The 90,755-nt window shown below is 31.2% G+C and carries 87 protein-coding genes, 1 tRNA gene, 1 pseudogene and 1 riboswitch; of the genes and pseudogenes, 8 read left to right on the top strand and 81 right to left on the bottom strand.

What is annotated here, in order from left to right:
- Nucleotides 1–435: 435 nt before the first annotated feature.
- Together ACU68W_RS07310 and ACU68W_RS07305 are read right to left on the bottom strand one after the other, a co-directional pair.
- Nucleotides 436–1,143 carry a hypothetical protein gene (locus tag ACU68W_RS07310; protein WP_094223666.1) on the bottom strand — a complete coding sequence of 236 codons (708 nt, stop codon included), beginning with the start codon at nucleotides 1,141–1,143 and terminating at the stop codon, nucleotides 436–438.
- A 197-nt stretch (nucleotides 1,144–1,340) separates the two neighbouring features.
- Nucleotides 1,341–2,153, bottom strand: coding sequence for a J domain-containing protein (locus ACU68W_RS07305; protein ID WP_094207416.1), 813 nt, complete (start codon nucleotides 2,151–2,153; stop codon nucleotides 1,341–1,343).
- Nucleotides 2,154–2,232: 79 nt separating this feature from the next.
- Here ACU68W_RS07305 and ACU68W_RS07300 point away from each other — a divergent pair, with 79 nt between their 5' ends.
- Both ACU68W_RS07300 and ACU68W_RS07295 read left to right on the top strand, forming a co-directional pair.
- Nucleotides 2,233–3,141: an AAA family ATPase gene (locus ACU68W_RS07300; RefSeq protein WP_094223667.1), complete on the top strand. Its 909-nt coding sequence runs from the start codon at nucleotides 2,233–2,235 to the stop codon at nucleotides 3,139–3,141.
- On the top strand, nucleotides 3,141–4,826 hold the full coding sequence (locus ACU68W_RS07295) for a hypothetical protein (RefSeq protein WP_094223668.1): 1,686 nt from the start codon (nucleotides 3,141–3,143) through the stop codon (nucleotides 4,824–4,826). The genes ACU68W_RS07300 and ACU68W_RS07295 overlap by 1 nt, the downstream gene beginning before the upstream one ends.
- Nucleotides 4,827–4,874: 48 nt before the next feature.
- On the opposite strand, the gene nrdG is transcribed toward ACU68W_RS07295, so the two are convergent.
- From nrdG to ftsE, 8 genes are all read right to left on the bottom strand, one after another.
- Nucleotides 4,875–5,375 (bottom strand): anaerobic ribonucleoside-triphosphate reductase activating protein, encoded by a 501-nt coding sequence (gene nrdG, locus ACU68W_RS07290; RefSeq protein WP_094208906.1) that lies wholly within the window; start codon nucleotides 5,373–5,375, stop codon nucleotides 4,875–4,877.
- Complete coding sequence (nrdD, locus tag ACU68W_RS07285; protein ID WP_094223669.1) at nucleotides 5,375–7,498, bottom strand: anaerobic ribonucleoside-triphosphate reductase; 2,124 nt, start codon at nucleotides 7,496–7,498, stop codon at nucleotides 5,375–5,377. Before nrdD ends, nrdG begins: the two co-directional genes overlap by 1 nt.
- Before the next feature lie 237 nt (nucleotides 7,499–7,735).
- The gene (locus tag ACU68W_RS07280; protein ID WP_316523701.1) at nucleotides 7,736–8,695 is read right to left on the bottom strand and encodes a polysaccharide deacetylase family protein; all 960 of its coding nucleotides are present in this window, start codon (nucleotides 8,693–8,695) and stop codon (nucleotides 7,736–7,738) included.
- A gap of 8 nt (nucleotides 8,696–8,703) precedes the next feature.
- Nucleotides 8,704–9,879 (bottom strand): S41 family peptidase, encoded by a 1,176-nt coding sequence (locus tag ACU68W_RS07275; RefSeq protein ID WP_446756338.1) that lies wholly within the window; start codon nucleotides 9,877–9,879, stop codon nucleotides 8,704–8,706.
- A 143-nt stretch (nucleotides 9,880–10,022) separates the two neighbouring features.
- Nucleotides 10,023–11,474 carry a peptidase S41 gene (locus ACU68W_RS07270; RefSeq protein ID WP_446756337.1) on the bottom strand — a complete coding sequence of 484 codons (1,452 nt, stop codon included), beginning with the start codon at nucleotides 11,472–11,474 and terminating at the stop codon, nucleotides 10,023–10,025.
- A 155-nt stretch (nucleotides 11,475–11,629) separates the two neighbouring features.
- Nucleotides 11,630–12,853: a murein hydrolase activator EnvC family protein gene (locus tag ACU68W_RS07265; RefSeq protein WP_094208910.1), complete on the bottom strand. Its 1,224-nt coding sequence runs from the start codon at nucleotides 12,851–12,853 to the stop codon at nucleotides 11,630–11,632.
- A 10-nt stretch (nucleotides 12,854–12,863) separates the two neighbouring features.
- Nucleotides 12,864–13,757 (bottom strand): permease-like cell division protein FtsX, encoded by an 894-nt coding sequence (gene ftsX, locus ACU68W_RS07260; protein WP_094223673.1) that lies wholly within the window; start codon nucleotides 13,755–13,757, stop codon nucleotides 12,864–12,866.
- Nucleotides 13,744–14,427: a cell division ATP-binding protein FtsE gene (gene ftsE / locus ACU68W_RS07255; protein ID WP_094223674.1), complete on the bottom strand. Its 684-nt coding sequence runs from the start codon at nucleotides 14,425–14,427 to the stop codon at nucleotides 13,744–13,746. Before ftsE ends, ftsX begins: the two co-directional genes overlap by 14 nt.
- 99 nt (nucleotides 14,428–14,526) lie before the next feature.
- Between ftsE and ACU68W_RS07250 the strand changes: the two genes are divergently transcribed.
- The gene (locus ACU68W_RS07250) at nucleotides 14,527–15,060 is read left to right on the top strand and encodes a 5-formyltetrahydrofolate cyclo-ligase (RefSeq protein WP_094223675.1); all 534 of its coding nucleotides are present in this window, start codon (nucleotides 14,527–14,529) and stop codon (nucleotides 15,058–15,060) included.
- Between the two features lie 141 nt (nucleotides 15,061–15,201).
- Here the strand turns inward: ACU68W_RS07250 and ACU68W_RS07245 are convergent, their stop codons facing one another.
- From ACU68W_RS07245 to ACU68W_RS07120, 26 genes are all read right to left on the bottom strand, one after another.
- Nucleotides 15,202–16,050 carry an ATP-binding cassette domain-containing protein gene (locus ACU68W_RS07245; protein WP_094223676.1) on the bottom strand — a complete coding sequence of 283 codons (849 nt, stop codon included), beginning with the start codon at nucleotides 16,048–16,050 and terminating at the stop codon, nucleotides 15,202–15,204.
- A complete protein-coding gene (locus tag ACU68W_RS07240) occupies nucleotides 16,051–18,474 on the bottom strand; it encodes a hypothetical protein (RefSeq protein ID WP_094223677.1) in 2,424 nt (807 codons plus the stop codon).
- A 156-nt stretch (nucleotides 18,475–18,630) separates the two neighbouring features.
- Entirely contained in the window at nucleotides 18,631–20,124 is a 1,494-nt protein-coding gene (locus tag ACU68W_RS07235; RefSeq protein WP_094223678.1) for a S41 family peptidase, read from the bottom strand.
- A 58-nt stretch (nucleotides 20,125–20,182) separates the two neighbouring features.
- On the bottom strand, nucleotides 20,183–21,859 hold the full coding sequence (locus ACU68W_RS07230) for a S41 family peptidase (RefSeq protein WP_446756336.1): 1,677 nt from the start codon (nucleotides 21,857–21,859) through the stop codon (nucleotides 20,183–20,185).
- A gap of 58 nt (nucleotides 21,860–21,917) precedes the next feature.
- Nucleotides 21,918–23,348, bottom strand: a complete 1,431-nt coding sequence (locus tag ACU68W_RS07225; RefSeq protein WP_446756335.1) for a S41 family peptidase — start codon at nucleotides 23,346–23,348, stop codon at nucleotides 21,918–21,920.
- 62 nt (nucleotides 23,349–23,410) lie between these two features.
- Nucleotides 23,411–23,545, bottom strand: a complete 135-nt coding sequence (locus tag ACU68W_RS07220) for a hypothetical protein (protein WP_275542316.1) — start codon at nucleotides 23,543–23,545, stop codon at nucleotides 23,411–23,413.
- Between the two features lie 82 nt (nucleotides 23,546–23,627).
- On the bottom strand, nucleotides 23,628–25,148 hold the full coding sequence (locus ACU68W_RS07215) for a hypothetical protein (protein ID WP_242428022.1): 1,521 nt from the start codon (nucleotides 25,146–25,148) through the stop codon (nucleotides 23,628–23,630).
- A gap of 446 nt (nucleotides 25,149–25,594) precedes the next feature.
- A complete protein-coding gene (locus ACU68W_RS07210) occupies nucleotides 25,595–26,680 on the bottom strand; it encodes a phage tail protein (protein WP_278726208.1) in 1,086 nt (361 codons plus the stop codon).
- Nucleotides 26,681–26,751: 71 nt separating this feature from the next.
- A complete protein-coding gene (locus tag ACU68W_RS07205) occupies nucleotides 26,752–27,093 on the bottom strand; it encodes a type II toxin-antitoxin system PemK/MazF family toxin (RefSeq protein ID WP_002835111.1) in 342 nt (113 codons plus the stop codon).
- Nucleotides 27,094–27,202: 109 nt separating this feature from the next.
- Entirely contained in the window at nucleotides 27,203–28,378 is a 1,176-nt protein-coding gene (alr, locus tag ACU68W_RS07200) for an alanine racemase (protein ID WP_094207436.1), read from the bottom strand.
- Nucleotides 28,378–29,217 (bottom strand): NAD(P)H-hydrate dehydratase, encoded by an 840-nt coding sequence (locus ACU68W_RS07195; protein WP_316537639.1) that lies wholly within the window; start codon nucleotides 29,215–29,217, stop codon nucleotides 28,378–28,380. Before ACU68W_RS07195 ends, alr begins: the two co-directional genes overlap by 1 nt.
- Nucleotide 29,218: 1 nt before the next feature.
- Entirely contained in the window at nucleotides 29,219–29,572 is a 354-nt protein-coding gene (acpS, locus tag ACU68W_RS07190; protein WP_094206039.1) for a holo-ACP synthase, read from the bottom strand.
- The gene (locus tag ACU68W_RS07185) at nucleotides 29,562–30,929 is read right to left on the bottom strand and encodes a GTP pyrophosphokinase (protein ID WP_446756334.1); all 1,368 of its coding nucleotides are present in this window, start codon (nucleotides 30,927–30,929) and stop codon (nucleotides 29,562–29,564) included. The genes acpS and ACU68W_RS07185 overlap by 11 nt, the downstream gene beginning before the upstream one ends.
- Nucleotides 30,930–31,026: 97 nt before the next feature.
- Nucleotides 31,027–31,290 carry a DUF3343 domain-containing protein gene (locus tag ACU68W_RS07180; RefSeq protein ID WP_002835117.1) on the bottom strand — a complete coding sequence of 88 codons (264 nt, stop codon included), beginning with the start codon at nucleotides 31,288–31,290 and terminating at the stop codon, nucleotides 31,027–31,029.
- Nucleotides 31,280–32,563 (bottom strand): double-cubane-cluster-containing anaerobic reductase, encoded by a 1,284-nt coding sequence (locus ACU68W_RS07175; RefSeq protein ID WP_316449820.1) that lies wholly within the window; start codon nucleotides 32,561–32,563, stop codon nucleotides 31,280–31,282. The genes ACU68W_RS07180 and ACU68W_RS07175 overlap by 11 nt, the downstream gene beginning before the upstream one ends.
- 11 nt (nucleotides 32,564–32,574) lie before the next feature.
- Nucleotides 32,575–33,369, bottom strand: a complete 795-nt coding sequence (locus ACU68W_RS07170) for a 2-hydroxyacyl-CoA dehydratase (RefSeq protein WP_446756333.1) — start codon at nucleotides 33,367–33,369, stop codon at nucleotides 32,575–32,577.
- Nucleotides 33,369–34,124, bottom strand: a complete 756-nt coding sequence (locus ACU68W_RS07165; RefSeq protein WP_035109100.1) for an acyl-CoA dehydratase activase — start codon at nucleotides 34,122–34,124, stop codon at nucleotides 33,369–33,371. Before ACU68W_RS07165 ends, ACU68W_RS07170 begins: the two co-directional genes overlap by 1 nt.
- A 150-nt stretch (nucleotides 34,125–34,274) precedes the next feature.
- Nucleotides 34,275–34,919, bottom strand: a complete 645-nt coding sequence (locus ACU68W_RS07160; RefSeq protein WP_446756332.1) for a hypothetical protein — start codon at nucleotides 34,917–34,919, stop codon at nucleotides 34,275–34,277.
- A gap of 253 nt (nucleotides 34,920–35,172) precedes the next feature.
- Entirely contained in the window at nucleotides 35,173–36,480 is a 1,308-nt protein-coding gene (locus tag ACU68W_RS07155) for an NCS2 family permease (RefSeq protein ID WP_446756331.1), read from the bottom strand.
- Nucleotides 36,481–36,491: 11 nt separating this feature from the next.
- Nucleotides 36,492–38,405 carry an ABC-F family ATP-binding cassette domain-containing protein gene (locus ACU68W_RS07150; protein WP_446756330.1) on the bottom strand — a complete coding sequence of 638 codons (1,914 nt, stop codon included), beginning with the start codon at nucleotides 38,403–38,405 and terminating at the stop codon, nucleotides 36,492–36,494.
- Between the two features lie 53 nt (nucleotides 38,406–38,458).
- Nucleotides 38,459–39,001, bottom strand: coding sequence for a phosphodiesterase (gene yfcE, locus ACU68W_RS07145; RefSeq protein ID WP_311437415.1), 543 nt, complete (start codon nucleotides 38,999–39,001; stop codon nucleotides 38,459–38,461).
- Nucleotides 39,001–41,331, bottom strand: a complete 2,331-nt coding sequence (lon, locus tag ACU68W_RS07140) for an endopeptidase La (RefSeq protein ID WP_227904951.1) — start codon at nucleotides 41,329–41,331, stop codon at nucleotides 39,001–39,003. The genes yfcE and lon overlap by 1 nt, the downstream gene beginning before the upstream one ends.
- A 63-nt stretch (nucleotides 41,332–41,394) precedes the next feature.
- Nucleotides 41,395–42,630, bottom strand: coding sequence for an ATP-dependent Clp protease ATP-binding subunit ClpX (clpX, locus tag ACU68W_RS07135; protein ID WP_446756329.1), 1,236 nt, complete (start codon nucleotides 42,628–42,630; stop codon nucleotides 41,395–41,397).
- Between the two features lie 10 nt (nucleotides 42,631–42,640).
- The gene (gene clpP, locus ACU68W_RS07130) at nucleotides 42,641–43,228 is read right to left on the bottom strand and encodes an ATP-dependent Clp endopeptidase proteolytic subunit ClpP (protein WP_002835127.1); all 588 of its coding nucleotides are present in this window, start codon (nucleotides 43,226–43,228) and stop codon (nucleotides 42,641–42,643) included.
- Between the two features lie 40 nt (nucleotides 43,229–43,268).
- The gene (gene tig / locus ACU68W_RS07125) at nucleotides 43,269–44,594 is read right to left on the bottom strand and encodes a trigger factor (RefSeq protein ID WP_094203982.1); all 1,326 of its coding nucleotides are present in this window, start codon (nucleotides 44,592–44,594) and stop codon (nucleotides 43,269–43,271) included.
- A 123-nt stretch (nucleotides 44,595–44,717) separates the two neighbouring features.
- Nucleotides 44,718–45,704 (bottom strand): cell wall-binding repeat-containing protein, encoded by a 987-nt coding sequence (locus ACU68W_RS07120; RefSeq protein ID WP_446756328.1) that lies wholly within the window; start codon nucleotides 45,702–45,704, stop codon nucleotides 44,718–44,720.
- Nucleotides 45,705–45,830: 126 nt separating this feature from the next.
- Between ACU68W_RS07120 and ACU68W_RS07115 the strand changes: the two genes are divergently transcribed.
- Nucleotides 45,831–46,493 carry a helix-turn-helix transcriptional regulator gene (locus ACU68W_RS07115; protein ID WP_094224981.1) on the top strand — a complete coding sequence of 221 codons (663 nt, stop codon included), beginning with the start codon at nucleotides 45,831–45,833 and terminating at the stop codon, nucleotides 46,491–46,493.
- Nucleotides 46,494–46,507: 14 nt separating this feature from the next.
- Here ACU68W_RS07115 and ACU68W_RS07110 read toward each other — a convergent pair whose 3' ends face one another.
- From ACU68W_RS07110 to ACU68W_RS07095, 4 genes are read right to left on the bottom strand one after another with little or no spacing between them, the layout of a single operon-like run.
- Nucleotides 46,508–46,648, bottom strand: a complete 141-nt coding sequence (locus tag ACU68W_RS07110; RefSeq protein WP_094206053.1) for a FeoB-associated Cys-rich membrane protein — start codon at nucleotides 46,646–46,648, stop codon at nucleotides 46,508–46,510.
- A gap of 27 nt (nucleotides 46,649–46,675) precedes the next feature.
- Nucleotides 46,676–48,805 (bottom strand): ferrous iron transport protein B, encoded by a 2,130-nt coding sequence (gene feoB / locus ACU68W_RS07105; RefSeq protein ID WP_094203986.1) that lies wholly within the window; start codon nucleotides 48,803–48,805, stop codon nucleotides 46,676–46,678.
- A gap of 12 nt (nucleotides 48,806–48,817) precedes the next feature.
- On the bottom strand, nucleotides 48,818–49,048 hold the full coding sequence (locus tag ACU68W_RS07100) for a FeoA family protein (RefSeq protein ID WP_094206128.1): 231 nt from the start codon (nucleotides 49,046–49,048) through the stop codon (nucleotides 48,818–48,820).
- A gap of 39 nt (nucleotides 49,049–49,087) precedes the next feature.
- A complete protein-coding gene (locus tag ACU68W_RS07095) occupies nucleotides 49,088–49,312 on the bottom strand; it encodes a FeoA family protein (RefSeq protein WP_094206054.1) in 225 nt (74 codons plus the stop codon).
- Nucleotides 49,313–49,656: 344 nt separating this feature from the next.
- Between ACU68W_RS07095 and glmS the strand changes: the two genes are divergently transcribed.
- Complete coding sequence (gene glmS, locus ACU68W_RS07090; protein ID WP_446756327.1) at nucleotides 49,657–51,477, top strand: glutamine--fructose-6-phosphate transaminase (isomerizing); 1,821 nt, start codon at nucleotides 49,657–49,659, stop codon at nucleotides 51,475–51,477.
- A 71-nt stretch (nucleotides 51,478–51,548) separates the two neighbouring features.
- Here glmS and tsaD read toward each other — a convergent pair whose 3' ends face one another.
- The 5 genes and pseudogenes from tsaD to ACU68W_RS07065 form a co-directional block, all read right to left on the bottom strand.
- A complete protein-coding gene (gene tsaD / locus ACU68W_RS07085) occupies nucleotides 51,549–52,571 on the bottom strand; it encodes a tRNA (adenosine(37)-N6)-threonylcarbamoyltransferase complex transferase subunit TsaD (protein ID WP_242428045.1) in 1,023 nt (340 codons plus the stop codon).
- 21 nt (nucleotides 52,572–52,592) lie between these two features.
- A pseudogene (gene rimI, locus ACU68W_RS07080) lies at nucleotides 52,593–52,985 on the bottom strand (ribosomal protein S18-alanine N-acetyltransferase); the annotation flags it as partial.
- Nucleotides 52,986–52,989: 4 nt separating this feature from the next.
- Nucleotides 52,990–53,676 carry a tRNA (adenosine(37)-N6)-threonylcarbamoyltransferase complex dimerization subunit type 1 TsaB gene (gene tsaB / locus ACU68W_RS07075; protein ID WP_094206057.1) on the bottom strand — a complete coding sequence of 229 codons (687 nt, stop codon included), beginning with the start codon at nucleotides 53,674–53,676 and terminating at the stop codon, nucleotides 52,990–52,992.
- Nucleotides 53,657–54,121: a tRNA (adenosine(37)-N6)-threonylcarbamoyltransferase complex ATPase subunit type 1 TsaE gene (tsaE, locus tag ACU68W_RS07070; protein WP_094223697.1), complete on the bottom strand. Its 465-nt coding sequence runs from the start codon at nucleotides 54,119–54,121 to the stop codon at nucleotides 53,657–53,659. Before tsaE ends, tsaB begins: the two co-directional genes overlap by 20 nt.
- 110 nt (nucleotides 54,122–54,231) lie before the next feature.
- Nucleotides 54,232–54,822 (bottom strand): ECF transporter S component, encoded by a 591-nt coding sequence (locus tag ACU68W_RS07065; RefSeq protein ID WP_094210068.1) that lies wholly within the window; start codon nucleotides 54,820–54,822, stop codon nucleotides 54,232–54,234.
- Between the two features lie 70 nt (nucleotides 54,823–54,892).
- Nucleotides 54,893–55,007: riboswitch (FMN riboswitch) on the bottom strand.
- A gap of 83 nt (nucleotides 55,008–55,090) precedes the next feature.
- Here ACU68W_RS07065 and ACU68W_RS07060 point away from each other — a divergent pair.
- Complete coding sequence (locus tag ACU68W_RS07060; RefSeq protein WP_094223698.1) at nucleotides 55,091–56,353, top strand: M18 family aminopeptidase; 1,263 nt, start codon at nucleotides 55,091–55,093, stop codon at nucleotides 56,351–56,353.
- Nucleotides 56,354–56,527: 174 nt separating this feature from the next.
- Nucleotides 56,528–56,604 (top strand) — tRNA-Pro (locus tag ACU68W_RS07055).
- Nucleotides 56,605–56,752: 148 nt separating this feature from the next.
- On the opposite strand, the gene ACU68W_RS07050 is transcribed toward ACU68W_RS07055, so the two are convergent.
- From ACU68W_RS07050 to aroF, 23 genes are all read right to left on the bottom strand, one after another.
- Nucleotides 56,753–57,430 (bottom strand): 5'-methylthioadenosine/adenosylhomocysteine nucleosidase, encoded by a 678-nt coding sequence (locus ACU68W_RS07050; protein ID WP_094206060.1) that lies wholly within the window; start codon nucleotides 57,428–57,430, stop codon nucleotides 56,753–56,755.
- Nucleotides 57,427–58,776: a phosphoglucosamine mutase gene (gene glmM, locus ACU68W_RS07045; RefSeq protein ID WP_094223699.1), complete on the bottom strand. Its 1,350-nt coding sequence runs from the start codon at nucleotides 58,774–58,776 to the stop codon at nucleotides 57,427–57,429. The genes ACU68W_RS07050 and glmM overlap by 4 nt, the downstream gene beginning before the upstream one ends.
- Before the next feature lie 103 nt (nucleotides 58,777–58,879).
- Nucleotides 58,880–59,131 carry a hypothetical protein gene (locus ACU68W_RS07040; RefSeq protein ID WP_180960072.1) on the bottom strand — a complete coding sequence of 84 codons (252 nt, stop codon included), beginning with the start codon at nucleotides 59,129–59,131 and terminating at the stop codon, nucleotides 58,880–58,882.
- A 1-nt stretch (nucleotide 59,132) separates the two neighbouring features.
- On the bottom strand, nucleotides 59,133–60,110 hold the full coding sequence (locus ACU68W_RS07035) for a CdaR family protein (protein ID WP_094223701.1): 978 nt from the start codon (nucleotides 60,108–60,110) through the stop codon (nucleotides 59,133–59,135).
- Nucleotides 60,100–60,942, bottom strand: coding sequence for a diadenylate cyclase CdaA (gene cdaA / locus ACU68W_RS07030; RefSeq protein ID WP_094223702.1), 843 nt, complete (start codon nucleotides 60,940–60,942; stop codon nucleotides 60,100–60,102). Before cdaA ends, ACU68W_RS07035 begins: the two co-directional genes overlap by 11 nt.
- A 103-nt stretch (nucleotides 60,943–61,045) precedes the next feature.
- Nucleotides 61,046–61,309, bottom strand: coding sequence for an HPr family phosphocarrier protein (locus ACU68W_RS07025; protein ID WP_094223703.1), 264 nt, complete (start codon nucleotides 61,307–61,309; stop codon nucleotides 61,046–61,048).
- A 56-nt stretch (nucleotides 61,310–61,365) separates the two neighbouring features.
- On the bottom strand, nucleotides 61,366–61,908 hold the full coding sequence (locus ACU68W_RS07020; protein ID WP_094223704.1) for a rubrerythrin family protein: 543 nt from the start codon (nucleotides 61,906–61,908) through the stop codon (nucleotides 61,366–61,368).
- 85 nt (nucleotides 61,909–61,993) lie between these two features.
- The gene (gene mreB, locus ACU68W_RS07015) at nucleotides 61,994–63,037 is read right to left on the bottom strand and encodes a rod shape-determining protein (protein WP_094206067.1); all 1,044 of its coding nucleotides are present in this window, start codon (nucleotides 63,035–63,037) and stop codon (nucleotides 61,994–61,996) included.
- Between the two features lie 8 nt (nucleotides 63,038–63,045).
- Nucleotides 63,046–63,525 carry a 2-C-methyl-D-erythritol 2,4-cyclodiphosphate synthase gene (ispF, locus tag ACU68W_RS07010; RefSeq protein ID WP_094223705.1) on the bottom strand — a complete coding sequence of 160 codons (480 nt, stop codon included), beginning with the start codon at nucleotides 63,523–63,525 and terminating at the stop codon, nucleotides 63,046–63,048.
- The gene (ispD, locus tag ACU68W_RS07005) at nucleotides 63,522–64,217 is read right to left on the bottom strand and encodes a 2-C-methyl-D-erythritol 4-phosphate cytidylyltransferase (RefSeq protein ID WP_094207462.1); all 696 of its coding nucleotides are present in this window, start codon (nucleotides 64,215–64,217) and stop codon (nucleotides 63,522–63,524) included. Before ispD ends, ispF begins: the two co-directional genes overlap by 4 nt.
- A gap of 126 nt (nucleotides 64,218–64,343) precedes the next feature.
- Nucleotides 64,344–65,432, bottom strand: coding sequence for a PIN/TRAM domain-containing protein (locus ACU68W_RS07000; protein WP_242428027.1), 1,089 nt, complete (start codon nucleotides 65,430–65,432; stop codon nucleotides 64,344–64,346).
- 39 nt (nucleotides 65,433–65,471) lie between these two features.
- Nucleotides 65,472–65,954 (bottom strand): CarD family transcriptional regulator, encoded by a 483-nt coding sequence (locus ACU68W_RS06995; RefSeq protein WP_094223707.1) that lies wholly within the window; start codon nucleotides 65,952–65,954, stop codon nucleotides 65,472–65,474.
- A 144-nt stretch (nucleotides 65,955–66,098) separates the two neighbouring features.
- Nucleotides 66,099–67,055, bottom strand: a complete 957-nt coding sequence (locus ACU68W_RS06990) for a 3D domain-containing protein (RefSeq protein WP_094223708.1) — start codon at nucleotides 67,053–67,055, stop codon at nucleotides 66,099–66,101.
- Nucleotides 67,056–67,468: 413 nt separating this feature from the next.
- Nucleotides 67,469–67,849, bottom strand: coding sequence for a hypothetical protein (locus ACU68W_RS06985; protein WP_002835162.1), 381 nt, complete (start codon nucleotides 67,847–67,849; stop codon nucleotides 67,469–67,471).
- Nucleotides 67,842–69,149 carry a coproporphyrinogen III oxidase gene (locus tag ACU68W_RS06980; RefSeq protein ID WP_311437424.1) on the bottom strand — a complete coding sequence of 436 codons (1,308 nt, stop codon included), beginning with the start codon at nucleotides 69,147–69,149 and terminating at the stop codon, nucleotides 67,842–67,844. Before ACU68W_RS06980 ends, ACU68W_RS06985 begins: the two co-directional genes overlap by 8 nt.
- A gap of 52 nt (nucleotides 69,150–69,201) precedes the next feature.
- Nucleotides 69,202–70,245 carry a ribonucleotide-diphosphate reductase subunit beta gene (locus tag ACU68W_RS06975; RefSeq protein WP_035109109.1) on the bottom strand — a complete coding sequence of 348 codons (1,044 nt, stop codon included), beginning with the start codon at nucleotides 70,243–70,245 and terminating at the stop codon, nucleotides 69,202–69,204.
- Nucleotides 70,246–70,273: 28 nt separating this feature from the next.
- Nucleotides 70,274–70,702, bottom strand: coding sequence for a type II 3-dehydroquinate dehydratase (aroQ, locus tag ACU68W_RS06970; protein ID WP_094207468.1), 429 nt, complete (start codon nucleotides 70,700–70,702; stop codon nucleotides 70,274–70,276).
- Nucleotides 70,683–71,894, bottom strand: a complete 1,212-nt coding sequence (locus ACU68W_RS06965) for a shikimate kinase (RefSeq protein WP_094223710.1) — start codon at nucleotides 71,892–71,894, stop codon at nucleotides 70,683–70,685. The genes aroQ and ACU68W_RS06965 overlap by 20 nt, the downstream gene beginning before the upstream one ends.
- Complete coding sequence (locus ACU68W_RS06960; RefSeq protein WP_094204009.1) at nucleotides 71,891–72,142, bottom strand: chorismate mutase; 252 nt, start codon at nucleotides 72,140–72,142, stop codon at nucleotides 71,891–71,893. Before ACU68W_RS06960 ends, ACU68W_RS06965 begins: the two co-directional genes overlap by 4 nt.
- On the bottom strand, nucleotides 72,118–73,209 hold the full coding sequence (aroC, locus tag ACU68W_RS06955) for a chorismate synthase (RefSeq protein ID WP_446756326.1): 1,092 nt from the start codon (nucleotides 73,207–73,209) through the stop codon (nucleotides 72,118–72,120). Before aroC ends, ACU68W_RS06960 begins: the two co-directional genes overlap by 25 nt.
- Nucleotides 73,193–74,389: a 3-phosphoshikimate 1-carboxyvinyltransferase gene (locus ACU68W_RS06950; protein WP_446756325.1), complete on the bottom strand. Its 1,197-nt coding sequence runs from the start codon at nucleotides 74,387–74,389 to the stop codon at nucleotides 73,193–73,195. The genes aroC and ACU68W_RS06950 overlap by 17 nt, the downstream gene beginning before the upstream one ends.
- Complete coding sequence (gene aroB, locus ACU68W_RS06945; RefSeq protein WP_446756324.1) at nucleotides 74,379–75,410, bottom strand: 3-dehydroquinate synthase; 1,032 nt, start codon at nucleotides 75,408–75,410, stop codon at nucleotides 74,379–74,381. The genes ACU68W_RS06950 and aroB overlap by 11 nt, the downstream gene beginning before the upstream one ends.
- Nucleotides 75,398–76,399: a 3-deoxy-7-phosphoheptulonate synthase gene (aroF, locus tag ACU68W_RS06940; RefSeq protein ID WP_110057792.1), complete on the bottom strand. Its 1,002-nt coding sequence runs from the start codon at nucleotides 76,397–76,399 to the stop codon at nucleotides 75,398–75,400. The genes aroB and aroF overlap by 13 nt, the downstream gene beginning before the upstream one ends.
- A gap of 92 nt (nucleotides 76,400–76,491) precedes the next feature.
- On the opposite strand from aroF, the gene ACU68W_RS06935 reads away from it, so the two are divergent.
- Complete coding sequence (locus ACU68W_RS06935; RefSeq protein ID WP_278735533.1) at nucleotides 76,492–76,863, top strand: DUF6483 family protein; 372 nt, start codon at nucleotides 76,492–76,494, stop codon at nucleotides 76,861–76,863.
- A 29-nt stretch (nucleotides 76,864–76,892) separates the two neighbouring features.
- On the opposite strand, the gene ACU68W_RS06930 is transcribed toward ACU68W_RS06935, so the two are convergent.
- The 13 genes from ACU68W_RS06930 to ACU68W_RS06870 all read right to left on the bottom strand — a co-directional run bounded on the left by ACU68W_RS06930 (nucleotide 76,893) and on the right by ACU68W_RS06870 (nucleotide 90,622).
- Nucleotides 76,893–77,741 (bottom strand): aminoglycoside 6-adenylyltransferase, encoded by an 849-nt coding sequence (locus ACU68W_RS06930; protein ID WP_446756323.1) that lies wholly within the window; start codon nucleotides 77,739–77,741, stop codon nucleotides 76,893–76,895.
- A 5-nt stretch (nucleotides 77,742–77,746) separates the two neighbouring features.
- On the bottom strand, nucleotides 77,747–78,385 hold the full coding sequence (locus ACU68W_RS06925; protein ID WP_094223716.1) for an HAD-IA family hydrolase: 639 nt from the start codon (nucleotides 78,383–78,385) through the stop codon (nucleotides 77,747–77,749).
- Between the two features lie 150 nt (nucleotides 78,386–78,535).
- Nucleotides 78,536–79,711 carry an ABC transporter ATP-binding protein gene (locus tag ACU68W_RS06920; protein WP_094223717.1) on the bottom strand — a complete coding sequence of 392 codons (1,176 nt, stop codon included), beginning with the start codon at nucleotides 79,709–79,711 and terminating at the stop codon, nucleotides 78,536–78,538.
- A gap of 9 nt (nucleotides 79,712–79,720) precedes the next feature.
- A complete protein-coding gene (locus tag ACU68W_RS06915) occupies nucleotides 79,721–80,956 on the bottom strand; it encodes an ABC transporter ATP-binding protein (protein WP_446756322.1) in 1,236 nt (411 codons plus the stop codon).
- Nucleotides 80,957–80,967: 11 nt separating this feature from the next.
- Nucleotides 80,968–81,885: an ABC transporter permease gene (locus ACU68W_RS06910; protein WP_094223719.1), complete on the bottom strand. Its 918-nt coding sequence runs from the start codon at nucleotides 81,883–81,885 to the stop codon at nucleotides 80,968–80,970.
- 9 nt (nucleotides 81,886–81,894) lie between these two features.
- The gene (locus ACU68W_RS06905) at nucleotides 81,895–82,821 is read right to left on the bottom strand and encodes an ABC transporter permease (protein ID WP_094223720.1); all 927 of its coding nucleotides are present in this window, start codon (nucleotides 82,819–82,821) and stop codon (nucleotides 81,895–81,897) included.
- A gap of 72 nt (nucleotides 82,822–82,893) precedes the next feature.
- A complete protein-coding gene (locus ACU68W_RS06900; RefSeq protein WP_094223721.1) occupies nucleotides 82,894–84,546 on the bottom strand; it encodes a peptide ABC transporter substrate-binding protein in 1,653 nt (550 codons plus the stop codon).
- Between the two features lie 539 nt (nucleotides 84,547–85,085).
- Nucleotides 85,086–86,102 (bottom strand): threonine aldolase family protein, encoded by a 1,017-nt coding sequence (locus tag ACU68W_RS06895; RefSeq protein WP_446756321.1) that lies wholly within the window; start codon nucleotides 86,100–86,102, stop codon nucleotides 85,086–85,088.
- 88 nt (nucleotides 86,103–86,190) lie between these two features.
- Nucleotides 86,191–87,951 (bottom strand): DUF4153 domain-containing protein, encoded by a 1,761-nt coding sequence (locus tag ACU68W_RS06890; RefSeq protein ID WP_446756320.1) that lies wholly within the window; start codon nucleotides 87,949–87,951, stop codon nucleotides 86,191–86,193.
- A gap of 86 nt (nucleotides 87,952–88,037) precedes the next feature.
- On the bottom strand, nucleotides 88,038–88,514 hold the full coding sequence (locus ACU68W_RS06885) for a methylated-DNA--[protein]-cysteine S-methyltransferase (protein WP_446756319.1): 477 nt from the start codon (nucleotides 88,512–88,514) through the stop codon (nucleotides 88,038–88,040).
- Between the two features lie 35 nt (nucleotides 88,515–88,549).
- The gene (locus ACU68W_RS06880; RefSeq protein ID WP_242428030.1) at nucleotides 88,550–89,248 is read right to left on the bottom strand and encodes a hypothetical protein; all 699 of its coding nucleotides are present in this window, start codon (nucleotides 89,246–89,248) and stop codon (nucleotides 88,550–88,552) included.
- Nucleotides 89,214–90,101 (bottom strand): ABC transporter, encoded by an 888-nt coding sequence (locus ACU68W_RS06875; protein WP_316511253.1) that lies wholly within the window; start codon nucleotides 90,099–90,101, stop codon nucleotides 89,214–89,216. The genes ACU68W_RS06880 and ACU68W_RS06875 overlap by 35 nt, the downstream gene beginning before the upstream one ends.
- Nucleotides 90,102–90,109: 8 nt before the next feature.
- Nucleotides 90,110–90,622, bottom strand: coding sequence for a phosphatidylglycerophosphatase A family protein (locus tag ACU68W_RS06870; protein WP_012290931.1), 513 nt, complete (start codon nucleotides 90,620–90,622; stop codon nucleotides 90,110–90,112).
- Between the last annotated feature and the right edge of the window lie 133 nt (nucleotides 90,623–90,755).

The following is a 90,755-nucleotide window of genomic DNA, read 5'->3' as shown; positions in this document are numbered from 1 at the left end:
CTATTGATTTGATTCCACCTGATTCACCTGATAAGTATTCTAGTACTAATTTTATTTTAAATTCTTTTGTGTATTTTGGCATACAAAAACCCCTCCATCCGTATTCCGGATTTTGGGGTTCAGGTCATTTTTGAAGTGTCTACCTATTAAATATTCAAATTTTATTGGAAGTATCTTTATATCTTCACTTTTCAAGGATAAATCGTCGTATCAAAGCTCATTCATAAGTAGTAAATTAGTAGTAAATTGAGTGGTTTTGACCTTGATAAAGTGTGATAAGTCCAGTTTTTATGCGGATAACTAGATTTTTATGCTATTTTTAAATGAAAAATAGATTTTTAAAAATTTAGACAAAGTTTTGCTTTTTGTGATTAAAATTTTAAAATTTTTTCAATACAAAATGCTGCACTTTTTATTGTGCAGCACCTAAATATTTTATTTCATTGAATTTACTATTTGTTTCATATTGTCAACTGTTGTTCTACCTGTCAATGTATATCTAATTCCATCAGCTACAAAAACAGCTATCTTTTTAGATACGAAATCTTGTGGTTGATTACCGTCATTTTTTTCTTCAATTAAATTAACCTTATATCCTTGTTCTGAAACAAATTGCTCTACGAAACTATACATTCCCAAATAATCCGTAGTCCATACATTGTTTAGCTGAGTTTGACTTAAAATTATATCCGTTTGTAATGATATTGGAGATTTGTACAAGTTTCCTTCGTCATAACTATAAAATCCTTCTTCATTATATGAATAGTTTGATGTGTCTCCAATAATATAATTATCACACTTGATTATCGCATAATCTTTATTATCAGTTTCAACATCTGAAATCATATACTTCTCGTCTTTTGAAAGTTCACTATTTAAAAAGGAAACTCCCAATTGTTCTTGTATTTGTTTGTAATTCATTCTAGAAATAGATTGTGATTTAATACTTTTTTCTATATTTTTTATTTGTTTTGTTATCTTCATAGAATCTAATTCAGGCAATTCTAATTCATTAACTTTGGATTGTTCATTAACTAATTTAACCGCATAAACTGTTGGACTAAACACAATTGCAAAAACAACCATACATAAAACAATAGTTAATTTTTTTGTTGATTTTTCTCTACCATTATAATTTTTCATTTTAATTTCCTTTCATTTTTTCATTTTCATTGTTAAATTATATAACAATGTTGAGCATTTTGTTTTTTCTTAAACTTCATTATTGATTATATTATTTATGTTGTATTTACTTTAATTTATAGCATTTCTCGTAATGTGTCAAGGCTTTTTTTAAGTTTCCCCAATAAAAAACTGGGAGATATTCTCCCAGCGATAAACTATTTTTTGTTTTTGATTCTATTGTATCTTTCTATGTTTTGTTCATTGGACAAAAAGTCGTATGCGTTGTTAACTTCTTGGAACTTAGCAGTTGCATCAGCTGCCTTGTTTATATCAGGGTGATATTTCTTGGCAAGTTTTCTGTAATTCAATTTGATTTCGTACTTGTCTGCGTTGTATCCAACTCCCAATGTGTCGCAATGTTGTTCGTAAGTTCTAACGAAATCGTCCACTGGATTTTGGTATTGATTTTGATATCCATATCCTTGTTGACCATAACCTTGGTTGTATCCACCGTATTGACCTTGTTGTTGGTAATACCCGAAATCATCGAAGCCAAATCCGTTTTGATTGAACCATTCGTTAAATCTTCTAGTCCATTCTTCTTGTTCACGTCTTTGTCGTTCTTCACGCGCTTTTCTTTCTTCTTCTTGTTTGTTGAAGATGTATTTTTTCTTGTAATCAGAATAAGAAGTGTATTTTGTTTGTGAATTATTGAGATAATAATCCCCGTATCCAAGTAGGAATTCAACCATAGAATATTTTACATATTTTAGATAATTGACAAATCCTTTACCCAAAATAGGAAATATCGTTATGAACAAAACCGTAAATGTAATCCATTTGTATTTGAAAAATATATAAGGAAAGAACAATATAAATATACAACCGAAGGATAATATGGATCCTAGTACATACCTAAATCCCACAGTTAAATTAACCAATGTTTCTATAAATGCTATTAAAAATCCGAAAAATCCATCTAAAAATTTCGCAAATCCTTTTACGAAACCTCCCCATGCTTTCTTCATTTATTCACCTACTTCCAATTTCTTTTAATTTATTATATCATACTAATGTCACAATTAGATGAATAATGAAAGAGGTAATATGATTAATTTACTTGAATCACAAAATATAAATAAAAATTTAATAAAAGATGTAGAAAAGTTTTTGAAGAATAATGATGTAGATGATAAATTCAAATCTAGAATTCCCAAACCACGATTTAATTATTATGGAAAAGAAGTTTTGGAAATGGCTATAACTAGCATTTTAGAATCTAACAATTTGTTATTAGTTGGCCCTAAGGCTACTGGAAAGAATATTTTATGCGATAATTTGGCGTATATTTTCCAAAGACCACAATGGAATATTTCTTTTCATGTGAACACGGATTCAGAAAGTTTGATTGGAATGGATACTTTGAAAAACGATGAGGTTATTTTCAGAGCTGGTCCTGTACTTGAATCTTCATTAAATGGTGGTTTCTGTGTTTTTGATGAGATTAATATGGCAAAAAACGACTCTGTTGCGATTATGCACTCCGTGTTGGATTACCGTAGAATTATCGACATTCCCGGTTTTGAAAAAGTAGACATCCACGATAAAACAAGATTCTTAGCTACAATGAATTACGGATACGCTGGTACTCGTGAAATCAATGAAGCGTTGTTGTCCAGATTTTTTGTCATAGATATGCCAAAAACAGACGAAAAAACTTTGAACAAGATACTTTCAGAAGAATTTTCATTGACAGACACCGCTCAAAAAATGTTCGTGAGATTTTTTATGGATTTACAAGAAAAAAGTTTGAATTCTGAAATTTCTGGAAGATGTATCGACTTGCGTGGTTTGTTATCTTCAATCCATGCTATGAAAAGAGGTTTGAGCGTTAAATCAAGCTTAAAACTTGGAATTGTCAATAAAACATTTGATGAATTTGAAAAAACAATCGTGCAAGATATTATCGATACTATATTTAAGGACGATTTAAAACCGGAAGAGATATTTGAATAATGGAAGATTCAAGGTCCAAAAATCTATTTTGGTTGTTGAGTGAAGATTACAACATTAACCCTAATTTAGATTTTATTACAAAAGAAAATGTCAATTCAGAGATTTTTCAGACTGCGCTTTTTGGATTTGCCCACAGATTTTACGATATGAATTCCGTTATGAAAATAATTGATAATGTGTCAAACAAAATGGATATTTTTACGATTTTGATGATAATTTTAGACAACAATCTAAAAGATAAAATGTTAAATGAAAGAAATGGGCTTGAGGATTTTGACAGGTTACAGAAATTATACTATTCTGACAAGTATTATAGTTCCAATCCCAAAAACATTTCTGAAGAATTGGAAAAATATCATTACACTGATAAGCCTTGGACAACTACAAAATCCATCAGAGAAATCTTGATGTTGACTAAAACAAAGTGCAATGATAGCTTATCTTTGATAAATCTGTTGATTGAGATTATAAATAAATATTTCTACTCATATAAAGATATTAGCAATAATGATAATTTCGAAAAGATAAAAAAACAAGTCAAACCAGTTATCCAGAAAACCAATCAGAAAATTATAACAAAACAAGAAAATGTATCTCAACTTGAAAAATATTCCATTGGATCACAAGAATTTACTGAAGATTTGTACAAATTATTGGAAGATGAGGATGTCGACAACGACTCTTCCACTCAAAAAACTTCCCGTACTAAGGATGTTCATCAAAATATCGAAAGATTGTACGGAAAAAGTATTGTTGATCAATCTATTTTGAATTCTTTGAAAAATAAACTGTCTACCGATATTCATTCTGATATAAATTTTCACATAGTGAATGCCAATTCCACTAGAATTGAAAACTACAGAACGAATCTTTTGGTAGAATCTTACAATGAGAATATTAAACATTTCGGGAAAAATATCCTCATTTACAATCGCCAAGTCAATGTTTTAAGTGAAATGCTGAAACTTGCTCTTTTCAAAAATGAAGATGATGATGTTAGAAGGTCGACGTTCGGAACTATCGATATCAAAAGAGCATGGCGTCACACCAAACTAAACGACAATAAAATTTTTAACAAAATCTACAAAAACGAAAACAGTCCAATGTCTGTTGATTTATTGCTGGATATGTCTGCGAGTCAAAGTGAGAAGAAGGAAATTATAGCAGCACAAGCTTATGTTATAGCGAAAGCATTAAGTGATTTGTCCATAAAAGTTCGTGTACTTGGTTTTCAAAATATGTACGATTATTTGATAATTACAAAATTCAAAGACTACGACGAGCAAAACTGCAAAAATATTTTTCATTATCATCCAGAAGGCTCAAACAGAGACGGATTGGCACTCAAATTTATGAGAAATATTATGACGGAACAAATGGAGTCCAAACTTTTGATAATGCTAACAGATGGTAAGCCCAACAATATTGTAAATCTCAATTTTGTTGGCAAAACCAGATTTAAAGCAGAAGATTACGTCGGAGAATTGGCAGTAAAAGACAGCGCAAAAGAAGTATTCTTGACTAGAATGCAAAAAATAAAATTACTAGGTGTGTTCACTGGATCACAAGACGATTTGACTTTTGAGAAAGAAATCTTCACTAATGATTTCTGCTACATTAAATCTCCTGAAATGTTTAGCAAAACCGTCGGCTCATTTATCAAAAATATAATATCTAATATGTAATTAATTGCAAAACAAAACCGTTAGAACCAGCTGATTCTAACGGTTTATTTATAATTTATTTTCATCAACTAATATGATATCATCCATTGTGGTCTTGTTCAAATCAATCAATCTTTGATTTGAAGATCCACGAAACTTCAATCTCAAATCTTTTAATTCTTCTACGAATCTTCCATCAACAAGTACATCGCACATGTCCAATAGTTTTTTGCAGTTTTGTTTTTGAGAAAGTGTTTCGTAAGTGTATCCCGAAAAAATCCAGATACTTTTGTTCGTATTTTCTCTGATTTTTCCCACAATTTCTATCAAATCATCGCATGATTCGAATGGTTCTCCACCTAAAATTGTGAGTCCATCAATTTCTTCTTGGTTCAAATAATCTATTACTTGATTTGTTTGCGTATCGGTCCATTTTTCTCCAAAATTGGGATCTTGGTATTCTTTGTTAAAACAATTCTTGCAATTGAGGCTGCATCCTGTTACAAAAAACGTGCATCTAATTCCAGGGCCGTTTGCCACATCGTATTGTCTGATTTGTGCGTAATTCATTAAATGTGTAATACCCTATCTTTGATTTCTTTTGTTCTTCCTTCGTTCCAGAAGTTTTCTCCAAGATATCCACAAGTTCTTCTAACAACATTCATCGTAGCATGGTCTTTGTTTCCGCATTGTGGGCATTGCCAATCACCATCTTCGTTGATTGTAATTTCTCCATCGAAACCACAGTTTTGACAATAGTCGCTTTTTGTGTTGAATTCTGCGTATTGAATATTATCGTAAATGTATTTGACAAGAGTTTCCAAAGCTTTCAAATTCTTGCTCATGTTTGGAATTTCTACATAAGAAATACATCCGCCTGATGATTTGTCTTGGAATTTCGATTCAAACGAGAACTTTTCAAAAGCAGATATTTCTTCTCTTACATCAACGTGGAATGAATTTGTGTAGTAACCTTTATCTGTGATGTTTTCGATTACTCCGAATCTTTCCCTGTCTATACTATTAAATCTGTGGGTTAGACTTTCTGCTGGAGTTCCATACAATGCAAATCCTAGATTAGTTTCCTTTTTCCATTGTTTTATTTTTTCATTCATGATATCCATTATTTTCATTGCAAATTCTTTGCCTTTTGGATTTGTGTGGCTTTCACCAATTGTTAGTAGCGTTGCTTCGTAAATTCCAATATAACCCAAAGTCACAGTCGCATATCCACCTATCAACAAATCTTTGATTGGTGTGTGTGGTTTAAGTCTCGCGATAGCTCCGTGTTGCCAATGAATTGGAGAAGAATCGCTAGTGACATCTTTTAGTAAATCGTAACGCAATACTCCTGCACGTTTGCACATTTCTAATCTTTTATCTAATATTTCGAAGAATTTGTCTTCGTCGCCATCTGCCAAAATTCCGATTTGTGGTAAATTAATCGTAACAACTCCGATATTAAATCTACCTTCAAATTGATAGTTTCCATGTTCATCTTTCCATGGAGACAAGAACGCTCTGCATCCCATTGGACTGAACACATTTCCTTCGTAGTTTTCTCTCATTTTCTTAGCCGAAATGTAATCAGGATACATTCTCTTAGCAGTACAACGAATTGCAAGTGAAGTCAAATGATAAAATTCGCTGTCCTTGTGAATGTTGTTTTCATCCAAAACGTAAATTAACTTAGGGAATGCTGGTGTAACATACACTCCTGCTTCATTTTTAATTCCTTGGATTCTTTGCTTCAAAATTTCTTCTATTATCTTTGCAGTTTCTTCCTTGTATTCATCGTGATCTTCAATAAACATAAACAAAGTCACAAATGGAGCTTGTCCATTGGAAGTCATCAATGTATTGATTTGATATTGGATTGTTTGAATTCCCGATTCCAAATCTTTTTGAGTCATCTTATCTGCCATTTTTTCAGCCATATCGATGTCTCCAAGAGTTTCAATACACAAATTCAAATTCTTTTCGTAAGATTTTCTCAAATACTTTGACAAACATCTAATATCGATACTTTGACCACCGTATTGATTACTTGCTATTTGCGCGATTATTTGAGTCATTACATTACAAGCAACTTGGAATGATTTTGGCGATTCGATTAATTTGCCATTTACAACAGTTCCTTTGTCAAGCATATCTTTCATATTTACAAGACAACAGTTAAACATAGGTTGAATTATGTAATCCATATCGTGAAGGTGAATTGCTCCTTCATCGTGAGCTTGAAGCAAATCTTGTGGAATAAGTTTTCTTCTAGCAATATCCTTGCTAACTTCACCAGCGATTAAATCTCTTTGAGTAGAAGCTATCACAGCGTTTTTGTTGGAGTTTTCTTCTAACAAATCCTTGTTACTTTCTTCCAATAAACCGATTATACTTTCATCAGTCGTGTTAGTTTCTCTTTTATATTTTTGTACGGCTTTATAGTTTTCGTATGCTCTTGCCGTAGCGGGATTGTTGTACTGAATTAACTTATAATACACTTGGTCTTCGATATCGGTAATACTCAAAACTTTTCCAATCGTTTTGGCATATCCTTCAATTTCTTTGGCGATTTTTTCAGCCAAATTTTCCTCGTAAATTCCTGTACTACTATTCATAGCTTTTTCTATCGCAACGACAATTTTTTTAGCATCAAATTCAACTTGTCGTCCGTCTCTTTTTTCTACAGTTAGCATTTGCAATCCCTCTTCTCTTTCCTTTTTTTATAAGATTAAATTATTTTTTTACTATTTCCTAATACTGCTTTATTATATCAAATACTACAGATAGTATCAATATGTGGGTTTTTGATTTTTATTCATACTATATATAGTTAGTAGGATTTAAAACATTAAAAAAGCACCTTATCAAAAAGGTGCTCTGCATAATAATTTAATTGTGGCAAATTTAAGCTAATATTTATAATTTTAAAATTATTTTAAAATTCCAAATTCATATCCCTTATCTTTAAAATTTTTAATAATTGCTGAAAGTGAATCAACAGTTAGTTGTTTTCCTGGTGCATCGTGACACAAAACTACAACTAAATCTTGCTCAGCTTGATAAGTTAATGAAGTATTAGCAAATTCAACCATACCTTCTATAGTCGTCGGTCTTCTGCTTTTTGGTTCAGCATCTCCAACTAAACTGTTCCAATCAATCCAGTGAATGCCCAAAGATTCTAATGCATCATCGCCTGGCTTTAATTGTTGCCAACTCATGTGTCCGCCCGGATATCTCCACACACTTGTTTTAAAATCAGGACCAAGTACATCTTGCAATGCTTTTTGTGCCATTTCAGCTTCTTTTTTAATTCTATCAGCGTTTGCAACTCTTCCTGGATATAATTTTGAATAATCGTGTTCAAAAGAGTGAAGAGCAATTGCATGACCTTCATTTAATTGGCGTTCCAAAATATCTTTTGTATCTTGTGAAACATGTTTACCAACTACAAAAAATGTAGCAGGAACATTTTCTTTCTTTAATACATCCAAAACTTGTGGAGTTATGCTGTGATTTGGACCATCATCAAAAGTCAAGAAACAAATTTTTTTGTTGTCAGTGTTTTTAACATAGCCCTCAGATTTTGTTGGTCTAATAAATTGACTAATTGTTTTGGCATCATAAGCATAAGAATCTGCTTTTAAAATATGATTTGAACCCTTCATTAATTTATTCGGATCTTGTTTTGGCTCTTCTTTTTTCTCTGCGTTTTTTTTGTTCGATTTCTTAGAAGAATTCTCAGCTACTTTTGGATTAAGACTTTGTTCGCTGTTGGCTACTTTTACTGCAACAAAACTTCCTACAGCCAATACAAAAATCAAAAGAACTATTGAATTAATTATTTTTTTTCTTCTCTTGCGTTTTCTTCTCGCTTCTCTTTCTTCTCTCATAATTTCTCCTATTTCTTATTTAAAATCTCCAAAGCTTTTTGAAGTTGGTTATCTTCTTTCATAAACTCAACTCCGATACCCTTAGCTTTTTCATCTAATTTGATTTCAACATCTGGTTTAACACCTTGTTTGTGAATTTTGTTGCCATTTGGTGAAAAATACTCGCTAATAGTAAGCTTCAACCCTTCGCCTTTTTCCATAGGAATAATAGTTTGAACGATACCTTTTCCAAATGTTTTCTCTCCCACAATCGTAGCTTTCTTGTAATCCTTCAAAGCCCCCGTCAAAATTTCAGATGCAGAAGCACTTGAACCATTCACAAGAACTACCATTGGTAGATTTTGTTCCGAAGAATCACTCTTTTGGACATCTTCTTTTTTATTCTTATCTACAGTCTTAACTATTACTCCTTGTGGAAGAAGATAGTCTGCTATTTTAACCGTAGAATCCAACAAACCACCAGGGTTGTTACGCAAATCCAAAACAATTGATTTCACATTTTGCTTTTTCAAATTTTCGTATTGTTCGATAAACTCCTTGTCAGTTTTCCTGTCAAATTGAGTTATATTGATATATCCTATGTCTCCAATTTTTTTAGAATTAACAGTAGTCAGACTAATCATACGACGCGTAATATTTACATCGAAAATCTTACTAGTTTTGTTCTCCATTCTGGCAATAGTAAGCTTAACATCTGTGTTAGGTTTACCCTTCATAACTTTTACAGCATCATTCATTTGTGATGCATTGTAATCCTTGCCGTTAATTTTAAGTATAATATCATCTTTTTTGATGCCTTTTTCAAAAGCTGGACTACCTTTGATAGCACTAACAACAGTTATAGCACCAGTTTCAGAAGGAGTGACCACAATTCCAACACCTGCATATTCTCCCTCAGTTTGTTGATTCAAACTATCCATCTCTTCCTTAGTCAAAAACTCAGAATAAGGATCTCCCAAAGCTTTTACATAGCCTTCCACAGCTCCTTCTTGTTGCTTGTTCTTGTCTATATCAAAAAGATAATATTGGTCAATCAAGTTTTCAATCTTATTGATCTTCGCTAATGGAATACCATTTTCATTGGCAATCGCTGTTCTTTTTCCTGTAGCATTTCCTACAGAAAAACTTAGATACACCAATAAGCAAAGCCCCAATCCAATAAAAACTTTTTTAAATGTTTTCATAAATCACCTCTAACTAATATATAGTATAACAGATTAACGATTTTTTGTATTAAAATTGAGTTACAATTTGTCTAAGATTATTGTGCTTTTAATTAAAAAAATATCCTCTTTTAATAAATAAAAGAAGATATTAATTACATTATTTAATTATTAATTGCGTAATTCATAACCCTGTCATTGCCAATGGCATAATCTTGGATTTGATTTTCGATAAACATATCTGGATACCACGTTGATCCATCTCTTTTATTAAGATTGGAACAGTGTACTGTGTCTTCTAATGTATAATCGTATCTTCTGACTCCACTTGATTTTTTGACAAATAATTTACTATTTCCTAAATACATAATACTTGACGATTCTGTCGTCCAACCAGAAGGTCCTCCAGTATTTTCCCCAATTATCTGAAGATTATCAAGATTTCTCTTAACTCCGTCTACGAAAAAGGATCCAGCAGAGTAATTTTCTGATCCAGTTAATAATTTTATTTCCAATTTAGGATTCAATAGTTGATATCTTTTCAGTGCCAATTCAAGTTCTTTTGCATGTGTTGGCCAACCACCTGTGTTGTATCTTACATCTACAATTATTTTTTCTATATTATTTTGTGAAACATCTTTATCCATTTTTTCTATCATATTTTCCAAGATGTTATCTTTATCGGTATTATAACAATTGTTGTATTGTATGATTAAGTTAGTATCATTAATATAATAATAAAATGGTTTCATTTTCATGTATCTCATCTTGTCATTTTTTGTGAATTTATTTTTTGTGATATCTGTCATATCATATAAGATTTGAGAAAAATCTGTATTTTCATAACTATATTTGTTTATTTTAAAATCTGGCAAATCTATCATTTTGATTTTTTTATTAAGCTTTTTGCCATCAGTTTCTATTTGTAATTTTACTTCTCCATTTTTAATTATATTTTCTTTTTCTAGTGCATCTCCATAATATAAATAAAAATCTTTTATTATCGTATTTTTGAAATATTTATTTTCTGCTGAAGTGTATTTATATAATCTTTCTGTTATATCCTTGGTATCAATATCGGCAAATTTTATTATCTTAGAATATAATAAATCTTCGTATTCAGGTGTTGTATTAATTATGTAATAATCTCCATTTATAATTCTAATCTTAATTGGCATACAGCTTTTGCCTATTCCATACATAGCTGAAGTATGTCCATCATGAGTGTTTGCAATTAATTTTGCAAAATCTAAGTTTAAATCAGAAACCGTTTTATTGTCCGATGTTTTCAATAGCTCGTCACCAAGTTTTTCTATTTCTTCTCTTGTAGAATTTCCTAAATAAGCTTGCCATTCCAAATAATAATTTATAAAATTTTTCATATCTTTTTCATACTCAGATTTCGTAAGTACTCTGTTTAATTCAATTTTTCCCAATTGTTTAACTCTTAAATCATCAAGATTGTGCTCTTCTAAATTTAAATTAAGTTCTATTGGTATTGTAAGAATTTCATTATCCAATTCATTCTTTGCAAATCCTCGTGTTTGTGTATTTAATGCAAGAATGCACGTTAGTAAGAATAAAATTATTTTTTGACTTCTCTTTGTTTTTTTCATTTTATTTCCTCTTAAATATTGTCAATCGTTTTCTACAATTCCATCTTACAAATAAAACACTTAATTGTCAAACATTTGGTTATATATTTTTTCAAATATTTTTAGATGATTTATTGCATTAAAAAAACTAAGTTATTGCTAACTTAGTTTCATAATTATCTTAGATAGTTTAATGGATCAGTGTGTTGACCATTGAATCTAACTTCGAAATGAAGATGAGGTCCTGTTGAATATCCAGTTGATCCTATATATGCGATTAATTGTCCACGTTTTACTCGTTGACCTACACTACAATTAAATCCACTCAAGTGTCCATAATATGTCAATGCTCCATTATCATGTTGAACTTTCACAAGATTTCCGTAGCCACCGCTCCATCCAACATGAACTACAACTCCATCTTCTGCAGATATGACATTTGTTCCCATTGGTGCTGAAATGTCTAATCCCGTGTGAAATCCCGATCCTCTTCCGAATGGATCGCTTCTCCATCCATAAAAAGAAGTCATTCTGTGAGATGATGGTACCGGCCATTGTAAGTATGCTCCGTCGTTATTGATGACTGGTGCTGAAATATTAGTATTGATTGCCTTGTTTCTTTGCGCCATTTCACGTCTTCTTTTTTCAGCTTGAGCTCTTTGTGCGGCAAGTAATTTTGCTTGTAGAATAGCCTTTTTTTCTTGGTCGATTTTGCCGTCAATTTTTTCAAGCTCTTTAATTAATGAAGATATTTCTGATTCAGTCATGGTTACATTTTTTGAAATATCGTCGATTAACTTTTGTTGTTCAGCCAAAGTATCATTTAATGCTACGACTTTTAATTCCAAATTCTTTTTTACAATTTCCATTGTTTGCATTTTGGATTTTAGTTCGTCTTCTTTGTAATCTAATGAAATTTTTTCGTGTTTTAAATCATTCAATAGATTTTTGTCAAACCTAGCAATGTAATTCATCAAACTTACGTTGTTCAATAAATCGTTCAAATTTCCAGATCCGAAAAGCACATCGACCTTTGCGCCGTCTTTTGATATGTACATTCCTTTTAATCTTTTTTGAAATTCTTTTGTTTTTTGGCTGATACTAGATTTGTAATTTTCGATTTCTTTTTTAGTGTCATCTATTGATTTATTAATTTTTGCCAATTCTTGTTGTTGAATAGCAAGTTCTGACTGAGTTTGAGTTAATTTTAAATTGATATTCTTCAACTTTTCCAACTCATCATTCTTGTCATCTTTTAATTTATTTAGGTTGGATTTAGATTCGTTTAAATCCGAAGTTTTTGCTTTTTTTTCGTTATTTAATTCGGTTAATTTGTCTGCATACACTGCATTAGTCATAAGCATCATACACAAGGCTAATGCGACAATTTTCTTCTTCATAATTCCTTCCTTATATTTTGAGATATTTTTTGCTACTTAATACGGAACCGAATGCTCCAATTCCAATGCCTAGACTGATAAAAATCTTCAATAAATCCCACCTAATCATCACTGGTGGAACCAAATATGTTGATATCAATCCATACACAGTCTTATTATACCTCAAATATCCATATCTGTACAAGTAATAACAAGCCAAAAACGCAACCACAGCGCCAATTATTCCAAAAAATATTCCCTCAACAACAAGCGGTGCAGATATTACCAAATTCGATGCACCAATATTTTTCTTAATGGCAATTTCTTTTCTTCTGGCATACACAGTTAATCTAATCGTATTTGAAATATTTATTATCGAAATCATCACTAATATTGCAACTACGATTGATCCAGCGTATTTTACAATTCTAGATGCATTTGAAATTTTCGCAATTAAATCCTTGTAAAAACTTACCTTTTCAACACCGTCTATTTTTTGAAATTCTCTGACGTATTGTTCAGCGTCGTTTACATCCTTCAATGTAACTTCAAATGATGCAGGAAAAGCTGATTCCATTCCTTCAATCAAAGTTTTATCATCTAAAGACTTTGAGAAATTCTCCATAGCTTGTTTGTTGGAAACATACTTCAAATCCTTAATTCCATCTTTTTGTTTGATAAACTGTTCAATCTTTTTCGTCTTATCCTCTTGAATTCCATTTTCCAAGTACACATTGACAAGATTAACTTTTCCTTCGATGTCTTTAACAGCTTGATTCATTGTCAACATAGATATAATTACAGATCCCAAAATCAAAAGCGCCAGAGATATCGTCGTCAAAGATGCAAGTCCCATCGATCTGTTTTTCCAAATACCTACAAATCCTTCCTTCAAAGTGGATATCATAACTCTAATTCTTCTCATACATTCCACCTTCTTCATCTCTAACAATAATTCCTTTGTCCAATTGAATCACTCTTTTTTGTAATTTATTCACAATATCTTTCTCGTGAGTTATCATCAAAACAGTCGTGCCACGTTCATTAATTCTAACCAAAGCATTCGCTATGTCCATGCTAGTCACTGGATCCAAATTTCCCGTAGGTTCGTCTGCAATAAGTAGTTTTGGTTTATTAACCATTGAACGCGCAATGCACACTCTTTGCATTTCCCCACCGGATAATTCGTGTGGATATGCAGTCTTTTTGTCTTTCAAATTTACCAAATCAAGCACAGTATCAATCGTAGATTTTATTTCTGAAGAGCTTTTCCCCAAAATTTGCATAACGTATTTGATGTTTTGGTACACAGTCTTATTCTCCAATAATTTAAAATCTTGAAACACCATTCCTATACTTTGTCTTAATTTAGGAACCTTTCGTGCTTTTAATCTGGTTATGTCTTCACCGTAAAGGTAAATCTTACCCCTATCTGGATCTATTTCTTTAAGTATAAGTTTAGTAATAGTTGATTTACCCGCACCACTTGGGCCAATCAAAAAAACAAATTCACCTTGTTCAATTTTAAAATTGCAATCGTTTAGTGCGCACACTTTATTTTTATATGTCTTATCGACATGAACGAATTCTAACATTTTTCACCTCGTAAACCTAATTATATCACAGTCTTTTCTAATTTTTAAACAACTGGATATTTAAATCTTTTTAGGGTATATATATTTTAGGTGATGAAAATGAACAAAAAAGAAATTAGAAAACAAATGTTAAAACAAAGAGACTCCATCTCCGACAAACAAAAAGTCGACGATGAACTCTTAAAGGAATTGGAAAACTTAAAAGAATTCAAAAATTCCGAAAACTTTTTTGTATATGTAAGCTTTGGATCTGAGTTTAACACTCATAAGCTCATAAAAGATTTGTTGGAACAAGGAAAAAAAGTATACGTTCCCTATGTAAAATCAAAAGGACATATGATTGCTGTAGAAATCAAAAGCATGGACGATTTGGCTCCTGGAGCTTACGGAATCCTAGAACCCAAAAATCCAGTTGAATCAGACGTTAAATTTGATTTCATGCTAGTACCTGGATTATGCTTCGACAAAAACAAATACAGAATCGGCTACGGCGGAGGATTCTACGACAGATTCATCGACAAAATAGGCGAAGATTCTTACAAAGTTTCCATAGTCTACGATTTCCAATTAGTTGTTGATTTAAATCCAGAAGAGTTTGACAGACCAGTTGACAAATTAATAATTCAAAAATAAATATCTACAAGCAAAAAGACCACAAAATTGAATTTCAATTCATGTGGTCTTTATTCTTATAAATATCATGAATAAGAACATCCAATCAACCAAACTTATAATTAAGTTTCTTGAAAATATCCTTAAACTTTCATGTGTAAATTATATTTTAAACAATTCCATGTATCTTTCTTGAGAAGATTTTGATTTCTTGTCTATACTATAAATATTTACATCCAATTGCGATAAAATATTCAAAATTGATTTAATATTTTCATCTTTTAGTATAATCAATTTATTTTCGTATTCATATCCGTTGTTCATCAAAGTTTTTTTGACAAGTTCATCATTAGAAGTTGAGAGATTCAAATATTTTACAGATTCTAGTTTTTCTTCCAAGATTTTCTTATCCTTCAAGAACAAAATATCACGGCTTATATCATCCAAATCATTCAACCCATGACTTGATATAATAATTCCTACATTTTGTTTGGCAATCTCTTTCAATAAATTCTTCGTTTTTATAACACTTGTTGGATCCAAACCATTTAACGGTTCATCTAACAAAACATAATCATTTCCTGGCAAGAAAGACATTGCAAGCATTAACTTTTTCTTCATCCCTAATGAATACTCTCCAACCCTTTTATTTACAAATCCTTCTATTTCAAATTTATTGCAAATATTTTTCACATCTTCTGTAGATTTTTTATAGGCATTTTTGATTAATTCCAAGTAATCTTTTCCCTTCATGTTAAAATCCAAGATAGTTTCATCTCTGAAAAAAGTTAACTTATTGAAGATTTTTTCATCATCATACTGTTCATTATCTATTACTATTTTACCACCATCTATTTTTATGGAATTGGATATGCTATTCATCAATGTCGTTTTTCCCGATCCATTTGGTCCAACCAACGCTTTAATCTGTCCTTTTTCCAATCCAAAATTGACTTTATCTAAAATAGTTTTACCATTGTATTTCTTTTCTAAATCAATAACTTGTAACATTTATTTCCTCTTTTCTTCAAATTTCTTCTTGCTAATAAAATACAATACTACAGCCCAGAAAATATTAGATATCACACCATACGTGAAATTTAAATATCCATTTTGTTGATGAAATGACATAAATCCATTCGCTACACCCGAACTATCAATATAAGATAAGGGCAAAAATGCTGGAACGAATTTCACAATGTACGGTAATCCTATTGATAAAATTACAATCATTGCAATAACCAAATTGGACATTTTATTGTCTATAAATAGTTTTGTAAGGTTTATAACCATTGATATACAAGCACACACTAGTATAGACAATATCACACTCTTGATAATAAATTCCCTGTATCTCATAACTTCTGCACTAAACATTATGTTTGATATTCTCATTGTTGGAAGTTGTGAATTACCAATTCCACCAATTATTGTTCCAATTGCAAATATAATTGCCAAAACAATCAAGAATCCAATTATCGTGCTGAAAATACTTGATATTACATTTCGTCTAAAAATAGAATTTTTGTTAATTGGCGTTAGTTTTTGTATTTCTATAATCTTCTTATTTCGAGATAGCAAACTTCCAAACATACAAGCAGACAATAATGTAACAATAATATTGAATTTTGTGTAGAACAAATCATACAAGAGATTTATTCCTGTAATACCCTCACTACTTCCATTAAACAAATATGAAAATATCCTGTCTTTTATCTTCAAATATTTAACTCCATCTTCAGGATTGTAATCCACATTATATATTCCATCGTATAATCTATTAGAAGGAATTACTTTCATCTTTTTTAATATTTCAAGTTTATCGTACATATATCGTTTTGTGTACATACTCAATGAATCACTCTTATCCATATATCCACTACTTTGATCAAACCTCAAATCTCCTGATGTAAATTTATCTTGATAAAAATTGTAGAATTTATCGGGATTTTTTTCTTTATTAATATATACCCTGTATTCTTTAATTCCGCTTTCAAATTCTTTTTCAAAATTTTCAAGATTTTGATTAATCTCCGCCTCTGTCATATATGGATCATTTAAAATCTTCGCCTTATAAGACTGACCAAAAGCTAAGTAGTTCTTGTAAACTTGCTCTCCTTCTTCACGTAATTTATTGTATTTTTCGGTTTTAAAAGCCGTAAATAACGAAAACAAACCAACTGTTATTAAAATAAACACAACCATTCGCTTGGAAATTATATTAGTTAACACCAACCCCTTCACACTAGTCGTGTCAACTTTTCTGTAGGATAGTTTTTCTTTTTTCGCTCTATCCTTGACACTGAAACAGCAAACTAAAAGAATTATATCTACCAACAACAAGCATACCATTTGCATCCAAGAAAAATATTTAGTTATGAATAGTGGATTGAATCTGTGATTGAACAGTAACAAATCACCAACAAAACCACCAATAACAATAATAGAACAAATCATTTCCATTGTTTTTGATGTGAAAATTTTCTTAACAAATGATAATATTCCAAATACAAAAGTAGAAGATAAAACCAAAGTTACAATTGATCGCAACAAGATTTCGTAAGATTTCAAATACTCTAACTTTACAAATCCTAAGTTCTGTTTTTCAGTTAAGAATTTGTATCTTTCAAGTACAGATATGTGATGATAATTAAATTTACCGAATCCATACAGAAATACTGTGCTAATTAACAATAAGAATAATAAAACTGACACAATATACATAATGTAAATTAATAAACTCATAAAAAATCTATTCTTTGTAATTAAGATGTTTTTAAATGGTAACTTCTTCAACACATCATCATTTTCCAAGGATATGATTAGAAATATAGCTAAAAATATCGCCGGAACTGCACCAAATAAAACATACGACTGTTTCGAAATAATCGCAGCAAAATTCAACTGTTTATACTCATTTATAACTCCATTTGTTTTTGTCGAATTATCAGAATTTCTGTATTTAATAAAACTAATGTAGTCCTTATCTTGTTTTATCTTTTTGTATTCAGTATGAGAATCCAATTCATCTAAAAGTTCTAAAACGTTTCGCTCGTGAGTATAGATTGCTTTGGCATCGTATTTTCTGCTGTATTGTTCAAATGATGACTTGTTCGTATTTGTCGACATAAAATTATCTATCTCATACAAATTATCCGATAACTTTCCATAATATTTTAATTCTGTGTCATATATTTTTTCGTTTTCTTCAACGCTTAACTTTGGATTTATCTTATTGCCACTTCTTTTGTTTTTCAAAAAATAAGCAATCAAACTATCAGTACTGGATTCCATTTCTTTTATTCTATCTAGCTCATAATATGTTGACTTTTGCATTTGTATGAAAAGAGTCGCAAAGCACATTATTAACGATAATAAAATCACGAAAAAATATGTTTTGTTTCTGATTAGTTTTTTATGTAAATATTTAAGCATAGTTTCCTCCTGCAAAGTATTAATAATATGTACGATATCATATTACTGAATGTAAACACAAGTATATATGAAATAATATAAAAACAAATTAAGTTTGTAAGGTTTACAATAATTATTTATTTTTTTTTATATTTTATCATATTTGCTCCTATATGTCTAGTTGAATATATCCTTTATCCTATCAATAAGTGAATTATTTCCTTCATCTCTAAGTGCATAATTCATCGCAGGGTCATTTCCTATCATGTAATCTGCAAATGATTGCTCTGCACGAAAGTCCGGTGTCATCATGTTTTCATTAAAGTCGTAATTTCTGTAATTATGATTGCATACATCCTCCAATGTGTAATCATTAAAAAAAACTGTTTTACAGTAAGTGGATATAATATACGTATCTTTCAAATAAAAAGTATTCATATTTCCACTTCCAGTATTTATTGGAAATCCCCCATTCTCTCCAATTACTTCAACATCATCTATATATCTAAGAATATGTAGTGAATTGTCCCCAGCTGATGAATAAGTGCTTTTCCCTATTAATACTTTAATATTAGATCTATATATTTCTCTATTATAAGCTTTCACTTTTAATATTATAGGTATTAGTAATCTTGAATCTCCTCCTGTATTATATCTTAAGTCAAATATAATATTCTTATACTTATGCGAATCTAACTTCTGAAAAATCTCTTTAGTAAATTCATCTATTTTATATTTATCATTTTCGGTACATGAATTATATCTTATTATCAGATTATCGCCTTTTCCCTCAGTATAAAAAAGCTTATCTGTGAAATAAGTTTTATTTAGTGGTTTTATTTTTTCAAAGTTATTAAAATATTTTTGCGAAATATTTGGAAAGACTATATCATTCCCACTATCCATAATTACTTGTGTAACGCTTTTATTTTTAGTATTTTTAACCGGTAATTTGTATGTTGTAATCTTTCCACTGTTTATAGTAATTTTAATTTCATTTGAATTTACAATTTTTTCTTTTTCTAATATATTGTAACAATTCATGTAATTAATGGTTTTTATATTTTTGAATGTATCATTCTCATAAGATACGTATTTTGATACTTTATCTTTTATTTCTTGAATAGGTATGTTGTTTATTTTTAATATTTCACTACCTAATAACTCAGAATATTCCTTTTCGCTAGCAATTATATAATATTTGTTTTTATAACTTCCTATTATTATTGGAAGATACTTATCATTAGAAGTATTGTATGTAGTAATATGCCCTTGCTTATAATTAGTCATTATTTTCATAAGTTCCAATTGCAAGTCTTCTATTGTGTGACCTTCTGGTTTCTCCAATAATTCATTGAATTTTCTTGTAATTTCTTCTTTGTTTCCCAATTCATAAAAACATTGATTTTCATTCATAAAATCTCGTACTGCTTTTACTTGATTAATAAATTTTTCTTGTGTCAATTCTTTTTTGTAATCAATATTTATATTGTCGATTTTTTTATATTTGTTTAAAATAAGATATTCGTACATATCATCTGGGTTACTCTCGACTATGAAATCTTTATAATTAAAAGATGTCATAGTTATAATTAAAATTATAGCTATGAACATTTTTAATATACTATTTGATCCTGATCCATGATTTCTTACATCCATAAGTACCTTCATAATTTTTTCCTCCTATTAAAAGAGAATTCTATTCTTCAACTACATATTTTTATTTCTATTATTTAAAAATTTGTTTTATCTTATTAATCAAAGAACTTTCTCCTTCATCTCTAAGTGCATAATTCATCGCAGGGTCATTCCCTATCATATAATCTGAAAATGATTGTTCTGCATAGAAATCTGGTGTGAGCATATCATTCTTGTAATCATAATTTTTGTAATTATGCTTAAATACGTCTTCCTTTTCGTAATTTTGACTTACTAATATTTTTCCGTACTGACAATAAGCTTTTAGATTTTTTATGTATAATAAGCTATCACTTCCAGTTGTATTTTTAATAGTAAATCCTGAACCCGTGCCTATTATTTCAACATTATTCAACTTTCTCATTGTTTCTATTGTCGCAAATCCCGCTGCCGAATATGACTTATTACTTATCAATATTTTTATTTTTATATTTGGACATCTTCTTTGATATAATAATATCTCTCTTATTATATTATGGTAGATTAAAGTGCTCCCTCCTCCATTAAATCTCAAATCAACAATTATTTTAGAAGGCTTGTTTTTATATAATTTTTCATTTATTTCTTTAGTAAAATTATATATACTATATTCTGTATTCTCAAGGCATGCATTATAATAAATTATTAAATCTTTGTTTTTTATTTCAGAATAAAAATTCCTTTCAGTTAAATTTATTATATCTAGTGGTCTGACACTAACAAAATTAGGATTTTTCGTTATTTTTAAAATTTCAGACATATTAAAAAAATAAAAGTCTGTATATTTAGAAATTATTTTACCAAATTCCCAATTTTCATATTTAGTGGGTATTATATTTTTATAAAATATTTTCCCGTTTTTTTCTAATTTAAGTTTTATTACTTGATTATTTACTATACCTTCTCTTTTTAAATTATCCACTATTCTTATATTACTAATTATATTTGTTCTTGATAAATTCTTATTTTCACTTTGAAAATATTTGGATACTTTAGTTTCAACATCTCCAATTGAAGTATTATTTATTGACAAAAGTTTACTTCCAAGCATATCACTATTTTTATTTTCACATTTACTTATATAATATCCATCTGGAAACATCATTAAATCAATCGGTAATAATTCAGTAAAATATCCTGATCCAAATCCAAGATGTCCTTGCTTTAAACTTGATATTAGAACCCTTAAATCCAATAGAGTATCTATTATCGTGTGTTCTTTTTTATTTTTAATGAATTTATCGCATTCTTTTGAAAATTCTTCCCTAGAAGTTTTATTAAAAATCACATGATTTTCTTTCAAATAATTTTCTACATCTTTTATAGTCTTTTCGTACTCTTCTTGTGAGATTTTAGTTTTCAAATCAACAGTAATTTTGTCTTCTAAATTGATATTTCCTTTTTCAATATTTTCACGTATATATTCAGGTACTTCTTGTACATTATTCGAATAAGTAAATCCAGTAGTAGTTATGATTATTATCATAACTACTACTAATTTGTTAAGAAATCTTTTAAACATTTGAACTATTTTTCGGATCATATCCAAATACCTTAACAGTCCAGCAGAATGATATCGGTACATAAAATTTCCGCAACTATTTGAACCACAAGGATTGTTATTTACACAACCACCTTTGTTTATGCTACATCCTCCACTAGCTGTTGAACACGGACTACTACTATTTGTTCCTGCTCCATGATTTCTTCCATCCATAAATACCTTCATAATTTTTTCCTCCTACTAAAAGAGAATTCTATTCTCCAACTACATATTTTTATTCCTATTATTTAAAAATTTGTTTTATCTTATCAATCAAAGAAATATCTCCTTCATCTCTAAGTGCATAATTCATTGCCGGATCATTTCCTATCATGTAATCTGCATATGATTGCTCTGCATAGAAATCTGGTGTAAGCATATCATTCTTGTAATCATAATTTTTGTAATTATGCTTAAATACATCTTCCTTTTCGTAATTTTGACTTACTAATATTTTTCCGTACTGACAATAAGCTTTTAGATTTTTTATATAAAATAAACTATCAACTCCAGTAGTAGTTTTTATGGTAAATCCTGAATCATTTCCTATTATTTCAACATTATCTAGTTTTCTCATTGTTTCTATTGTTGCAAGTCCCGCTGCCGAATATGATTTATTACTTATCAATACTTTTATCTTTGTATTTGGATTTTTTATTTGATATAACGCAATTTCTTTAAATATGCTAAGATAATTTTTTAGAAAACCGCCTCCATTAAATCTCAAATCAATGACTATTTTATAAGGCTTGTTTTTATATAATTTTTCATTTATTTCTTTAGTAAAATTATATGTACTATATTCTGTATTCTCAAAGCATGAATTATAATAAATTATTAGATCTTTATTTTTTATTTCAGAATAAAAATTCCTTTCAGTTAAATTTATTATATCTAATGGTCTGATACTTGTGAAATTAGGATTTTTAGTTATTTTTAAAATTTCATATATATTAAAAAAATAAAAATCTGTATATTTAGAATTTATTTTACCAAATTCCCAATTTTCATATTTAGTGGGTATTATATTTTTATAAAATATTTTCCCGTTTTTTTCTAATTTAAGTTTTATTACTTGATTATTTACTATACCTTCTCTTTTTAAATTATCCACTATTCTTATATTACTAATTATATTTGTTCTTGATAAATTCTTATTTTCACTTTGAAAATATTTGGATATTTTAGTTTCAACATCTCCAATTGAAGTATTATTTATTGCCAAAAGTTTACTTCCAAGCATATCACTATTTTTATTTTCACTTTTACTTATATAATATCCATCTGGAAACATCATTAAATCAATCGGCAAAAATTCAGTAAAATACCCTGAACCAAATCCAAGATGTCCTTGCTTTAAACTTGATATTAGAACCCTTAAATCCAGTAGAGTATCTATTATCGTGTGTTCTTTTTTATTTTTAATGAATTTCTCGCATTCTGCCGAAAATTCCTCTCTGGACGTATTATTAAAAATCACATGATTTTCTTTCAAAAAATTTTCTACGTCTTTTATTGTAGTTTCATACTCTTCTTGTGATATTTTAGTATTTAAATTAACATGAATTTTATCTTTTAAGTTAATATTTTCTAAAAGATCTTCTTTTATATAATCAGGCACATCTTCTATATTATTTGAATATGTAAATCCAGTAGTTGTTATAAAGAAAATCATAACCACTACTAATTTTATTTTTTTACTTAACGTTTGTCTTTGCAACATATCCATTACCTTTATTATAATTCTGGAACACATACTGAAGTTCCATAACAGTTGAATTTGTTATTCCAACAAGAAGCTTCGTTTATGCTACAAACTCCACTTCCACTTGTTCCTGCTTCGTGATTTCTACCGTCTATTAAAATTTTCATATTTTTCTCTCCTTGAATTTTATGCCATTTCGGTAAATTTATTTTTAGTTAATGTTATTTTCCAACTACCTGCTTTGTCTTATTAATTAAAAATAGACTTGATTTTATTAAATAAAGAACTATCTCCTTCATCTCTCAATGCATAATTCATTACAGGGTCATTTCCTATCATGTAATCTGCAAAAGATTGTTCTGCGTGAAAGTCTGGTGTAAGCATATCACCTTCATAATCATAGTTTTTGTAATTGTGTTTAAATACATCTTCCTTCTCATAATTTTGACTTACTAAAATCCTTGCATACTGGCAATACGCTTTTAGATTTTTTATATATAATAAACTATCAACTCCTGTTGTAGTTTTTATAGTAAATCCTGAATCATTTCCTATTATTTCAACATTATCCAGTTTTCTAATTGTTTCTATTGTTGCAAATCCCGCTGCTGAATATGATTTATTACTTATCAATACTTTTATCTTTGTATTTGGATTTTTTATTTGATATAATTCTATTTCCTTTAATATTTTAGAATATAATTCAGACAAACCTCCAAGATTAAATCTTAAGTCTATAACAATTTTCTCAGGTTTATTTATATGTAATTTTTCATTTATCTCTCTTGAAAAATTATACATGTCAAATTCTGCGTTATCTTTACATGAATTATAATAAATTATTAAGTCTTTGTTTCTACTTTCAGTATAAAAATTTTTTTCAGTTAAATTTATCTTACGTAAAGGAATAATAGTTCTATAATAAACCTGGTTAATCTTGTCGTACATTTTTTTTACATCTACAAAGTACATGCCTGAATAATCTGAATCAATTTTACCATATTGCCAATCTTCAATTTTATAGATATTAATATTTTTATAAAATATCTTACCATTTTTTTTAAGTTTTAATTTTATTTTTTGTCCTTTTACTATATTTTCCCTCTTTAACATATCTAATATCACTAAATTGCCAATTGAACTTATATGTCTAAAATTTTTGTTTTCTCCATAGGCGTATTTAAATAATTTACTTTCAACTTCTGTAATTGAAATATCGTTTATCCCTAAAAGTTTACTTCCTAATATATCAATATCATTTTTATAACTTGTAGTTATGTACACTCCGTCTGAAAATTCTGATAGTTTTATTGGCAAAATTTCAGTGAAATAATTAGATTCAAGCCCTAGATGTCCTTGCTTTAAACTAGATATTATAAGCTTTAAATCCACCAGAGTATCTATTATTGTGTGCTCTTTTTTATTTTTAATAAATTTGTCGCATTCTATCGAAAATTCCTCTCTTGACGTATTATTAAAAATCACATGATTTTCTAGTAAAAAATTTTCTACTTCTTTTATAGTCTTTTCATACTCTTCTTGTGATATTTTACTCTTTAAATTAACATTAGTTTTATCTTCTAATTTAATATTTCCTTTTAAAATATCCTCTTCTATATAATCAGGTACTTTCTGTACATTATTTGAATATGTAAATCCAGAACTAAAAGTTAAGAAAATTAAACTAAGTATTGTTTTAGTAATAAAGTTAATTAATTTTTTCTTTTTATAACTTATACAAATGTGTTCTCTTTCCCTATTGTTTTTCACGCTAATTCTCACTCCTTTTGATATTAAAATATAAAAATTACAATTTATTTGATATTTGACTTCTAATTTGTCGATATTAGTTTAAATGATATTTTTTTGTTTTTTTAGTATAGAATTAAACCGCGTAACGTTTTCATAATATTTAAATAAAAGTCTTGCTATTAATTAATATTACCTTTAATAGATTTCATTGTCAAGAATTTACTTATTTAATTTACTAATAAATTGTCGCTATTCATCTTATTTATTGCTATATTAATGATATTCGTTATTGTTCACTTCGATTTAATCTCTATTTCATCAATATTCGGTTATTAATTTCATTTATTTAAAAAATCTATAAGTAATTGTTTTTTAGTAATACTAATTAGTTTCTTTTTCGAAATTATAATATGAACTAGAAAAACAGAGACGTTTTAATGTCCCTGTTCATTCTCTCTAATATTTTATTTAAAATCCAATTTATCTACGAATTTTAATATTTCTAATAGCTTTGTTCTTTTTTTGAATGTTTTCTCTATGTTTTTCTTCAAATATTGGTACAAGTCATCGTTTCTAGCTTCAAATGATTTGATTTCCATAACAATATTCATGTATTTTTTGTCTTTGTATGTGCTTTTTAATCTCTTTCGATAAATTTCCCACACTTTTTCAAATGTTTTGTCTTTGTCTTGTTTGATAAGTTCTTCTACGAAAAGTATAAAATAATACGAATCGTGTATTGATGACAAGTTTTTGAACACATTCGTATAATCTTCTTCGTTCAAATATTTCTTGGTTTCTGATATAATTTCTTTTTCCATTTCAATTGAGTAATTATCATTGTCCAAGCTTTGTGAAAGCATGATTACGTAATCGTTGATTAATTTGAATGTGGATTCTTTGTCGTCGACTTTTGAGTATTTGTATAGAAACTCTCTCCATTTTGCTATGAATTTAGTCATGTAATTCATAAGTATATACGTTCTGACATCTATTGTGAACACGTAATTGGATGTGAAGATGAAAAACTTCTTGAAATAATCAAAATATTTTAACAATGCATCTGATATCATGCTTATTGATAAGGTTGTGACTATTTCTTGGTTTTCTTCTGTTAATTGGATTTTTCCTTTTAATAATGATGGACTATTTCCATATTGTATGAGTTTTTTGATTGCGTATACGAATAGATAGGAATATGATTGATCATCTTCGATTTTATCGAACAAATCTTGTAACATATCAAAATCTTTGTCTTTAATTAGATATAGTATCGTCTTTTTGTGAAGTTGTACTTCGCTCATATCGCTGTAGTAATTCACAACTGAAGAAAATGAGTTTTCTTGTTCACGTTCCACTAGGTCGATAAGTTCGATGTCACTATTTCTGTCGTTGATGTATATGTCGTTAATTTTAAGAAGTTCTTGTTCGCTATTTTCGTTTTTGAATGCGAATTTTTTCTTGTTCCAATCGTAGATGCTTAATCCATCTGTTCCTGTTTTTTTGTATATTAAAAAGTTGTTTAATCTAAAAATATCGTAATTTTCCATAGCTTAAATTATATACAAAAAAAGCTACCAAATCAAATTTGATAACTTTTTTATAAAATATGTAGTTTAGATTATATACCCACAGATATTTTTAAAGCTTCATCCAACTTTATCAGAACTCTATCATCAAAGCTACCTACTTTTTCACGAAGCCTTTTTTTATCAATAGTTCTTATTTGTTCAGCTAAAATAACTGAATTTTTCGGTAAACCGTACTTGGATCGTTCTATTGCAACATGTGTTGGTAATTTCGCTTTATTTATTTGTGAAGTAATAGCTGCTATGACTACGGTTGGACTGTATTTGTTTCCCACATCATTTTGAACAACAACGACAGGTCTTACACCACCCTGCTCAGATCCAACAACAGGGCTTAAGTCTGCGTAAAATATGTCTCCTCTTTTTACTTTCATAAACTCACCCTATAAACTCTTCGCTATTTTAAGAACTATTTTTATTATATCCAAAACACTTCAAGAAATCAATATAATAAACTTGCCCAACTTAAAAGCTGGGCTAAGATTAGTTGATTTTTTGTAAATAGTCGCACACTTCTACGACTTTTCCATTTCTAGTATAAATTCTAGGAATTCTCATTGTAACTCTACACAAAAGCTCATAGACATTTGTGTTTGCCATTTCTGCCAAATCATACAATGATATTTCTCCCATGTCATCTTTTCCGAATAACAAAACTTTGTCGCCGACTTTTACATCTCTAATGAAAGATACATCTATCATAATTTGGTCCATGCAGACTTTTCCCAAAATTTTTGCTTTTTTGCCGTTGATAATCACATAAGCTTTGTTGGATAATTCCAAAGGATAACCGTCAGCATAACCTATTGTAGCTGTTGCAACTACTGTTTCAGAGTTTGTCGTGAATGTTCTTCCGTATCCGATGTCTGTTCCTTTTGGAACTGTTTTAATCATTGACACTGTAGTGTAAAGCGAAGATATTTCTTCCAGATTTAGCCTAGAATTTTCTCTTACATAATCTGATGCATGATATCCATAAAGTCCAATTCCGCATCTTATCATATCCAAGTAATATCCGTGAATTATCGCTCCAGCATCATTTGCTATGTGTTTTATTGGAACAGTTATTCCTCTGTTTTCCACATCAATCATAAAACCAATGTATGTATTGTATTGTTCTTTGGTATAGGAATAATCTTCGCTATCAGCATCTGAAAAATGACTGTAAATTCCTTGCAACACTACATTATCCATTTTATAAATTTTGAATATTTCTTCCAAGCATTTATCTTTGTCAAGTCTAATTTGAAATCCTAATCTTGTCATTCCTGTGTCGATTTTGATGTGAACTTTGCATATTTTATTCAAACTTTTTGCAACGTTATTGATTTCAACTGCAGTTTCATAATCGTAAACTGTTAATTCGATATTGTTTTTGATGGCGACTTCAATGTTTTCATTGGAAATGTATCCTAAAATCATAATTGGTTTGAATATTCCATTTTTGCGAAGTTCCAAGGCTTCATTTATATTGGATACTGCAAAGTAATCTATTCCCAAATATTCCAATTCTTTTGTAATAAATGCTGCGCCTTGTCCATAAGCATTGGCCTTAACTACGGCACACATTTTGACTAAATTGCTTATGTTTTTGATTTCTTTGTAATTGTGTTTTAATTTGTCCAAATCAACCTTCAAATAACTTTGATATTTAAACATTATTTCTCCTTACAAGCATTAATCGCTTCCGGTAAATTTCTAATAATATCCGATGCAATAATGCTGTCCTCTCCTATTTTTTGTTTTGCAAAATCTCCAGCTAGTCCGTGAATATACACTCCCAATTTACAAGCTTCGAACACATCTGTGTTGTGCATAAAACTTGCAATAATTCCAGACAAACAATCTCCACTTCCAGCTGTTGCCATTCCAGCGTTTCCTGTATTGTTTACATAAATTTCGTCATTTTTGGCGACAATTGTGTGATGACCTTTGAGAACTACAATGCATTTGTGTTTTTTTGAAAAATCCGTAGCTACTTTCTCACGATTTTGATTGATATATTCTACATCCAATCCCGAAAGTCTACTAAATTCCAGTGGATGTGGAGTTATAGCAACAGAATAATCAACGTATTCTAAATCACTGAAGTCTTTTATTGAATTTAGACCATCAGCATCTATCAAAACTGGTTTATGGAAGTTTTTGAGTACGGCTTTTATCAATTCGTAATTTAATTCATCTTTTCCCATACCGCAACCAATTGCGACACAGTTTTTATTGGAAATATATTCTAAAACTTGAGAAATAGAATTATCACTCAATTTTTTGTCGTCACATTCAAGTGGAAGTATTATATTCTCAACGGATTTAATTTGCATGATTTTCGAGATAATTTCAGGGACAATTGTGTAAACCAATCCACTACCACAACGAAGTGCTGCCATGCTTGCCAAGTAGACGCTACCACACATTCCGTTCGAACCACCAACTATGCAGACTCTTCCGTAGTTTCCTTTATTGGAAAAAGGGTCGCGTTTTTTTATTGTAAAATCCATTTTAATCCTCCAACATCAACACGCACATTGCTATTGCGTATTCTTCATCGTGAGAAATGGATGCATCAATATCTAAAACTTTTGGAAATTTATCTGTATTTAATTTTACAACTAAACCGTCATCATGTATAGACTCCACATCCATAAAACTCATTTTACCAATTCCAGTCTTCAAAGCTTTTGACACTGCCTCTTTGATACAAAACATCCCTGTAATCGTCTCATAATTACGATTTTTCGATTCAATGTATGAAATTTCTCGTTCAGTAAAGACTTTTCGCATAAATTTATCCAGATTTTTTATGTTTTCAATTCGTGAAACTCTTAGAATATCAGTTCCACATCTAATCTTCATTTTTGATTCCTTCAAATTTTTCCAAGAATTTGTTTCTCAATGCTAAAAAGTCTAGTTTTTCAATGTCTTCCACGCTTTCCACATCTTTTACGAATTCTTCTACGATTTCTCCTATTATTTCGAATGAATTTTGTGAAAAATTATTAATATTATATGATTCCGACAAATATTTTATGCTTTCTTTCATTAATTTATCCGTCAAAATATCTTGGTAAGTTTGGTTGATGTTGCAGTTGCTGATTTCTTTTTCGATGACTTTTTTTATGGAATATATCACATAATACACAAAATCCATAAAAATCTCGTTGTTTTCTCTGTCATCAAGGGCAAATAATATCGACAAACAGAAATTCCAGTTGAAGTCCTTGTCCAATCTGCTGTTAAGTCCCTGTGCAAATGAAGTGTGAATGTAATCTCCAAATTCCATATCCGAAAAATCATACAATTCACCAAAACTAATTGGCTTGTTACTTATTGCATTGACTTTGTTTAATATGTCGATCAATCTTTCTTCGTATTGTTTTTTCTCCAAAACATCCATTATTGAAAACAAATAATCGCTTACTACATTTGCAATATTTCTCATATCTATTACAAAACCTAAATTGTATTTTAATTTGAGCATGTAGCCATCGTGTATCATTTTTGTTATGATGCTCTTAAATTGTTGTCTTGTTGCATCATCTTCGTTGGATTCCACTGTCATCATTTTTTTGTAAACACTGTTCAGTTGTTTGTCGATTATAGTTAGATTGTTCTTAATGGAGTACATCACATCACGAATCAAATCTTCTGTCATAACGTAGTTTGAGTTTTTGTACAAAATCGAATGATCTACCTCTCCCCAGAACACATTGACCATGGATTTGATTTGAACTTCAAAATTGATTTTCATGTCGTCATTTTCTACGAAAATAGCGTCAATTTTATAAATTTCAAACCCGTTTTTTTGTTTTTGTGGTTGTGGTTGATCTAGGTTAAGTCTGATTCTCATATCATACTTAGAATAATAATAGCCGTCTTCATCTTTGTAATAAAAAAGTCTTTTCAAATATTCGTACAAATCTTTTTCATTTTCGTTGAAACGACATTCTATTCTAACTCCAATCAAATCTGGAAATAGATTGAACACTTCCTCTACGTCTTTACATTTTATATAATAATTTTGTTTTAGTATTTTTTCTTTGATGCTGTCTTCTTTTTTTACACGTGAGTTAATATTAATAACATCTTCGTTCGTTTCAAAAACTTTACTAAAAAACTCTTTTGTTTCTTCTGCAACAAAGTTTATGAATTTGTAACGACTATTAATTAATTTAACAGCATCATTCATAAATTGAAAAATTCCAGCTCTCATTTTATTCTCCTTTTTATTGCTACTATTATTTTACCATATTTAAGCTTTTCACAAGCATCAAAAAAGAGCACTGCGTGTGCTCTTTTGATTTTACAATTTACAGAAACTTCATCCTGTTAGGATTAATGTCTCGTTCTATTTCGTGAAAGCCCTTGATTTCGATGTTGTTTTCTTCTATAATTTTTTCGATTTTTGGTTTGTCCTCCAAGTTATCGTACAATATAGAAATCCCACAACACACATCCAAAACTCTTGGCGTTGGTGCGATCGTAGCTTTTATAGAATTTTCTTTGATTAAATCGTAAAGTTTTTGTCCGTTTGCCACATCTTTGAACAAGATGTAGTTCATTTTATCTGCCATTTTCAATCATTTCAACGAATGCTTCAATTCTTGTCTTCAATTGTTCGCTGTCTTCGTCAGTATAATCAGTTTCAATTCCCAATACTGGAATGTTGTGGTCTTTAAGTTCTTTTTCTACAATGTGACCTTCTGTATCGTAAATGTTACAGAATTTTAAGTTAACATCGATTACACCATCAACGTTGTATTCTTTTGCAAGTCTGATGATGTCGTCAACTCTTTCAGTGTTTGGAGTGTAACATGCGCAGTTAATACCTTTCATGTATCTGTCTGTTAAGTGATCAACCATTTCGTCCATAGTTTTGCCGGATTCATCTACAGTTAATTCGAAATATCTTGAACCTGTACACATTTCTTCACATATAACAGCTGCTCCACTTGATTCAATGATGTGGTGTAGCTTCCAGTTTGGAATAGACAATGGAGTTCCTGTTAACATTAATCTTGTAGCACCTTTTTTGTATACGCTTACGTTTTGTTCTTTTCTCTTGTCCAATTCATCACACAATTCATTAACTTTTTGTGCAAATCTAGTTGGATCATCGTAGAATGCGATTTGAGAAATCAATAAACAGTCTTTACCACTGATTGGAACATTATCTAATTTACGGAATTCCCACAATCTTTGCATTGCACGTCTTTTGTTATTGATTAAAACAATTGCATCATGAAGAGATTCTGGAGTTAATTTGTTGCCAGTTAATTCTTCGATTCTGTCGATATATCTATAAACTTCATCTTTGAAGAATTCTACGTCTTTGTCTCTTTTCATTTGCGGCAAATCAAAGATGTACATTGGAGCATCTTTTGACATGATTTCCCATGCTTTTTTCTTGCCGTCGCAAGTTGTTTCTCCGACGAATAAATCTGCAAGTCTGAAGAATGGACAAGTTTTTTCAAATCTAGCACCCAAAGATGCCTTGATTAGTGGACATGTAGCAGTTGGAAGATATTTTTCTCCACCTGGTACCCAGAATTGAGATCCTGAACACAAACCAGTATTAATAGCTCCGCATCCAAATACTACTTCGTCAGGAACGTGAATACAGAATGTTCCTACAACTTTTCCGCCGTTTTTTTGGAATTCGATTAATTCAGCTGGTCTAATTCCGTGGATTTCTGCAACAACCATGTTGAAATAATCCATTTTTTCTGGTCTATTTTCTTGTGATAAATATACATCACCAAATGCTTGTGGTAAAACTTCACACAAAACGTCGTGTTGATCGACATCCATTCCTAAATCTTCCCACATTTTTCTGTAATCTGCCATTTTTATACCCCCTAGTAAGTAATTACATTATCATCACAATCAAATTGGCTACAGTTATTAATAACATAATCTGGTTTGAAATCAAATCTTCTGTACTTTTCATCTATGTATTCAAACCCTTTTTTTGTAAAAATATCGTGATATTCGCCTTCACAAAAATAGCCTTCTTTGATTAATTGATCAAATTTTTTGTACACTCCAGCTGCTGCCTGAAGTTTTACAGATGATTTATCCCTAAAAGAATCATCTATATGTTTTTTTATGAATTCTATTCTTTTGTCGATGTCGAAGATAAATTTTGAGAAATATTCCACCTCGTATATTCTTCTCTCATCAATATCGCATTTTCTGAGATTGAATATAAGAGATGAAATTTCTCTGGATTTTTCAATTAAATCATTAAATTTTTCTTCGTCAAATTTTTTGTCTAATTTGTCTTCCAGATACTCAATCAAAGATTTATAATCCCTGTATTTGTAGACGAAAACATCTTTGTCAGTTTTCTTTTTCAAAGTTTCGTAGCGAATTTTGCAACTATCATCTACTATGAAAAACGATGAACTAAACATAAAAGGACATCTTCCAAGTTCCAAATAAGCAAAAGAAGAATTCAACATATCACAGTAATTATTATCCGAATAACCTTCTGTGACTTCCCTGTCCATTCCATAAGAATACACTGTTGTGACTCCAAAACTCTCAACGATTTCCCATGGAACTCTGCCCCACAATGAAACAACAGTTGTTGATTCTCTCAAAGTGAGTGCATCAATATATGCATTTTTTCTAATATCTAAATAATCCATTATCTTGCCAAGACTGCTGCTCCTATCGCTCCTGCAAATCTTGCGTTCTCATTTGTTTCTACGGTTGCCGACAAAAGTTGTGACAAGTGTTCTGTCATATAATCATTTCCCGAAAAACCTCCAGTTAAGAAATAATAATCCGTAGCAGGAAGTCTGTGAACCAAAGTCTTCACTTTATTAATGATAGAATTAATTACACCACAAGCAATATCTTCTTTTGGTGTACCTTTTCCAATTAGAGAAATGATTTCTGTTTCAGCAAAAACCGTACACATCGAAGAAATTTTCACATCTTTTCCAGTTCTTGCCAAATCAAACATTTCGTCCAGTCCAACACCAAGACGATTTGCCATTACTTCCAAAAATTTCCCAGTACCAGCAGAACACTTATCATTCATTATGAAATCTTCTACCATACCATTTTTGTAACTTATGGCTTTTGTATCTTGTCCTCCAATGTCGATAATAGTCATATCAGTATCGTTGAAGAAACTTGCCCCTTTTGCATGGCATGTTATTTCTGTAACGACTTTGTCCGCAAATGGAACAGAAACTCTCCCGTATCCTGTAGCGACAACTTTGCTATTATCTTCGTTTACTCCATTTGATTCTAGCCATTCTTTTATAGTTTTACTAGTTTCAACAGAGCTCCAGCCCGTTGGCATAACTTTTTTGAAAAGAATTTCTTTTTTTGAATCATCTAAAACAACTACCTTTGAAGCAGTTGAACCTATATCAATTCCTACATAATACATATTTATCACCATCTTCATTATAACATCAAACAAAACTATTTTCTGATTTATAGAATTATTCAATAAAACAAGCATTACTTATAGGAAAAATCTATAAGTAAGATTCGAATTAAAAAAAGCCTTGAAAAATTAATTTCAAGGCTCTCATTCTTATCCTATTACTATAATATTTCCCCACCATCTAAAAATTGATTGCGATAATTCATTTGCAGCGTATAATCTGTCTTTTCCTTTTGGTTGTCCATTAAAGTACATTTCTCCCCAATTGTTTGGATCGTAAACTTCAAAATACAATCTATTATTGATATAAGTGTATCCTTTTACAACTAAGAAATGTCCTCCTTGGTAGTTGTAAAATCTACCGATATTTGAATTGTTGTTATTATTAAATGAAATAAATCCAGTATTCACACAAACAATTGCAATATTTCCATTATCCAATATATCTGTCAAAGTATCTTCTCCATTGTATACAATTGTACGATTTGGAATTCTTTGATCATTCAAATATTGTGATACAGTGTTTGTTGACCACCATCCACCTTGCATAGGATAACGATCCCTTGCTCCTGCTGCTGTCGCGATTGTATTTCTATTGAACCATTTTTCGACCATTACACTTGAAGATGGACCACAATTTGAGTTACTAGCCCAGCCAGTGTTTCCTTGATCTATGTACCAATTATAGTTTCTATCGTTGTGTACTTCTTGTCTTACTGCGACTGTAAAAGTAGGTGTTACTAAAACTACGATTGCCATTAAAAGCATTAATATTTTTTTGCCAAATTTCTTCATATTTTTACTCCTTTGATTTTATTTTTAAAAAGAAGACGTTTTACTTATATTTATAACCTCCTTATTTTATTTTTCTTCTTTTTATTAGCTAAATTATTTGATTTTATAACAATTAATTTCATAAATCTATGTGTTCTCTGTAATTATGTTATCGTTTACAATAAAAGTATAACACTTATTTTTAAATTATGAAATAGTTTTGAACAAAAAAATAGTAGCACATTTTTCATGCACTACTATTTTTATTTAATGTTTAAAATAAAGGCCAAATTATTCTTAAAACGAATACTATTGCCAAGATATACATCAAAATAGAAACATCTTTTCTTTTTCCTGCTAATAATTTTATCAAAACGTAGCTTATCATTCCAAAAGAAATTCCTTCTGCAATTGAATAACAAAATGGCATCGCAATTATTGTTATAAATGCAGGAATTGCTTCTGAATAATCGTAAAAGTCGATTTCTTTGATTGAGCTAAGCATAAATAATCCTACGATTACCAATGCAGGTCCTGTTGCTTGTGCAGGAATCATTCCAAATACAGGGAACAAGAATAAGCTTAGGAAGAAAAAGAACGCTGTTGACAAAGCTGTTAGACCTGTTCTTCCACCTTCTGCAACTCCTGATGCCGATTCAACAAATGTAGTTACTGTACTTGTACCAAGTAGAGCTCCCATTGTTGTTCCAATCGCGTCTGCTAATAATGCAGGAGATGCTTCTTTTAATTTTCCTTGTTCATCTAACATACCAGCTTTTGCACTAACTCCAACCAAAGTTCCTACTGTATCGAAAATATCTACAAATAAGAATGTGAATACTACAGTGAACATATCGAAAGTAAATATTTTATCGAATTGTATTTTAAAAGCTACTGGAGCTAATGATGGTGGCAATGTTATTGGAGATCCGCCTTGGTATTTTGACACTCCCAAAATCAACGCTAAAGTCGTAGAAGCCAAAATCCCATACATCAACGCACCTTTGATTTCTCTAGCCAAAAGTAAAGCGATAATGAATAATCCTACAATAAATACTACGCTTTCTCTGCTCAAGAGATTTCCCAATTGTAAAACAGTACCTTCACCTTGTAAAATAATTCCTGAATTTACCAAACCAACTAGCGCTATGAAAAGGCCAATTCCACAGCTAACTGCTTTTTTCAAATTAATTGGAATCGCATCAAAAATCATTTCTCTTACTTTAAATAATGAAAGAATTAAAAATACAATACCTTCCAAAAATACTGCAGTCAAAGCAAATTGCCAAGTATAGCCTAGTGTTTTAACAACTGTAAATGTAAAAAATGCATTAAGCCCCATACCTGGTGCCAAACCAAATGGCAAGTTGGCTAAGAAAGCCATACAAACCATGGCAATAATACTTGCAATAACACTAGCAGTAAAAACTCCACCCTTGTCCATTCCAGTTTGACTCAACATTTGAGGATTGACTGCCAAGATATAACTCATAGTCATAAATGTAGTAAATCCCGCCATTAATTCCGTCTTTACATCTGTTTTCCTCTCAGATAGACGAAATTTTTTTTCTAAAAAATCCAAGTTTTCCCTCCTTAATTTTTATCAAAATCTTCGTATTCCAATTGTTTATCTTCCCAATCTGAATACAAGGAATTTTTGTCGGCGTTAAGATGTTCCAGTTCTTCATTTAATTGAAGAATTTTTTGAGGATCATCGTAAATATCATTTTGACAAAACAAATCTTCAATTTCTTTGATTCGTTCGTCAATTTTATCTATATTCGATTCAATCGTTTCAATTTGTTTTCTCAGTTTTTTAAGATTATTTGTGATAGCACGTTGTTTTTTCTTTTCTTTCAAAGCTGCAGTTTTGTTCAAACTTTCCTCTGTTTTATCCACTTTTAAATCATTGATTTTCTCTTGATAATAATCGTAATTTCCAAGGAAAGTAGTCGTTTTATCTTTTTCCAACACAATGATTTTATCACAAACTCTGTTCAAGAAGTATCTATCGTGGCTAATTACAAAAACAGTACCTTCGTAATTTATCAGAGAATCTTCCAAACTTTCCTTTGAGTCAATGTCCAAGTGGTTAGTAGGTTCGTCCAGTAACAAAAAGTTTGATTTTGAAAGCATCAACTTCAATAACGATACACGCGCCTTTTCTCCACCACTCAAATCTTCAATAAGTTTGAAAATATCGTCTCCCACGAAATTCATAATAGCAAGAGCACTTCTGATTTCGTAGTGAGTCATTTTAGGATATTCGTCCCAAATTTCATCTATAATTGTGTTTTTATCGTTCAAATACATCTGTTCTTGGTCAAAATATCCGATGTTTACATTGGAACCTAACCTGAATTTTCCAGAAGTTGGTTTTAAATTTTTGGTTATAATATTGAATAAAGTCGTTTTACCAACTCCATTTGCTCCAATAAGTCCTACTCTTTCTTCCTTATATATATCTAAGTTACAGTTCTCAAAAATAAGCTTGTCGTCGATTTTTTTTGACAAATCTTCAACCATCAAAACGTCCTTGCCGCTTGGTGAAGATATTTTGAATTTAATTCCAAAAGTTCCATCATCATACGTTGGCTTATCCATAAGCTTCATTTTATCCAACAGTTTCTTTCTGGATTGTCCTTGTTTATTCTTCTTAGCATTATCAGTGCTAGTGTATTTTTCGACGATTTCAAGTTGTCTCTTGTACTCACGTTGCTGATTTTCGTATGTTTTACGTTGAATATCCATGTAGATTTTTCTTTGTTTCATAAAACCAGTGTAATCTGTCTCGTACGTTTTGATGGTCCTATTTTCCATGTGAAAAATCCTGTTTACAATTCCATCTAAGAAATATCTATCGTGAGAGATTATAACGCAAGCACCTTTATAATTTTTTAGAAAAGTTTCCAAAAACTCGATAGCTTTGATATCCAAATGGTTAGTAGGCTCGTCTAGTAACAATACGTCACATTTTTGTAGAAGAAGTTTTGCGAGCATTATTCGAGATTTTTGACCACCACTGAAATTAGTGACATTTTTATCCAAATCACCATCTGAAAATCCCAAACCTTTTAGTGTGCCTTTGATTTCAGAATCGTAGAGATATCCTCCCATTGATTCAAATCTTTCCAAATCTCTGTGGTATTTGTTCATCAAATCTTCCAAATCTTCGGTATCCTTCATTTGATTTTCGTATTCTCGAAGTTTGTTCTCCAATCTCAATACTTCTGAAAAAACGCTCAAGCATTCTTCATACAAAGTATTAGTCGAATCGAATGAATTATGTTGCTTCAAGTATCCTATTTTCATATCATTTTTGATGAACAAGTCTCCACCGTCTTTAGACAATTCTCCTGTCAAAATATTAAACAAAGTGGATTTACCAGCACCATTTATTCCTATGATTCCAATTTTATCATTGTCGTTAATATTAAAAGTAACATTTTCTAAGATACTTTTATCTAAGAAAGATTTTTCTATGTCTTTTGCGCCTATTAGAATCATTTTTTCACTTCCTAACTAAACAGTCAATCAACTCAATTCTGAGTTAATTGACCTCATATTTTCAAAGATGACAAAACTTTGTTTGAGTCTGTATCTATAAGTTTGATTTCATCATCATCTATTATTGCAACTGATTTTACACCGTCTTTTGGAATAGAAGGACTACCTGGATTTAACAAAATAACGCCTTCTTTATCTTCCAAAACTTTTACATGAGTGTGTCCTGTTATTACGATATCACAATTATTGGCCTTAGCAATTCTAATTCTCTTTTCTTCATCTTCCTCGTATCCATGAATTGTGAAAATTCTAAATTTGCCAATATTTATGATTCTATGTTTTTGTGTCAAATCGTGTTCAATAACCATTTGATCCACATCACTATCGCAGTTTCCTCTTGTATATATCACATTATCCATAGATTTGAAAATAACTGCTAAATCTTTGGGATTGTAATCTTCTGGAAGAGCATTGCGTGGTCCGTGATACAAAACATCTCCCAAATGAAAAATCGTGTCGCAATCTTTTAGAATATCCAAAGCTTTTTTCGTATTATCTAAAGAGCCATGTGTATCGCTTATTACACCTATTTTCATTATATTAATACCTCATCCAAAATTTCTTTTACATTATTTGTAAAATAGAATTTGATTTTTTGTCTAATTTTAGGATCAATGTCTTGGATATCTCTTTTGTTTTCTTTTGGCAAGAAAACTTTATTAATTCCGTATCTATGAGCAGCCAATACTTTTTCCTTAACTCCACCAATTGCCAATACTCTTCCTGTAAGTGTGATTTCTCCAGTCATTGCAAAATCGTGTTTTACTTTTCTTCCTGTCAATGCACTTACTAGCGCTGTAACCATTGTAACACCTGCTGATGGTCCATCTTTTGGAACAGCACCTTCTGGAACATGAATATGAATATCTTTTTCTTTGTAGAATTCTCCTTTTATACCCAAATCCTCTTGGTTACTTCTGATGTATGAAATTGCAGCCATTGCAGATTCTTTCATTACATCTCCAAGTTTTCCTGTAAGTTGAGTTTTGCCTGTACCGTCCATTACATTCGCTTCAATTGTCAGGATAACTCCACCAACTTGTGTCCACGCTAAACCATTCACAACTCCTATTGTGTCTTCCCTTGGAATTTCATCATCTAAAACTAATTTTGATCCCAAGAATTTTTCTAGATTTTTATTGTTGACGACAACTTTTTTAACATCATCTCTTACGATTTTCACAACGGCTTTTCTGACTACTTTTCCAATATTTCTTTCAAGCTCTCTTACTCCACTTTCTCTTGTGTAGTTGTTTATAATCGTATAGATAGCATCTCTTGTGATGTGGAATTGGGATTTGTCCATTCCATTTTCTTTTAATTGACGTGGAAGCAAATATCTGTTAGCTATTTCAAATTTTTCATAATCTGTATAACTTGTAACTCTGATAACTTCCATTCTGTCTAACAATGCATCTGGAATTTGTTCTTGTGAATTTGCAGTAGTGATAAATAATACATCTGACAGATCAACTGGAATTTCGATGTAATTATCTGTAAATTCACTGTTTTGTTCCGGATCTAAAACTTCCAACAAGGCACTTGCAGGATCTCCTCTAAAATCAGATGCTAATTTGTCAATTTCATCCAATAAGAAAACTGGATTTAATTTCTTAGCTTTTTGCAATTGAGTTATAATTCTTCCTGGCATTGCTCCGATGTAAGTTTTTCTGTGACCCCTGATTTCTGCTTCATCACGTACGCCACCAAGTCTCATGGATACGAATTTTCTATTAGTTGCTTCAGCGATTGATCTTGCAATTGAAGTTTTACCAACCCCTGGAGGTCCAACTAGACAAAGGATAGGTCCTTTTAATGATCCAGTCATCTTCTTAACAGCTAAATATTCCAAAATTCTTTTCTTAACATCTTCAAGTCCAAAATGACCATCATTTAGAACTTTTTCAGCAACTTTTAAATCAATCGAACTTTTTGATTTTTTGTTCCAAGGAATATCCAATACTTGATCGATATAATTTCTAATCACTGTGCTTTCAGGATTATTTGGATTCATAGAAGATAATCTGTTGATTTCCTTTAAAACGTGTTCTTCAGAATCTTTTTTAAGTTTTAATTTCTTTACTCTATTTGCATAATCATCTGTGTCTTCAATGTCGTATTCTTCACCCAATTCCATCTTGATTTGACGCAATTGTTCTTGAAGAAAATACTCTTTTTGTGTGTCAGATATTTCTTTGTTTGTTCTTTGTTCGATATCTTCTTTTATCTTCAAAAATTCAATTTCTTTTATTACAAATTTGTACACCAACTCAATTCTTTCATCCATATCCAAAGTTTCCAATAATAAAATTGAATCCTTGTCATTTAATGAAATTAGCATTGAAATTGTATCTATCAAAGAACTTGGATCTTCTTCGTTTAAAAGTCCCCCAAGCAAATCTTGTGGTAATGGTTTTTTGATGATTTCTGCCAGGCTTTCAAACGAAGAAATAATCATCCTAATCATAGTCAGTGATTTATCTGTAGGATGATATTTTGTTTTATCGTATTCCATAACTTCTACGTTTGCTTCTAAGAAACTGTCGTTTTCAACAAAGTCTACGATTTTAGCTCTGTCGTAAGCTTCAACCAAAACTCTGACATTTCCATTTGGCATTTTAATAGTTTGTTTGATACTTGCAAGAACTCCTGTATGATAAAAATCTTCTTTTGTAATGTTTTCTACCATTGGATCTTTTTGCGTACAAATAAAAATCTCAGAATTTCTGAGCAAACTAGCATTTAAAGCATTTAATGAAACTTCTCTTCCAACTTCAAAATGTTGGATATTATTTGGAAACAACCACAAACCACGCAACGCGATTATTGGAAGTTTCTTTTCTGATATTGTATAGTATTCTTTCATCAAACTCCTCTTTCGAATTTAATCTATTGATAAAAATAGCTCACCTAAAGTGAGCTATTTGTGTTATTTATTATTTGTTTTGAAAACAAGTTTTGGGTCTTTTCCTTCTAGTACACTTTCTTTTGTCAAAATTACTTTGGAAATGTCTTGTCTTGATGGTAGCTCAAACATAATATTCATCAAAGATTTTTCTATTATTGTTCTCAAACCTCTGGCACCTGTTTTTCTATCGTAAGCTAACTTGGCGATAGCTTTCAATGCTTCTTCATCAAATTCCAACTCAACATCATCCATTTTGAATAATTCTTGATATTGTTTGATAACTGCATTTTTAGGTTCCAAAAGTATTTTAATTAAAGCTTGTTCATCTAGTTCATCAAGTGTAACTAAAACTGGAATTCTTCCTACAAATTCAGGAATTAAACCAAATTTAATCAAATCTTCTGGCCTAATATCTTTGAACAATTCAGAAATTCTCTTATGTTCATTTTCTCCCAAATCTGCCCCAAAACCTATTGATTTTGTTTCTGTTCTTTTTTCGATTATTTTTTCTAAGCCGTCAAAAGCTCCACCGACAATGAATAAAATATTTTTTGTATCAACTTGAATATATTCTTGATTAGGATGCTTTCTTCCACCTTGTGGCGGTACATTACAAATTGTACCTTCAACTATTTTTAACAAAGCTTGTTGTACACCTTCACCGCTAACATCTCTAGTGATGGAAGGATTTTCGCTTTTTCTAGTAATCTTGTCGATTTCGTCAATGTAGATGATTCCTTGTTCTGCTTTTTCTATATCGTAATCCGCTGCTTGAATAAGCTTCAAAATTACATTTTCTACATCTTCTCCGACATATCCAGCTTCTGTAAGGCTAGTTGCATCGGCTATAGCAAAAGGAACATCCAATATCTTGGCTAAAGTTTCAGCTAAAAGTGTTTTTCCACTTCCAGTTGGACCCACCAATAAAATATTTGATTTTTGTAATTCTACATCATTATTCATTAGATTAGAATTAATTCTTTTGTAATGATTATATACTGCAACAGCCAAGGCTTTCTTGCCTTCTTCTTGTTTGATTACATAATCATCAAGCACATCCTTGATTTCGATTGGCTTAGGCAAATCAATTCTTTCTTGGGTATTATTTATATCTTTGAATTCTTCTTCTATTATGCTGTTACATAATGAAACACATTCATCGCAAATAAATACTCCAGGTCCAGCAATTAATTTTCTGACTTCATCTTGTGATTTACCGCAAAAAGAACATTTATATTGATTTTCATTTTTTGGCATAAATATTTCCTTATTTAGAAGTATATATAACTTCGTCTATCAATCCATACTCTTTTGCTTCTTCTGCTGTTAGTATGAAATCTCTGTCTGTATCTCTTTCAATTTTTTCTAGAGGTTGTCCAGTTCTTTCAGATAATATCTTGTTTAATAATTCTCTCTTCTTCAAAATATTCTTAGCGTGAATTTCGATATCACTAGCTTGTCCTTGTGCTCCACCAAGTGGTTGATGGATTAAAGTGTCTGCATTTGGAAGTGCATATCTTTTTCCTTTTGCACCACTTGTTAGAAGGATTGCTCCCATACTAGCAGCCATTCCTACACAGATTGTTGAAACATCTGGTTTAACGTATTGCATAGTATCGTATATCGCTAATCCTGCGCTTACAGAACCTCCTGGTGAATTGATATATAATTGAATATCCTTTTTTGGATCTTCACTTTCTAAGAACAATAATTGAGCTATAACAAGATCCGCCATCTGATCATTAACTTCGCCTGTGACGAAAATAATTCTTTCTTTTAAAAGTCGAGAGAAAATATCGTAAGATCTTTCGCCTCTATTACTTTGTTCTACAACCATTGGTACTAAAGATGGCATAATAATAACCTCCTATTATTAATTCTAATATATTGAAATATTATTTATCTTCTTTTGTTTCTTCAGCTTTCTTTGTTTCAAATTTAGTATTTTCTACTAATTTTTCTAAAGCTTTTTTTCTCTTGATGTCTTCTTTTAAGAATTCTACGTTTGGACTATTTTTGAATTCTTCGATGAATTTTTCTTCATCATCTTGTCCATATACTTTTGCAAATTCTTTTAATTGTTCATCTAATTCTTCTTCTGTTGATTCGATTGCTTCTTTTTCGATATATTTTTCTAATACCAAATCACCTTTAACTTTTAATTCAGCGTTAGCTCTTAATTCGTTTTTAACATCTTCTTCTGAAGTGTTAGTGATTTGGAAGTATTGATCTGTATTTAAGCCCATTTGTTGAACTCTTCTTGCAAAATCTTGGAATTGACGATTTACTTCGTTGTCAATCATTGATTCTGGAACTGTAATTTCAGTAGCATCAATCAAAGCTTCTACAGATTTGTTTTGTTTTTCAACTAATTGTCTTTGTTCGTTGTCTTTTTCTAAGTGTTCTTTGATGTCTTTCTTGTATTCGTCAAGAGTATCGAATTCAGAAACATCTTTTACGAATTCATCATCTAATTCAGGTAATACTTTTTCTTTGATTGAATTGATTTTGCATTCAAACTTAGCATCTTGTCCTTTTAAAGAATCTTCGTGGTAATCTTCTGGGAATTTAACATTAACGTCAAATTCATCTCCAACATTGTGACCTACGATTTGTTCTTCAAATCCTGGAATAAATGTGTGTGAACCTAAAACTAATTCGTAATCTTCTGCTTCCCCACCATCAAATGCTTTATCATCTACAAAACCTTTAAAGTTGATAGAAACAGTGTCATTTTCCTTAGCTTCTCTTCCTTCAACTTCTTGAACTCTTGCGTTTGATTCTAATTCGTGATTGATTTTCAAATCAACATCAGAATCAGTTACTTTGTATTCTTCGATTTCAGCTGAAAGATTAGAATAATCACCTAATTCGAATTCTGGTTTCAAATCAACAGTGAATTTTACTTTTACATCATTGTTTTCAGTAATGTCATCAAGATCGATGTCTGGTTGTGAAACTGGTTCTAATTCTAATTCTTCGATAGCTTTTTCGTAAATTCCTGGTAATAATAGATTTACAGCATCTTCGTAGAATAAACCTTCACCATAAGCTCTTTCCAACATTTTTCTTGGAACTTTACCTTTTCTAAATCCTTTTAAACTAAATTTAGATCTATTCTTTTTATAACTTTCCTCAATTGCATTATTAAAATCTTCTGCAGGTATTTCACATGTGAATACCGCTTGATTATTTTCTTTACTTACAAGCACTGCGCTCATACTTTCCTCCTAATTTTTATTTAAAACTTAAATTAATTTCACTTAAAATAGAAATTCCAGCTAATATTATACCCTAAATACCATTTTTTTTAAAGTTTTTTAGCTAAAATGATTAAAAAACTGTTATTTTTGTTCAACTTTGTAGTATAAATCCAATTTATTTGCTAATTTTTCGAAATTTTCTTCTTTTTTCCCGATATATATACCATTTTGTATAGATGTCGTAAGAAGTTTATTGGTAGTCTTGTCTACATTGCCTTCATTTACTAAAATATTTACGTAATTTTTTTGTAGGCTAACATACGATGCCAATAAAGATGTTCTAATATCTTTGTATTCAGTAAATATAATTTTAGAATACTTAATATCACTGTTTTGAACATAATTTGCATCATAGACCGATTTGTAATCATTTCGTGTAACCTTGAAACCATTTTGCTTTAGCTTCTCATCGTATTCACTACTTATAATCGATGTAGGTTGATCTATCAAAATATTTGAAATCCCCTTGTCAATAGCAAACTTTGTAATTGAATCGTCAAATTTCTTACCTTGCACAAATGTAATCGCGTATCCATTCTTTAAATAATAGCCCATCTTCGCTTGAATAAAATTAAAATTAGACAAATCGCTAATAACTAAAGTATCCGTAGGATTCAAATTCGTGTTTTCTTTGATTACATTCTTGGACACTTCGACGCGATCTCTTCCATCAATTCTTGTAACCAACAAGCCGCTCAATTTCAAATTATCAGAGATTTCTTCTGAAACTGATTTGGGGCCGCCAATTATATAAACATTTTTCGCTTTTAACCTATTAGCTTCATTTAATATCGGACTTTCTTTCTTTATATATGCTCCATCATTTTGAATAAGCAAAATCGCAGCCTTATTCTTATATGCAAAACTTAGGGCTGAAATTATGTCGCTTTCCTTTTTTTCATTTACTATGACTAAGTTTGCGTTTTTGTCGTAAACTTCCTCTGTCAATTTTTCTGACAAATCGGAACAGTCTTTCTCAATTATTTTATCCAGAACTACATCCGTATTCGCTAGTGATTTTGTCGATAAAAACAACAAACACATACACAAAATTAAAATTCTTTTCATAATTACCTCTCCATTAATTATATATTAAAATCAAATCAAATTGCAAAAATGTATCATTTCTTGCAATTTCAAGCAAATTAGTTATATAATTAATTCGTAACACTCAAAAAATGAAAGGAATTTTATATGTTCGAATTGGAATCAAAGTTAATAAAGGCTGTTCAGATAAAATCAAACAAAAAAGCACATGATTTAGCTGAAGAAATACTAAAAAATTGGGAAGATTCTGAAACTAATATTAGATCCCAAAAGAACACAATTATTCAGTTATTAGCGATATTTTCATGGAATCAGATGAAAAATATAAACGATTCTCAAAGTTTAAAATATTGTGAAAATGAAAAAAACAAACTATTATATAAAGTAGAAAATAATGAATCTGAAAACACCAGTGAAATACTTCACGAAATCGTAGAATATTACACTACAAACCAAAATATATTTACAAAGGGTTGTGAAAACCCATTAATCAGAAGGGCATTGGATTATATTTACAATAACAGTGAGCAGAAGATTTCTTTGGATATTCTGTCTGATCACTTGCACGTGTCCAAAAGCTATTTGTCGACATTGATTTGTCAAAACACGGGAAGCAATCTTCCAAATATTTTGACTACTTTTAGAATAGAAAAAAGTCTACTGCTTTTGACTTACACCGACAAATCCGTTAGCGAGATTTCAAAGGAAGTTGGGTTTCAATCTGATTCATATTTTTGTCAACAATTCAAAAATATAAAACAAATTACACCTAAAAAGTTTAGAACAATAACAAAGCGTGACCTCTGCTAAAGGCCACGCTTTTTTTATTGTTTATTGTAATTATTAGAATGAGGGCAAGAAGTGGAACCGCAATCACAGCTGCCACCTTTTTTAATAATACGACGCACTGCAAACACAATTGCTACGACAATTATTGATAATACTACTATATCAGCTATATTCAAAAAATCACCTTCTTTTAAATTCTATCTCTATTCTACTGCTCTTTTTGATTGATTGTTTTTGTATTTATCTTTTCTAAATATCAAATACAACATTCCAACAAATACTACAAGTGCTATTCCTGTCATTATTGTAAATGGTTGTTTTACTACCAACACATTTAAGAATTGAAATACCATGAATGCAATTAGATAAGCAAATATAATTTGATAAATAATCGCAAATGCTGTCCATTTAGAAGAATTCATTTCTTCTTTTATAGCACCAACTGCCGCAAAACAAGGAACTGTTAATTGGTTGAATACCAAGAAACTCAAAGCAGATGCTATAGTGAAGTTACTTTTTACCAAATCAGCTATTTTAGCTGTATCATCACCTACACCAGAAACTATTCCGTAAACGCTGACTACCATTTCTTTAGCAACAGTTCCTAAGAATGAAGCTACAGTTGCAGTCCAATTTCCGAATCCTAATGGAGCAAATAATGGCGCGAATATTTTTCCGATGAACGCCAATATAGTATCGGTACTATCATCAGCGAAATGAACAAATTCTCCCTTAACAGAAATATTTTGTAAAATCCAAACGCAAATTGATGCAACTAAGATTATTGTACCTGCTTTTATGATAAATGATTTAGTTCTATCCCAAGTTACACGCAAAACATTTGAAACAGTTGGTTTGTGATATTCAGGAAGTTCCATTACAAATGGTGCAGGTTCTCCTGAAAAAGCTTTTGTCTTTTTCAAAATAAGGCCACTGATTATTACTGCCAAAATTCCTGTAAAATACAATAATGGAGCAAACCACCATTGACCGAAAATCGCTGCTGCAAATAATGCTATGATTTCTGTTTTTGCACCGCAAGGCATGAATGATGCAACGATGATAGTCATTTTTCTGTCGTTTTCATTTTCAATAGTTCTTGTTGCCATAATTCCTGGAACTGAACAACCAGTACCAATTAAGATTGGAATAAATGATTTACCAGATAAACCAAATTTTCTGAACATTCTATCCAACATAAATGCGATTCTTGACATGTATCCTATATCTTCTAAAATAGCTAACAATAATTCCAACGTTGCAACCAAAGGCAAGAATCCCAATACTGCACCAACGCCGGCAACAATACCATCAACAACAAGGCTTGTTACCCATTCGCTAGTTCCGATTGCTTCTAATCCTTTTGTAGCTAAATCAGCTAATGCAGTTCCCATCACAGTATCTGCCCACCAATCGTGGAATGGAGGACCACCAACAACCTTTACCGCAATAAAGTAAACGGCTATCATTATCAATACAAAAATTGGTAATGCCAAAAATCTGTTAGTAACCACCCTGTCGATTTTATCACTAGTTGTTAATCCCGATCTTCCTTTTTGTACAGAATCTGAAATTACTGAAGTAATGAATGTATATCTTTCATCTGTAATTATGGATTCACCATCATCATCGTATTCTTCTTCAATTTTCGAAACAATTTCTTCAACTTTTGCTTTTTCTTCATCAGTGATATGAACAGCTTGTAATGCTTTTTCATCTCTTTCCAAAGCTTTTACAGCAAACCATCTTTTTGATTCAGAATTTTTAATGGATTCTACACTATTTTCTATTTCAGTAAGCACATTTTCAATTTCATCACTAAATGATTTTATCGATTCATGATGAGATTTCACTTGTTTTTGTGCAACTTCAATTAATTCATCCAAGTTTAATTTTTTAAGTGCTGATACTTCAACTATTGGAATTCCCAATTTTTCAGATATTAGTTTTGTGTTTAATTTATCGTTATTTTTCTTAACGACATCCATCATATTAAATGCCAAAACCATTGGAATTCCAATTTCAGATAATTGTGTTGTAAGATACAAGTTTCTTTCAATATTTGAAGCATCCACAACATCAATAATTACATCTGGTTTCTCGTTTATTAAGTAATTTCTACTAACAACTTCTTCCAAAGTATATGGAGAAAGCGAGTAAATTCCCGGTAAGTCGGTAATTTTAATATCTTTGTTATTTTTTAAGGTTCCCTCTTTTTTTTCTACAGTAACGCCTGGCCAGTTACCAACATATTGATTGGATCCTGTCAATGCGTTAAACATAGTAGATTTACCACTATTAGGGTTACCTGCTAAAGCAATTCTTATTGACATAAGTCCTCCTAATTATTTATCTATAATTTCTATTAAAATATTTTCTGCATCATCTTTTCTAAGACTTAGTTCATATCCTCTCAAATTAATTTGAACTGGATCTCCTAATGGTGCTACTTTTCTGATATAGATTTCTACATTTTTTGTAATACCCATATCCATTATTCTTCTTTTAACAGGACCTTTCCCCAAAATCTTAACAATCCTGTAGTATTTTCCTACTTCGGCGTGTTTAAGATTCATTTCGTTATCCACTTATGTATCCTCCTTGATAAAATATCATTAAATATGATTTACCATAATTCTCATAGCTATATCTTTTCCTATAGCCACTCTTGAACCTTTGATTTTAACTATCAAATTTCCGTGGCTTTCTGAAACAACACTCACGAGCGCCCCTTCAACAAAGCCCATATTATTCAACAGTTTTTTTTGTGAATCATCTTTTATTTTTTTTATTTTTACGATTTCAAAATCTTCATTGAGTGGCACTAATGCCAAATTCATTTAATCACCTTCATTTAAACGTTTAAATCTATTACATTGATATTATATTGATAAAGAGTATTAATGTCAAGAGAAATTGAGAATTATTTTCTCTTCTGTTTTCATTTGTTACAAAATTATTGCAATTTGCTAATAAAATTTACACTACATTTTATATTTGATATAATATCTCAAGAGATAAAAATAAAAAAGCGCCAGACCTTTACGGTTAACGAGGGATAGAGTTATCGAATTTTTCGGCGGGAGCTCTATAGGTAACACAGCCTTAGCATTTAACAAAGTTCAAGAGCAATTTTGAAACAAAAATAATGAAGTGTATCTCTAAAAAATTTGGAGGTAAATATATGTGCGGAATAGTATGTTATAACGGCGAAAAATCAGCCGTAGAAATCATATTAAACGGATTAAAATCTCTGGAATACAGAGGTTATGATTCAAGCGGTATTTCTGTAGTAACAGATAAAATCGAAACAGTAAAAAGAAAAGGAAAATTGCAAAATTTAATAGATTCTATCGATGAAATCGACAACAACGCTAGTGTCGGAATTGGTCACATTAGATGGGCAACTCACGGTGAACCAAATGAAATTAACGCTCATCCACAAGTAAGTGAAGATGGTAAATTCTCAGTTGTTCACAACGGTATTATCGAAAATTACAAAGAATTAAAAAAAGAATTAGAAGATAATGGCTACACTTTCAAATCAACTACAGACACAGAAATTGTTGTTGCATTGATTAGCCAGTACTATAAAGACGATTTATTAGAAGCAGTAAAATCTACAATCAAAAGATTAAAGGGAGCTTATGCATTAGGAATTGTTTCAGAATACGAAAAAGACAAACTAATCGCTGTAAGAAAAGAATCTCCGTTGATTTTAGGAAAATGTGACGACGGAATAATTCTAGCAAGTGATATTCCTTCTGTTTTAAAATACACAAGAGACATCGTGTATTTGGAAAATGGAGACATCGTAGAAATAGATAAGAAAAATTACACAATTTACGATAAAGATTTCGAAAAAGTTGATCGTGAAGTTAAAACTGTAGACATGACAATTGATCAAGCTAGTAAAGGTGGCTATGAGCATTTTATGTTAAAAGAAATTCACGAACAACCAGTAGTTGTTAAGAAGACTTTGGAGGTTAATGTAAAAAATAACGTAATAGATTTTGCAGAAAATTCATTAACTAAAGAAGAATTATCAAAAATAAACAAAGTATACATCGTTGCATGTGGTACAGCTTATCATGCAGGTGAAGTTGGTAAAGTTGCTATTGAAAAATTGGCAAAAATACCTGTAATTACTGATATCGCATCAGAATTCAGATACAACGATCCATTTATCGATGAAAACACTCTAGTGATTTTGATTTCTCAATCAGGAGAAACTGCTGATACATTGGCAGCTCTTAGAGAATCCAAAAACAAAGGTGCAAAAATCTTGGCAGTTACAAACGTAGTTGGCTCATCAATAGCAAGAGAAGCTGACAAGGTTATCTACACTTTGGCAGGTCCAGAAATTGCAGTAGCCAGTACTAAAGCATACATTTCACAATTGGTTACAGTGATAATGTTGGCTTTGGATTTTGCAAAGAAATTAGGCACAATTGAAGATTCTGAATATTCAAAATACATCGAAGAATTAAAAACAATGCCTGAAAAAATAGATGAAACACTAAAATCAGAATCAATAACTGAAAAAATAGCTGAAGCTATCAAGGAAGATAAATCGATGTTCTTTATCGGACGTGGATTGGACTTCTTGAGTGTAAAAGAAGGAGCTTTAAAATTAAAAGAAATTTCCTACATTCACACTGAAGCATTCCCTGCAGGAGAATTAAAACACGGTTCAATCGCTTTGATAGAACAAAACACTCCAGCATTATCAGTTATTACACAATCAAAATTAGCTGAAAAGACAATTTCAAATGTTCAAGAAGTTGTGACAAGAGGAGCGAAAGTATTCACAATCACAGTTGAAGGAAATGACAATATGAAAGATTTCTCAGAAGAAATCATCTTCATTCCTAAAACGTTAGAATTATTGTATCCGATACTTTCAGTAGTTCCTGAACAATTGTTGGGATATCATACTTCTTTGAAAAAAGGCTTAGATGTAGATAAACCACGTAACTTAGCAAAATCAGTAACAGTTGAATAAAAAATATGGAGTCCTCATTTTAAAGTGAGAACTCCTTTTTTAATGTTAATATTTAATTTTATAGCTACATTTTATAATTCTAAATTAGGATAAACTTTCAAATCAAGTCCATCTTGTTTTCCGTTGATATAATCATAGTATCCAGCAGTTGCAATCATTGCAGCGTTATCTGTGCACAAGATTTTATCTGGAAAATACACTTGTATTCCTTTTTCTTCTGCTTTTTCCAAAACTCTCTCTTTTAATCTAGAATTTGCTGCTACTCCACCACTTAGTACGAAAGTTTTTTGATTTTTTTCTTCTAATAATCTAAAAGATTTTTCAACCAAAACATCTATGACAGCTTCTTGGAAAGATGCTGCAACATCTTCTTTTATTATTTCTTCGTTTTTTTGATTTTTATTGTTCAAATAATTTAGAACAGCTGTTTTCAATCCACTAAAACTAAAATCGTAGCTGTCTTTTTCAAGCATTACTCTTGGAAAATCTATCGCTGTTGGATTTCCTTGTTTTGCAAGCCTGTCAATAACAGGCCCACCTGGATATTCCAATCCCAACGCACGTGCAACTTTATCATAGCTTTCACCACAAGCGTCATCTCTTGTAGAGCCAATTATTTCGTAATTTTGATAATCTATAACATCTATTAAATAAGTGTGTCCGCCAGATACAACCAAGGAAATAAATGGTGGTTCTAATTCTTTGTGGCTAATGTAGTTTGCACAAATGTGGCCTTGCATGTGATTTACCCCTACAAGAGGCTTCTTCAAACAATAGCTCAATGATTTTGCACAAGAAATCCCAACTAATAATGCACCAATAAGTCCGGGACCTTTTGTAACGCAAATTACATCAATATCTTTCAATGATAAACCTGCTTCGTCCAAAGATTGTTGCAAAATAGAGTTCATTGCTTCTAAGTGAAGACGGCTCGCAACTTCCGGAACCACACCACCATATCTTTTGTGTACATCTATTTGAGAAGAAATCACATTACTCAACACTTCTCTTCCATTTTTTACAATCGCAACGCTTGTTTCATCACAAGATGTTTCAATTGCAAGCGTAATTATATTTTCTTTAATATCATCCATATTCAACATCATCCTCAATGCGTCTTCTTTTGGAGTTTCGTAATATCCGTTAATTCTGCCGTTTTTTTGAAATCCAAATTTCGTGTAAAGATTAATTGCTTCAAAGTTAGACTCTCTAACTTCCAAGAAAATATTTTTGACATTTTCCTTTTTGCAAAAATCTAACATAAATTTTATAAATTCAGTTGCAATCCCACAGTTTCTGCAACTTTTTTTCACAGAAATTGTTTGTAATTCAGCTTCATCAACAACTATTGAAAATCCAATAATCCCCACGATTTTGCCTTCTTTTTCTCCGACAAAATAATGATTACATTCATTTTTCAAACAAGCTTCGTATCCTATTTTGCTCCAAGCATCTGAAAAACTTTCCCTTTCAATTTCTACAACATCATCCAAATCAAAGGAATCCATCTGTCTAATTATCATTACTGTGTCTTCTTTCGTAATCTCGTTGTGCTTGTGATTTTCTCACATAATCTGGGCTAAGAGTGTAATAGCTATCAAATGTTTCGGTTTTATTTGCCAAGTCACAAATCGACCTTGTAATACAATTATTCAACGAAGAATTTGCAAGGTGGAAGTTCTTCTTAGATTTGATTTCATCTAAGAAAGAATACACTCCATCTCCCACGAAAATATATTCCTTATCATCGTCAAGTTGTTCAACCAAATCTTCAAAATAAATCAAATCATCATCCATCAAACGTTCTAATTTTGAATCGTTAGTGAACATCGAGTAGTAAACTCTCCCACCTCTTGCATCCAAAATAGGAATAATGATTTTGTCAGTGCTAATCATATTAGCCAAAGCTTCCAAGGTAGATATGCCGACGATTTTTTTATCGAAAACTTGTGCAAAAGTCTTTGCAGTGGTCATTCCAATTCTAAGACCAGTAAAAGATCCAGGTCCCTTGCACACCGCAAACACGTCCACATCTTCAATTTCTGTATCTAATTTTTCAAGCATTTGCTCAATCATCAAAACCAAAGTTTCGCTGTGAGTTTTCTTTTGATTTATATTATAATCTCCAACGATTAGTCCATCTTCCATCAAAGAACAAGAGCTAATCATAGTTGAAGTATCAATCGCTAAAATTTTCATTTAATTCCTCTATAATTTCTTTTTCTCTTTTGTTGTTTCCGTCAATTCTAATTTTTCTGGAAACATCACCAGTTTTTTCAATGTAAATTTCAATTAAATTTCTAGGCATATAAGACTGTGCTTGACTAGCCCATTCAATGATAGTAATTCCTTCTGGATACAACAACTCATCTATATCTAAGGATTCTATCTCCATCTCATCTTCTAATCTATACAAATCAATATGATTTAAATCAACATCACCGTAGTATGTATTTACCAATGAAAAAGTTGGACTGGTTACACTTTCTTCAATACCAAAACTTTTTGCAAAAGATTTAGTAAGAGTAGTTTTTCCGGCTCCCAAATCACCAATCAAAGATATAACATCTTGTTTTTTTAAAGCTTTTGCAAAAAGTTGTCCAAATTTTTCAGTATCTTTTAAATCATTTAAAATATATTCCATAAATATCACCAAATAAATTATATCACAACTGAACAACAACAAAAATGACTCATTATTTTAGATTAATGAGTCATTGTATATTTTATGAATTTTTACATGTATGTTATTGATTATTTTTTCAAAAATCTTGAAATTGGCTTGTAAAGTGCGATTGTAACTGCAGATACGATGATACCTTTTACAATGTTAAATGGCACTATACTGAAAAGCACGAACATCAATGGAGTGCCTGCCAATGAATTTACTTTTGCAAACTCTTTTGTAAAATCAACCAAATTAATTCCGTACAATGGGAAAATTACAAAATAGTTAGAAATACAAGCAACGATTGTGTAAGCCAATACGCCGAAAACTAATCCAGTGATTGCTGATTTTCTGCTTTTGCCTTTGTTGTAAATTGAACTTGCTACAACAACGAATACTGATGACAATATAAAGTTAGATAATTCCCCAACTCCACCAGTAGTTGTTCCGTTGATTATAAAGTTCAACAAAATCTTAACTGCAGAAGTCAACACACCTGCTACAGGTCCTAGTGCAAATCCTGAAATTAATACTCCCAAATCTCCAATGTCCACTGTCATAAATGGTGGTGCAAATGGTAGAGGGAATTTAAAAATCATAAGCAATGCACTTATTGCCCCTAATATACTGATCTTCACCATAGTTTGAGTACTAGAATTTTTTCTTGTGGTTTCCATAACCTACCTCCTAAGATTTTCAAGGGCAAATAAAAAAGCCCTTATATTTAGGGCTAAATGTTAATTATTACATTTACTTCTTTCGTCCAGACTTTACTGTCGGTATTGGAATTACACCAATTCATGCATAATGCTCGCGGACTATAACCGCCGGTGAGGAAATCAACCTCGCCCTGAAGTAACTTCATTATACCACTAAGTATATTTTTTGTAAACTTTTAGTATTAAGTATTTTTATTTTTGGGTATACTATTAATGAGGTGATTTTATGAACATAACAAAAGAATTAATGAGTTTTATCGATAATAGTCCATCTGTTTTTCACGTTATCGATAATTTCAAAAAAACACTAACAGAAAACGGATTTACTGAATTAAAATTTAAAGATAATTGGAAAATCGAAAATGGCAAAGGATATTTTGTAACAAATAACGATTCATCAATTATCGCTTTTAAAGGAAGTTCTGATTTCGATAATATCAGATTGATTGGGTCTCATTCAGATAGCCCAACTTTTAGAATAAAACCAAATTCTATCGTAAACAAAGACGGATTTTTGACTTTAAACACTGAAGTTTACGGTGGACCAATACTAAGCACATGGTTCGACCGTCCATTGTCTGTAGCTGGTAGAGTTGTTTTAAAATCAGATAATCCTTTCAAACCTGAAATCAAACATATCAATGTAGACAAAAATTTATTGATAATTCCTAACGTTGCAATCCACATGAATAGAGATGTAAATAACGGATACAAATTCAATGCACAAAAGGACACTTTGCCACTTTTAGCATTATCAGAAAAAGATTCAAAGATTTCTTTCGAAGAAATTTTAGCGAGAAATACCGGAATAAATTCAGAAGATATTTTAGATTTTGATTTGTTCTTATACGACAGACAAAAAGGAGAATTTGTCGGAGAAAATGACGAATTTTATTCAGTTGGAAGAATTGATAACTTGGGAATGGCTTTTAATTCTATCAAATCCTTAATAGATTCCGACGTTACAAACACATTAGCCTTAGCTATGGTTTTTGATAACGAAGAAATCGGATCTTCTACAAAACAAGGAGCAGGAAGTACACTTCTAAGCGATTGCTTCAAAAAAATAGTCGAAGATAACAGCAAAAACTTCTACGAAGTATTGCACAATTCTTATCTAATAAGCGCTGACCAAGCACACAGCTTGCATCCAAATTACACAGAAATGGCTGACCCTACTAACAGACCACTAATCAACAATGGCCCTGTTATAAAATATGCGGCAAATGGAGCATATACTTCTGATGCTGTTAGCTCCTCAATATTTAAAAAATTATGCTTAGATAAAAACATTCCATGCCAAGAATTCACAAACAGATCAGATAAAAGAGGAGGCTCCACAATTGGACCTATCACTGTTTCTAATTTGGATATTCAATCTATCGATATTGGAAATGCAATTCTTTCAATGCACTCTGTAAGGGAATTAGGTGGATGTAAAGACAACGAATATATCTACGAATTATTCAAGTATTACTACGAATATTAACAAAATGTAAATTAAAAGTTAAGATTTTTTAATTCTTAGTAAAACAGAGATAAAATGTGATTATTAAATTTAATCACTTTTATCTCCTTTTATTTAGCTATAAATGGATTTGTCATAAATCTAAATCTATCGTATACTAATAAAGTACTTGAGATAAGCAAGTAATAAAAACGTCGGGGTGTAGCGCAGTCCGGTAGCGCACGTGGTTTGGGACCATGGGGCCGGGGGTTCAAATCCTCTCACCCCGACCATAATCACAAATTATATTTGTGATTTTTTTGTTTCCTTTTGTTATTGATATTATGAAAAAATACATCTGTTTCGTACAGATGTATTTTTTTGCCCATTTTTAATAAAATAAAAACGCAGGACAAATTCTCATTCATCCTACGCTCTTATCTACATATTTTTAATCAATACAACTACACTATGTGCAGCCTTCTTTGTTTTTGTTTCTAAATCATTGTAAAATTCATCATCCGCATCGTCATCTGCAAAGTCGGACAAACTTCTTATAACCAAAAACTTCACATCGTTAAGATAACACGTATGAGCAATGGAGCAGCCTTCCATTTCGGTTCCCAACGCGTGATATTTTTCAAATAACTCTTCTTGCTTTTCAGTCGTTGAGATAAATTGATCTCCAGTTACAATAAGGCCTATCCTGTGCTTCAAATTTTCTTGTGTCATAATCTCATCCAATTTTTTCAATGTTACACTATCAGCTTCAAAGGTGTCAGTGTAAGGAATATTGTCGCTAAAAATATCCAAATTTATGTCGTGGTATTTTAATTTGTCCGCAAGTATTACCTCATCAAAAGTAAGAGATTTGTCCAATCCACCGCACACACCACAATTTATTACCAAATCTGGATTGTACATATCGATAATTCTTTGTGTTAAAGCTGCTGAGTTTACTTTTCCAATTCCACAAACGCAATTTATAATTTTCTTGTCTTCAAATTCCGAAACATATATTTCATAGTGATTGAACTTGTCCTTTTTAACCGGCTTAAATTGTTCTCTGAAATACTCTTGTTCACTTTCTAATGCTGAAATAATCGCTATTGTTCTCATATCAACTCACATCTTTCTTCGATTAAATCTTTCAATTCAATAGCCTTCTTTTCCAAAACTTCTTGGTTTTCTCCTTCAATCATAACCCTAATCAAAGGCTCAGTTCCAGAAGGTCTTATCAAAACTCTGCCTTCATCTTTGAATTCATGCTCAAGTTCAGCTATTTTTTGATTGATTACTTCATCATCTTTGTACACTTTTTTGTATTCATTATTAACCTTTGCATTCACCAAAACTTGTGGGAAACTAGTCATCAATTTGTTCATTTCTGATAGTTTTTGTTTTGATTTCACAGCTATTTCCGCTAATTTAATCGCCGATAATATTCCATCACCAGTAGTATTATCTTCTATGAAAATAATGTGTCCTGATTGTTCTCCACCAATAATGTAGCCATTTTTTCTCATTTCTTCAAGAACGTATCTGTCTCCAACTTGTGTTTTGATAACATCCACGCCAACTTCTTTCAAACTTTTTATAAGTCCGATATTGGTCATAACAGTTCCTACAACTGCATTGTTCTTAAGCTTGTTGTTTTCTTTTAAGAAATGTCCAACTGCACAAATAACGTGGTCTCCATCCATTATTTCACCAGTTTCATCACAAGCAATCAACCTATCCCCGTCTCCATCAAATGAAAATCCCATATCAGATTGAGAAATTTTTACCAAATTACATATAACTTCAGGATTTGTCGAGCCACATTTAAAGTTGATATTCTTTCCGTCGTATTCTGTATTTGTAACAGTCACATCAGCATTTAATCTATTGAAAATAATTGGTGCGATTTCAGAAGTAGCTCCATAACCACAGTCCAAGCTCACCTTCACACCAGTCAAATCCAAATCAACCCTGCTCAAAAGATAATTGATATATGTATCCTTTGCGCATTCTTCTTCATAAACTCTACCTACTTTTTCTCCTGTAATTTTTACGTCGATTTCATCTTGATGATCAATCAAATATTCGATTTCTTCTTCAAGACTATCTTTTAATTTGAAACCTTCATTCGAAAAATATTTTATTCCATTAAATTCGTAAGGATTGTGGCTTGCAGAAATTACAATTCCACAACAAGCATTGTAAAATCTAGTCAAATATGCAACAGCTGGTGTAGGAATCACGCCTAATCTGTACACATCAAAACCCATGCTAGTAATTCCACTAATCAAAGCCGCTTCCAACATATCCCCAGAAATTCTAGTATCTTTTCCTATAACAATTAATTTGTTATCTACATCTTTTAATTTATAACAAGCTGCTCTCGCAAGCTTATAAGCTAATTCAACAGTTAAATCTTCGCCTGCAACGCCTCTTATACCGTCAGTTCCGAAATATTTTCCCATCAATATCCCCCTCATATTTTTATAATCTAATTATAACACATAATATAAAAATCAATTAAAATGTACATTTTTTGCAAACAAAAAAACGAGTTTGCACTCGCTTTTATATAAACATAAAACTTGTAATCGGTAACAAGAACAATGTATTTATTATTAAAGTTTTTAAATTTTCAGTTTTATATGAAAAGTACACACCAATAAAAGATGTGATTGGCAATGAGAAAAATACAACTTGGCTCAGTAATTTTGGAAAATCCGGTGATGTTTCAGCTACTCTTTCCACATAAAATGAAATTGCTGTTAGAATTATACCTATTACAATTGTTATTAATGGGATTTTGTTTTTAGTTTTCATATTATTTTTCCAGGACAACTGTTGCTGTGATTCTTCCGTTGGAGCCTTCTGCAAGTACAATTGATTGCGGTAAGTCCAATGTTACATCTACTGTGTTTTCTCCCTCTTTAAAACTTTTTAAATCTATGGCTTTTGTTGTTATATTTGAATGTGATTTTATAATATCATCTTGACCTTTTATCTTTACTGTCGGTCTACTGAATGTAACTTTCTTGACTTTCAACCCGTCTGGAATATTAGTCACAACTGGTTTGATTTCAACATCTTTTTTAAGCAATACATCTATTATTACTTTGCAGCTTTCAGATGATTTTGTCAAGTATGATCCTGTAGTGTCGTCTTTTAAGCTTAGATTAATCGGTAAATCTAGGTTGATATCCTTGTCAATATTTGATTGATCAATTTTGACTGATGCGTAATCAATTGAGTTGAGATACGTCTTAGCTCCAGATACTTTTATATCTTTTGGATCTAATTTAATAGAATCAATTTCGACATTTCCCGCCAAATCTCCTACTTTCATTATTCTTATAGGAAATTTAACAGTATCAACTGTTTCTGTTTTCACCAAAATAGTTTCGTCAGATTGATCTGATACGTTAACTCCTTGAGGAAGGCTTACCTCTACGGGTAATGTTTCAGAATCAACTTTTATAGATTTAACATCTACAAAAGCTTTTATTTCCGAATTTTTCATTTTAGTGATTGTGTTTCTTCTTCCTTCCACACGCATAGATATTGTAGGAGTTTTCGGCGATATTATCACTCTTCCATTTTCTCTTAACTTATCTACGCCACGATATTCAACGTTTACTACTGGAATATCTTTTGTTACTACAGGGTTTTTATTTCCCATTACAAAAGACCACAAAAATATCGCCAAAAAAAGACAGACTATTTTGATTATAAGATTGTTTGAATAAAATCCTTTGAAATCAATATTTTTTAAGTATGAACTATTCTTTAATTTATCTTTCATCTTCTATTTCCTTTCTGTTGAAAATATAAGAATCTTGATCATTGTATAATTTTGTCAGAATCTTTGTTAGAGTTGGTTCATCAACGTATCTGTTGATTTTACCGTGTTCAGCTATTGAAATACCACCTGTTTCTTCTGAAACTATAAGTGCCAAACAATCACTTTTTTCACTCATTCCTATAGCTGCCCTGTGTCTTGTTCCCAATTCTTTAGATATGGATTGTTCTGTGGACAATGGCAAAAAACATGCCGCCGCTTTGATAGTATCATTTTTGATTACAACCGCACCATCATGAAGTGGAGTATTAGGTATGAATATATTTATCAAAAGTTCGCTAGAAATCGCAGAATTTAAAACTGTGCCTGTTTCTACAACGTCTCCAAGACCTGTACTTCTCTCGAAAATAATCAATGCACCAATTTTTTGTCTTGAAAGTGAAAATACAGCGTGTACAATTTCTTCCACGCACTTATCCACTTTCTCTCCTCTGATATCCGCAAATGATTTGGTCAAAATATTACTTCTACCTATTGTTTCCAAAATTTTTCTAAGTTCAGGCTGGAATACCACTATTATCATAATAGCCAAAGCCGTCATCATGTTCTCCAAAACCCAGTTTACAGTGTATAATTTCAACGAATCACTAATTTTTACAAAAATAAATATGATTACAAGTCCTTTTACGAGTTGTTCAGCTCTTGTTTCTTTTATCATCATATATAGTTTGTAAATACAGACCGCAACTATAACGATATCTATGATATCCAAAAATCTTAGTGTATTGATCATATTAAAAAATTTATCCAAAAAAACCAAATTAATCATTCCCATCTATGCTTCTTTAATTATATGATACCATAAATTATCACCAATTTTTTGCAAAATTAAACGATTATAGCACTGTTTATTCGTAAAAACATTTTCACACTATATTTTAATAATCCAATCCGTTTTCAATTAATTCGCTTAATTTTTCAAGTGCTGATTGCTCATCTTCACCATCACATCTTAAAATAAGCTCACATCCTTTGTGCGCTGATAATGACAAAATGCTTATAATACTTTTAGCACTGTATGTTTTATTGTCTTTTATGAATTCAATATTAGAATTGTATTTTACTGCTTCATTCAAAAATTTGGATGCAGCTCTTGCGTGAAGTCCTATCTCGTTTGTTATACAAACCTTTTTCTCTACCATAATTTCCTCCAGATTTTAAAAATATAAGCCGGTATTACCCGGCTTATATCAAAAAATTAATATTCTATGAATTTTTCGGATTTGCATCCGCAAATTGGACATGCATCGATTTTTTCAAATCCTATGTATCCGCAAACTGGGCATAGTAATATTTCTTCTACTTCTAAGTCTTTTCCACCGTCAACGAATTCTTTTGCTTTTCCGAATCTTTCAGCGTGAACTTTTTCTGCTTCTACAGCAAATCTCATAGCTCTTACTGCTTCTTTTTCTTCTTGCATTTCAGCTACTTCTATGTAAGCTGGGTACATTTCAGTTGCTTCGAAGATTTCTCCTTTTCTAGCTCCTTCTAAGTTTTCAGAAGTGCTTCCAATTCCGAAACCAGCCATGCTAGTTACTGCGAAATCACCGTGAACATCTTTTAATGCATCAAAGTGTAATGCAGCGTGGATTTTTTCAGCGTCAGCTGTAGCGTTGAACAATCTTGCAACATTTTTAAAACCGTCTTTTTCAGCTTTATTCCCCCAAATGTTGTATCTGTTTCTTGCTTGAGATTCTCCTCCGAATGCTGATTGTAAATTTGTTTGTGTCATCATTTTCATATCAAAATACCCCCTATTTTATTTTATACATATATTATACCACATCGTTAACAAGCAATGAATACAATTTGTAATAATTACAATTTTATCTCATTCTGCTAACAATTACTTTTCTTCTCAAATCTTGATGAGAATCACTGTCTTCTTTTAATTTATCCATCCACATTAATGATTTACCAGTTCCCCTAACAACTGCCGTGATTGGACCATCTACAATCCTAGCGTTCACACCTATTCTTTCAGAAATTAATTTATCCAATCCTTTCAGTAGACATCCACCGCCACTCATAATGATTCCTCTTTCGTAAACATCCGCCGCTAATTCAGCTGGAGTTTGTTCCAAAACTTCTTGAACAGTGTCTACAATTTTATCTATTGGCTTTTTCAATGCAACTGAAATATCTTTTGACGAAACGTAGATGTGCATTGGTAATCCATTTACCAGATTTCTACCTTTGATTTCGTACAACTCTCCATCATCTCTAGGATATGCACTGCCTACATTTATTTTAACTTTTTCTGCAGTAGATTCCCCAATTATCATATTGTATTTTGTTTGGACAAAATCTTGAATTTTTTTATCAAACTCATCGCCTGCAACAGGAATTGATTTATTAATTACAATTCCTCCCATAGAAATCACCGCAACATCTGTAGTTCCTCCACCGATATCTACAACTATATTACCTCTTGCATCTGTTACATCAATTCCTGAACCTATAGCTGCTGCTAATGGCTCTTCTATTAAATATGTGTTGTACGCTCCAGCGTATTTTGAAGCTTGAATGACAGCTCTTCTTTGAACTTGTGTGATTTGACTTGGAACGCAAATCAAAACCTCTGGTCTGATTAGTGATTTGCCCAAAGTTTTTCTGAGCAAATAAGAAATGATTTTTTCTGTTGAATTAAAATCTGCGACCACGCCATCCTTTAGTGGTTTCTTAGCGACAATATTTCCTGGAGTTCTCCCCAAAATTTTCTTAGCGTCTTTTCCAACAGATATTATTTTGGAATTAAAACTATTCATCGCCACAACTGAAGGCTCATTTAATACGACTCCTTTGTTTGGCAAATACACAAGAACAGACGCAGTTCCCAAATCTATTGCTATTTTTCTTCGAAAATTCATATTATCACCTATAAAGCTTTTTTATTTAATATGCAGACACTGTTAGCTGTAATGCCTTCACATCTGCCTTCAAAGCCAAGTTTTTCTGTTGTAGTTGCCTTGACTGAAATGTTAAAAGTATTAGTGTGCAAATCTTGTGCGATATTTTCACGCATTGTATCGATGTAATCTCTAAGTTTAGGTTTTTGGCAAGAAATCGTAGAATCAATATTTCCAACTTCATAACCCATATCATCCATGATTTCAAAAACTTTCCTAAGCAAAACTCTGGAATCAATGTCTTTGTATTTCATATCAGTGTCTGGAAATAATTTGCCGATATCTCCCAAACAAAGTGCACCACAGATCGAATCCATTATAGCGTGAATCAAAACATCTGCATCACTGTGACCTAAAAGTCCCTTGTCATGTGGAATTTCAACTCCGCCTAATATCAATTTTCTATCTTCAACAAGTTTGTGTACATCTAACCCAAAACCTATTCTCATTCGTTTTCTCTCTTTCTAGCAATTAACTCTCCAAATAGCAAATCCTCTTGTGTTGTTATTTTGATGTTTGAATAATCGCCCTTAATTATTTTAACTTTTTTACCGACGATTTCAAGTAAAGATGAATCGTCTGTCACATTTATTTTTTCGTCAAATACTAGTTTGTATGCGTCTTTGATAGACTTATATTTGAAAACTTGTGGCGTTTGCGCCATATACAAGTGTGATCTATTAGGAGTGTTAACAACCCTCATATCATCGTCAACATATTTTATGGTATCCTTAGCTCCAACGCTCACCACAAGCCCATCATAGTCGCCGATAGATTCGATGGCTTCGAGTATTTTTTCACGTCTAATAAACGGTCTTGCTGCATCATGGCTTATTATCAAATCACAATTTTCATTTACTTTATTCAAGCCATTGTATGTAGATTTTTCTCTTGTGTCTCCACCGATAGCGATTACGATATCTCTGTAATTTTTATCTTTTATAAAATTTCGTACAAATTCTTCGTCTTCTTCTCTAATTACAAGAATGAATTCCTTGATTTCGTCAATTGATTGAAACACATCCAAAGTCATCTCCAAAATCATTTTGTCTTTTATTTTCAAAAATTGTTTTGGAATTTTTTTATTCATTCTTTGAGAGGATCCAGCCGCAGTTATAATAGCTGAAATATATTTATCCATATAACACCTCATTATTATTATATCAAAAAATCAATTTAATTAAAAAGATTTGCCATTGCAATAAAAAAGAGAACTATACAAATAGTTCTCTAATAAGTTCAAATAATAAAATAAAATATATAACTACTAATCTTTTCCCTCAGATTTCTTTGCAAAAATCATTTTTCCTGCAGAAGTTTGAAGAACACTTGTAACAGTACATTCAATAACTTGTCCCAAATATTTTTTGCCATCTTCAACTACAATCATAGTGCCATCGTCTAAGTAGCCTATACCTTGATTATTTTCGCGTCCTTCTTTGATGATTGACACATTTATTGGTTCACCTGCCACGAAAACAGGCCTCATAGCATTTGCCAAATCATTTATGTTGAACACGAAAACTTCCTGCAAGTTTGCAACCTTATTCAAATTATAATCGTTCGTCAGTAAATTCGCATTCAATTCTTCTGACATTTTCACAAGCATTGAATCGACCTTATCAATGTTTGGATATCTCTTGTCAACCACTTTAACCTTGTCCTTGTACTCAGTTTGCATAGTTTTTAAAATATCCAATCCACGTCTTCCTTTTTGCCTTCTCAAATAATTATCCGAATCTGCGATATGTTGAAGTTCTTCGATGACAAATATTGGAATTATTAAATTTCCTTCCAAAAATCCCGTCTTCAATATATCGATAATTCTACCGTCAATAATAGTAGAAGTGTCTACTATTTTAGGTCTAACTTTGCTATCTTTGCTTGAAAATTTGAGATTTGGTTTTTCTTTAGTTTTGATTCTATCGAAAAACGCGAGAAAATCATCGTGATAATTAAGAGCAAGTTTTGCTCCCAAAAATCCCATTCCAATATAAAACACAATTTCAAAAATAACAGTCAATACAGTTCCTATACCTGGAATATTTAATTTTAACAACGGTTGCGATATCAAAAATGCTAGTATAAGCCCTACCACAAGACCAATTGTCCCTATAACAATATCGACCAGAGAGAACTTTTTAAGAGAATCTTCAATAGATTCTATCAATTTTAATTCTACTGATATGAATTTCGGAGCCAAAGCATAAAATATAAATCCAAATACGACTGCCGCTACAATCATAGCGACTATCTTAATAATCACACTAGTTGATTTTTCAATAAAATTACTGAAAATAACATTAGTAAATATAATTCCTAAAATAGCCCCGATGATAGATATCAGTATTGACATCCCTCGTCTGAACAAAATATTTCTCCTTTCACAAATATTTTAATCTAAATCGATTAATTCGTTCACCATACTTTCAGCTTCTGATGGTTTAATATTCAAACCACTTGCTATTTCGCTAATAAGCATTTTTCTGGAGGTATTAAGTACTTTCTTTTCAATCATGGATAGGCCTTTTGAATAATCTAATTCATACAAACCCTTATACACAATAGCAGTTTCTTTTATATCTCCCATTCTCAATTTTTCGAGATTTTCTTTGTACCTTTTATTCCAATTTGAAGGAAAATCAACTTCGCTATTCTTTAAAATATCTCTTAAAGAATGAATAGTTTCTTCTTCTGCAACAAATCTTATTCCCATATCATTTATCTTATCTACAGGTATCGAGATTTTCATTTCCCCCATTGGCATTTTCAAAATATAATAATCTTTTTTAACTCCCAAGACCTCTTTATTTTGTACTTCGGTAATTATGCCTGCACCGTGCATAGGATAAACAATCTTATCGCCTATTTTAAACATACTATCACCTCACCTTATATTATAGCTTAATCACAAACTTAATTCAATAACAAATCTTTTTATTATATCATATCTTATGTATTTGTCAATCAAAAAAAGACGATGAAATTCATCGCCTTCATTAATCGTAGTAATAATATTTAATTAATTTAAAATTGTAACTCTAACAGTTCTTCTTCCCCAATTGTTGCTTTGAGATTTTGAACCAAATACTAAGTCGATTCTATTTCCTTTAATAGCTCCACCAGTATCTTCTGCTCTAGCGTATCCATAACCTTCAATGTACAATCTAGTTCCTAATGGAATAACTCTAGGATCCACAGCTGCTACACCATATCTAATTGACGTTCCCATTGCAGTTGTAGAATATCCACCATTTTCTGCAGGATCTGAAGTATAAGCAGTAGATCTCATTGTGATAGTTCTTCCTGAAACATTTTGAGGAGCTGATTGTGCTTGTTGTTTTTCCTCCTTAGCTCTTTCTTCTTGTTCTTTTTTTCTTTTTTCTGCAAGTTTTTGAGCTTGGATTTTTCTTTCTTTTGCTAATCTTTTGTCTCTATCTGCTGGAGACTCCTTTGTTGTATTCTTTGCAACAATATAAGCAGTTCTTCCGAAATAAGTAATTCTCAAATTATCTTCATCGATATGACCTTTGATTTCTGAGTCTTTGTCGATTACTCCCAATTCTTTTGCTTCTTTTTCTTTTGAATCGAAAACTTTAGTTTCTTCGTTAACCCATCCTTCAAATTTGTTTGGATCTGGTTTAACTTCTTTTTCTGACAAATATGATTTATAAATAAAACCTTCGAATTTTTTGTCACCTTTTGTGAAATTTACTTTCGCAAAAACTTCTCCGATTTTTTCAACTTTTACATTGTCACCTTGTTCCAATCCTTCGATTATTTTACTATGTTCATTTTCTTTCTTAAACAAATCTGTATCATCATTTATCCAATATTTTTTTGATTGTATATTTTCACTTGATTTTTGTTCTACTTTAACATTATTTAAATCTTTTGCTTGTGAATTTGATGGTACAAATGCTAATAAACTTGTCATAATGACAACCGAAGAATTTAAAATTAACTTTCTAAAATTCATTTGTATCTCCTCTTTCTTTTTTAGATTTTTTTGTGTTTAATTTTTACTACTCGGCTATTTTATTAAACCAAGAAAAATAATTCAAGAAAAAAGATCATATTTTTAACCCTTTAAATGATATTTGTTTTCATTAAAACTCTTTGTATCTATTCGCTCAAATTTTAAAATTGTTAAATGCTTGAAAATTAAGGGTTACAAAAAGGTTACAACAATTTATAATTTCATTTGTTAATTGAGTACAACAGTCTGAAATATTTCATTTTTGTAATATTTGAAGTACTTTTGACTAGATTTAGAATAAATTGTCATTATAAAACCAAAAAAATCCCCATGAAAGTTATCCAAAACAAGAAATTTTGAATTACAATCATGAGGACTATGTCATATATTATTCAATTAAAAACATTGATGTTCTACAATTCTCCCAATTCCTTTTTCAATTCATACACTAATTTATTCTCTAGTTTTTCCACATCCATTACGAAATTCATCAATCCGCCGAATAATGATTTGTTGTGAAGTTTCATATCAACATCCACAAAACTTCCTGAATTTGTATCTCCAAAATCAAAATTCAAATATCCATCTATGCTTTTGGAGTTTAAATCGATGTACATTTTTTCGTTTTCAACGATTTCTTTTATAGTGTAAGTCATTGTAACTCCTAAGTTATCTATTACGTACTGATTTTCAACTCCTGTTGGTTTTGAATTGTCTAACAATCTATCTTTTATCGTTTGGAAAACTCTACTTTTATCCGATTTGAATTCTTCTCTTTTCTTTAGTTCACCCATTGATGATTTCCACCTTTCTTTTTATTATTTCGTCTAATTTTTCTGAATAATCTCTTAAATTTTTGTAGTTTGTGTATTTTATTATATCATCTTTTATGATTTTAGAATTAGCAGTCATTCCAAATCCTATTATGCTTTCTAATTCTTCATTGATTACGATATTGTATCTGGAAGGAATGTCTTTGCAATATCCGATATTTTCCATGTTATTCAGAATATTTTTCTGACGATATAAATAATACGGACGGTAATTATTTTGAAATGTCCATTTTTTTATCAATTGCATTTGTTCCTCAGCAATATTTTCTTTAAAATTTCCCTTGTCGTATTGTTGTGAGTATTTACTTCCTTTTTTTATCGACAGTGTGTGAAAAGTTATATTATCAGGTTGTAGCTGTCTTAGAATTTCGAGGTTTTTTTCTGTATTGTTCACATCATCGTATAATAATCCAAGTATGAAATCCATATTTATCACAAATCCCAAGTTTTTGGCTTGAGTGTACAAATCAAGTAAGTTCTCATTATTTTGAATCCTTCCCATAGCTTTCAGTGCTTTTTCGTTAAAAGTTTGTGGGTTCAAGCTAATTCTTGTCACGTTGTACTTTTTTAACAATTTTAGCTTGTCAAAGTCCAAGCTATCTTCTCGTCCCGCTTCAAATGTGTATTCAACCAAGTTTTCTGACACAAAACAGTTTTCAATAACTTTCAATAATTTTTCTAGCATTGTGTAGTCTAAACTAGTCGGAGTTCCACCCCCAACATAAATTGTTTTAATTATGTTTTTGTCGATATTTTTTGAGACTTCGGTTATTTCTTTTAATAGATACCCCAAGTATTCTTCTCTTCTGTCGTTGTTTTTGTAAACAATAGTAGGAAAGGAACAATAATCGCATCTGCTCGGGCAAAAAGGAATATTGATGTAAATGTTGTAGTTTTCCTCATCAAAATCTAAACTAGACTGAACCTCGTCTATATCTCTAAGTAATTTCAAATTCTCATCATTAATTAAATACATTTGTTTTAATTCTTCGTCTGTATGATTTTTCAAAATCTTAGATGGTTTCGTTCCAGTTAATATTCCCCAATCATTTGTATAATTGTATCTTCTTGAAAATATGGTATAGAGTATTCTTTTTAGTTCTAATCTTGTAGTGAATGGATAAGTTTTCTCTTTTTTCACGTAATCTTTTCCTACGACAAAATCACTTTTACCAAATTCTAGATTTTGTTTGGAATCAAATATCGTAAAAATATCTATGCACTCTTTTTGATATCTTTTGTCTTCTAATTGTATTTTCATATGCTTAAATTAAATAATCCGGCATTTCCTGTATAAAAATGCCGGGTATATTTTATAAATCGTCTTCTATTATCGCTGACTTCGAATAAGCTGATGGTTTTGCTTCGAAGAAATCTGTCTTGATTTTATTTGGGTCAGAATATTCGCTTACCCATTTCATTGAAGGGATTTCTCTCTCATAACCTGGATAGATAACTCCAAAACCAAGTCCTGTTGATCTCAAATTACCCAAGTATTTGATGTAATCTTCAACCATTTTGATGGACAACCCTTGGATTTTTTCACCGATAACGTATTTTGCCCATTCAATTTCAGCTTCTGAACCTTGTTTTATCATTTCTTTGTATTGTGCATTTTTTTCTTCAGTAAATAATTCTGGACGTTCTTTTTTCAAATCTAAAATCATCGATCTGAACAACCACAAGTGAGTGTTTTCATCTCTGTTAATGTATCTGATTTCTTGTACAGTTCCCGGCATTTTGCCCATTCTTCCCAAATTATAAAAGAACATAAATCCAGAATAGAAGTAAATTCCTTCCAAGATATAATTTGCGATGAGAGCTTTCATGAAGTTTCGTTCGCTTTTTTCTTCAAAAAAGTCGTTGTATTGATCTCCAATAAATCTGTTTCTTTCTAACAAAAACTCATCATCTTTCCATTGATACAATATGTCTGTTCTTTCTTCTGGAGAACAAATGGTATCCAAAATATAACTGTAAGATTGTGAGTGAATAGATTCTTGAAATGCTTGAATAGATAAGCACAAGTTTATTTCATTAGCAGTGATGTATGCTTCCAAATTTGGAAGTTGTGCAGTTTGTAAACTATCCAAGTAAATCAAAAACGATAAAATCTTGTCGTAAGCAATCTTTTCGTCTTCCGATAAATTTCTGTAATCTTTGATATCTTGATTCAAGTTGATTTCTTCTGGAATCCAGAAGTTATTCATAGCTTGTCTGTACCATTCACTTGTCCAAGAGTATTTTATGTTGTTAAAATCGTTCAAATTAGTAGTATTGCCATTAATTATTTTTCTCTTTGATAATTCAATATCTCCGTGTTCATTAAATAAACCACGTTTTTGTAATTCGTCCATTACTCCTCCTTGATTTTTCATACCTATATTATATTCTATTTAAGAAAAAATCGATAGCCTCAATATATCCATCTGCTCCTTTTCCTTTGATAACTTTTTTAGCAAAAAGTGACACGTAAGAAAGTTTTCTGAAATCCTCTCTTTCATCTACATCTGATAGATGCACCTCAACTGTGTCTACATCTACAGCTTTCAGTGCATCCAAAATAGCAACAGAAGTATGCGTGTATGCTGCAGGATTGATGATTATTCCATCTGCTTTTTTATATGCACTTTGAATAATATCCACGATTTCTCCCTCGTGATTTGATTGATAAAACTCTACGTCAATTTGATTTTTTGCGCAGTATAAGTTTATCTTGGATTCAATGTCTTGTAATGTCAACTTCCCGTAAATTTCAGGCTCTCTTATACCAAGCATATTCAAATTTGGCCCATTAATAATATATAGTTTCATTGAAATCCTCCACGATTAATTTGGCAGTTGTTTTTGCGTTGTAATTGTTGAAGTACTTGTCACTGAATCTTCGATACAAATAATTTCTGTTTTGTCTAATCTCACGCATAGTATTCGTTTTGTAAATCGGCCTGTTTTTTCTGGATAGTTTCCTGTTCGGTCTGTCAATCCAATAAACAACTGAATTTTGATGAAGATAATAAAAATTTTTCTTCATAGTTACAGCCCCTCCACCAGTTGCGATAACCAAGTTCTTTTTTTTGGAAAATTCTTCTAAAACTTCAGACTCTATTTTTCTGAAATATTTTTCGCCTTGTACTGCAAATATATCATTAATATTTCCATATCTTTGCGTGATGATTTTGTCGATATCCACAAGTTTCTTGTTAGTGTTTTTTGCGATGATTTTAGCAACCGTACTTTTACCACTTCCAGGCATTCCAACCAGTGCAATATTCATATTTTTCGTTCTAATTTTCTGTACGATATTTTCTACAACATCATCGTCTATTTTTTTAGAAGTAAAAATCTCACACGCTTTTACAGCTTGATACACCAGCATTCGCAAACCATTGTCGTTTGGAATTTTAAGTCTATCACAATCCATTAAAAGGGAAGTTTTGTTCGGATTATAAATCACATCGAACACAGCTTCTGGTCTGATTTTCCCTAATTTTATAACTGATTTCAAATTATTCGGATACATTCCCACTGGAGTTGCGTTGATTAGAACGTCGCATTTTTTGTAATAATCTACATCTTCAAACTTATGCTCACCTTTTCGTGAAATCACTTTAATAGTTCTTGCTTGAAGTCTTTTCGCACACTCTACGGCTGTTTTACTAGTCGCACCATCACCTAAAATCACTACTTCCTTACCTTTCAAATCGACAATTCGACTAATCATATACTCCATTCCGTCGATGTCGGTGTTATATCCTTTGATAGTATCAGAAAATTTAATCGTATTTACGCATCCGATTTTTTTCGCGTCTTCACTCATTTCGTCCAAGTATTTTATGACGTCTTCCTTGTACGGAATAGTTACATTTATTCCATTGATATCCTTTCTTTTGAAAAATTTATCCAAATCATCTTCTTCAAAATATTCGTATTTGTAGTATCCTAATAGTTCGTGAATTTCTTTGGAATAACTATGCTTTAAAGATTTTCCTAATAATCCGTATTTCATTTCAAATTATCCTGAATTTTTTTTGATTCTAGTAAAATTTTGGATTCAACTTCCTTTATATTGTCGCGGTATTTTAAATTTGTTTGTTCTATTTTTTCAAATATTTCCTTTTCTCTCGATTTGTCTTCTGTCTCAATATTATTCTTTGATTTAAAATCTCCAATTTCAGAACAAATCTCAAATCTTTTCTCTAATAATCCGGCGATTTCAGAATCAATTTTATCTATTTCTTTTCTAAATTTTTCCATCCATACTCCTTTAACAAATCGTAAATCACAAAAGCTGTGATTGACTCCATAACGCTTACGGCTCTGATACCAATGCTTGGGTCGTGTCTTCCTTCAACAGTCAAGGTAGTGTTCGTTCTACTTCTCAAATCAACCGTATCTTGTGTTATCCCAATCGATGCTGGTGGTTTGATCGTAACCAAGGAAATTATCGGCATTCCCGTCGAAATTCCTCCCAGTATTCCACCGTTATAATTCGTTTTGGTTTTAATTTGTTCGTTTTCTATATAATAGCAGTCATTCACAACAGATGCATTTGATTTGTCGAATGATTTCCCCAAACCAAATTCAACCGATTTTACTGCTCCAATTCCAAAATAGCTTTGTGACAATCTAGATTCAATCGAATCAAAAAGCGTATCTCCAACTCCCGATCTCAAATTATACACAACAGTTTCGACACTTGATCCAACGGAATCTTTTCTATCTCTTAAACTTTCTATCTTCTTGTCTATTTTATCGATTATTTCATCGTTTATTACTTCGATTTTTTTATTTTTCAAGTAACTGTAGTCTGTAAATTTTAAATCATCAAATCTTTCATCTACAATATCACCGAGTGAATACAAGTGACTGAACACATAAATATCGTGTTGCTTCAAAATTTCTTTTGCAATAAATCCTGCCACGTTAATCACTGCAGTTAATCTTCCAGAAAAATGTCCACTTCCATTGATATCGTTGAAACCATTGTATCTAACAATTGCTGGATAGTCCGCATGCGATGGCCTTGGCGTATTGTAGATATTTGTGTAATCTTTTGAGTGATGATTTGAATTTTTAATCACAAAAGATAATGGAGCACCCGTTGTTGTATCATTCAATATCCCCGATACGAACTCAACCTCATCGGATTCTTTTCTAAGTGTCGTGTTAGATTTACCGGGAGATCTTCTTTTCATGTGTGCTCTCAATCTTTCGTGGTCGATTTTGACTCCTGGATCAATTCCATCAATCACGCCACCAATCATTGAGCCATGCGATTCTCCCCATACGGTTAACTTAACTAATTTACCTATAGTTGACATCGCTACCCAACCTTTCTATTTCTTCAAAAAATGATGGATAAGATTTCTTCACAGCTTGCCAATCTTTGATTTCAACTTCTTTCGTAATGATAGACGCTATTGCTGCAGCCATTACAATTCTGTGATCATCACAAGAATTTATAACAGCCGGTTTCATTTCTGATTCATAAATTATTAAATCATCTCCGTCTATTTTGCAGTTTATACCGAATGATTGTAGCATATCGTAAGTTGATTGAATTCTATCCGATTCTTTTAACCTCAATCTTTTAGCGTTTTTTAGAACCGATTTGTCGCATTTTTGAGACAAAACCACTGCCAAAATTACATATAAATCTGGTGTTTGTGATATATCTATTTCACAGTAATCTCTGTTGTTATTTATTTTTTCTAATAATTCAACTATTTTTCTGTCTGCTTGAACTGAGTCCATGTTTAAGTTCTGAACGTTTATATCTGCACCTAATTCATTTGCACACAAGAAAAACGCTGCGTTTGACCAGTCTCCTTCTACGATAATTTCTCCTGGTGATTTTAAAGCCCCTGGTTTTACGATTACTTTATCAAATAAAATCTCGGAATCTACTCCAAATAATCTCAAACATTCTTGTGTGATTTTGATATATCCTGTGGATTCAAGTTGTGATGTCAATTTGATTTCACAGCCACCAATAAGTGGTGCAATCATCATAATCGCAGAGATATATTGGCTGGATACATCGCCAGGAAATTCGAAATCAATTTTATGAAAAGTTCCATCAACTGTAAAAGGAAGTTTATCTGCACTAAAAGTAAGCCCCGATAATTTCAATTGATCCATCAATTCTTTTATCGGCCTATCTTGTAATCTACCAGTGCATTTTACGTTAGTTTTTTGAGACAAAAAACTAACCAACGGAAGCAAAAATCTAAAAGTTGAACCCGAATCATTTACATTAATGTCAGACACATCTTTTTGAAAAAACGAAGGATGAACTGTAACTTCATTTTCGTTTATGTCGATTTCAACTCCCAAATTTCTCAAACAATCAATAGTTGTCATTATATCGTTTGAGAATTCATTAATAACAATTGTTGTATCGGTATCTGCAACACTTGCTAAAACCAAAAACCTGTGTGCAAATGATTTGGAAGATATAGCGTCCACCGTTCCTTGTAAATTGTCCGTTTTAATCTTCATAAATATCACTCAATACCTTTTTGTAATCAGATTTGTTCATACTCAAAACCGTACAGTCTCCGATTTCTTCGGAAACTATCAAACTAATCATGTCTTTTGTATTTTTCTTATCGCGAAGGCTAACTTCATAGACATCTTCCTCAGAATAATCGTAATTATCATCCAAATTATACATTTTCAAAACTTCCAAGATTCTGTTGTAATCTTTGCTGTATTCTTTCGCCATGCACTTCATTCCGAAAGCCACGGCATGTCCATGCATAACATTATAATCGGACAATTTTTCGACAGCATGTCCCAATGTGTGCCCGTAATTTAATAATCTTCTCAAATTTTGTTCCAACTTATCTTTTAATACGATGTCTTTTTTAATACTCACACAAATCTCCACAATTTCCGATAAATTGCTTTGTTTGGTGTATCTTTTGGAACTTATCATGTCGAATAATTCTTCATCAAAACAAATCGCGTATTTGATAATTTCCCCGAAACCATCTTCAAACACGTAATCGTCTAAAGTTTTCAGCAAAAGTGGATCAATAATGCAAAGCTTTGGATCTTTGAACGCTCCAATTAAGTTTTTCCCAGTTGGCAAATCAATCCCAGTTTTAGAGCCCACGGATGAATCCACCATTGACAAAACAGTCGTAGGAATTTGAATGAAATCAATCCCACGCATAAAAGTCGCAGCTACAAAACCAGCCAAATCTCCAACGACTCCTCCACCAAAAGCAATCACAGTGTCATTTCTGTGATAAGACATACTCATGTAAGTCATTATTTTTTCGTACTCTGATAAACTTTTGGAAGATTCTCCTGTTTTTATAACGTAAAATTCATGTTCAATCTCCAATTCATCTAATAAAATATCCAATGTTTTGTGGTGATACCTATCGACATTTTCATCGGTAATAATAATCGCCTTTGATTTTATGAAATTTTTCAAATAATCGCGTGATTGATTCAACGCATCAAGACCAACTATTAGATCGTAATTTTTGACATTTATTACTGAATACATTGCCTTAATTTCCTTACTTTTCTCATTATAGTTCTAAATCTTTCGCAAGTTACAGATTGAGGCCCGTCGCTTAGCGCATTTTCTGGATCGTTGTGAACTTCAATCATAAGTCCATCGCAGCCTGCAGCAGTCGATGCAAGTGATAATGGTTCGATCAAAGTATACTTACCACTCGCGTGTGATGGATCCATTATAATTGGAAGTTGTGACAATTCCTTCATCACAGAAATAGCTGAAATATCCAAAGTGTTTCTTGTATAAGTTTCGAAAGTTCGAATTCCTCTCTCGCACAACACGACATTTTCGTTGCCACCAGTCATAATGTACTCAGCGCTCATTATCCATTCCTTATAAGTCGCACTCAAACCTCTCTTTAGTAAAATTGGCTTATCTGAATGTCCCAACTCTTTAAGCAAGGAATAATTTTGCATATTTCTAGCTCCAACTTGCAACATATCGACATCGTTGAAATAATCCAAATCAGACAAATCCATTATCTCTGTAATAATTGGAAGTCCAGTTTCTTTTTTTGCTTGGATTAACAAATCAATTCCCTTTTTGCCTAATCCTTGGAATGCATAAGGCGAAGATCTAGGCTTAAAAGCTCCGCCTCTAAGGATATTTGCTCCGTTTTCCTTCACGCTTTTAGCAATCGTAATAATCTGTTCCTCGCTTTCAACAGAACATGGCCCTGCCATGACGCAGAAATTTCCGTCACCTATTTTTACACCATCTACATCGACAATTTTAGGTTGTGGATGGTATTTCTTGTTTGCCTTACTGAAAGGTTCTTCTATTCTAATAACCTTGTCCACAATATCAAAGCGTGATATTAGCTTTTCATCAATGCTTGAAGTATCTCCTATTAACGAAATAATCGTGTATCTATCGCCAACAGTTTCGTCAACTCTGACATTTTGTCCATTTAAAAAATCTATTAGTTTTTTTACTTCCTTTTCGTTAGGATTTCTTTTTAATTTTACAATCATAATTTTCTCCGATAATCTTATTCTAATAATAGTATATCAAAACTGAGAAATTTAGTATAATATAAGTAGAGAAATTTAGAAAGAGTGATAATATGATAGAATCAAACGATTGGCTACTAAAACAAATCAATGTGGTCAGTGAATTTTTGCAAAAATTATTTACAGATATGGAAACAAATAGAAAATTAAATGAGAATGAACAGTACCAAAAAGATTCGTTCGAATTTGAAAGATTGTTGGAAAATCTAATCGAACAAGATAGAATAAACGATGCTGAAAATATTTTGTTCGAAAAGCTAGAAACAAATAATCTTATGTACGCAACAATCGCAACGAGATTTTATGACAAATTAAAAGGACTTTCGGATGAAAAACTTCAAAAATCAAACTACAGTCGTGACGAAATCCTACAAGGATTAAACGATATGTGTGATATGTTTGGTTTGGAAATATTCAAGGGATAAAAAAAGCTGGTTTATAAAAACCAGTTTTTTTAATCGTATGATCTTTGCCATATATCTCTAATTTTTTGCATTATATCGCGGTCAACCCTCTTCGGATATTCATATCCCAGAAGCTCTGCGACATGAAGTCCTTGTTTTCTAAAAAGGTCACACGATTTGAACAATGTACTCCACAGATTCTCTATTTCAGGAAGTGGATATGTTTGCAAATATCTTTCGTAATGATCTTTTGGAAGATAAGTCTTGATATATTCGTAATTGTATCCTATATTAACATTGAAGTCGTAATTACTACCAATATAGTAACCAGTCATTTTATCTACGTTCTCTCTGACATGATAAAACATTTGAATAGCGTAGATTTCTTCTTTTCTATACAATCCCTTTGCTACGTTCAATGAATTTATGAACATCTGATTGACTAGTGATTCAAATTCATGCTTAGTTGGCTTTAATTGTCTGAAACAAACATCTGATTTGGTACTATTGCCAACTAAAACTTGGTCTTTGTCTACTAATATTTCCGCTTGGCTATCTTCATTAATATAAGCTTGCATCGTGTTTTCTTTTATAAAAAATATTCTGACTTTTGAGATATCGCTCAGCACTATAGTGTAGCTTATATTGTGAGGATTAATTTTATTTGTGTAGGTTAATTTATCAGATTTCTCTAACATTAACACATCACCGAATAAGTTTTCAATGAAATGTGAATCCTTAAACTTTTCAAGATCACTAACGCCGAAAACAAAGTGGTAATCAGTGTTTTCGTCCTTTTTCAAAGTAGGATTAAGTCTTCTTCCAGTTTCTATAAGACTTCTAACTTCTTCATTTTCATTTGAAAAAGAAATAACTTTATTTTTTATATTATTTACCATTTCAATCACCTATTATTAATCACATAATCGTATATATCAGTTGGTTTTTGTGCAACAAATACGGCGTTTTCGTATTCTTCTTTATTCCCAAATCCATATTCAGCTGCTATTGCCCTGATATTATTCATCTTAGCACCTTCAATATCGTGATGTCTGTCACCAACCATTATAGATTCTTCAGGCTTTATTCCAGTCTTATCCAATAAATAAGCTATAACATCCTCTTTTTCAACTCTGGATTGATCCATAGTCGCACCAGCAGTATATGAAAAATATTTCAACAAATTATTATCTGATAAAATTTTCCTAGCTGAAGATTCAACTTTACTTGTAGCCAAATAAATTTTATATCCTTCATCATAAAATTTGTGTATAGTTTCTACAATTCCATCGTAGAGTTCCATTTCTTTCATACCTTTTTTGAAATAATAATCTCTGAAATCTTCAATTCTTTCTTTGGATTCAATTTCACTAAAACCCAACTCCGTATAACTGTCTTTTAAAGGTGGACCTATAAAAGATATAAGCTTACTTTCATCGTATTTGAAATTTATTTTATCCAAACTAAACTTAACAGCATTTACAATTCCCTCATAAGAATTCGTAATAGTACCATCAAGATCAAATATTATATTTTTAATCATAATTCCCCTCTCGATTTATTATATCATAGCAAATTTACTGTGGTGTAATTATAAATTATATTTTAACACCAATGGTTATTTTATCATATATTTGTTTTTGTGTTTGAATTTTGGACAAAACAAAACCCCGCACATGGCGGGGAATATAATTTATTTTGTCATTCCTGTTGAATCGATGTTTCTAGCTTGTGCTTCATCATCTAATCTCTTGCCCATTTCTTGTTCAGCTGTTGTTTCTTCAACATTTTTTTGAACTTCAGATTGTGGTGTACGTTGAAGCTTTTCATCTTGTTCTTTCATAGCTCTTATACCTTCATCCAATCCTTTATCGAATAAGTGGCAAGCTACAAAGTGTTTATCAGCAATTTCTTGTAGAACTGGTCTATCAGTTTTACAGATTTCCATTGCATAGTTACATCTTGTACAGAATTTACATCCTTCTGGTGCGTTAATTGGTGAAGGAATTTCACCTTGTAATTTAACACGTCCTTCGCTTGAAACATCAGGATCTGGAATAGGAATTGCAGAAATCAATGCTTTAGTGTAAGGATGAAGTGGTTGATGATAAATCTTTGTGTTTGAAGATACTTCTACCATACTACCTAAATACATTACTCCAATTCTATCTGAAATGTGTTTTACCATTGATAAATCGTGAGAAATAAACAAATAAGTTAATTTCTTTTCTCTTTGTAATTCAATAAGTAAGTTTACTACTTGTGCTTGAATACTTACATCAAGCGCTGAGATAGGTTCGTCACATACGATAAATTCTGGTTCTACCGCCAAAGCTCTGGCAATACCAATTCTTTGTCTTTGTCCACCAGATAATTCGTGTGGGAATCTAGCTCCGTGTTCAGCGTTAAGTCCTACAGTTTTTAATAATTCTGTAATTCTGTTTTGAATATCTTTTTCTTTCATTTCAGGGAAGTGAACTCTGATACCTTCTCCAATGATATCACCAATTGTCATCTTAGAGTCAAGTGATGAATATGGGTCTTGGAAAATCATTTGAGCTTTTTTCTTAAAAGCTTGTCTTTCTTTACCGCTCAATTTTGAAGTATCTTTTCCTTCATATATAACTTTACCATTTGTAGGTTCATATAAATTAATAACTGTTCTTCCGCATGTAGTTTTACCACATCCAGATTCTCCTACAAGTCCGAAAGTTTCCCCTTTATATATTTTTAAATTTACATTTTCAACAGCTTTTAAAGTCTTGTTTTTACCAACTTTGAAAAACTTATCCAAGTTTTCTAAATCAACAAGCACTTCTCTGTTTGAATAATCTATGTTCGTTTCTTTTATTACTTTAGTTTCTGACATAATTCACTCCTAATAAGGTCTTTCAACTTTTGGTGCTTGTTCATGTGTTAACCAACATCTGCAAACATGATGGTCTGAATATCTAGTTTCAGGTGGCTTCTTTTCTCTACAAATTTGCATTGCATAATCACATCTTGCCGCAAATGGACATCCTGGAATTTCCATCAATAAATCTGGTGGTGTTCCACCTAATGAATACAATTCATTGTCTTTTGATGAATCAAGTCTTGGAACGCTCATCAACAATGCCCATGTATATGGGTGATGTGCATCTTTGAATATTTCTTGAACTGTACCAGTTTCCATGATTTCACCGGCATACATTACTTGAATTCTGTCTGCAAAGTCAGCTACTACACCTAAATCGTGAGTTACAAGAACTATAGAAGTGTTTTTAGTATCTCTCAATTCTCTCATCAAATCCAAGATTTGTGCTTGAATAGTTACATCAAGTGCTGTAGTTGGTTCGTCAGCCAAGATTACATTTGGATTACATGCCAATGCTATGGCAATCATAACTCTTTGTCTCATACCACCAGATAATTCGTGTGGATATTGTTTAACACGTTCTTCAGCGTTAGGAATGTTTACAGCCTTTAATAATTTAATAGCTTCTTTTTTAGCTTCGTCTTTTGATAAATCAGTGTGTAACAAAAGAGATTCTGTAATTTGCTTACCTATTTTCATAGTTGGGTTAAGAGATGTCATAGGGTCTTGGAATATCATTGATACATCAGAACCCTTGTATTGTCTTAATCTCTTCTTATCCATGTTAAGAACTTGTTCATCCATATATTTAATTGAAGATGGTTCTTTGATAACTGCAGATTGAGGTAAAATTTGAAGTATAGATTTACTTACTACTGTTTTACCACATCCAGATTCACCTACTAAAGCCAAAGCTTCTCCATCGTAGATGTCAAAACTTACGCCTCTTACAGCCTTTACTTCGCCAGCATAAGTATTGAAAGATACATTTAAATTATCTATTTCAATTACTTTTGGTCTGTTAGTGTAGTCTTTAGGTATTCTTGCAGTTCTAGTGAGTTCTTCTGATAAATTTTGTTTTTCGTTCATATTATTTTCTTCGTTAACTTTATCTTCTACAACTTCAGAGGAAACATATTTAGTTGTAGTTTCTACTTCATTATTTTCATTAATTACAGTTTCTTCAACTAATGTTTCTTCTGAAAGGTTTTGTTCTTTTTTTAATTCATCTACATCTTTGTATTTATTCTTGCTCATGTTTTTTCCTCCTACTGTCTAAGGTTAGGGTCAAGCGCATCTCTCAAACCATCACCTAACAAAGTAAATGAAAGCATTGTTAACCCGATCATTAGAGCTGGGAAAAACAATTGATAAGGATAAAATTGGAATACTTGTTGAGCTTGTGAACACATAAGTCCCCAAGAAGTTTCTGGAGGTTGTACACCAAGTCCTAAGTAACTTAAGAAAGCTTCACCGAATATATATCCTGGAATATCAAATGAAATTGATACAAGTATTACGTTCAAAGTATTTGGAATAAGGTGTTTGATAATGATATCTTTGTTGCTTACTCCCAATACACGAGCTGCCATGATATAGTCTTGTTCTTTTAATGAAAGAATTTGACCTCTTACAAGTCTTGCAAGACCACACCATCCTGTGATAGTCATGGCTAAAATAAGTGTTCCTACACCATTTGAGTTTAAAGCTAATCTTAAAATGATTACTAATAATAGGTAAGGTATAGAAATCAATATTTCTACAATTCTCATCATTATTGTATCAACTTTTCCACCAAAGAACGCAGAAGCTGCACCATAGATAGAACCAATTACAGTACCAATAATAGCACCTGCAAGACCTATTATGATAGAAATTCTACCACCTCTCCAAATTCTTGTGAATATATCTCTTCCAAGTTCGTCAGTACCGAACCAGAATTTTGAGTTTGGTGTTAAGTTAATTTCTCCCACTAATTCTTCATGAGAATATCCAGTTAACATCGGTCCGATGATAACCATTACAATTAAAAATACTAATATAATGAACGCAACTAAAGCTGCCTTGTTTTCTTTAAATCTTCTCCAAGCGTCAGACCAGTATGTAACTACAGGTCTTGCTATAAATTCAGAAGTTCTATCTTCATCTGAAAGTCTTTGAAATTTGCTTTGATCTATTTTTTCCATACTAATCCCCTAATCTACAATTTTAATTCTTGGATCTGCTATTCCGTATAAGATATCTACAACTAATTGAGAGACTAAGAACAAAAATGCATAGAATATTGTTGTACCTATAATCATAGGATAATCTCTGGCAGTTATAGAGTTTACAAAGTAACTTCCTAAACCTGGTATAGAATACATACTTTCAATAATGAAAGATCCTGTAAAAATACCAACGATTTGTGGAGCTATTATCGTGATGATAGGAAGTATAGCATTTCTGAATACGTGTTTTCTAATTACATTGAAGCCTGATACACCTTTTGCTTTTGCAGTTAGTATGTAGTCTTCGTTTAAAACTTCCAATACATTACTTCTCATGTATCTAGCATAAGTAGCTATTGAGCCAAAGCATAATGCTATTGAAGGCAAAATTGTATACTTGATTTCGTCTCCATATCCAGATGTTGGAAACCAGTTTAGTTTTACTGCGAAAGCGTATTGTAAAAGAGCCCCCAAAATAAATACAGGTATCGTAATACCCAAAATAGCCAATACGCTGATAATATAATCTGGCACTTTACCCCTGTTTAAGGCAGCAAGAATACCAAAAATAATACCAATTGTAATACCTATTACCATGGCTTGTCCACCAATTCTTCCAGATACTGGAGCGGTTTGAGCTATAGTAGTCTTAACTTCTCTACCTGGATATTTGTATGAAGCGCCTAAATCTCCATGTAATGCATTTTTTAAAAATATTGCATATTGTGTTGATACTGGTTTATCCAAACCGTATCTAGCTTTGTAGTTTTTGATTGTTTGCTCTGGAAGAGTTTTACCCATAGCAGACAATGGATCCCCTTGAATGTTATGCATCAAGAAGAATGTTGCTGTTGTGATTACAAATAATGTAAGCACCATGTACAAGATTCTCTTTATAAGATATTTTAACATGAGTCCTCCTATATACAATTAGTAGGCTGTTACAAATTATTTGTAACAGCCTGCCATTTGCTACTAGTTATTTTATTTTTTTTCTAAATAAGTGTCTTTATATCCTGCTGTTGAGAATTGGTTTAAGTTAATATGTTTTACATAGTCTTGGTAGTAAATATTAGTAGTACCAGAAATGATTGGAATAATAACTGTTTCATCAGCTAGGATTTGTTCAGCTTTCTTATACAATTCTACTTGTTTGTTTTCGTCTTTTTCTTTGGCAGCATCTCTGATTAATTTATCGTATTCTTCGCTCTTCCATCCAGTTCTAACTGCGTTAGCACTTGAAGTGAATAGAGACATCATTGCTGATGGGTGGTTGTAGTCAGCAGTCCATGCTAAATATCCCATTTGGTAATTACCTTTGTTGATTTTACCAGAAAGGATAGCCCATTCCATCATTTCCAATTTAACCTTAACACCAAGTTTGTTTTGGAAGTTTTGTTGGAAATATTCACCGGATTTCTTTAATTCTGGTGAGTTAGTCATAATTAAGCTTACTTCTAATTTAGATGGATCTGGATCCATTCCTAATTCTTTAAGACCTTCAGATAATAAAGCTTTTGGATCGCCTAATTTGTCAGCCATTTCTTTAACAGGGTTACCTGCCATTTCTCTGTATTTCAATTCGTTAATTGTAATAGCTTTTGGAACCCAGAAATAAGCTGGTTCTGATTTTCCTTTAAGAACTGTTTTGTTGAAGCCTTCTCTGTCTAAAGCGATGTTGAATGCTTGTCTAACTTTTTTGTTCTTGAATAATTTATCTTGGTGGTTAACTGCGAAGTAATCTACTGCTGGAAGGTCCACTTTTTGAGTCTTAGTTCCTTCTCTCTTGTCAAACTTAGATGTCCATTCTGGTTTGTTAGTACCTACACTCATGATTTCCCCAGATTGGAAAGCATTCATTCTAGTGTTTTCATCAGTTAATACTCTAATGTTTACTTTTTCTAATTTAACTTTGTCTTTGTTCCAGTAGTCTTTGTTCTTTTCAAGAACTAACTTAGAGTTATGACTCCATTCAGTTAATTTGAAAGGTCCGCAACCTACGATTGTATTAGCTTCAGAACCAAATTGTTCACCGTTTTTTTCAACTATGTCTTTTCTTTGTGGGAACATTACTCTGAAAGGTACGATGTTAATGAAATATTGTGCTGGAGCGCTTAATTTGATTTCCAATGTTTTATCATCAAGAGCTTTAACTCCTAATTTATCTAATGGAGCTTTTCCTGAGTTAACTTCTTGGAAATTAAGTATATCAGCTAACAAGAATGATGAACCAGAACCTGTCTTAGGGTCTGCAGTTCTTTTAATACCATATTCAAAGTCTTTAGCAGTTAATGGTTGACCATCATCCCATTTCAAGCCGTCACGTAATGTGAATGTATAAGTCATAGCATCTTCAGAAACTTTCCATTCTTTAGCTGCCGCTGCTTCTGGTTTCAATGTTAAATCGTCGTTTTGAACTAATCTGATAAGTGGTTCATATACATTATTTACGATTGTATTTCCATAAGCGTCACTACCTTTTTGAGCATCGATAGAGTCAGGATCGGCAGCTACAAAAGTATTGTATACTGTGTTTTCTCCCTTAGCTCCACCTTTTGAGCCTCCATTTCCACATGCTGTACCAGCAACCATAAGGCCGGCTAACATCAAGGCAACAAACCTTTTCTTGTTTCTCATTTACAATTCCTCCTTAAATATTTTAATCTTTATGAGAAAATCCGAATTAATCGTGAATACATATTTTAAAATATATAAGTTCAAGCATTCACTTTTTTCGTAATTTCATTATAACATGAATTTATGAAAATGATAACATAATCATCGTTTTTTCAAAATATTTTAATATTAAATTGTTATTTTATTGTCTTGTTAGGATTTTTTCTAAAATTTTTCGTTTTAATTTATCTTTGCTTAATTGTAAACATTTCGTAATAATCACTATTTTGTTGAAATATTGTTTTCATGAATTTATTATTTGATATTGGTTATCACATCTACCTTGAGTGAAATATTTTTATATTTTTCAGTGGCTTTTTTATGTTTTTTTGCGCAAAAAGATTAATAAACGAATTTAAGCAAATAAAAGATTAGATATTTTAGGTATTTACACCATAAAAGCATTTAGTAGTTTTTTGTAAATCATTGTAACTTTTTTGTAATATTTTTTTATTTTTAAAAAATCTCTATCAAAAAAGCGACCATTTAAGGTCGCAATTTTATAAGTCATTTATCAATTCATCTACCATGTGCTCTTCCGTAGACCATGATGTACAAATTCTTACATTTATGTAATCATCTGTTTTGTAATTTTCGCAAAAATTATATTTATGTTTTAATCTGTGATATCTTTCATAATCCATATTTACGAATATTGTATTGGTAGTAGATTGAGTAGCTAACACATAGTTTTGTTCTTTTAATCTTCGTCTGATTCTGTCAGCCTGTTCATCTGCTTTTTCAGCTAATTTGAAAATTAAATCGTCAGTAAATAGCTCTCTAAATTGAATTCCCAAAAATCTGGATTTAGCAATCAACATTCCAGAGCCTTTGATGTAGTTTTTAAAATGAAGCTTGAAGTCATCGTTGTTTAATATCAATGCTTCTCCAAACATAGCCCCGCATTTTGTTCCTCCGACATATGTCGCATCGACAATATCACAAATTTCTTTTAATGTTAGGTCGTTGTTTTTTGCGGCTAATGCATATGCAAGTCTAGCACCATCCATGAATAAATACAGTCCATGTTTGTCGCAGACTTTTTTTATTTCCATAAGTCTTTCTTTAGTGTAGATTGTTCCAGATTCCGATGAATTGGTTATGTAAACCATTTTTGGAATTGGTTTGTGAAAATATGCAGGATCATTCATTCTTTCTGATACAAACTTATCTATTACTTCTGGAATTAATAATCCATCTTCATCTTCTACTATTTCTATTTTGTGACCAATATCTTCAATAGCCCCTGTTTCTAATGTATTAATGTGCGAATTATCACATGCGATAACACTTTCGAAAGGTCTTAGCGATGTTTTGATAACAAGTTTGTTACAAGCTGTTGATCCATGTAAGAAGTAAACGTCTTGATCAGAAATCTTTTTTTTGATAAGTTCTTCTGCTTGATGAGTGTATTCATCGTTGCAATATCCTTGTTGTTGAACCATGTTGGTTTCTTCAAGTGCTTTTATGATATTTGGATGAACTCCTTCTAGATAATCACAGTTAAAATTATACATAATTTTCTCCTCAATCTACAATAATTAATTTGTTAAAATACAGATTTATTATAACACTTGATAATTTTTTGTAAAGAATATTATTCAATTATTTTGTGTACAAACATTTGATTTGATAAGTCATTTTTTGTCCGCTATCATAAAAACTATCCACTCTTTCAAGTATAGTTTTATATTTAGTTTCGCCAATCACACCTTCATCTACAATGGATAAATCAGGATTTTCCGTGTCAATATCAGGGCCTTGTTCATTCCAGAAATCTTCTAACTTGTTTCTGAATGTTTCGATATTAAGTTTGCCTATTTTTTTGCCTTTGTATTGTATAACAATTACGTTTGATTTTTTAGAAAACGTAACTTCTGGATTTCCTGTGTTGTTTATACTTTGATTAGTAAAATCGTATTCGAATACTATGTTTTCTAGAAGTCTATCGTATCCTGTTGTATCAATTTCTAATTTATTGTTTGCATAAAATCTATTTTTACCATACAAAGATTCAAATTCATCGCCTCTAAACCCAAATACTCTTTTCATATTTATTTCCGAAGTTGTGAATTTTTCATTCAAAAAAGCCAATTCTTTTGCTGAATGTTTTCTTGTAAAATAGTCAAGCTTATCTTTTATTTCCTTTATTTTAGCTGGATTTATATTTTTTTGTGGTTTTATTTCGCCATTTACAAGAAGATTTTCTTCAATTAACATTTTTTCCAATCGGTTTTTTTGATTAATTTTACTTATATTGTATGCAGAAACTGGTCCAACTGATGATATCAAAGTTAATATCAACAGAGTTGTAGGTATCGTGATGTATGTCTTCTTGTTGAAGAATAAATAGTAAATCATTGATATTACAATAAAAACTCCGCCAATTACAACAAGATATCTTTCTTCTGTAACTCCATAATATGATATTCTGATTCCTATTGAGTAAAACATCATAACTGAAAGTATCAATAATATTATAGGTTGAATTTTATTGTAAACATTTATGAATTTGTCTTCTACAGTTTTTGATATGAACAAGACAACTACTGAAAGCAATCCATACCACAAAATAAGATTTGTGATGATATTGTTAGGTATCGTCTTTAAAACTACTACCTTTATTATATATAGAAGTAAAATAAAACCGTATATCAAAAATATCGGAGCAATAATTCTCGTAAATAAAAACTTAAAAGGCAAAAGCCATTTGATTCTTAGATTTTCGTCACTATATTTCAACGGGAATTTGGATAAAATTATAGATGCATTTAGCAATAGGAAAATTACCGCTGCACATGATACTACGACATTACTAAGATTAAATTGTAGCTTAAAAAGTTCTTTTGTCGTGAATAAAATCGCAACAATTCCTATAAATATCGTCACGCAATAAATCAACGATTCTATTATTGATAAAACGATTTTAACTGCGTAGTCGGCATAGTCATTTTTCTTATTAAAGTGACCTGCGATAAACATTCCGACAAAAAGCGTCACAAATAATCCCATTTCCGTGATTTGATTTCTAAGTACGAAGGACTTATCTACCTTTATTATTAGCAAATAGCATACTAATCCCATAATCACTGAAACAATTGTATATACCAAAGCTTTTTTGCCCTTGGTGATTTCTATATTTCTGTCAGTGATTATCAGCTTTACAATCATGTAGCTCATCGCAAAATAAAGTGAAGAAATAAGTAAATCAGCTGTTAATGTACTATTAAATGCTCCAACTTCAATATTCCATATCCCTATAATTGCAAATATTGTAGCGACAAATATGGAAAACAATACTATCGGATATAGTTTGATTGTTTTCTGTAAGTTTTTTAGTTTCGATTTAAAAATATCTAACCTCATAATTTCCTCCTGCTTTTCTATATTATATCACGATAAATATCTTAAAAATCGCTTGAAAACATTTGTTGCAATTTCGTAAACATTGCTCAAATATTTACAGAAGGTTTGTGATTTTGTTCCAAATCTAATAAATACTTTTTCTTTTCTATACCAAATTTATATCCAGTGAGCTCATTGTTTTTTCCGATCACTCTGTGACAAGGTACTAAAATCATCAAATCATTTGAGTCAACAGCTCTTCCAACTGCTCTTGCTGATGTTTTTGTGTTGTAAATTTTTTCGTATTTTTCTTTGATGTCGGTGTATGTCGCAGTTGTTCCATACGGAATTTCACATACTAATTTCAATATCTTAGTTGCATAATCTGATTTGTCAATTAATATATCGTCAAATTGTCCTGTAATCTTACCCGAAAAATAATCGTCCAAATAATTCTTACATTTTTCAATTATTTCATCAGTCCCCTGTTCTACAAAAAAATCTGTGAATTCACATTTTGTTATATTTTTTCCGTCACTTTCGATAAGAATATTTCCTATTTTTGATTTATAAATATTTCTCATATAAAAAAAGCTCGGATTATTCCGAGCCATCTCCTCTATTTTACATTTAAACTTTTGATGAAGTTGGTAAATAATACAGACAATATAAGTGCTATTACTCCAACTCCCAAATAGATATACATGTTAAGTCCACTAAATAATTTGAATGCTGATATTAAATATTCTGAGAAGAACACATTCAAGGCAATAACAATCGCAGTAAATAATATGAATATTTTCACTGCTCCGAATTTGTACGCTAAGAATATCAATGAATTCAATGCAAGGCTACACACTGATGTGATTACAAAAACTATTGGCATATATGACAACAATGAACCTTTTGTGAATATTCCAATCTTGTCGTAATAAATTTCGATTTGTTTTGCATGTAAAAATCCCGATAAAATTCTTGTTAGATAAATTACACCAATTATAATTGCAAATACCAACACAACGTTGAAAATTCTTTCAAAAATCATAGCTTTTTTGATTTGTTTTCTGTGATAAGATGATTCGATGTTCATTCCAAAATCTTGGAAATAATCCTTACTTGCTACCAATAAAAAGTAGAAAGTGTTGAATAAAAACATCGGCACAACGTATGTGAATAGTGGAAGTTTTCCAAAATCGAATTTCCATATATTAAAGTAGGAAAGTCCTCCAATGATTGCTAATATTACAACAGATACAAGAAGAGTGTAAAATGCGTATGCCAAACTATTCGACAACTTCTGTTTTAACAGTCTTTTCATAATTTCCCTCCTCAATCATTGTAATTAATTCGTCTAATGGTAATTTTTTGATTACACAGCCGTTATTTTCAAGTAAAATTCGTTCATCTTCGTTGATTTCATCGAACATTTTGATTTCATCTTCTAATCCATCAGAAGTTCTCGTCAATATTCTTTTGTAATTCATAGCAGTAATGATTTCCTTAGGTCCACGAACCACATTTGCTTTTGTAAGTATGTTGTGCTTAGAATCCTTGAATTTAACGCTACCATCTTGCATCAACACCAAGTAATCAAAAAATACTTCCTCCGCAATTGGAGCTGAAATCAGTATTGTGTTTCTGATTAATTCTTGACGTTTTTTCATTATATCTATGAATTCCAAAGAAAGTTTTTTGTCTACTATTTCAAAATTTTTTAGTAATACTATCTTTTTATTCGTAGCAAGTGCCGCAGTCATAAGCACGATGTTGCAGTAATCCTCTTTCAAATCCTCTAGTCTTGCAAATTCATCAATCGCAAATCCTTTTAGCACAGAGTCCACAAATTCTTCGTCGAAATAAGGATTCAACTTCTTTTTTAATTTAAGATACTTCTTCACCTTCATCGATGAGTTATAATCTTGTAAAAATGTTGAAAATTCAACCTCATTAGTTAGTTTTGGATTCTTTAGGACGTTTTCTTTTTCTTCAAAACCATACAAGAATTCTCCATTGTATTTAGTTGTAAAAGATCCTAAAATATCAAACAATTCATCAATGTTTTTATCGTGACCTGTAAACAAATATATGTAACCTTCTTCTATTTCAAGGCTACAATCCAAGTCAATTTTTTTCAATCTTCTTTTTTTGTTTATGTTATCTATCGTATACATAAAATCTCCTATTTAAATCTCGAATGAGACAACCTACTTGCCGCAGCCGCTGCGATCGCAGCCACTATATCATCCAAAAATGTGTTAACGCAATCAGTTTTCTCCACATCTAGCTCTTTGATAATTCCGATCTTTTCCTTATCCAAATACCCGAAATTAGTAAATCCAATCGAACCGTACACGTTGATTATTGACAAAGCCAACACTTCATCAATTCCATAAAGTCCTTCGTCTGATTCGATAATTTTTTGAATAGGATCATCAAATAATTTCTTATCACAAGCTTTGTCGATTGCAATCCCCGTTAACACGCATTGCAACACTTCTCTTTTTTCTAAAACTCTCTCTACATTTTCAGTGCACAATTGCATCGTCAAATTCGGATAATATTTTTCTTGTAAAGTGAACACTATTTTTGAAATATCTTCTATCTCAACGCCTCTTTCTTGTAATTGGCGAATCGTAATCTCCTTCAATTCTTGAATAGTATAAGGATATTCAGAAACTTTTTTTCTACCCATGTTACCTCCTCGTATATTATAGTTGTAGTAATTAATACTACATTTTGTTCTCTATCCCACTTTCTTATGGGATAATAATTGTATAGATAGAGGTCGTAGTTAACCTCCTTGAAGCTAGTCTTCCCAATTTAGG

This window comes from Finegoldia sp. P2-F-LR (assembly GCF_052932265.1).
Note: the sequence above shows the minus strand (reverse complement) of the source record. Positions and strands in the feature narration are given on the sequence as shown.

Excerpts from the sequence above, each read along its gene's own strand:
- lon (WP_227904951.1), bottom strand. The coding sequence starts at position 41,331 with ATGAAAGAATACTATACAATATCAGAAAAGAAACTTCCAATAATCGCG.
- ACU68W_RS07250 (WP_094223675.1), top strand. The coding sequence starts at position 14,527 with ATGAACAAAAAAGAAATTAGAAAACAAATGTTAAAACAAAGAGACTCC.
- ACU68W_RS06890 (WP_446756320.1), bottom strand. The coding sequence starts at position 87,951 with ATGAGGTTAGATATTTTTAAATCGAAACTAAAAAACTTACAGAAAACA.
- ACU68W_RS07165 (WP_035109100.1), bottom strand. The coding sequence starts at position 34,124 with ATGTATTATGTAGGAATTGATATAGGTTCAACTGCTTCAAAGGTAGTT.
- ACU68W_RS07310 (WP_094223666.1), bottom strand. The coding sequence starts at position 1,143 with ATGAAAAATTATAATGGTAGAGAAAAATCAACAAAAAAATTAACTATT.
- aroB (WP_446756324.1), bottom strand. The coding sequence starts at position 75,410 with ATGTATTCAGTAATAAATGTCAAAAATTACGATCTAATAGTTGGTCTT.
- ACU68W_RS07280 (WP_316523701.1), bottom strand. The coding sequence starts at position 8,695 with ATGAGAGAAGAAAGAGAAGCGAGAAGAAAACGCAAGAGAAGAAAAAAA.
- ACU68W_RS07270 (WP_446756337.1), bottom strand. The coding sequence starts at position 11,474 with ATGAAAAAAACAAAGAGAAGTCAAAAAATAATTTTATTCTTACTAACG.
- ACU68W_RS06980 (WP_311437424.1), bottom strand. The coding sequence starts at position 69,149 with ATGAAAATACAATTAGAAGACAAAAGATATCAAAAAGAGTGCATAGAT.
- ACU68W_RS07210 (WP_278726208.1), bottom strand. The coding sequence starts at position 26,680 with ATGGAAAATTACGATATTTTTAGATTAAACAACTTTTTAATATACAAA.
- aroF (WP_110057792.1), bottom strand. The coding sequence starts at position 76,399 with ATGATTGTAAAATTAAAAAGAAATCCTAACGAAAAGGAAGTAAAAAAA.
- ACU68W_RS07120 (WP_446756328.1), bottom strand. The coding sequence starts at position 45,704 with ATGAAAAGAATTTTAATTTTGTGTATGTGTTTGTTGTTTTTATCGACA.
- glmS (WP_446756327.1), top strand. The coding sequence starts at position 49,657 with ATGTGCGGAATAGTATGTTATAACGGCGAAAAATCAGCCGTAGAAATC.
- ACU68W_RS06880 (WP_242428030.1), bottom strand. The coding sequence starts at position 89,248 with ATGAAAAGACTGTTAAAACAGAAGTTGTCGAATAGTTTGGCATACGCA.
- ACU68W_RS07115 (WP_094224981.1), top strand. The coding sequence starts at position 45,831 with ATGTTCGAATTGGAATCAAAGTTAATAAAGGCTGTTCAGATAAAATCA.
- ACU68W_RS06905 (WP_094223720.1), bottom strand. The coding sequence starts at position 82,821 with ATGTTAAAATATCTTATAAAGAGAATCTTGTACATGGTGCTTACATTA.
- ispD (WP_094207462.1), bottom strand. The coding sequence starts at position 64,217 with ATGGATAAATATATTTCAGCTATTATAACTGCGGCTGGATCCTCTCAA.
- ACU68W_RS07060 (WP_094223698.1), top strand. The coding sequence starts at position 55,091 with ATGAACATAACAAAAGAATTAATGAGTTTTATCGATAATAGTCCATCT.
- ACU68W_RS06870 (WP_012290931.1), bottom strand. The coding sequence starts at position 90,622 with ATGGGTAGAAAAAAAGTTTCTGAATATCCTTATACTATTCAAGAATTG.
- ACU68W_RS07065 (WP_094210068.1), bottom strand. The coding sequence starts at position 54,822 with ATGGAAACCACAAGAAAAAATTCTAGTACTCAAACTATGGTGAAGATC.
- ACU68W_RS06975 (WP_035109109.1), bottom strand. The coding sequence starts at position 70,245 with ATGGACGAATTACAAAAACGTGGTTTATTTAATGAACACGGAGATATT.
- ACU68W_RS07100 (WP_094206128.1), bottom strand. The coding sequence starts at position 49,048 with ATGAATCTTAAACACGCCGAAGTAGGAAAATACTACAGGATTGTTAAG.
- ACU68W_RS07295 (WP_094223668.1), top strand. The coding sequence starts at position 3,141 with ATGGAAGATTCAAGGTCCAAAAATCTATTTTGGTTGTTGAGTGAAGAT.
- ACU68W_RS07150 (WP_446756330.1), bottom strand. The coding sequence starts at position 38,405 with ATGATTCTAATAGGCGCAAAAGACATAGAAAAATCTTTCTTAGATAAA.
- ACU68W_RS06895 (WP_446756321.1), bottom strand. The coding sequence starts at position 86,102 with ATGTATAATTTTAACTGTGATTATCTAGAAGGAGTTCATCCAAATATC.
- nrdD (WP_094223669.1), bottom strand. The coding sequence starts at position 7,498 with ATGCTAACTGTAGAAAAAAGAGACGGACGACAAGTTGAATTTGATGCT.
- tsaD (WP_242428045.1), bottom strand. The coding sequence starts at position 52,571 with ATGGATGATATTAAAGAAAATATAATTACGCTTGCAATTGAAACATCT.
- ACU68W_RS07000 (WP_242428027.1), bottom strand. The coding sequence starts at position 65,432 with ATGTCAATACTGATATCTATCATCGGGGCTATTTTAGGAATTATATTT.
- ACU68W_RS06985 (WP_002835162.1), bottom strand. The coding sequence starts at position 67,849 with ATGGGTGAACTAAAGAAAAGAGAAGAATTCAAATCGGATAAAAGTAGA.
- ACU68W_RS06935 (WP_278735533.1), top strand. The coding sequence starts at position 76,492 with ATGATAGAATCAAACGATTGGCTACTAAAACAAATCAATGTGGTCAGT.
- ACU68W_RS07265 (WP_094208910.1), bottom strand. The coding sequence starts at position 12,853 with ATGAAGAAGAAAATTGTCGCATTAGCCTTGTGTATGATGCTTATGACT.
- ACU68W_RS06915 (WP_446756322.1), bottom strand. The coding sequence starts at position 80,956 with ATGAGCAAGAATAAATACAAAGATGTAGATGAATTAAAAAAAGAACAA.
- yfcE (WP_311437415.1), bottom strand. The coding sequence starts at position 39,001 with ATGAAAATAGGTGTAATAAGCGATACACATGGCTCTTTAGATAATACG.
- ACU68W_RS07275 (WP_446756338.1), bottom strand. The coding sequence starts at position 9,879 with ATGAAAACATTTAAAAAAGTTTTTATTGGATTGGGGCTTTGCTTATTG.
- ACU68W_RS07220 (WP_275542316.1), bottom strand. The coding sequence starts at position 23,545 with ATGAAAATTTTAATAGACGGTAGAAATCACGAAGCAGGAACAAGTGGA.
- feoB (WP_094203986.1), bottom strand. The coding sequence starts at position 48,805 with ATGTCAATAAGAATTGCTTTAGCAGGTAACCCTAATAGTGGTAAATCT.
- ACU68W_RS07205 (WP_002835111.1), bottom strand. The coding sequence starts at position 27,093 with ATGAAAGTAAAAAGAGGAGACATATTTTACGCAGACTTAAGCCCTGTT.
- ACU68W_RS06900 (WP_094223721.1), bottom strand. The coding sequence starts at position 84,546 with ATGAGAAACAAGAAAAGGTTTGTTGCCTTGATGTTAGCCGGCCTTATG.
- ACU68W_RS07305 (WP_094207416.1), bottom strand. The coding sequence starts at position 2,153 with ATGAAGAAAGCATGGGGAGGTTTCGTAAAAGGATTTGCGAAATTTTTA.
- ACU68W_RS06960 (WP_094204009.1), bottom strand. The coding sequence starts at position 72,142 with ATGGAAAAATTTAGAAAAGAAATAGATAAAATTGATTCTGAAATCGCC.
- ACU68W_RS07040 (WP_180960072.1), bottom strand. The coding sequence starts at position 59,131 with ATGAAAACTAAAAACAAAATCCCATTAATAACAATTGTAATAGGTATA.
- ACU68W_RS07195 (WP_316537639.1), bottom strand. The coding sequence starts at position 29,217 with ATGGATTTTACAATAAAAAAACGCGACCCTTTTTCCAATAAAGGAAAC.
- cdaA (WP_094223702.1), bottom strand. The coding sequence starts at position 60,942 with ATGGGAATGATTAATTTGGTTTTTTTGGATAAATTTTTTAATATGATC.
- ACU68W_RS07050 (WP_094206060.1), bottom strand. The coding sequence starts at position 57,430 with ATGAGAACAATAGCGATTATTTCAGCATTAGAAAGTGAACAAGAGTAT.
- glmM (WP_094223699.1), bottom strand. The coding sequence starts at position 58,776 with ATGGGAAAATATTTCGGAACTGACGGTATAAGAGGCGTTGCAGGCGAA.
- ftsE (WP_094223674.1), bottom strand. The coding sequence starts at position 14,427 with ATGTTAGAATTCGTTCATGTCGATAAGACATATAAAAATAAAGTGTGC.
- ACU68W_RS06990 (WP_094223708.1), bottom strand. The coding sequence starts at position 67,055 with ATGAATTTTAGAAAGTTAATTTTAAATTCTTCGGTTGTCATTATGACA.
- ACU68W_RS07020 (WP_094223704.1), bottom strand. The coding sequence starts at position 61,908 with ATGAAAATGATGACACAAACAAATTTACAATCAGCATTCGGAGGAGAA.
- ACU68W_RS07180 (WP_002835117.1), bottom strand. The coding sequence starts at position 31,290 with ATGGCAGATAAAATGAACTACATCTTGTTCAAAGATGTGGCAAACGGA.
- acpS (WP_094206039.1), bottom strand. The coding sequence starts at position 29,572 with ATGAAGATTAGATGTGGAACTGATATTCTAAGAGTTTCACGAATTGAA.
- ftsX (WP_094223673.1), bottom strand. The coding sequence starts at position 13,757 with ATGAGAAGAATTAGAGTTATGATATCCACTTTGAAGGAAGGATTTGTA.
- mreB (WP_094206067.1), bottom strand. The coding sequence starts at position 63,037 with ATGAATTTTCGAAGAAAAATAGCAATAGATTTGGGAACTGCGTCTGTT.
- tig (WP_094203982.1), bottom strand. The coding sequence starts at position 44,594 with ATGAGCGCAGTGCTTGTAAGTAAAGAAAATAATCAAGCGGTATTCACA.
- ACU68W_RS06885 (WP_446756319.1), bottom strand. The coding sequence starts at position 88,514 with ATGAGAAATATTTATAAATCAAAAATAGGAAATATTCTTATCGAAAGT.
- ACU68W_RS07185 (WP_446756334.1), bottom strand. The coding sequence starts at position 30,929 with ATGAGAGCTGGAATTTTTCAATTTATGAATGATGCTGTTAAATTAATT.
- ACU68W_RS07240 (WP_094223677.1), bottom strand. The coding sequence starts at position 18,474 with ATGCTTAAATATTTACATAAAAAACTAATCAGAAACAAAACATATTTT.
- nrdG (WP_094208906.1), bottom strand. The coding sequence starts at position 5,375 with ATGAATTACGCACAAATCAGACAATACGATGTGGCAAACGGCCCTGGA.
- tsaB (WP_094206057.1), bottom strand. The coding sequence starts at position 53,676 with ATGAAAATTTTAGCGATTGATACTTCAACTATGATTAGCTCTTGTTCT.
- ACU68W_RS07025 (WP_094223703.1), bottom strand. The coding sequence starts at position 61,309 with ATGGTAGAGAAAAAGGTTTGTATAACAAACGAGATAGGACTTCACGCA.
- ACU68W_RS07095 (WP_094206054.1), bottom strand. The coding sequence starts at position 49,312 with ATGAATTTGGCATTAGTGCCACTCAATGAAGATTTTGAAATCGTAAAA.
- ACU68W_RS07170 (WP_446756333.1), bottom strand. The coding sequence starts at position 33,369 with ATGGATTATTTAGATATTAGAAAAAATGCATATATTGATGCACTCACT.
- ACU68W_RS07225 (WP_446756335.1), bottom strand. The coding sequence starts at position 23,348 with ATGATTTTCTTTATAACAACTACTGGATTTACATATTCAAATAATATA.
- ACU68W_RS06910 (WP_094223719.1), bottom strand. The coding sequence starts at position 81,885 with ATGGAAAAAATAGATCAAAGCAAATTTCAAAGACTTTCAGATGAAGAT.
- ACU68W_RS07235 (WP_094223678.1), bottom strand. The coding sequence starts at position 20,124 with ATGAAGGTACTTATGGATGTAAGAAATCATGGATCAGGATCAAATAGT.
- ACU68W_RS06965 (WP_094223710.1), bottom strand. The coding sequence starts at position 71,894 with ATGAAATACGGATTATTAGGAAAATCTTTAAAGCATAGTTATTCCAAA.
- ACU68W_RS07245 (WP_094223676.1), bottom strand. The coding sequence starts at position 16,050 with ATGTTACAAGTTATTGATTTAGAAAAGAAATACAATGGTAAAACTATT.
- ACU68W_RS06930 (WP_446756323.1), bottom strand. The coding sequence starts at position 77,741 with ATGGTAAATAATATAAAAAATAAAGTTATTTCTTTTTCAAATGAAAAT.
- ACU68W_RS07230 (WP_446756336.1), bottom strand. The coding sequence starts at position 21,859 with ATGAAGGTATTTATGGATGGAAGAAATCATGGAGCAGGAACAAATAGT.
- ACU68W_RS07035 (WP_094223701.1), bottom strand. The coding sequence starts at position 60,110 with ATGAAAGATAAATTAAAGAATAGTTCATACTTAAAAAATATTGATTTC.
- ACU68W_RS07175 (WP_316449820.1), bottom strand. The coding sequence starts at position 32,563 with ATGGCAGATTACAGAAAAATGTGGGAAGATTTAGGAATGGATGTCGAT.
- ACU68W_RS06950 (WP_446756325.1), bottom strand. The coding sequence starts at position 74,389 with ATGAAGATTAAAACGGACAATTTACAAGGAACGGTGGACGCTATATCT.
- ACU68W_RS06925 (WP_094223716.1), bottom strand. The coding sequence starts at position 78,385 with ATGATTAAAAATATAATATTTGATCTTGATGGTACTATTACGAATTCT.
- aroQ (WP_094207468.1), bottom strand. The coding sequence starts at position 70,702 with ATGAAACTATATATTATTAATGGGCCAAATTTGAATATGCTTGGTATA.
- ACU68W_RS06995 (WP_094223707.1), bottom strand. The coding sequence starts at position 65,954 with ATGTTTAAAATAGGCGATAAGATTGTTTATCCTATGCACGGTGCAGGC.
- ispF (WP_094223705.1), bottom strand. The coding sequence starts at position 63,525 with ATGAGAATAGGTTTTGGGTTAGATGTACACAAACTTGTTGAAGATAGA.
- ACU68W_RS07160 (WP_446756332.1), bottom strand. The coding sequence starts at position 34,919 with ATGAAGAAATTTGGCAAAAAAATATTAATGCTTTTAATGGCAATCGTA.
- ACU68W_RS06875 (WP_316511253.1), bottom strand. The coding sequence starts at position 90,101 with ATGTATACGATAGATAACATAAACAAAAAAAGAAGATTGAAAAAAATT.
- tsaE (WP_094223697.1), bottom strand. The coding sequence starts at position 54,121 with ATGGAATATATTTTAAATGATTTAAAAGATACTGAAAAATTTGGACAA.
- clpX (WP_446756329.1), bottom strand. The coding sequence starts at position 42,630 with ATGCCAAAAAATGAAAATCAATATAAATGTTCTTTTTGCGGTAAATCA.
- ACU68W_RS07300 (WP_094223667.1), top strand. The coding sequence starts at position 2,233 with ATGATTAATTTACTTGAATCACAAAATATAAATAAAAATTTAATAAAA.
- alr (WP_094207436.1), bottom strand. The coding sequence starts at position 28,378 with ATGTTTAAATATCAAAGTTATTTGAAGGTTGATTTGGACAAATTAAAA.
- clpP (WP_002835127.1), bottom strand. The coding sequence starts at position 43,228 with ATGCCATCTTTAGTACCAATGGTTGTAGAACAAAGTAATAGAGGCGAA.
- aroC (WP_446756326.1), bottom strand. The coding sequence starts at position 73,209 with ATGTCAACTATAGGTAAATTAGTTAAGTTAACCGTATGGGGAGAATCG.
- ACU68W_RS06920 (WP_094223717.1), bottom strand. The coding sequence starts at position 79,711 with ATGTCAGAAACTAAAGTAATAAAAGAAACGAACATAGATTATTCAAAC.